The 115,343-nt window shown below is 56.0% G+C and carries 100 protein-coding genes and 2 tRNA genes (1 of these 102 only partly in view); 36 read left to right on the top strand and 66 right to left on the bottom strand.

Annotation, left to right across the window (positions count from 1 at the left end; all coding sequences use genetic code 11):
* The first annotated feature begins 110 nt into the window (after window positions 1-110).
* Together ENH71_RS11100 and ENH71_RS11095 are read left to right on the top strand one after the other, a co-directional pair.
* Window positions 111-476, top strand: coding sequence for an energy transducer TonB (locus ENH71_RS11100; protein WP_294131855.1), 366 nt, complete (start codon window positions 111-113; stop codon window positions 474-476).
* A gap of 553 nt (window positions 477-1,029) precedes the next feature.
* Window positions 1,030-3,720 carry a hypothetical protein gene (locus tag ENH71_RS11095; protein WP_294131854.1) on the top strand — a complete coding sequence of 897 codons (2,691 nt, stop codon included), beginning with the start codon at window positions 1,030-1,032 and terminating at the stop codon, window positions 3,718-3,720.
* Between the two features lie 449 nt (window positions 3,721-4,169).
* Here ENH71_RS11095 and ENH71_RS11090 read toward each other — a convergent pair.
* The 18 genes from ENH71_RS11090 to ffh all read right to left on the bottom strand — a co-directional run bounded on the left by ENH71_RS11090 (window position 4,170) and on the right by ffh (window position 24,098).
* Window positions 4,170-4,260: transfer RNA gene (locus tag ENH71_RS11090), tRNA-Ser, on the bottom strand.
* Window positions 4,261-4,375: 115 nt separating this feature from the next.
* The gene (csrA, locus tag ENH71_RS11085) at window positions 4,376-4,591 is read right to left on the bottom strand and encodes a carbon storage regulator CsrA (protein WP_294131851.1); all 216 of its coding nucleotides are present in this window, start codon (window positions 4,589-4,591) and stop codon (window positions 4,376-4,378) included.
* A 273-nt stretch (window positions 4,592-4,864) separates the two neighbouring features.
* On the bottom strand, window positions 4,865-6,094 hold the full coding sequence (locus ENH71_RS11080; RefSeq protein ID WP_294131849.1) for an aspartate kinase: 1,230 nt from the start codon (window positions 6,092-6,094) through the stop codon (window positions 4,865-4,867).
* Between the two features lie 84 nt (window positions 6,095-6,178).
* Complete coding sequence (gene alaS, locus ENH71_RS11075) at window positions 6,179-8,788, bottom strand: alanine--tRNA ligase (RefSeq protein WP_294131847.1); 2,610 nt, start codon at window positions 8,786-8,788, stop codon at window positions 6,179-6,181.
* 112 nt (window positions 8,789-8,900) lie between these two features.
* A complete protein-coding gene (locus ENH71_RS11070; protein ID WP_294131845.1) occupies window positions 8,901-9,968 on the bottom strand; it encodes an AI-2E family transporter in 1,068 nt (355 codons plus the stop codon).
* A 53-nt stretch (window positions 9,969-10,021) separates the two neighbouring features.
* The gene (locus ENH71_RS11065) at window positions 10,022-12,232 is read right to left on the bottom strand and encodes a protein-disulfide reductase DsbD family protein (RefSeq protein WP_294131841.1); all 2,211 of its coding nucleotides are present in this window, start codon (window positions 12,230-12,232) and stop codon (window positions 10,022-10,024) included.
* Window positions 12,233-12,456: 224 nt separating this feature from the next.
* The gene (locus ENH71_RS11060; protein WP_294131875.1) at window positions 12,457-12,663 is read right to left on the bottom strand and encodes a DUF2970 domain-containing protein; all 207 of its coding nucleotides are present in this window, start codon (window positions 12,661-12,663) and stop codon (window positions 12,457-12,459) included.
* A gap of 13 nt (window positions 12,664-12,676) precedes the next feature.
* A complete protein-coding gene (locus tag ENH71_RS11055; protein WP_294131839.1) occupies window positions 12,677-13,252 on the bottom strand; it encodes a redoxin domain-containing protein in 576 nt (191 codons plus the stop codon).
* A gap of 168 nt (window positions 13,253-13,420) precedes the next feature.
* The gene (locus ENH71_RS11050; RefSeq protein ID WP_294131837.1) at window positions 13,421-14,830 is read right to left on the bottom strand and encodes an aminotransferase-like domain-containing protein; all 1,410 of its coding nucleotides are present in this window, start codon (window positions 14,828-14,830) and stop codon (window positions 13,421-13,423) included.
* A gap of 30 nt (window positions 14,831-14,860) precedes the next feature.
* Entirely contained in the window at window positions 14,861-16,624 is a 1,764-nt protein-coding gene (recJ, locus tag ENH71_RS11045) for a single-stranded-DNA-specific exonuclease RecJ (RefSeq protein WP_294131835.1), read from the bottom strand.
* Window positions 16,618-18,009: a threonine synthase gene (gene thrC / locus ENH71_RS11040; protein ID WP_294131833.1), complete on the bottom strand. Its 1,392-nt coding sequence runs from the start codon at window positions 18,007-18,009 to the stop codon at window positions 16,618-16,620. Before thrC ends, recJ begins: the two co-directional genes overlap by 7 nt.
* Window positions 18,010-18,018: 9 nt before the next feature.
* On the bottom strand, window positions 18,019-19,335 hold the full coding sequence (locus ENH71_RS11035; protein ID WP_414704690.1) for a homoserine dehydrogenase: 1,317 nt from the start codon (window positions 19,333-19,335) through the stop codon (window positions 18,019-18,021).
* 109 nt (window positions 19,336-19,444) lie between these two features.
* Window positions 19,445-20,209, bottom strand: coding sequence for a DsbC family protein (locus tag ENH71_RS11030; RefSeq protein WP_294131829.1), 765 nt, complete (start codon window positions 20,207-20,209; stop codon window positions 19,445-19,447).
* A gap of 239 nt (window positions 20,210-20,448) precedes the next feature.
* Window positions 20,449-20,814: a 50S ribosomal protein L19 gene (gene rplS / locus ENH71_RS11025; RefSeq protein WP_294131824.1), complete on the bottom strand. Its 366-nt coding sequence runs from the start codon at window positions 20,812-20,814 to the stop codon at window positions 20,449-20,451.
* A 61-nt stretch (window positions 20,815-20,875) separates the two neighbouring features.
* Window positions 20,876-21,658 (bottom strand): tRNA (guanosine(37)-N1)-methyltransferase TrmD, encoded by a 783-nt coding sequence (trmD, locus tag ENH71_RS11020; RefSeq protein WP_294131823.1) that lies wholly within the window; start codon window positions 21,656-21,658, stop codon window positions 20,876-20,878.
* A 23-nt stretch (window positions 21,659-21,681) separates the two neighbouring features.
* The gene (gene rimM / locus ENH71_RS11015; protein ID WP_294131820.1) at window positions 21,682-22,209 is read right to left on the bottom strand and encodes a ribosome maturation factor RimM; all 528 of its coding nucleotides are present in this window, start codon (window positions 22,207-22,209) and stop codon (window positions 21,682-21,684) included.
* Between the two features lie 25 nt (window positions 22,210-22,234).
* Entirely contained in the window at window positions 22,235-22,495 is a 261-nt protein-coding gene (gene rpsP / locus ENH71_RS11010) for a 30S ribosomal protein S16 (protein ID WP_294131817.1), read from the bottom strand.
* A 220-nt stretch (window positions 22,496-22,715) separates the two neighbouring features.
* Window positions 22,716-24,098 (bottom strand): signal recognition particle protein, encoded by a 1,383-nt coding sequence (ffh, locus tag ENH71_RS11005; RefSeq protein WP_294131810.1) that lies wholly within the window; start codon window positions 24,096-24,098, stop codon window positions 22,716-22,718.
* A gap of 195 nt (window positions 24,099-24,293) precedes the next feature.
* Here ffh and ENH71_RS11000 point away from each other — a divergent pair, with 195 nt between their 5' ends.
* Window positions 24,294-25,094 carry a cytochrome C assembly family protein gene (locus ENH71_RS11000; protein ID WP_294131807.1) on the top strand — a complete coding sequence of 267 codons (801 nt, stop codon included), beginning with the start codon at window positions 24,294-24,296 and terminating at the stop codon, window positions 25,092-25,094.
* 68 nt (window positions 25,095-25,162) lie between these two features.
* Complete coding sequence (locus ENH71_RS10995; RefSeq protein WP_294131806.1) at window positions 25,163-26,455, top strand: HlyC/CorC family transporter; 1,293 nt, start codon at window positions 25,163-25,165, stop codon at window positions 26,453-26,455.
* Here ENH71_RS10995 and ENH71_RS10990 read toward each other — a convergent pair whose 3' ends face one another.
* The 3 genes from ENH71_RS10990 to pspF are packed head-to-tail and all read right to left on the bottom strand — an operon-like array spanning window position 26,456 to window position 29,450.
* Window positions 26,456-27,268: a 4'-phosphopantetheinyl transferase family protein gene (locus tag ENH71_RS10990; RefSeq protein WP_294131803.1), complete on the bottom strand. Its 813-nt coding sequence runs from the start codon at window positions 27,266-27,268 to the stop codon at window positions 26,456-26,458. It abuts the gene before it with no gap.
* Window positions 27,268-28,356 carry a histidine kinase N-terminal 7TM domain-containing protein gene (locus tag ENH71_RS10985; RefSeq protein ID WP_294131801.1) on the bottom strand — a complete coding sequence of 363 codons (1,089 nt, stop codon included), beginning with the start codon at window positions 28,354-28,356 and terminating at the stop codon, window positions 27,268-27,270. Before ENH71_RS10985 ends, ENH71_RS10990 begins: the two co-directional genes overlap by 1 nt.
* Before the next feature lie 35 nt (window positions 28,357-28,391).
* Complete coding sequence (gene pspF / locus ENH71_RS10980; RefSeq protein ID WP_294131799.1) at window positions 28,392-29,450, bottom strand: phage shock protein operon transcriptional activator; 1,059 nt, start codon at window positions 29,448-29,450, stop codon at window positions 28,392-28,394.
* A gap of 144 nt (window positions 29,451-29,594) precedes the next feature.
* Between pspF and pspA the strand changes: the two genes are divergently transcribed.
* From pspA to ENH71_RS10955, 5 genes are read left to right on the top strand one after another with little or no spacing between them, the layout of a single operon-like run.
* Window positions 29,595-30,317: a phage shock protein PspA gene (pspA, locus tag ENH71_RS10975; RefSeq protein ID WP_317622746.1), complete on the top strand. Its 723-nt coding sequence runs from the start codon at window positions 29,595-29,597 to the stop codon at window positions 30,315-30,317.
* Window positions 30,318-30,333: 16 nt separating this feature from the next.
* Entirely contained in the window at window positions 30,334-30,570 is a 237-nt protein-coding gene (gene pspB, locus ENH71_RS10970; RefSeq protein ID WP_294131795.1) for an envelope stress response membrane protein PspB, read from the top strand.
* Entirely contained in the window at window positions 30,554-31,321 is a 768-nt protein-coding gene (locus ENH71_RS10965) for a PspC domain-containing protein (RefSeq protein ID WP_294131793.1), read from the top strand. Before pspB ends, ENH71_RS10965 begins: the two co-directional genes overlap by 17 nt.
* Before the next feature lie 6 nt (window positions 31,322-31,327).
* Window positions 31,328-31,705, top strand: coding sequence for a DUF3135 domain-containing protein (locus ENH71_RS10960; RefSeq protein WP_294131791.1), 378 nt, complete (start codon window positions 31,328-31,330; stop codon window positions 31,703-31,705).
* Between the two features lie 10 nt (window positions 31,706-31,715).
* On the top strand, window positions 31,716-32,297 hold the full coding sequence (locus tag ENH71_RS10955; RefSeq protein ID WP_294131789.1) for an NUDIX hydrolase: 582 nt from the start codon (window positions 31,716-31,718) through the stop codon (window positions 32,295-32,297).
* Between the two features lie 367 nt (window positions 32,298-32,664).
* On the opposite strand, the gene ENH71_RS10950 is transcribed toward ENH71_RS10955, so the two are convergent.
* The 4 genes from ENH71_RS10950 to ENH71_RS10935 all read right to left on the bottom strand — a co-directional run bounded on the left by ENH71_RS10950 (window position 32,665) and on the right by ENH71_RS10935 (window position 38,402).
* The gene (locus tag ENH71_RS10950; RefSeq protein WP_294131787.1) at window positions 32,665-32,976 is read right to left on the bottom strand and encodes a YqfO family protein; all 312 of its coding nucleotides are present in this window, start codon (window positions 32,974-32,976) and stop codon (window positions 32,665-32,667) included.
* Between the two features lie 29 nt (window positions 32,977-33,005).
* Window positions 33,006-36,920, bottom strand: coding sequence for a phosphoribosylformylglycinamidine synthase (purL, locus tag ENH71_RS10945; protein ID WP_294137817.1), 3,915 nt, complete (start codon window positions 36,918-36,920; stop codon window positions 33,006-33,008).
* A 95-nt stretch (window positions 36,921-37,015) separates the two neighbouring features.
* A complete protein-coding gene (tadA, locus tag ENH71_RS10940) occupies window positions 37,016-37,573 on the bottom strand; it encodes a tRNA adenosine(34) deaminase TadA (RefSeq protein WP_414704691.1) in 558 nt (185 codons plus the stop codon).
* 265 nt (window positions 37,574-37,838) lie between these two features.
* Window positions 37,839-38,402, bottom strand: a complete 564-nt coding sequence (locus ENH71_RS10935) for a hypothetical protein (RefSeq protein ID WP_294132061.1) — start codon at window positions 38,400-38,402, stop codon at window positions 37,839-37,841.
* An 87-nt stretch (window positions 38,403-38,489) separates the two neighbouring features.
* Between ENH71_RS10935 and ENH71_RS10930 the strand changes: the two genes are divergently transcribed.
* Complete coding sequence (locus tag ENH71_RS10930) at window positions 38,490-38,693, top strand: hypothetical protein (RefSeq protein ID WP_294132064.1); 204 nt, start codon at window positions 38,490-38,492, stop codon at window positions 38,691-38,693.
* 65 nt (window positions 38,694-38,758) lie between these two features.
* Here ENH71_RS10930 and guaA read toward each other — a convergent pair whose 3' ends face one another.
* Together guaA and guaB are read right to left on the bottom strand one after the other, a co-directional pair.
* Window positions 38,759-40,339, bottom strand: a complete 1,581-nt coding sequence (gene guaA / locus ENH71_RS10925; protein ID WP_294132067.1) for a glutamine-hydrolyzing GMP synthase — start codon at window positions 40,337-40,339, stop codon at window positions 38,759-38,761.
* Window positions 40,340-40,373: 34 nt separating this feature from the next.
* A complete protein-coding gene (gene guaB, locus ENH71_RS10920) occupies window positions 40,374-41,843 on the bottom strand; it encodes an IMP dehydrogenase (protein ID WP_294132069.1) in 1,470 nt (489 codons plus the stop codon).
* A gap of 99 nt (window positions 41,844-41,942) precedes the next feature.
* On the opposite strand from guaB, the gene xseA reads away from it, so the two are divergent.
* Both xseA and ENH71_RS10910 read left to right on the top strand, forming a co-directional pair.
* Complete coding sequence (gene xseA / locus ENH71_RS10915; RefSeq protein WP_294132075.1) at window positions 41,943-43,193, top strand: exodeoxyribonuclease VII large subunit; 1,251 nt, start codon at window positions 41,943-41,945, stop codon at window positions 43,191-43,193.
* Window positions 43,190-43,894 carry a DsbA family protein gene (locus ENH71_RS10910; protein ID WP_294132078.1) on the top strand — a complete coding sequence of 235 codons (705 nt, stop codon included), beginning with the start codon at window positions 43,190-43,192 and terminating at the stop codon, window positions 43,892-43,894. The genes xseA and ENH71_RS10910 overlap by 4 nt, the downstream gene beginning before the upstream one ends.
* Before the next feature lie 22 nt (window positions 43,895-43,916).
* Here ENH71_RS10910 and rodA read toward each other — a convergent pair whose 3' ends face one another.
* On the bottom strand, window positions 43,917-45,062 hold the full coding sequence (gene rodA, locus ENH71_RS10905; protein WP_294132080.1) for a rod shape-determining protein RodA: 1,146 nt from the start codon (window positions 45,060-45,062) through the stop codon (window positions 43,917-43,919).
* A gap of 122 nt (window positions 45,063-45,184) precedes the next feature.
* Between rodA and ENH71_RS10900 the strand changes: the two genes are divergently transcribed.
* Complete coding sequence (locus ENH71_RS10900; RefSeq protein ID WP_294132083.1) at window positions 45,185-45,625, top strand: DoxX family protein; 441 nt, start codon at window positions 45,185-45,187, stop codon at window positions 45,623-45,625.
* A 61-nt stretch (window positions 45,626-45,686) separates the two neighbouring features.
* Here ENH71_RS10900 and der read toward each other — a convergent pair whose 3' ends face one another.
* From der to iscR, 10 genes are all read right to left on the bottom strand, one after another.
* Window positions 45,687-47,090 (bottom strand): ribosome biogenesis GTPase Der, encoded by a 1,404-nt coding sequence (gene der / locus ENH71_RS10895; RefSeq protein WP_294132086.1) that lies wholly within the window; start codon window positions 47,088-47,090, stop codon window positions 45,687-45,689.
* Between the two features lie 56 nt (window positions 47,091-47,146).
* On the bottom strand, window positions 47,147-48,283 hold the full coding sequence (gene bamB / locus ENH71_RS10890) for an outer membrane protein assembly factor BamB (RefSeq protein WP_294132087.1): 1,137 nt from the start codon (window positions 48,281-48,283) through the stop codon (window positions 47,147-47,149).
* A 38-nt stretch (window positions 48,284-48,321) separates the two neighbouring features.
* Window positions 48,322-48,990 (bottom strand): YfgM family protein, encoded by a 669-nt coding sequence (locus ENH71_RS10885; RefSeq protein WP_294132089.1) that lies wholly within the window; start codon window positions 48,988-48,990, stop codon window positions 48,322-48,324.
* Between the two features lie 117 nt (window positions 48,991-49,107).
* Window positions 49,108-50,406: a histidine--tRNA ligase gene (gene hisS, locus ENH71_RS10880; RefSeq protein ID WP_294132090.1), complete on the bottom strand. Its 1,299-nt coding sequence runs from the start codon at window positions 50,404-50,406 to the stop codon at window positions 49,108-49,110.
* Between the two features lie 35 nt (window positions 50,407-50,441).
* The gene (gene ispG, locus ENH71_RS10875; protein ID WP_294132092.1) at window positions 50,442-51,569 is read right to left on the bottom strand and encodes a flavodoxin-dependent (E)-4-hydroxy-3-methylbut-2-enyl-diphosphate synthase; all 1,128 of its coding nucleotides are present in this window, start codon (window positions 51,567-51,569) and stop codon (window positions 50,442-50,444) included.
* A 61-nt stretch (window positions 51,570-51,630) separates the two neighbouring features.
* Window positions 51,631-52,527 (bottom strand): RodZ domain-containing protein, encoded by an 897-nt coding sequence (locus ENH71_RS10870; protein ID WP_294132094.1) that lies wholly within the window; start codon window positions 52,525-52,527, stop codon window positions 51,631-51,633.
* Between the two features lie 8 nt (window positions 52,528-52,535).
* Window positions 52,536-53,693, bottom strand: a complete 1,158-nt coding sequence (rlmN, locus tag ENH71_RS10865) for a dual-specificity RNA methyltransferase RlmN (protein WP_294132097.1) — start codon at window positions 53,691-53,693, stop codon at window positions 52,536-52,538.
* 58 nt (window positions 53,694-53,751) lie between these two features.
* The gene (gene ndk / locus ENH71_RS10860; protein WP_294132099.1) at window positions 53,752-54,180 is read right to left on the bottom strand and encodes a nucleoside-diphosphate kinase; all 429 of its coding nucleotides are present in this window, start codon (window positions 54,178-54,180) and stop codon (window positions 53,752-53,754) included.
* 148 nt (window positions 54,181-54,328) lie between these two features.
* On the bottom strand, window positions 54,329-55,495 hold the full coding sequence (locus ENH71_RS10855) for an IscS subfamily cysteine desulfurase (protein WP_294132101.1): 1,167 nt from the start codon (window positions 55,493-55,495) through the stop codon (window positions 54,329-54,331).
* A gap of 1 nt (window position 55,496) precedes the next feature.
* Window positions 55,497-55,958 carry a Fe-S cluster assembly transcriptional regulator IscR gene (iscR, locus tag ENH71_RS10850; RefSeq protein WP_294132104.1) on the bottom strand — a complete coding sequence of 154 codons (462 nt, stop codon included), beginning with the start codon at window positions 55,956-55,958 and terminating at the stop codon, window positions 55,497-55,499.
* Between the two features lie 117 nt (window positions 55,959-56,075).
* Here iscR and ENH71_RS10845 point away from each other — a divergent pair, with 117 nt between their 5' ends.
* Entirely contained in the window at window positions 56,076-56,936 is an 861-nt protein-coding gene (locus tag ENH71_RS10845) for a PHP domain-containing protein (protein WP_294132105.1), read from the top strand.
* On the opposite strand, the gene ENH71_RS10840 is transcribed toward ENH71_RS10845, so the two are convergent.
* From ENH71_RS10840 to leuA, 5 genes are all read right to left on the bottom strand, one after another.
* Window positions 56,933-57,319, bottom strand: a complete 387-nt coding sequence (locus ENH71_RS10840) for a TFIIB-type zinc ribbon-containing protein (protein WP_294132106.1) — start codon at window positions 57,317-57,319, stop codon at window positions 56,933-56,935. The two genes, ENH71_RS10845 and ENH71_RS10840, sit on opposite strands and share 4 nt — an antisense overlap.
* A gap of 137 nt (window positions 57,320-57,456) precedes the next feature.
* Window positions 57,457-58,521 carry a hypothetical protein gene (locus ENH71_RS10835; RefSeq protein WP_294132109.1) on the bottom strand — a complete coding sequence of 355 codons (1,065 nt, stop codon included), beginning with the start codon at window positions 58,519-58,521 and terminating at the stop codon, window positions 57,457-57,459.
* 49 nt (window positions 58,522-58,570) lie between these two features.
* On the bottom strand, window positions 58,571-59,224 hold the full coding sequence (locus tag ENH71_RS10830; RefSeq protein WP_294132111.1) for an anti-sigma factor family protein: 654 nt from the start codon (window positions 59,222-59,224) through the stop codon (window positions 58,571-58,573).
* Window positions 59,202-59,807 (bottom strand): RNA polymerase sigma factor, encoded by a 606-nt coding sequence (locus tag ENH71_RS10825; RefSeq protein ID WP_294132113.1) that lies wholly within the window; start codon window positions 59,805-59,807, stop codon window positions 59,202-59,204. Before ENH71_RS10825 ends, ENH71_RS10830 begins: the two co-directional genes overlap by 23 nt.
* A 173-nt stretch (window positions 59,808-59,980) precedes the next feature.
* Window positions 59,981-61,666 carry a 2-isopropylmalate synthase gene (gene leuA / locus ENH71_RS10820; RefSeq protein WP_294132115.1) on the bottom strand — a complete coding sequence of 562 codons (1,686 nt, stop codon included), beginning with the start codon at window positions 61,664-61,666 and terminating at the stop codon, window positions 59,981-59,983.
* A 453-nt stretch (window positions 61,667-62,119) separates the two neighbouring features.
* On the opposite strand from leuA, the gene ENH71_RS10815 reads away from it, so the two are divergent.
* On the top strand, window positions 62,120-62,593 hold the full coding sequence (locus ENH71_RS10815) for an Lrp/AsnC family transcriptional regulator (protein WP_294132118.1): 474 nt from the start codon (window positions 62,120-62,122) through the stop codon (window positions 62,591-62,593).
* A 22-nt stretch (window positions 62,594-62,615) separates the two neighbouring features.
* On the opposite strand, the gene ENH71_RS10810 is transcribed toward ENH71_RS10815, so the two are convergent.
* The 5 genes from ENH71_RS10810 to ENH71_RS10790 form a co-directional block, all read right to left on the bottom strand.
* Window positions 62,616-63,437 (bottom strand): LytR/AlgR family response regulator transcription factor, encoded by an 822-nt coding sequence (locus ENH71_RS10810; RefSeq protein ID WP_294132121.1) that lies wholly within the window; start codon window positions 63,435-63,437, stop codon window positions 62,616-62,618.
* Window positions 63,424-64,494, bottom strand: a complete 1,071-nt coding sequence (locus ENH71_RS10805) for a sensor histidine kinase (RefSeq protein ID WP_294132124.1) — start codon at window positions 64,492-64,494, stop codon at window positions 63,424-63,426. The genes ENH71_RS10810 and ENH71_RS10805 overlap by 14 nt, the downstream gene beginning before the upstream one ends.
* Before the next feature lie 100 nt (window positions 64,495-64,594).
* A complete protein-coding gene (locus ENH71_RS10800; RefSeq protein WP_294132127.1) occupies window positions 64,595-65,575 on the bottom strand; it encodes a malate dehydrogenase in 981 nt (326 codons plus the stop codon).
* A 66-nt stretch (window positions 65,576-65,641) separates the two neighbouring features.
* Window positions 65,642-66,700 (bottom strand): tRNA preQ1(34) S-adenosylmethionine ribosyltransferase-isomerase QueA, encoded by a 1,059-nt coding sequence (gene queA, locus ENH71_RS10795; RefSeq protein WP_294132130.1) that lies wholly within the window; start codon window positions 66,698-66,700, stop codon window positions 65,642-65,644.
* Window positions 66,701-66,797: 97 nt separating this feature from the next.
* Window positions 66,798-68,081 carry an amidohydrolase gene (locus tag ENH71_RS10790; protein ID WP_414704692.1) on the bottom strand — a complete coding sequence of 428 codons (1,284 nt, stop codon included), beginning with the start codon at window positions 68,079-68,081 and terminating at the stop codon, window positions 66,798-66,800.
* A 182-nt stretch (window positions 68,082-68,263) separates the two neighbouring features.
* Between ENH71_RS10790 and ENH71_RS10785 the strand changes: the two genes are divergently transcribed.
* The 6 genes from ENH71_RS10785 (at window position 68,264) to ENH71_RS10760 (ending at window position 74,370) form a co-directional block, all read left to right on the top strand.
* Window positions 68,264-68,350, top strand: a tRNA-Leu gene (locus ENH71_RS10785).
* A 285-nt stretch (window positions 68,351-68,635) separates the two neighbouring features.
* On the top strand, window positions 68,636-70,048 hold the full coding sequence (locus ENH71_RS10780; protein WP_294132135.1) for a dicarboxylate/amino acid:cation symporter: 1,413 nt from the start codon (window positions 68,636-68,638) through the stop codon (window positions 70,046-70,048).
* A 23-nt stretch (window positions 70,049-70,071) separates the two neighbouring features.
* Window positions 70,072-71,691, top strand: a complete 1,620-nt coding sequence (locus tag ENH71_RS10775; RefSeq protein ID WP_294137813.1) for a BCCT family transporter — start codon at window positions 70,072-70,074, stop codon at window positions 71,689-71,691.
* A 267-nt stretch (window positions 71,692-71,958) separates the two neighbouring features.
* Window positions 71,959-72,555 carry a redoxin domain-containing protein gene (locus ENH71_RS10770; RefSeq protein ID WP_294134413.1) on the top strand — a complete coding sequence of 199 codons (597 nt, stop codon included), beginning with the start codon at window positions 71,959-71,961 and terminating at the stop codon, window positions 72,553-72,555.
* Between the two features lie 20 nt (window positions 72,556-72,575).
* Window positions 72,576-74,024, top strand: coding sequence for a cytochrome-c peroxidase (locus ENH71_RS10765; RefSeq protein WP_294134410.1), 1,449 nt, complete (start codon window positions 72,576-72,578; stop codon window positions 74,022-74,024).
* Window positions 73,972-74,370: a hypothetical protein gene (locus ENH71_RS10760; protein ID WP_294134407.1), complete on the top strand. Its 399-nt coding sequence runs from the start codon at window positions 73,972-73,974 to the stop codon at window positions 74,368-74,370. The genes ENH71_RS10765 and ENH71_RS10760 overlap by 53 nt, the downstream gene beginning before the upstream one ends.
* 28 nt (window positions 74,371-74,398) lie before the next feature.
* Here the strand turns inward: ENH71_RS10760 and ENH71_RS10755 are convergent, their stop codons facing one another.
* The 4 genes from ENH71_RS10755 to ENH71_RS10740 all read right to left on the bottom strand — a co-directional run bounded on the left by ENH71_RS10755 (window position 74,399) and on the right by ENH71_RS10740 (window position 80,155).
* Complete coding sequence (locus ENH71_RS10755; RefSeq protein WP_294134404.1) at window positions 74,399-75,292, bottom strand: CE1 family esterase; 894 nt, start codon at window positions 75,290-75,292, stop codon at window positions 74,399-74,401.
* 172 nt (window positions 75,293-75,464) lie between these two features.
* Window positions 75,465-75,896 (bottom strand): acyl-CoA thioesterase, encoded by a 432-nt coding sequence (locus ENH71_RS10750; protein WP_294134398.1) that lies wholly within the window; start codon window positions 75,894-75,896, stop codon window positions 75,465-75,467.
* Window positions 75,897-75,918: 22 nt separating this feature from the next.
* On the bottom strand, window positions 75,919-77,229 hold the full coding sequence (locus ENH71_RS10745; RefSeq protein WP_294134395.1) for an amidohydrolase family protein: 1,311 nt from the start codon (window positions 77,227-77,229) through the stop codon (window positions 75,919-75,921).
* A gap of 4 nt (window positions 77,230-77,233) precedes the next feature.
* Window positions 77,234-80,155: an amidohydrolase family protein gene (locus tag ENH71_RS10740; protein WP_294134393.1), complete on the bottom strand. Its 2,922-nt coding sequence runs from the start codon at window positions 80,153-80,155 to the stop codon at window positions 77,234-77,236.
* A 356-nt stretch (window positions 80,156-80,511) separates the two neighbouring features.
* On the opposite strand from ENH71_RS10740, the gene ENH71_RS10735 reads away from it, so the two are divergent.
* The 5 genes from ENH71_RS10735 to ENH71_RS10715 all read left to right on the top strand — a co-directional run bounded on the left by ENH71_RS10735 (window position 80,512) and on the right by ENH71_RS10715 (window position 85,719).
* The gene (locus ENH71_RS10735; protein WP_294137810.1) at window positions 80,512-82,353 is read left to right on the top strand and encodes a DUF885 domain-containing protein; all 1,842 of its coding nucleotides are present in this window, start codon (window positions 80,512-80,514) and stop codon (window positions 82,351-82,353) included.
* A gap of 138 nt (window positions 82,354-82,491) precedes the next feature.
* A complete protein-coding gene (locus ENH71_RS10730) occupies window positions 82,492-83,313 on the top strand; it encodes an HAD-IIB family hydrolase (RefSeq protein ID WP_294134389.1) in 822 nt (273 codons plus the stop codon).
* An 80-nt stretch (window positions 83,314-83,393) separates the two neighbouring features.
* A complete protein-coding gene (locus ENH71_RS10725; protein ID WP_294134387.1) occupies window positions 83,394-83,777 on the top strand; it encodes an MAPEG family protein in 384 nt (127 codons plus the stop codon).
* Window positions 83,778-83,795: 18 nt separating this feature from the next.
* Window positions 83,796-84,494, top strand: coding sequence for a DUF938 domain-containing protein (locus ENH71_RS10720; protein ID WP_294134384.1), 699 nt, complete (start codon window positions 83,796-83,798; stop codon window positions 84,492-84,494).
* A complete protein-coding gene (locus ENH71_RS10715; protein WP_294134380.1) occupies window positions 84,487-85,719 on the top strand; it encodes an Nramp family divalent metal transporter in 1,233 nt (410 codons plus the stop codon). The genes ENH71_RS10720 and ENH71_RS10715 overlap by 8 nt, the downstream gene beginning before the upstream one ends.
* Before the next feature lie 7 nt (window positions 85,720-85,726).
* Here the strand turns inward: ENH71_RS10715 and ENH71_RS10710 are convergent, their stop codons facing one another.
* On the bottom strand, window positions 85,727-88,321 hold the full coding sequence (locus tag ENH71_RS10710) for a M1 family metallopeptidase (RefSeq protein WP_294134377.1): 2,595 nt from the start codon (window positions 88,319-88,321) through the stop codon (window positions 85,727-85,729).
* A 102-nt stretch (window positions 88,322-88,423) separates the two neighbouring features.
* Window positions 88,424-90,868, bottom strand: coding sequence for a DUF305 domain-containing protein (locus ENH71_RS10705; RefSeq protein WP_294137807.1), 2,445 nt, complete (start codon window positions 90,866-90,868; stop codon window positions 88,424-88,426).
* A gap of 459 nt (window positions 90,869-91,327) precedes the next feature.
* Here ENH71_RS10705 and ENH71_RS10700 point away from each other — a divergent pair, with 459 nt between their 5' ends.
* Together ENH71_RS10700 and leuB are read left to right on the top strand one after the other, a co-directional pair.
* The gene (locus tag ENH71_RS10700) at window positions 91,328-91,462 is read left to right on the top strand and encodes a hypothetical protein (RefSeq protein ID WP_294131058.1); all 135 of its coding nucleotides are present in this window, start codon (window positions 91,328-91,330) and stop codon (window positions 91,460-91,462) included.
* Between the two features lie 213 nt (window positions 91,463-91,675).
* Window positions 91,676-92,785, top strand: a complete 1,110-nt coding sequence (gene leuB, locus ENH71_RS10695) for a 3-isopropylmalate dehydrogenase (RefSeq protein ID WP_294131056.1) — start codon at window positions 91,676-91,678, stop codon at window positions 92,783-92,785.
* Between the two features lie 35 nt (window positions 92,786-92,820).
* Here leuB and ENH71_RS10690 read toward each other — a convergent pair whose 3' ends face one another.
* Window positions 92,821-93,342 carry an RDD family protein gene (locus tag ENH71_RS10690; protein WP_294131054.1) on the bottom strand — a complete coding sequence of 174 codons (522 nt, stop codon included), beginning with the start codon at window positions 93,340-93,342 and terminating at the stop codon, window positions 92,821-92,823.
* Between the two features lie 66 nt (window positions 93,343-93,408).
* Window positions 93,409-93,888 carry a hypothetical protein gene (locus ENH71_RS10685; protein WP_294131052.1) on the bottom strand — a complete coding sequence of 160 codons (480 nt, stop codon included), beginning with the start codon at window positions 93,886-93,888 and terminating at the stop codon, window positions 93,409-93,411.
* Between the two features lie 115 nt (window positions 93,889-94,003).
* Here ENH71_RS10685 and ENH71_RS10680 point away from each other — a divergent pair, with 115 nt between their 5' ends.
* Entirely contained in the window at window positions 94,004-95,545 is a 1,542-nt protein-coding gene (locus tag ENH71_RS10680) for a hydroxymethylglutaryl-CoA lyase-like TIM-barrel protein (RefSeq protein ID WP_294131050.1), read from the top strand.
* Between the two features lie 6 nt (window positions 95,546-95,551).
* Here ENH71_RS10680 and lptG read toward each other — a convergent pair whose 3' ends face one another.
* Genes lptG through ENH71_RS10665 form a run of 3 tightly spaced genes read right to left on the bottom strand, consistent with a single transcriptional unit; the run spans window position 95,552 to window position 98,183 of the window.
* A complete protein-coding gene (gene lptG / locus ENH71_RS10675; RefSeq protein ID WP_294131047.1) occupies window positions 95,552-96,625 on the bottom strand; it encodes an LPS export ABC transporter permease LptG in 1,074 nt (357 codons plus the stop codon).
* 1 nt (window position 96,626) lies between these two features.
* Window positions 96,627-97,733, bottom strand: coding sequence for an LPS export ABC transporter permease LptF (lptF, locus tag ENH71_RS10670; protein ID WP_294131045.1), 1,107 nt, complete (start codon window positions 97,731-97,733; stop codon window positions 96,627-96,629).
* Window positions 97,734-97,748: 15 nt separating this feature from the next.
* The gene (locus ENH71_RS10665; RefSeq protein WP_070115872.1) at window positions 97,749-98,183 is read right to left on the bottom strand and encodes an acyl-CoA thioesterase; all 435 of its coding nucleotides are present in this window, start codon (window positions 98,181-98,183) and stop codon (window positions 97,749-97,751) included.
* Between the two features lie 252 nt (window positions 98,184-98,435).
* Between ENH71_RS10665 and ENH71_RS10660 the strand changes: the two genes are divergently transcribed.
* The 3 genes from ENH71_RS10660 to ENH71_RS10650 all read left to right on the top strand — a co-directional run bounded on the left by ENH71_RS10660 (window position 98,436) and on the right by ENH71_RS10650 (window position 103,185).
* Entirely contained in the window at window positions 98,436-99,926 is a 1,491-nt protein-coding gene (locus ENH71_RS10660) for a leucyl aminopeptidase (protein WP_294131038.1), read from the top strand.
* 117 nt (window positions 99,927-100,043) lie between these two features.
* Window positions 100,044-102,854, top strand: a complete 2,811-nt coding sequence (locus tag ENH71_RS10655) for a valine--tRNA ligase (protein WP_294131037.1) — start codon at window positions 100,044-100,046, stop codon at window positions 102,852-102,854.
* 154 nt (window positions 102,855-103,008) lie between these two features.
* Entirely contained in the window at window positions 103,009-103,185 is a 177-nt protein-coding gene (locus ENH71_RS10650; RefSeq protein ID WP_294131036.1) for a hypothetical protein, read from the top strand.
* A gap of 33 nt (window positions 103,186-103,218) precedes the next feature.
* Here ENH71_RS10650 and ENH71_RS10645 read toward each other — a convergent pair whose 3' ends face one another.
* A complete protein-coding gene (locus ENH71_RS10645) occupies window positions 103,219-104,364 on the bottom strand; it encodes a peptidyl-alpha-hydroxyglycine alpha-amidating lyase family protein (RefSeq protein ID WP_294131035.1) in 1,146 nt (381 codons plus the stop codon).
* 90 nt (window positions 104,365-104,454) lie between these two features.
* Here ENH71_RS10645 and ENH71_RS10640 point away from each other — a divergent pair, with 90 nt between their 5' ends.
* Window positions 104,455-105,795, top strand: coding sequence for a DASH family cryptochrome (locus ENH71_RS10640; protein WP_294131034.1), 1,341 nt, complete (start codon window positions 104,455-104,457; stop codon window positions 105,793-105,795).
* Window positions 105,796-105,839: 44 nt separating this feature from the next.
* Here the strand turns inward: ENH71_RS10640 and ENH71_RS10635 are convergent, their stop codons facing one another.
* The 3 genes from ENH71_RS10635 to ENH71_RS10625 form a co-directional block, all read right to left on the bottom strand.
* Window positions 105,840-107,498: a tetratricopeptide repeat protein gene (locus ENH71_RS10635; RefSeq protein ID WP_294137804.1), complete on the bottom strand. Its 1,659-nt coding sequence runs from the start codon at window positions 107,496-107,498 to the stop codon at window positions 105,840-105,842.
* A gap of 206 nt (window positions 107,499-107,704) precedes the next feature.
* Window positions 107,705-108,649, bottom strand: a complete 945-nt coding sequence (locus tag ENH71_RS10630; RefSeq protein WP_294135517.1) for a hypothetical protein — start codon at window positions 108,647-108,649, stop codon at window positions 107,705-107,707.
* Complete coding sequence (locus ENH71_RS10625) at window positions 108,649-108,996, bottom strand: PadR family transcriptional regulator (RefSeq protein WP_294135519.1); 348 nt, start codon at window positions 108,994-108,996, stop codon at window positions 108,649-108,651. Before ENH71_RS10625 ends, ENH71_RS10630 begins: the two co-directional genes overlap by 1 nt.
* Before the next feature lie 685 nt (window positions 108,997-109,681).
* On the opposite strand from ENH71_RS10625, the gene ENH71_RS10620 reads away from it, so the two are divergent.
* The 3 genes from ENH71_RS10620 to ENH71_RS10610 are packed head-to-tail and all read left to right on the top strand — an operon-like array spanning window position 109,682 to window position 111,958.
* On the top strand, window positions 109,682-110,863 hold the full coding sequence (locus tag ENH71_RS10620) for an Acg family FMN-binding oxidoreductase (RefSeq protein ID WP_294135521.1): 1,182 nt from the start codon (window positions 109,682-109,684) through the stop codon (window positions 110,861-110,863).
* Window positions 110,841-111,314: a MarR family winged helix-turn-helix transcriptional regulator gene (locus ENH71_RS10615; RefSeq protein WP_294135523.1), complete on the top strand. Its 474-nt coding sequence runs from the start codon at window positions 110,841-110,843 to the stop codon at window positions 111,312-111,314. Before ENH71_RS10620 ends, ENH71_RS10615 begins: the two co-directional genes overlap by 23 nt.
* Before the next feature lie 14 nt (window positions 111,315-111,328).
* Entirely contained in the window at window positions 111,329-111,958 is a 630-nt protein-coding gene (locus ENH71_RS10610) for a hypothetical protein (protein WP_294135527.1), read from the top strand.
* A gap of 106 nt (window positions 111,959-112,064) precedes the next feature.
* Here the strand turns inward: ENH71_RS10610 and ENH71_RS10605 are convergent, their stop codons facing one another.
* The 3 genes in view from ENH71_RS10605 to ENH71_RS10595 are tightly spaced (each overlapping or abutting the next) and all read right to left on the bottom strand, a layout consistent with a single transcriptional unit that may run on beyond the window.
* Window positions 112,065-113,873, bottom strand: a complete 1,809-nt coding sequence (locus tag ENH71_RS10605) for a transglutaminase TgpA family protein (RefSeq protein ID WP_294135528.1) — start codon at window positions 113,871-113,873, stop codon at window positions 112,065-112,067.
* A complete protein-coding gene (locus ENH71_RS10600; protein ID WP_294135530.1) occupies window positions 113,864-114,889 on the bottom strand; it encodes a DUF58 domain-containing protein in 1,026 nt (341 codons plus the stop codon). The genes ENH71_RS10605 and ENH71_RS10600 overlap by 10 nt, the downstream gene beginning before the upstream one ends.
* A protein-coding gene (locus ENH71_RS10595; RefSeq protein WP_294135532.1) for an AAA family ATPase crosses the window boundary here: on the bottom strand, window positions 114,853-115,343 show its 3' portion. The gene runs 460 nt beyond the window's last position; only the last 491 of its 951 coding nucleotides appear in the window; the start codon falls outside the window, past its right edge; the stop codon is at window positions 114,853-114,855. The genes ENH71_RS10600 and ENH71_RS10595 overlap by 37 nt, the downstream gene beginning before the upstream one ends.

Genomic DNA, 115,343 nt, shown 5'->3' with positions numbered 1-115,343 from the left:
ATTGTTTTATATATAAATATAAAGTTGGCATTGCTTTTGCTTTATCCTGAGTGCAAGTGAGTGAAACATGAAACTCCTAAATTGACCTAAAACTGAACCGAGGTGAAAAAATGAAATTGATTTCTAAAGCCGCTATGATCGCCGTTGTTGCTGGTAGCTCCATGATTGCCGGTGCAGCACAAGCCCAGGAACCTGCCATGTACAGCAGCAAAAACCTGCGCGCCGTTGCTCAGTCAGTGCCTGAGTATCCCCGTACCGCCCAAATGTCAGGCATCGAAGGTTACACTGTTGTTGAGTTCACTGTTATGCCTGATGGCACTGTTGCCGAGCCGGCTGTTCGTGACTCAAGCTACCGCGGATTTACTCGCGCCACCATGGCCGCTATTGAAAACTGGAAGTTTGAGCCAGTAATCGCAGACGCAGGTGAAGCAGTTCCGGTTCGTTCGGTTATGCGCTTCAGCTTTGTTGGTCAGTAATCCTACCGGATCGCGACCAATATGAAACAGACGACTGTCGCTTAAAACCCGTAACCGACAGTGCGTAATGGCCACAAGCCATAAAAAAGTTCAATAACAATAAAGACAAAACGGGATCATTATGAAAACAATAGTAAAAAGCGTAAACAAATGAGCCGGTAAACTGAAGGATCAGTTCCGGCTCATTTTTCCTTGCTGACACACCCTCTGCATCACCCGCCGTCCATTTCATTTCCAGTGCGCCGCACTAAAGATAATCCAGTCTTGGGTACTCTTGCCTAACCCATTTCTCGCGCCCCCCACTTTCCCGCTTCACCCTTTCTCGCTTCACCACTTCGGCGAAATGACAATATCTTCCTGTACATATCAGTCAAAAACATCGATTTGGAAAGCTGGCAACGTGTGCCGCGCCGCTTATCGTTACACAAACGTTACTTCAGATAGGTGATATTTTCGGATTGCTCCGGCTTAATGACTTCCCGCTCAGGTAAACACCTGATGCAACTCACACAAAAACAACAATGTGATTTGTTAACAACAGGAGTCCGAAAGAATGCTCAACTCTAAATACGTTGCCACTTGCGTGTCATTGGTCGTGACCATGCTGCCCCCGATTGTATCAGCCGTCCCCGGCACAGGTGGTTTTCTGGAAACCCCGGACAACGCTGCAGTCAGGCCTGTTCTGGACAGCAACACCATCCAAAGCTTCATGCCCGCGCGCGGCGCATTCACATTTCCTGCACCATACAATACTCAAGCCGTCCGCTTGACCAATGGCAGTGATTGCGCCGGGCAGGATTGTGTCAATTATGCTGGTTACTCCTACTGGCGCAACATGAATAATCACGTCGGCATGGAGTCCATGCTTATTTTCCTGGGCCTGGATCAGAATCGTGGCGGCCGCGGCCCCAGTTTACTTGAACTCAACAAAAATACCGGTGAAGTCAAAGACCTGGGCGCCCTGTTCCCCTCGAACAACCCGTTAAGCTGGGCGACTGGCGAAGGCTGGTATTTCAGCGCCACGATGCCAACAAAACTTTATATCAATGACGGTCCGAGCATTGTTCGTCTGGATGTCATCACCGGTCAGATGCAAACGGTCACTGATATAACCGATACGCTGGGGAGCGGGCATTACCTGTCACAGATACACTCCAGTGACAACGATCGTGTGCATTCTGCGACGGTTCGGGAGAGCAAGAGTTATAAAGCATTGGGCTGTATGGCTTATGAAGAAGACAGCAAGCGTTTCCACTATTACCCAATCGCGAGCGATTATGATGAATGTCAGGTCGACCGCAGTGGCAAGTGGCTGCTCATCAAGGCAAACCTGGACGGACAACAAGGTGAAGACAACCTGGTCGTTGAGCTGAGTACCGGAAACGAGCGAATTCTGCTTGATAGTGACGGCGCTGCCGGACACTCCGACCTCGGGCACGGATACATGATCGCGGCCGACAACTGGGCCAACGATGCCAACACCTGGAAGTTGTGGGATTTTAGCCAAAGCTCACTCAAAGGTGAGCGTGTCTATCACAACAATGACTGGAATGTATCAGCTCCAAATCACCTGTCGCATACCAATGCCCGCCCGGACCTGGCCGCCCGTGATCAATATGCTTGCGGCAGCAGTGCAAGTCAGCGTGCCGGCCCCCACGCCAATGAAATCATCTGCTTCAATCTGGATGGCCGCGAATCAAATCTGGTCGTGGCGCCGGTGATGACCGACCTCAATGCGACTGGCGGAGGCGATACCTACGCCAAGGCACCCAAAGGCAATCTTGATGTCACCGGGCGATATTTCTTCTGGACAAGCAACATGGGTGGCTCACGCCTTGATGCCTTTATCGTGCAGGTGCCTGATCATTTATTGACAGGCAATGTGGATTACAGCCCGGCGCCCACCTCGGAGGAGCCGTTAATCGAGGTTCCCGGTCCCGTCACTGTTCCGCCACTATCGCCCGTCGACCCCATCACGGCGGGCCCGGTTCTCTGGCATGACATACGTAATGTAACTATCGAAGGCGAACAACTGACCAAAACATCGGGATGTAATGGCTGCGACGACGCTGGCGTGATTTCTGTGCAGAGTGTCACCACGGGCAACGCCACCTTTGACTTTACAGCAAACGCAACGGCGCCAATATTGTTCGCCGGTTTTACGAGCACGCAGGAGATTGCGTCGGCCAACGGGTTTGAGTTCAGTGTACGATTGCAGCAGGGTATAGCCGAAGTCAGGGAACGCGGAATCTACCGTGCCGATACCCGATTCGCCGCAGGAGACCACTTCAGAATTCTTGTCGACGGCGGCAAGGTAGAATACCTGGTGAATGACACGGTTTTCTATACCAGCACAGCACCTGCAAGTTATCCGTTGTTCGCTGGCGTGACCTTCAATACCACGGGTGCAGCGGTGAATAACCTGCGGCTTGGCGTCGAACAGTCGCTCCAGGTTTCCGAGCCCGTCATTGTTCCACCACTATTGACCGTCGACACCATCCCGGCCGGCTCGATTTTCTGGAGTGACATAAGCAATGTAGCAATCGAAGGGGAAGAACTGACCAAAACATCGGGATGTAATGGCTGTGACGACGCTGGCGTGATTTCTCTGCAGAGTGTCACCACGGGCAACGCCGCCTTTGACTTTACCGCAAACGCGTCGGCGCCAATGTTGATCGCCGGTTTGACGAGCAAGCAAGAGATTGCGTCGGCCAAAGGGTTTAAGTTTGGTCTGCGGTTGCAGCAAGGTATCGCCGAAGTCAGGGAACGCGGCATCTACCGCGCCGATACCCGATTCGCCGCAGGAGACCGTTTCAGAATTCTTGTCGAAGGTGGGAAGGTTCAATATCTGGTGAATGACGTGGTTTTTTATACCAGCAAAATGTCTGCAAGTTATCCGTTGTTCGCTGGCGTGACATTCAATACCACGGGAGCGGCGGTGAAGAACCTGCGGTTTGACGTCGGGCAGTCACCTCAATTGAGTTCACTGGTTGTTTACCATAAAAACCCGGACGAACTGGAGGTCAATTGGGTCACTGACCGGCCGTCGGAAAGCATGGTGCAATATGGTCTCAGCGCACAGTATGGCACTGACAGTGATCTCAATGCCGTGCTGTCAGAGAACCACCTCACAGTATTGCGCGATCTCATACCAGGCGAAACGTATCACTTCCGGGCCCTGAACAGGGACGCGGAGGGGCGTGTGTCAAGCTCGGAAGACCTGGTAGTCACCCTACCGATGTAGTTTGTGATACCGCCGCCGGTGCGAACTGGCGGCGCTTGCATTGTCATGCTCCGATTCACGTATACGGGCAGGCGGAGAGAGAGGGATTGAGCAAAACAGCTTTGCGCTGTTTCGCCCCTGCCGGGCTTCGCGCTATCGCGCTCGTCTCTGATTGCGTTGCAATCAGTCGACCCTCTGTCGGGTTCGCTTCCCTCTCCGTGTTTGCCGCTGGCTATATTTATGTCGCTAGCGGCACGTAAACGGACGGGGATATTTAATATGGCGGAGAGAGAGGGATTGAGCAAAACAGCTTTGCGCTGTTTCGCCCCTTCCGGGCTTCGCGCTATCGCGCTCGTCTCTGATTGCGTTGCAATCAGTCGACCCTCTGTCGGGTTCGCTTCCCTCTCCGTGTTTGCCGCTGGCTATATTTATGTCGCTAGCGGCACGTACACGGACGGGGATATTTAATATGGCGGAGAGAGAGGGATTCGAACCCTCGATAGGGGATTAACCTATACGCCCTTAGCAGGGGCGCGCCTTCAGCCACTCGGCCATCTCTCCAAAATCGGGCGCAATCATAGCACAACTCAGGAGAAATGGCAGGGCTGAAACGGAATTTTCAGACCTGAATTTCCAATTGATTGTGATACCGCGGCTTTTGCGCTTAATCCGGCACTTATTCGTTGTCCGGAGTACCACCTTCATCGGCATTTTCGCTGACGGCACCCTTTTCTTTCTGGATGCGCTGGTAGATTTCCTCTCGATGCACTGCAACATCTTTGGGCGCGTTGACGCCAATTCGTACCTGGTTACCTTTTACACCGAGGACGGTCACGGTGACGTCATCACCAACCATCAGGGTTTCACCGATTCGGCGAGTCAAGATCAACATGATGTATCTCCTTTTCCATTCATGATATCCATGTAACGTCCCTTTCAGCTCAATCAGCTCTCAGCCTTCTCGCTGCCTGAAAAGTATTCACGGAAATGCTTTATTTCACTGCACTGTAAACACCGTTCTCCTATCTCATTAGCACAGACCGGAAAACGAACCATTTGCAGTCATTTGCCCCAAAACAAATCACTACCGGACCTTCATTTTTTCTTTATCTTATTTTCTCAGGCACTAACCCACAATTGTCAGCATGCCACGCTTTCGCGGCCTCTAGGCCACAGCGTCACTTCCCAGCCCGAATGCCGCGTGCAGTGAACGCACTGCCAGCTCCAGGTATTTCTCCTCGATCACCACTGAAATCTTGATCTCGGAGGTTGTTATTATTTGTATATTTATTGACTCGTCAGCCAGCGTTTTAAACATTTTGCTGGCGATGCCGGCATGAGATCGCATGCCGACCCCTACCAGAGACACTTTTGCGATCTTCTTGTCAAAGGACACGTTTTTGGCGCCAATTCGTTCAGCGATTTCAGCCACCAGACCGCGCGTCTGCTCACTATCCTGACGTTTCACGGTGAATGTAATGTCAGTGGAGCCATCTGCAGAGACGTTCTGCACGATGACATCGACCTCAATACCGGCATCACTGACCGGCCCCAGGACCTGGTAGGCCACACCCGGGACATCCGGGACGCCGGTAACGGTTACTTTAGCCTCGTCGCGGGTAAACGCGATGCCGGAGATAATCGGTGCTTCCATTTCTTTGTCATCCTCCAGACTGATCAGTGTTCCCGGATCATCCTCAAAACTCGACAGCACCCTGAGTGGCACTTTGTACTTGCCGGCAAATTCAACAGCACGAATCTGGAGAACTTTCGCCCCCAGACTGGCCAGTTCCAGCATCTCCTCGAAAGTGATGCTGCGTAAAAGGCGGGCGTCTTCCACGACCCTGGGGTCCGTGGTGTATACGCCTTTGACGTCAGTATAGATCTGACATTCATCAGCGTGCAGAGCCGCAGCCAGGGCGACAGCAGAGGTATCTGAGCCACCACGCCCCAGGGTAGTGATATTGCCGTTCTCGTCGACCCCCTGAAATCCGGCGACGACGACCACCGATCCGCTACCGAGCTCTGCGTTAATACGCTCGGAATCGATTTCCCGGATGCGTGCACGTGTGTGCGACTCATCCGTCAAAATTCGTACCTGCCCGCCCGTGAATGAGCGGGCGGCGCAGCCGCGTTTGTGCAAAGCCATACACAGCAGCGCAATTGTCACCTGCTCACCCGTGGACACCAGCACGTCCAGTTCCCTTGGCGAGGGCTGGCCCTGAATCTGCTCCGCCAGGCCGATAAGACGATTGGTTTCTCCGCTCATGGCAGATACCACCACCACAATATCGTGGCCGGAGGCGCGACTGGCGACAATCCTGTCGGCCACCGCCTCGATGCGGTCGACTGTGCCCACCGAGGTACCGCCAAACTTCTGAACAAAGAGCGCCATAGAGTCTATTTACTGGAAAAGTGCGTGATTAAACAAAATTGGCCGGTTGATTGCAATGGTTTTCACAGACGAACTTGAGCATTGTCAAGTGAGCTGCGTCACAAAATCAGACACCGACTTCAGTGCCGCCGGCAGACCATCCGGGTCAGTACCCCCCGCCATCGCCATATCGGGGCGACCACCGCCCTTGCCGCCGACCTGCTGCGCCACCATGTTCACCACGTCACCGGCTTTGATTCTGCCGGTCAGGTCCTGGGTAACACCGGCCACCAGACTGACCTTGTCGCCCTCAACGCTGGCCAGAACCACCACTGCACTACCCAGCTTGTTCTTGAGCTGATCCACGGTATCACGCAGGGTTTTGCTGTTGAAACCGTCCAGTTGTTTGACCAGCAGCTTGATACCATTGATATCGATGGCATCGGATGCCATGTCACTGCCGGCGGCGCTGGCCAGCTTGCCCTTGAGTTGTGCGAGCTCCTTCTCCAGCGCACGGGTGCCGGCGACCAACTGCTGGACACGATCAAGCGCGCCGTCAGCGCCGGTTTTCAGCAATTCACAGATCTGCCGCAACACGGCTTCCTCGCGCTCAACATAGTTAAGTGCGCCCAGGCCGGTCACCGCTTCGACCCGGCGCACACCCGCCGCGATGCCGGACTCAGCCACCAGCTTGAACAGGCCAATATCACCGGTCCGCTGCACGTGTGTGCCGCCACACAATTCTGTGGAAAACTCACCCATGGTGACCACGCGCACCTGATCACCATACTTTTCACCAAACAAGGCCATGGCGCCTTTTTCCATGGCCTCGTCGATAGACATGACTTCCTTTTGTACAGCATGATTCTGCTGGATCTGGGCATTGACCAGCGTTTCTATGCGGCGCACTTCCTCTTCGCTCATCGGCGCATTATGCGAAAAATCAAAGCGCAGGCGTTCGGCGTTTACCAGCGACCCTTTCTGGGTGACATGATCCCCCAACACAGTACGCAGCGCTGCGTGCAGCAAATGTGTGGCTGAATGGTTAAGCATGATGGCGTGACGATTTTCTGCCTCAACACTGGCAGACAGACTGTCGCCGACCTTGATACTGCCCTGCTTCAGCACACCTTTGTGTAATACGTGCTCACCCTGCTTTTGAGTGTCGGACACCTCAAACAACGCAGATACCTTGGCGCCCTGACGGATCTCCAGCACACCGCGGTCACCCGCCTGCCCACCGGATTCACCGTAGAATGGGCTTGTATTCAACAATATCACGGCCTCAGCATTGCCAATAAGGGCGTTAACTGACTTTCCGTTCTGGTATACAGCCAACACATCGGCGTCCGCATGCAGCTTTTCGTATCCGACAAACTCAGTGCCTTCCGAACTGTCTATGCTCAGTTTATCCACGGCATTGAACTGACTGGCCGCGCGCGCCTGCTGTCGCTGTCCTTCCATGGCGCGCTCAAATCCGGCCATATCCAACGTCAGATCGTGCTCACGCGCAACATCGGCGGTGAGATCAACGGGAAAGCCATAAGTATCATACAAACGGAACACCGTCTCGCCGGGCAGCTCTTTGCCGGACAGTTGACTGATGGCCTGGTTCAGAATCTGCATGCCATTTTCCAGAGTGCGGGCGAACTGCTGCTCTTCCTCCTTCAACACCTTTTCAACGCGTGCCTGTTCTTTTTTCAGCGCCGGATAGGCGTCGCCCATTTCGCTGACCAGGGCCGCAACCAGGCGGTAGAAGAACACATCCTTGACGCCGAGCTGGTAGCCGTGACGCACGGCACGACGGATAATTCGTCGCAACACATAACCTCGCCCTTCATTGGATGGCGTCACACCATCGAGCACCAGGAAAGCACAGGAGCGGATGTGATCAGCAATCACGCGCAGCGACGTGTTGCCTGTGTCCTTGATGCCTGTAACGTCACCCGCTGCCTGCAACAGGTTTTGAAACAGATCAATTTCGTAGTTGCTATGCACGTGCTGCAGAACCGCCGCCAAACGTTCCAGGCCCATACCGGTATCAACCGACGGCTTGGGTAACGGAACCAGCTCACCACTGGGCTGACGATCGAACTGCATGAAAACCAGGTTCCAGATCTCGATGTAACGATCACCGTCCTCGTCCGGGCTACCCGGAGGGCCACCGGCGACATCAGGGCCGTGATCATAGAAGATTTCACTACAGGGACCACAGGGGCCGGTATCACCCATGGCCCAGAAATTGGAATCATCTCCTAGCCGGACCACGCGCGAGGCATCCACGCCCACGTCGTTGATCCAGATGGCGGCGGCTTCGTCATCGTCTTTGTAGACGGTGACCCAGAGTTTGTCTTTCGGCAAGCCCAGTTCCCGGGTCAGAAATTCCCAGGCGAAAGCGATGGCATCATCCTTGAAATAATCGCCAAAACTGAAGTTGCCCAACATCTCGAAGAACGTATGATGGCGCGCGGTATACCCGACGTTTTCCAGATCGTTGTGCTTGCCACCGGCCCGTACGCAACGCTGAGAGCTGACCGCTCGCGTATACGCCCTTTTGTCGGCACCCAGAAAACAGTCCTTGAACTGCACCATTCCCGCATTGGTAAACAGCAGGGTTGGATCATTTCCGGGCACCAGTGAGCTGCTGGCAATCACTTCATGGCCTTTGGACTTGAAGTAGTCAAGAAACGTCTGACGTATATCATTACTTTTCATCGGGTCTTCCGTTAACAAATTCATTGAGCAACAATGCCTGCCGCCAGAGCGGCCACATAGCCAGATATGGCGGCAGATTATACTCTTATAGTAGCTTAATTACAGAACCGTGTTATTCCTCGGTAATGTCAATTTTACCGTTACTGGACAACAGGATAGCAATGGGGCGCGTTCTGGGGAAATGCGATAAAACTATGGTGGTGATAATCAGAAACGGCACACACAGGAACATGCCGGCCACGCCCCAGATATAACCCCATAATGCCAGGTTAAACAGGATAACAACCGGGCTGAGGTTAAGCGAGGTGCCCATAAGACGTGGCTCAAGGATATTGCCGATACACACCTGCAGCGTGCCGATGGACACCAGTACGATCAGGGACAACGCAATGCCTTCATTTGACTGTGCCAACGCGATGGTCGCCGGAAAAATGGTGGCGATAATGGAGCCTACGGTGGGTATGAAATTCAGCAGAAAGATCAGCACCCCCCAAACCTCGGGAAAATCCACTCCCAGGGCGCGTAGTATCAGGTAGCTCAGAATACCCGTCAGCAGGCTGGTAAACATTTTTATACTGATGTATTTCTGCACATCCTTGCGCACGCGATTGATGATACGCCGCACACTGCGTTCCCGTGCCTCATTACCCACCAACGCAGACAACTTGGCGTTGAAATTCCCCTGTTCAAACAACAGAAAACCGACATAGATGATGATCAGCACACCATCGGCAGCCAGGCCGGTGAAAGTCAGAGCCGTGGTAGTAATCAATGCCGAAATATCAAGCCACTCGGTCACCATCTGCGCCATACCGCCGGCAGGCAAGCTATCGGCGAAGGGAAACGCCAACCAGTATGCACGCAGATTTGTTTCGTATACCCGGGCTACACTGCCCAGATCGTTAAGACTGCCGCTGATGAATTGTACGACCACCGTCACGGCAATGAGAAACATCAGGATGGAGGCAATAAAGCACAGGGGCCGCGGTATATGATATCCGCCAATTTGAAGGCGACCGAAACTGGCGGCCAATACATTGATCAGAAACCAGAATACGATGGCGATGACCAAGGGCAGAAGCAGGTTCTGCCCGACCACCAGCAAATAGACAGTCAGCGCCACCAGCGCGGCGCTCAGCGTAAAGTTCATTAACGGTCGTTGTTGCGGCTTGACGTTCATCCGGCACTCCCTGGCACAAAAAGACAAGCTTCAGGCTGACGATAGCCGCTACATCATAAGCTGGCAAATGCGTCCAGCACGATAGATGGCGTCAACAACTGTGGCAGAATGACCGGTTCTGCCGATGAATTGCCCGGATACAGGATATACAGCGGCACACTGGGTCGGTCGAACTCATCTAGGACCCGGCTGATTTCCGGATCCTGGTTGGTCCAGTCACCTTTCATGTAGGTAATGCCACTGTCACGCATGGCCTGCTGTACACGCTGCGTGTTCAGGGTGGTCTGCTCGTTAGCCAGACAGGTTATACACCACGCTGCTGTCATATTGACCAGTACCGGTATGCCGCTCTCGCGCAGTTCAGTCACGCGGGCTGAGGCAAACGGCTCAAATGACGCTTCGTAGTCTGCCCCGCTCATGTCCACACCTGAATCGGGATTGCCCAATCTGGGCTCCAGTAAGGGCATCCGCAACACCGACAAGGCTACCACGATCATCACCAGACTCACCACGGTGTTGGCACGGCGCCAGCCATCACCTGCATTGCTGCTTTTCTGTAATAACCACAACGCAAGAGCCAGCAACAACGCTGCTGACGCCACCGCTACCATTCCGTTGACACCGACTTGTACACCCAACACCCACAACAACCACAGAGCTGCCGCATACATCGGGAAGGCCATGAATTCCTTGAACGTAACCATCCATGGGCCCGGCTTAGGCATGTGTTTCATCAGCGCCGGGCTGAAAGCCAGTGCCAGGAATGGGAGTGCCATACCCAGCCCAAGGAAGGCAAATACGATCATTGCCACCACCCAGGACTGAGCTAACGCGAATCCCAGAGCCGCGCCCATGAACGGCGCTGTACAGGGGCTGGCAACCACGGTCGCCAGCACACCAGTGAAGAACGACGATTTGTATCCTTTGGAGGTGGTCAGGCTGGTGCCCACGCCCATCAGACGTGTGCCGAATTCATAAACACCGGACAGACTCAGGCCCATGACAAAGAACAGGAATACCAGCAACGCCACGAACCAGGGTGACTGCAGTTGAAATGCCCAGCCCACGGCTTCGCCGCCGGCCCGCAGCACCAACAGTACCGATGCCAGCGCCATGAACGTCAGCACAATACCGGCGGTATATGCCAGACCATGCATTTTTTTCTGTCCGCTGCTGGCAGTACCCTTGGCAGTCAGGTTAAGTACCTTGATCGACAATACCGGGAATACACATGGCATCAGGTTCAGAATCAAACCCCCCAGTATGGCAAACACGATGATGGTCAGCAGGCTGCGTTCAGCACCGGCCAGATTGCCGGGTCCGGCCTGCTCGCTAGCCACCGCCGCAATCGCAGCGAGCCCGTCAGGGCTGGCCAGATCGGCAGTGATCTCGTAACCCCGAACCTGGCCATCAGCATTCTGAACGGCCAGCAGGCCATTGATTTGTTCCAGGTCGGTCAGCATGCGGCGCGGCTGTGCATGGGTTATTTGCGCCACGCCGGGCAATAAAGTCACATCGCGCAGCGGACCCGGATCCAGAATTCTGCGCTGCTCCGGGAAAAACCAGACCTCTTCGGCATCAGCAAATGCCTGTGTATTGGAGGTAAATGAAAAACTCACGCGTTCGCCGGCCATGGCAAACAGGCCTTCAATGGTGTGATCATCAGTGGGCAAGGTGGCGCGGGTAGCGGCAAACATGTCGGCCCATTGGGGATCAGGGCGCAGCGCGTCCTGCGTGACCGGCAGGGACAGACTGATTTCTGCATCTTCAATCAGACAGATCAGATCGCACACCTGCCACTCGACATGCGCCGTCATAGAGAATTCGTCGCCGCTAAAATCGGCTGGCACCTCTATCGGCACCATCAACAGCACTTCTTTTTTATACGAAAAAGTAACCAGGTCGCTGCCGGGGAATGGCAGCCAGGTCGGAACCGGCCATTGAATATCGCCAGCCTGCGCACCCTCTGGCAGGCGCCAGCTGTGAATAAAGGTGGCATCACCGCTGTCACCCGGCCATTTGGAATAGGTATGCCAGCCTTCAGTGGGATCCAGACGGATCGCTGTCCACAGGGTCTGGCCCGGTACCGCGTTCTGAGATTCGGCTATCAGTTCGACATCGATCTCGTCGCCCTTGTACACACCATTCACATACTGGGGTGCGTCACTGCTATCAAAGTCACCTTCCTGTGCCATGGCAGAGGTTGCTGTCAGCGCTGGCAAGGCCACCACAAATACCCATAGCAAAGCCAGGAACGGGGACAATATCCGCCGTGTCTCCGGGCCTGACAGACTCCTTAGCCGCTGAAACGTGTACACCATGTGAACTCTCCGAACGGGTGATTATTTTTTTAGCATTATCAATTTGTTGTTGCCCGATTGTAGCGCCTTGTGGGCGCAATTGTCAGTACTGATTGTGATAAAAGGTAACATTGCCCGCCACTGCCAGCACTTGCTTACAAATGGACTAGCCGGGGCGGCAAGCCACACTAGCCCAATGATAACCGGACAAAAAATAGCAACACACCGATGAATACGGCGGTAAACAACAAGCCGCCCACAATAAAGGGGAAGGGGCTTGATGAAGTAAAATCGCCTTCGCGCCGACGGCGAGACTGCACACCGAATGCTGCGCCGACAATGCTCTGCAGGACTTGCCAGAAACTGACGGTAGCACCTGACTCTTTGATTCGCATCACGTCGCTCTCCTCAGCTCAGGAAATATCCCACCAGACAACCCTTGGCGTCCGGGATCTCGTTCATGTTAACGGTGCCGCCTGCCATAACGGTCTCAAGCGCGTCGCGCAGATAATGATTGCTGGTACGTGTGCGCTGCGTTTCGTAACCCAGCGCATCATTGATCGGGCCGCGGAAATGGATCTTATTGGTACGCGGATCAACGATGAAAACTTCTGCGGTGCGCTCAACACCCATGGAGCGAGCAACGGACTGGTCGGCGTCTTTGAGGATGGGAAAACCAATGTTGAACTCTTCGGCTTCCTGCGCAATGCGTGGAATGTCATCCTGAACAAACGAGTTGAGCATCAGAAACTCGATATTGCGATCAGAGTAATCCTGCTCAATTTCAAGATAAGTGGGCACCGATAGCCGCGCAATAGGGCAGCCCGTGCCGTGAATATAGATTACCACGAAGTCCCGCTCGGCATAGTCTTCCAGGCTGTGGCGGATTCCGTGCTGATCTTCGAGCTCAAAGTCCTTTACGTTTTTGAGAAAGTCCTCGGCGTGTCCCAAGGTGGACCAGCCCAACAGTAGCGCAATCGTCATAACTGAGCATTTTCTTAATACGGCTCTCATGAGCAAATCCTCTGTTTGTTTTCGGATAAACCAGCTTGTGCCGGCCCCTATTAATGAAACTGATAAAGAAACTGACAGCAACATCGTAACTGGCGCGAGAAAAACAAAACAGATGCAGATACGAGAAAAAAAACCAGATCAGATGCAATGAGCAATACGGCTCAGTTCTTTAATCGCGGGTACCAACGCGGCTTCGGCAGGTGCCCCGTAGTTCAGCCGAATACAATTGCCAAAAGCACGTTTGGCGGAAAAGATGGGGCCGGGTGCAATACTGATATTCTGCGCCAACGCCCGCTTCAGGAATTCCAGTGAGTCCGTGCCCGTTGGCAGCTCAAGCCACAGAAAATAACCACCCTCCGGCCGGGAGACCCGGGTGGTATCAGGGAAATATTGGTCGATTGCGACCCGCATGACATTCTGCCGCACTTCCAGCTGGTGGCGCAGCTTTCGCAAATGGCGATCGAAGCCACCAAACTGCAAATAGTCGGCGATGGCAATCTGCGCCGGGGTTGACGCCGACAGTGTTGTCATCAACCTCAAGCGTTCTACCTGCCGGGCATAACGCCCTGCCGCAACCCAACCCACGCGGTAGCCCGGTGCCAGGTTTTTAGAGAACGAACCGCAATGCATCACATAACCGTCAGTATCAAAAGCCTTGGCAGGCCTGGGTTGCTCGCTGCCAAAATACAATTCACTGTAAACGTCATCCTCAATCAGTGGCACCTGGTTTTTTGTCAGAATCTCGACCAGTGCACTCTTCTTCTCGTCGGGCATACTTGCACCGGTGGGATTCTGAAAACTGGTCATGAACCAGCAGGCTTTGATGGGATGTCTGGCAAGCGCTTCCTGCAAGACCTGCAGATCTGCACCACCGTCCGGATCAACGGGTATCTCGACTGCTTTGAGATTAAGCCGCTCAAGTGCTTGCAGGCTGGCATAAAATGCCGGGGACTCCACCGCAACGTAATCACCGGGCCCGGTTACCGCCTGAAGGCAAAGGTTCAGCGCTTCCAGAGCGCCACTGGTGACCACCAGTTCATCAAAGTCCACGTGCGTGCGGGCAATGGAATAACGTTGTGCAATCTGCCGACGCAGATCCAGGCTGCCGGCCGGTAAGTGGGCCACCGTGGCATCAGGATCCATTTGCCGGGTGGCCTTGGTCAGGGATTTGCTGAGTCGCTGCATCGGGAACAGGGCCGGGCTGGGAAACGCCGACCCCAGGGGGACAATACCCGGATCACGAACCGAACCCAGCACGGTGAATACCAGCTCTGATACGTCCACCACAGTGGAGGCGACAGACCCTGACGGGCGCTGCACGGAAGGCAGGGACTGGCGAGGCTGGCTACAGACAAAATACCCTGATCGCGGTCGTGAACGAATCAATCCACGATTCTCCAGCAGGTAATAGGCCTGGTAAACCGTGGCAGCGCTCACGCCGTAGGTCCGGCTGGCGTGTCGCACGGAAGGTACACGCTCCCCCGGCACCAGCACGCCACTTTTAATCATTTCGGCAATGTCGTGCGCGAGCTGCTCGTAGCGTTTCATACTGACCTCGCAATCGGGTATCTCATGGGCCTAGAGCGCAGCCAGGTGTTCCACCATAAGCTGCACCTGTTGCTGACCGCGGTATTCATTGATATCCAGCCGATAGGCCAGGCGCAACCGCTGGCAGGAGGCATCAGGCCACAGCGCAGTATCGATATTGAAGGCGATGGCATCAATCACTGTACGGCCGTCGTCGGGTGAGACCACCAGCTTGAGATGGTTGGTACCGACCAGGCGTTGGCTGACCACCAGGAATTCACCGTCAAACAGGGGCTCGGGGAACGCCTGGCCCCAGGGGCCGGCATCACGCAATAGCTGGGCGGTACCCATACACAGATCATCGGCAGCCAGGTCGCCGTCGCTGAGCAGTTTCTGTTGCAATGCTGCCTTATCCAGCAACGCAGCAGCCCCGTTTTCCAGGGCCTGACGGAAGTCATCAAGCTGATCGCGCGGCAGACTGAGCCCGGCAGCCATGGCGTGCCCGCCAAAACGGGTAATCATGCCCGGATTGCGCGTCGCAATGGTGTCCAACAGGTCGCGGATATGTAGACCGGGGATGGAGCGCGCCGAGCCTTTGAGCTCTGCTTCCCCGTTTTCGGCGCTGTCGGCACTGGCGAATACGATCACCGGTCGGTGGAATGTTTCCTTGATGCGCGATGCCAGGATCCCCACTACGCCCTGATGCCAATCACCATTGTATAGGCACAGAGCAGCGGGCATGTCCGCAGAGCTTTGCGCCTGCAACTCCGCCTGCATCAGTGTCAGCGAGGCCATTGCCTGCTCACGCATGTCACCTTCAATGCGTTTGCGTTCGTTGTTGATCCGGTCCAGCTCACTGGCAATGCTGGCAGCGGTATTGGCATCGTCACACAGCAGGCAGTCGATGCCGCGCGCCATATCCTGTAGCCTGCCAGCGGCGTTGAGTCGCGGACCCACCGCAAACCCGAGGTCTGAGGCGACCAGATTGTGACGTGGGCGTTTAGCCTGCTCCAGGATGGCAAGAATGCCGGCACAGGCACGCCCTGCCCTGATACGGCGCAAACCCTCGTTTACCAGGATACGATTGTTTTTATCCAGCGGCACCAAATCGGCAACAGTGCCAAGTGCCACCAGATCCAGCAGGTCTGCCAGATTGGGCTCCGGGGTGCCGGCTTTCGAAAACCACTGCTTGTCACGCAGAAACGCGCGCAGCGCGAGCATCAGGTAGAACACCACTCCCACGCCGGCGAGCGCTTTACTGGCGAAGTTGCAGCCGTGCTGATTCGGGTTGAGGATGGCATTGGCGTCCGGCAGTTCATCGCCAGGCAGGTGATGATCGGTAACCAGTACCTTGATACCGGCCGCCCGCACCAGGGCTATGCCTTCGTGACTGGAGATGCCGTTATCGACGGTGATGATGAGATCGGGTTTGCGGGCAACCGCCAGCTCGGCAATTTCAGGACTCAGCCCGTAACCGTAAATAAAGCGGTCCGGTACGATGTAATCCAGGCTGTGAAAACCCATCTGACGCAGTGCGCGCAACACCAACGCACAGCTGGTGGCACCATCGGCGTCGAAATCCGAAATAATGAGGATGCGGCCTTGCTGCTGGCCCTGCCCCTGCAAAACATCCCACAGCAGCGCGGTAGCGGCCGGCATGTCTTTCATGGAATCGGGCGACAACAGCGCCGACAGTTCCAGCTTCAATTGCGCCGGATCAGTGATGTTGCGCGCCGCGTAGATGCGTTCCAGCAGAGGCGGCAGCGTGCCGTGCAAGGCTGTCTGAGCGCTGACCTGCCTGCGCTCTATCAGCATAAACGTTGCTGCATGAACTCCGTGATGGCATGGATGTCATTGTCCAGCACGTCGTAGCGTTCCTCACGTTCCATCAGGTCCTGCAGATGCTCGGGTAATGTCGGGTATTCCAGCCCGGCTTTTTCCACGGCATCGGCAAACTTCACCGGATGCGCCGTGGCCAGGGTTATCATCGGCACACTGCGCTCCTTGTTGCAGACCCGGGCGGCGTGCACACCAATGGCAGTATGGGGATCAATCAGGAACTCAGAGTCCTTGTACACCTGCGCAATGACCTTGCAGGTGGTGTCGTCATCCACGCTCAGGCTGCTGAACAGTTCGCGGGCGCGCTGCCACTGTTCTGGGTTCAGTTTTTGCGGTGTATTGCCCAGGCCAGTAACGAAAGCAGTAACTGCGTCGGCATCGCGATCAAACAGGTCAAAGAGATAGCGCTCGAAGTTGCTCGACACCATGATATCCATACTGGGTGACAGGGTGTGCTCCAGCGTGCCCAGAGAATATTCGTTATCGCTGAGCAACCGGTGCAGGATGTCGTTGCGGTTGGTGGCGATAATCAGCTGATTGATCGGCAGCCCCATCGAGCGTGCCAGGTAGCCTGCGTAGATATCACCAAAGTTACCCGTTGGCACTGAAAACGAAACCGGCCGCAAGGGGCCACCCAGATTCAGCGATGCGTAAAAATAGTAGACAATCTGCGCCATGATTCTGGCCCAGTTGATGGAGTTGACCGCGACCAGCTGACGGTCTGCAGGCAGGAAAGACTGATCGCCAAAAGCCGCTTTGACGATACGCTGACAATCATCAAAATTTCCGCGCACGGCAATATTGTGGACGTTGTCACCCGGAACGGTGGTCATCTGACGACGTTGCACATCCGACACCCGCTGATAGGGGTGCAGAATGAACAGGTCGATATTGTCGCAATGCCGACAGCCTTCCAGCGCGGCCGAACCGGTATCACCCGAGGTCGCACCCAACACCGCCACTTTCTTGTTGTCGCGGGTTAGCACGTAGTCCAGTAAACGCCCGAGCAGCTGTAAGGCAAAATCCTTGAACGCCAACGTTGGCCCGCAATACAGCTCCAGCACCCACTCGTTGGCATCCAGTTGACGCAACGGCGCCACCGCTTTATGGGTGAAACTCTGATAACTTTCGCTGAGGATACGCTGCAGCACATCGTCGGGAATCTCGCCGTCAATGAACGGCTTGATAACGTTGAAGGCCAACTGGTCGTATGGCAGGCCGGCCCAGGACGCGATCTCAGCCGCCGAAAACTGCGGCAGTGATTCGGGCACATATAACCCGCCATCTGGCGCCAACCCTGTTAACAGCACCTGTTCGAAATTGCAGGCCGGTGACTTGCCGCGTGTACTGATGTATTTCATCGCCCGACCTCAACCATTCTCGCCGTCAAACTGTTCCACGCGAATACGCATGATTTCTCCGGCAACTTCATCCAGACCTTCGATCACCGCAATTGCCACATCCATCGTTGCCTCATTGATCCGGCTGGTCAGCAACACAATGGGCACGATACCTTTTTCAATGTCCTCGCCATGCGGCTCTTTTTGAATGACTGCCTCAATATTGATGCCGTAGTTGGTCAATACCTGGGAGATTTTGGCAAACACACCCACACGGTCCCGCGCAGAGATCCGCAGATAATATTCTGATTCGATTTCGGTGATATCAAGAATCTTGAGGTCGTTGCGCAACGCCATAAATGCCAGCGGCGGAATACTGGCACCCTGTGCCACGTCGCGGCCAGCCCGGGCAATATCGATAATGTCGGCTACCACAGATGAAGCAGTTGCCTCGGCGCCGGCACCGGCACCATAGTACAGGGTGCTGCCCGACGAATCGCCCTTGACCACCACCGCATTCATCACGCCGTTAACGTTGGCGATCAGTACCTGTTCGGAAATCAGTGTCGGGTGCACACGCAACTCAATGCCCAGTTCAGTGATACGGGTAATGCCCAGGTGCTTGATGCGATAACCCAACTCTTCGGCGTAGGCAATATCGGCAGTCGTGATATGGCTGATGCCTTCGGTATAGACACGTTCAAATTGCAGAGCAATACCAAAGGCATTGGAAGCCAGAATGGCCAGTTTGTGCGCGGCATCGATGCCTTCAACGTCGAAGGTGGGATCAGCTTCAGCGTAACCCAGTTGCTGCGCTTCCTTGAGCACTTCAGGAAAGTCACGGCTGTTCTCGCCCATTTCAGTCAGAATGTAGTTGCTGGTGCCGTTGATGATACCCGCCAGCCATTGGATAGAGTTGGCAGCCAGACCTTCGCGCAGTGCCTTGATGATCGGGATGCCACCGGCCACCGCACTTTCGTACGACACGGCGACGCCTTTTTTGCGCGCCGCCTCGAAGATGGTGTTGCCGTGCACAGCTATCAGCGCCTTATTGGCTGTCACTACATCTTTCCCATTCTCGATGGCCAGTAGCACCAATTCCAGCGCGGGCTCATATCCGCCGATCAACTCAACCAGGATGTCGACGTCAGGGTCATTGGCAACATCAAATACATTGGTGCTGACGCGAATGCCACTTTTGGCCAGCTCGGGTGCAGGATGCCGGGTCGCCACATGGACAATAGTCAGGTCCATACCCACCCGTCGGGTGATTTCCGCTTTTTTGCTGTTCAACAGACTGTAGGTGCCGCCACCGACGGTACCCAGTCCACATATTCCTATCCGCAATACCTGCTTTTTACTGTCCTGACTCACATTTGCCTCACACTAGCTGTACTCCGCCCACAATAATGAACGGCGAATTATTATTGATTCTATTGATTCGGGTTGCCCGGCTTTATTGTCCCAATACTGTCGCTGTCAGCCGTTCTGCGTCCATATAACCGGGGATCAATGTGCCATCAGGCAATACAATCGCTGGGGTTCCGGTAATACCGATGCGATTGCCCAGGCTATGATGATTCAGCACCGGATTCTCGCAGTCTCGTTCGGGCAAATTCTGGCCATTCTTCGCCTGCGTAAGGGCACGGTTACGATCGGAAGAACACCAAACGGAGATCATCTTCGGGTAGGCCGTCGACTCCAGCCCTCCGCGTGGATAGGCCAGATAGCGCACCCGAATGCCATTGGCGTTGATTGTCTCGACATCGTGATGCAGGCGACGGCAGTAGGTGCAGTCGACATCAGTGAACACGCTGATGGTGGCTTTGGTTTCGCCTTCAGGCTCAAAGATCACCATCTGATCTTCGGGCACACCGGCAAGCAGATCACGCACCTGCCCTTTACGCGTTTCAGCAGTCAGGTTGACCAGGCCCTCAGGCCGGGTCATATACATCTCGCCGGCGATCATGAAGCGGCCGCTTTTATCGCTGAACAGAATCTCGCCGGAGCTGAGAATAACCTCAACCACATTGGCCATCGGGGTTTCGCGCATGCTCTCGACCCGCAACTGACCCTGGGATGCCGCGCCCAGACTGGTATTGATGGTCTCGCGCAGACTGGTTTCCCAATCCTCGGTTTGCGCCTGCGCCCCAATCGCAACGGCCATACCGACAATAACAGCAAATTGCGACAGCAGTCGCCGGGCTGAATTCATGTACATACCTAAATCACTCCGTAATACGGTTACTTTGGCCGTGCCAGCCTGACTTTATCATGACCGGTCATGGACAAGAAACTTCCGCTCCGGCATTTCCTGCACCGAGTCGGTCAAAATCGCAGATTGCAGCCAAATAGCGTGGCCAGCGAGGCAAAAAAAAAGGGGCGCTAAGCTCCCCTTTTTTTGACCTGCTCTGCAATCGTCGGCCCGGCCGGCCTGAAACAGACCGGGCGGGCACAAAATCAGCTGACTTTTTTGTCCAGCTTCTCGGCGATACGGGCAGAACGACCTGAACGCTCACGCAGGTAGTACAGTTTGGCCTGACGTACGTCACCACGACGCTTCAGAGTCACGCTGTCGATCAGCGGGCTGTAGGTCTGGAAGGTACGCTCAACACCCACACCGTGAGAAATCTTGCGAACAGTGAAAGCAGAGTTCAGACCACGGTTGCGAACACCGATAACCACACCTTCGTAGGCCTGCAGACGCTCACGATCGCCTTCTTTGATCTTGACCTGAACAACAACGGTATCACCCGGTGAAAACGCCGGAATCTCCTTGCTCATCTGTTCTTTTTCAATCATCTCGATAATTTTGCTGTTGCTCATTGCCGTACTCCCGGTTATTGATACCCCTCAAGCCTTCGTCTGCTCCGCCCTGGGCGGCCATTCAGTTAGCTGAGGTACCGTATTCACTAATAAATTCGTTTAACAAAGCCTGCTGTTCCCGAGTGAGCTGTTGTTGCTCAATCATGTCCGGCCGCTTTAGCCATGTCCTGCCCAGTCGCTGCTTTAACTGCCAGCGCCTGATGTGTTCGTGGTTACCACCCACCAGTACTTCCGGTACCGGCAGCCCCGCAAAATCCTGCGGCCGCGTATAGCGCGGGCAATCCAGCAAACTTGTTCCATTCAAACCCGATGCGTCATCTTCCAGCGGCGCAAATGAATCCAGTCCGGCTGAATCCTCATGCCCCAGCGCACCGGGTTGATACCGGATGATCGCATCCAGCATCACCATGGCGGGTAACTCTCCGCCACTGAGAACATAGTCACCTACCGACCATTCCTCATCAATCTCGGTCTGTAGCACGCGCTCATCGATACCCTGATAACGCCCGCACACCAGTACCAGGTTAGTGCGCGCCGCCAGCATGGTGACACCGGCCTGATCCAGTCTGCGCCCTTGCGGGGACAGATAAATCACTGTGGGCGCTGCAGATTGCCAGACTTTTGCCTGATCGATCGCGGCACACAGGGGGCCGGTTTTCATCAACATGCCGGCACCGCCACCAAAAGGCTTGTCATCCACCGTCCGATGCCGGTCTGTCGTAAAATCGCGAGGATTGTGACACGACACCTGCATCAGGCCGTTGCGACAGGCCCGGCCAGTAACGCCATACTGCGTTACTGTCGAAAACATTTCCGGAAACAGCGTGACAATGCCAACCTGCATGTGCGCGTCTCCGTGCAAAATCCTTAAATGAGGTAATCCGGCTCCCAATCGACCACGATCCGATCGGCTGCCATGTCTACCTCAATCACCACCCGATCCGGCAGCCATGGAATCAGGCGCTGATTGTCATCAACGCTGTCCGTGTCTGGCACAACGACCATAACATCATTGGCACCGGTCTCGAACAGGCTCTCTACCCGGCCCAGATTAATGCCGGCACGATTAAGTACCTGCAAACCGACCAGTTGATGCCAGTAATAGTCATCCTTGCCCAGTTCCGGGAGCGCATCGGACGACACACTCAACTCCAGACCGGTCAGTTCGCGCACCGCTTCGGGTGTATCAAACCCGACAAAATGGGCAACCAAGCCCTTACCTTGCGGCTTACCGGCATCCAGTTCCAGCTCGATTTCAGCGCCGTCCCGCATCGCGAAAAAACGCTGGTAGCTGAAAATGTTGTCTCTGGGCTGAGTAAACGATACCAGCTTCACCCAGCCCTTTACGCCGTAGGGCGATGCAACACGACCCAGCCGGATGCGTGACTTGTTCAAGGAGATAGCCTCTTGAACCTGTTGATCAGGCCTCAGTGCTGGCAGCCTGGGCTGCTTCACTGATCAGCTTGGCAACGCGCTCGCTAGGCTGTGCGCCCTGGCCAGACCAGTAACCGATACGATCCAGATCAATGCGCAGACGCTCTTCAGCCCCACGAGCCAGCGGGTTGAAGAACCCTACGCGCTCAATGAAACGGCCGTCACGTGCGTTGCGTGAATCGGTAACCGTGATGTGGTAAAAAGGCTTTTTCTTGGCGCCGCCGCGAGCCAGTCGGATTGTGACCATAGACTACTTTCCTAATGTTAGCTTCGTACGAAAACAGAGTATTCCCGACACAGTGCCGGAAAAAGTGCGGTATTCTAAGCGAAATGGTGGCTTGTGGGAAGGAATGTTTGCAGGTTTTTTACTGATTTACCGACTATTCTGCGCATTTCTTTCCCCCGATGTACGGATAGCCCGCAGGTTACCGGCGGGCCAGCGTAGCACCCGCAGCCCGCGCGGCCAGTCAGAATCGCGGCGGACCACCGGCGCCGGGGAATCCACCCTGCCCCCCCATACCGCCCAGGCCACGCATCATATTGGCCATACCGCCACCTTTCATCTTCTTCATCATCTTCTGCATCTGCTTATGCTGTTTCATCAGACGATTCAAATCCTGAATTTGCGTGCCTGAACCCTGACAGATGCGTCGTTTGCGCGAGCCGTTAAGCATATCCGGGTTACGTCGTTCGCGGGGTGTCATGGAGTTGATAATGGCTTCCATACGCCCGAACTGGCCGTCATTCACCTTGGCTGCGGCGCCGGGCGGCAGCGCCCCCATACCCGGCATCTTGTCCATGATGCTGGCCATGCCACCCATACTCTTCATCTGCTGCAGCTGCTCGCGGAAATCCTCCAGATCAAAGCCCTTGCCCTTCTGGAACTTGCCCGCGAGCTTGGCCGCCTTGTCCTTGTCGACCTTGCGCTCAGCCTCTTCGATCAGCGACAGCAGGTCGCCCATGCCGAGAATACGCGAGGCAATACGATCAGGGTAGAAAGGCTCCAGGGCATCTGTCTTTTCGCCCATACCCATGAATTTGATGGGCTTGCCGGTAATTTGCCGCACTGACAACGCAGCACCGCCACGCGCATCACCATCAGCCTTGGTCAATACTACACCGGTCAGCGGTAACGCCTCATTGAAGGCACGGGCAGTATTCGCCGCATCCTGACCAGTCATGGCATCAACCACGAACAGGGTTTCAATCGGATTCAACAGGCGATGCAGATCACCGATCTCGGTCATCATCTCCGCATCAACGGCCAGACGACCTGCGGTATCCACCAGCAACACATCAACAAACGCCTTGCGAGCCTCTTTGACTGCCGCCTGCACAATATCCTGTGGTTTCTGAGACACATCCGAGGCGAAAAACCTGACCCCGACTTCACCGGCCAGTGTTTCCAGCTGTTTTATGGCGGCCGGACGGTAGACGTCGGCACTGACAACCATGACTGATTTCTTTTTTGAGTCTTTGAGCCAGCGCGCCAGCTTGGCTACCGTGGTGGTTTTACCCGCCCCCTGCAGACCGGCCATCAATACCACCGCCGGTGGCTGCGCATTGAGATTCAGCTCTTCATTGGCCGATCCCATGACCGCTTCCAGCTCGGCCTGCACGATCTTGATGAACGCCTGCCCGGGGCTCAGGCTTTGTGAGACCTCCTGACCAACCGCACGCAATTTGACGCGCTCGATGAAGTCCTTGACCACGGGCAGCGCAACATCAGCCTCCAGCAAGGCACGACGCACCTCGCGCAGGGCTTCTTCAATATTGTTTTCGGTCAGCGTGGCTTTGCCGCTAATCTTGCGGAGTGCGCCGGAAAGCCGTTCGGTTAAGCTGTCAAACATCTGTGATATGCCTCTGCTTGGTCACGGCCTGCTGATCAACAAACCGGTTGGCAACTGTAAAGCCCTCTATTATCACCCTGATGGCGAACACCTACAATAGCCAGCGCGCCGCCGGAAAAAACACTTCAACGCATGCACCAGTTGTGCGACACTTTGCGCGTTGAAGCACACCACTTGGAACCACACAGAGATCTCATGCCAATAACGACGCTGTCAGGACTTGTTGCCGTCGCGCTGTACCTTATCAGCCTCACGCTCCAGGGACAGGCGATCAAAGCCAGATCCGCGCGCACCAAAACCCAGGGGAAAGTGCTGATAACCGGTCTGGCCGCAGTGCTCGCCCATGGTATCAGCGCCTGGTCGCTGATCGCGCGCACTGATGGTTATCATTTTGGTGTCACCGAAATCAGCACCCTGATTTTTGCTGTCATCGCGCTGTTTGCCATCATCAGCAGCGCCCGACGCCCTCTGGGCAACCTCATTATTGGTGTGTTTCCGTTTGCCGCACTGGTCATCGTCCTGTCCCTGATCATTGACAGCAATTACCCGGCACAGCCCATTGATGCTGGCATCGCCAGCCATATCCTGCTCTCTATCGTGGCCTATAGCCTGTTCACGCTGGCGGCCGTACAGGCCGCATTTCTGGCTTTTCAGAACTACCAGCTGCGTCATAAACATGCAGCCAGTGTCATCAAACGCTTTCCTCCCTTGCAGGACATGGAGCGATTGCTGTTCGAGCTGATCTGGGTCGCGCAAGGATTACTGAGCCTGGGCATCATCGCCGGCTTCGTGTTTGTTGAAGACCTGGGCGCCCAGGGCCTGCCCCACAAAATGTTCTTCTCGGTGCTGGCATGGATAGTCTTTGCTGTATTGCTTTGGGGCCGCCATCAACTGGGCTGGCGCGGCAACACCGCCATCCGCGGCACGCTGGCTGGTTTCATTTGCCTGCTACTGGGCTTTTACGGTTCCAAATTTGTGCTGGAGTTTATCCTGTAAACAGACAGGTACATGCACCAGGCTAGCCCGATATCACCCACAATCAAATCAAGGAGGTCACCGTCCTGATGGACGCTGAATCGTCACCTGTCCCGTTTCTCACCGGACTCTTAGTTTTTCTGGTCATCGCATCGGCCTATTTCTCCAGCTCGGAAACGAGCATGATGAGCCTCAACCGCTACCGCCTTAAACACCGGGTTCGCCAAAAGCATGCCGGCGCGCTGCGCGTCAGCAAATTGCTGGAGGCGCCGGACAAATTGTTGGGCGTTATCCTGATTGGCAATAACTTCGTTAATCTGTTGTCTGCGTCCATTGCAACCACAATAGCCATTCAGGTCTTCGGCAATCCCGAGACGGTGTTGACCACCGTTGTGCTGACTCTGGTCATCCTCATCTTTGCCGAGATCACGCCCAAGACCATAGCCGCGCTGCACCCGGAACGCATCGCTTATCCGTCCAGCCTGCTACTGGTGGTGTTGCTGAAGCTTCTGTACCCATTGGTGTGGATGGCCAACCGGGTTTCGCATGTGTTGATCCGGACGCTTGGCATCAAACCGGAAGCATCTGCGGACCACCAGCTGTCCCCGGAGGAGCTGCGCACTGTCGTACATGAGTCCGCACAACTGATTCCGGAACAGGGCCAGGGTATGCTGCTGAACATTCTGGATCTGGAAAAAGTGACAGTAAACGATATTCTGGTGCCCCGCAGTGAAATTATTGGCATTGATATCGACGATGAGGTTTCGGAGATTCTCGACGCCATCAGCAACAGCCAGCATACACGCATGCCGATTTATCAAAAGGAGATAGATAATATCGTCGGCGTTCTGCATATGCGCAGCCTGGGCAAATTTCTGCGCAGCAGTGACATAGAGCGTGAGGATTTTTTAAGGGAGGCTGATGCACCCTACTTTATTCCGGAGAGCACGCCGCTGCACACACAGTTGTTCAATTTCCAGTCCGGCAGAAAGCGCCTGGCTTTTGTGGTTGATGAATACGGCGTCATCAAGGGAATCGTTACCCTGGAAGATATTCTGGAAGAAATTGTTGGCGAATTCACCACCGACATGGCTGATAACAGCCGTGATATTCATCCGCAAGCCGATGGCAGCTTCCTGATTGACGGCACCGCGACCCTGCGCGATATCAATCGCACACTGGACTGGGATCTGGAAGCAGAAAATGCCAAAACGCTGAATGGCCTGCTGGTTGAAGCACTGGAGTCGATCCCCGAGTCAGCGACCGGTATTCAGGTTGGCAATTACTATGTAGAAATCATCCAGGTGAAAGACAACCTGATCAAGACGGTACGCATGTGGCGTGCGCAAGAACTCGTGGAAACTGAAGATACCGACGACTGATCAGGTGCTGCCGGTGAATTCCGGCCTGCACGCAACAACATGTAACCGATCGGGCCACAGCAATTGTCGCACACACAACCGGGGCGCGCCCGGATCGGTCTGACTACGCAATGCCAGCGCGATACGCAAGCCCGCCAGCGTGGTCGACCACAGTCGCCAGTGCTGATGCGGAGGCGCCTCGTGAGGCGCCGGGTAGAACATTAACCCGTCATCAAACGCAAACTCAAAATCCCGCAGTGCCCGGGCCAGCCCCTGACCATTGGCCTTGACGCAGGCCTCTTTCAGCGTCCAGAGTCGCAGAAAACGCTCGCGCTGCTGTAAGGCAGGCAATAATCGCAACGCCTGATACTCTGCGGGCGAAAAAAACCGTTGTGCCAGTGCCATGCAATCAAGCTCGCGATCCAGCGCTTCGATATCCACGCCGGGCTCTCCCTGCGCCGCAAATGCCAACACCAGCATATCGTCGGTATGGGAAAGATTGAATACCGGGGCCACCACCGGTCCCGACACGTCCGGACGACCTTCAGCGCTGCGTCCCAGCTGCCACTGACCCGGCTCAACATCGGGGCAATAGGCTGACAACAAACGTCTGGTGACGGCCCGGGTAAGCAGAAACATGGCTCTGCCTTTGGGCAGGCGTCGACTATTCAGGCGCACCCGTTCAGCATCACTCAACCAGGCACCGGCAAGCTGTTCAACGGCCGCCATATCCGTGACAGCCGGCACCAGCCAAAGATCAATTTGCGAAGCAGGCAAATCAAGTGCAGTCAACGGTTCGGAGTCAGCAGACACCGGTTCAGACAACGATGTCATTACACATCATCCCGGTCGCTGTCATCCGGGCCCGCCAGACGACTGATTTCGTCAAGAGCTTTCTGTATCTGGGTAACGTCATTCAGCAACACCAGATAACCCATGACCTTATGGTTGTTACCGCGTATTGGCATACTGGTGACATCATAGTGGCGCTCATTGTCGAGCGCTGTCAGCCGCCCCTGCCAGCCGCTTTCAATGACAGACACATCAACTCCCTTGAAGTACCTTAACAACACATCGGCAACGGTCAGCCCTGCCAGGTCGGCCAGCGCTTCACCCGTCATGTCTACAAACGCCGGGTTTACATCAGAGATCTGGTGTTTCTCGTTCGCCACCACAACGGCAATATTGATCTGATCAAACACCCGGTCGCGTGCAACGGGTGTCAGCGACAGGAAGTGATACTGGTGCGTGGCAACAGTGACCAGAATGGCACTGACCACAAAAAACAGGGATGTCGGATCAAAACCGCCGGCCAGATCGATGCCGGCGACATACATCATATTGGGCACCACCGGCATCAGCGCGGCAATGCCAATCAACAGTGACTGTCCCCGGTAAACCTGAGGTTGTTTTATGCTGGCATTGAGTAACAGCAACGAACCGGCCATGGTAAACAGATGCGCGCAAAGCAAGTGCAACCAGAACCCGACACCATATTCCGGGTCCAGAACGAGGTAACCATCACGTTCCAGTAACACCGCACCGGTATACAGGAGCTGATGATGATCGAGCGTCATCACCAGGGCTATCGAGCTGAACGGCACTACCAGCAATATGACCACCAGACGCTTACCAAGCCAACGCCCGTAGCCGGAAAAGCAGATGGCAAACAGCAGCCATGACGTGGTGGCGCTGATAACACCCAGGTAGACCACGCGCTGAAAGCCGACCTGCCAGGCCAGTGTGGTGCCCGCATTGGCCACCAGCTCACCGAAGGTCCACAGACCAAAGCTGGCCATCACCGCCACCCACAGCTTGCCGCTGCGCGTGTGCGCCTGCCCCAGACTGAACACGGCCAGGGCACACGCCATCAGACAGGCAACCAGGTAGAGATAATTGATGGGCGGAAATTGGTATTCCATGGCGTTAATACTCAGGCAACAAACGGTACAGCGGATCAGGACAACAAATCGTATTTACGCAGATAACCTCGCAACTGGTGATAACTGAGATTCAGGTGCGTCGCCGTCTTGCGTTGATTAAACTGGCAATGCTCAAGCGCCTTACGCAGCAAATCGGTTTCGTAATCCTGTATGTGCTGGCGAAAATCCAGTGTCTGGCCATCCCAGTTGACGCTGGCCTTGTCGATGACGGCACCACCATTAGCCGGATTCTCGTCCGGCACCAACTCTGATGATGCCGACTCCGCCACCTCGCGCACCGGCGATACTGACGGTCGATAAGGCGAATCGAAGGGATTGAATACCAGCCGGTTCACGGTTTTATTGGGATGCTGGTACACCGCCCGCTCAATGACATTTTTCAGCTCACGGATATTGCCAGGCCAGCTATAACCAAGCAGTTGTCGCTGCACCGATTCGGAAAAGCCGGCAAAAAATTCCTCGCCCATCTCTTTCACCATGCTGATGGCAAAATGTTCGGCCAGCACCAGAATATCCTCCGTACGCACCCGTAGCGGCGGCAGTGTCACCACATCAAATGCAAGCCTGTCGATCAGGTCTTCACGGAACCTGCCGGCCCGACCCAGCGCGGGCAGATCTTCATTGGTAGCAGCGACCAGGCGCACATCCACCGTCAATGTCTGATTGCCACCCAGGCGCTCAAACTCTCCATACTCGATGACCCGAAGAATTTTCTCCTGCACCGGCATGGCAGTATTGGCCAGCTCATCGAGGAACAGCGTGCCGCCGTCGGCGCGCTCGAACAGACCTTTGCGTTGCCCGGTCGCGCCGGTAAAGGCGCCCGCCTCGTGGCCGAACAGTTGCGCCTCCAGCAAGGCATCACTGAGTGCTGCACAATTAATTTTGAGGAAATTCTGTTGCCAGCGTGCTGACAGGTAATGCAGGCGTGACGCGATAAGCTCCTTACCGGTGCCGCGCTCACCCACGATCAGCACAGGTTTGTTGAGCGGTGCCACCCGGGATACATGCTCCTGCATCTCAAGAAAACAGGCAGACTCCCCGATCATGCGGGGCGGCGACACATCAGACGACATAACAGTTCTCTCGGCAAGGCCCTAAACCAACATGTCGCGAAAAATACCACTTATTAACTCAAACAACCAAGCGCCATAAGTCACGAAAATTGAAGTAAAATTTTATATCTATTATTTTCAGTGTCTTAGGGCGGAAAAGGGATCTTGGCACAGTTCCTGCTCAATCTGCTTGGACCCAATCCATCAACGCCAATTTTTGAGGTAATAAACATGGGTATCTTCTCACGATTAAGCGACATCATTAACTCCAACATCAGCGCCATTCTCGACAAGGCCGAAGATCCGGAAAAAATGATTCGTATGATGATACAGGAAATGGAGGAGACACTGGTTGAAGTTCGCAGCAGCACCGCCAAGGTGATTGCCGAGAAAAAAACCGTTAACCGCCGCATTGAACAACTGGGCCGCCAGGCTACCGACTGGGAAGAAAAAGCGGAGCTGGCGCTGAAGAAAGAGCGCGAAGACCTGGCGCGTGCCGCGTTGATTGAAAAATCCAGCGTACTGACCACAATTCAGATGCTGGAAGACGAGCTGGCCAAGCTGGATCAGACTGTGGACAAGCTCAGCCATGAGATCGAGCAGCTGCAGGCCAAGCTGACCGATGCCCGGGCTCGCCAGAAAACACTGCTGATGCGAACCACGGCAGCGCAGTCACGCGTCGACGTCAATCAGAAGTTGCATAGCTACAGTATTGACAACGCAATGAACAAATTTGAATACTACGAGCGCAAGATCGACCAGATGGAAGGTCAGGTAGACAGCCTGAACATCAAACAGCGCGGCCTCCAGGATGAATTCGAGGAACTGGCCAATCAGGAAAAGATCGACCAGGAACTGGAAAGCATCAAAGCCAAACTCAACAAATAACCAAAGGACAAGACCCATGGAATTCTTCGAATTTATCATCGCGCTGGTCGCCGTAGGCGGCACATTCGTGACGATCTGGGTTGCCTTGTTGTACCGGCGCAAGGAGAAAAAACTGCCTGCGGCGGAACAGGCTTATAACTTGAGTCAACTTAGCGCGCTGGCCAATAGCATGAATCAACGGATTGATACGCTTGAGTCGATTCTGGACGCCGAAGTGCCTGGCTGGAGGGAGCATCATGAGCAACAACACTGAAAGCGACACTGCTTACCGCAACACCCGGGCACCGTTGACGCTGGACCGGGAAAACCGGAAGGTACTGGGTGTCTGTGGCGGCTTCGCGCGCTATCTCGAAGTGCCCTCGGCACTGGTCAGGGTGATTTACTGTGTTGCCTGCCTGGCTTCACCGTTCCTGATCATCGTCTATTTTGTCATGTACTGGCTGCTCGATGACGAAGAGCGTCCGGCGCGGATCAAGGCAGCGATGGGTGGCAAAGCGAAAACGGCTGGTTTTGTTGACAAAAGCACCAGACAGGCAGCAGCCGGAGCAGATCCGGTCACCCCGGATGTCGAGGCCGAGCCAGAAACTGAGACCGAAGCGCAGACTCCACGCTTTGACCTGAAAAAGCCGTTATACCGCAGTCGCAGCAACGCCCGTATCGCCGGCGTCTGCGCCGGTGTCGCGGACTACCTGGGCATCAGCACGTTTCTGGTCAGATTGGTTACCTTTCTGTCGCTGTTTATCGTAGGCGCCGTAACATTGTGGGGTTACATCATTTTCTGGATCGTACTTGACAAGGAACCGAAAGGTCGTAAAGTATCAGGACGACGCGGACGTCGAAACAGCGGCGAACAGGCACAGACCACCGACGAAGAAACCGATAACGGTCTGGATATCGAAACATGCCACAACGCCCTGCGCGCCGCCGAAAGGAAATTGCAAGACGTAGAGGCGTTCATTACATCCAAGCAGTTCAGGTTGCATTGTGAAATTAACAGGATTTAACCGCTTATGGGCGATTTACCTGACTTCGATACCCTGCTGGCCATGCACCGGGAAAACCCGGAGTCGCTGGAAAAACTGCGACGCCGGTTAACCCGCAAGCTTCTGCACTCGGCCCCGGATAGCACGCGCCAGCGGCTGGAGGGGCTTCAGTTCCGCATTGATATGGAACTGCGCCGGGCCACCAACCCTACCGCGCGCTGTCTTCGGATTTCGGACATGATGCACGATTCTTTTTCCCGCCTGAACCACTGCCTGCAACACCCCTTTGACGAAGTTAGTACGCGACAGAACCGACCCAAGGCTGATATCCTGCCGATGAGTCGGCGTCGTCCGGGCACCGCCCGGTCATCAAAAGACAACGCCGACTCGTCAAAACCCCACTAACAGAGATCGCATGAAATTTTGCCACTATTGCGCCGGCCCGGTGACCCATCACATACCGCCCGGCGACGACAAATTGCGTTATTGCTGTCTTGGCTGCGACGTTGTTTTTTACCAGAATCCGAACAACATAGTCGGCACGCTCCCGGTGACGGGCGACAAGGTTCTGCTTTGCCGACGCGCCATTGAACCACGCAAGGGTTTGTGGACGCTGCCTGCCGGGTTCATGGAAAACGGCGAGACCACGCTGGAAGGAGCTATCCGGGAGACGCGAGAGGAAGCTGGCGCTGAGCTCAATCTGAGCGATGACAGTTTATACGCGCTGTTCAATCTGCCCAATATCAATCAGGTTTACCTGTTTTTCAAGGGCGAACTGGCCAGCAGCGAATTCAGCGCGGGTATCGAAAGCCTGGAAGTAAAACTGTTTACCGAAGCTGAGGTGCCATGGGACGACATCGCATTCGCCGTCGTCAAATCCACTCTGCAGCAGTACTTTGACGACCGCAGGAAACAGCATTTCCCGGTGCGGATGTACGATGTGCGCTATTCTCCGGAACGTAAAGCAGAGATTACACTGATCAGTGAGGGCGGTTGAGCCCGGCCTTGCTGCCCGCCCTGCCTCAATCCGCAAGTATGGGCAGAGGTCCCGGCATCCCTGCCGGGCCAAAGGCATCCCGCCCCCATCCCTGGCTCATGCACTAAATACATATGGGCGATCCCTGCCCGTTTGTCCCTTTTCCGGCTCCAGACTTCTGGCTCCGTGTCCCGCTGACGGTATCACCGTCTTTTATGTCGCTTTCCCTTGATAGCAATGCGTATGATCTGAGCCATACGATCACTTGCAGGGGATAATAATACAATTGTTTGACCAAATGAAACAATTTGTGTCTAAAACACCCCTGTATCGATAAGCTGTGACATTTAAGCGCTGAATGCTTTCATTAATTTTCCGGCACCTGGCGTCAAAAGTCTGCGAGCAGGATCACATCGTAAGCAGGTTCTTCGTAGGGATGGGCAAGTTTGAGTGCCGCAAGCGCCGGTCTGATACAAGCTTCATCACACACCAGTTCCACTTTGGTTTCCGGAACTTGTGTCAGCGTGTCATGCTTCCCGACAAAAGGGTTGGCCCCCGACAGTGGACGGAACTGCCCTTCTCCGGCCGATTGCCAACAACAATTGTCATAGTCGCCCATGCGGCCACCGCCGGCAGCAAACACCGCCGTTTTGACCGCTTCCAGGTGTTCGTCGGGCACATAAAAGCAAAGCTTGTACATGCTTACCTCCCGTCAGTCACGTCACTCGTCTATTTCAGCCAGGCCCGCGCATTGCGGAACATGCGCATGGTGGGCGCATCTTCCTGCCACTCATCCGGACGCCAGGAGTTCTGCACCGCGCGGAAAACCCGCTCGGGATGCGGCATCAGGATGGTGGCACGACCATCCTTGCTGCACACCCCGGCAATACCGGCGGGCGAACCATTGGGGTTCTCCGGATAATGCTCAGTCACCGCACCGTGGTTATCGGCATACTGCAGCGCAATACCGGCTGCGGCCTTCAGCTGCAGCTGATCGCTGCTGCCTTCAAACCGGGCGCGACCTTCGCCATGGGCCACCGCAACCGGGAACAATGAACCTTTCATGCCCTGCAGGAAAGCCGACGGCGACTCCGGCACCGTCAGCAGGCTGACCCGTGCCTCAAACTGCTCAGAGCGGTTGCGCTCAAATCGTGGCCAGTTGTCGGCACCCGGGATCAGTTCATGCAGCAGAGACATCATCTGGCAGCCATTGCAGACGCCCAGCGACAGGGTATTGGCACGTTCAAAAAACGCCGCAAACTGTTGCCGCAACGGATCATTGAACAGCACCGATTTGGCCCAGCCGCCGCCGGCGCCCAGCACATCCCCGTAGGAGAACCCGCCACAGGCAGCCAACACGTTGAACGCGGCCAGATCCACGCTGCCGTTGACAATATCGCTCATGTGCACGTCAATCGCACGGAAACCGGCGCGATCAAATGCCGCCGCCATTTCCACATGGCCGTTGACCCCCTGTTCACGCAACACCGCAACAGCAGGGCGCACGCCGGTATTGATAAACGGCGCGGCAATGTCCTTGTTGACGTCATAACTCAGGCGGGCCTGCAGACCCGGATCTTTTTTATCCAGCAGACGTTCAAACTCCTGCTCGGCGCTTTCCGGGTTGTCACGCAAAGCCTGCAGCTCGTAACTGGTGCGCGCCCACACTTGCTGACACGCCACCCGGCTGCGCTCCAGCAACAAGCGGCCGGCGTTAAAGACACGCAAGTTCGGATGGCTTGTCGGCTGTCCGATGACACTGGTGCAGTCAGACAGGCCCTGCTCCTCGATAATACTCAGCACCGTGTTGAGCTGTGCGTGAGAAACCTGCAGCACCGCGCCGGGCTCTTCACTGAACAGCACATCGATGGCGTTGGTCTCCGGGTGTAACAGCTCAGCCAGTTGAATATCCAGGCCGCAATGGCCGGCAAACGCCATTTCTGCCAGTGTCACCATGACACCGCCATCAGAGCGATCGTGATAGGCCAGCAGCAACTCCTGGGCATTCAATTGCTGCACCAGGCTAAAGAAATTTTTCAGATCCTGGGCACTGTCCAGATCCGCCGGCACATCGCCCAGCTCGCGATAGACCTGCGCCAACGCTGAACCACCCATACGATTGCGGCCCCGGCCAAGGTCAATCAGCAGCAGGTCTGTCTCGCCTTTGTCGGTACGCAGCTGTGGTGTTACTGTGCGCCGGATATCGAGCACCGGTGCGAACGCCGAAATCACCAGCGACAAGGGTGAGGTGTTGCTCTTTTGCTCTCCCTTGTCCTGCCAGACTGTGCGCATTGACATTGAGTCCTTGCCCACCGGGATACAGATGCCCAGGTCCGGACACAGTTCCATGCCCACAGCGCGAACCGTTTCGTACAGACGCGCGTCTTCGCCCGGGTGACCGGCTGCGACCATCCAGTTGGCGGATAATTTGATATCACGTATATCGTTGATACGGGCGCAGGCAATATTGGTGATCGCTTCAGCCACCGCCATACGACCGGAGGCCGGCGCATCCAGCAAGGCCACGGGGGTACGCTCACCCATCGCCATGGCTTCGCCACAATAGCTGTCAAATGCGGACGCCGTCACGGCCGCATCGGCCACCGGCACCTGCCAGGGGCCGACCATCTGGTCGCGACTGACCAGACCGGTCACCGTTCGATCGCCAATGGTGATCAGGAAGCTCTTGCTGGCCACCGCAGGCAAACTCAGGACCCGTTCCAGCGCCTCATCCAACTCGATCTGTGCTGTGTCCAGTGCCACCGGCTCAATGCCTGCACTGACCGCATCACGGTGCATGCGCGGCGGTTTGCCAAACAGCACCGACATCGGCAGATCAATCGGCAGGTTGTCAAAATGCGAATCCTGCACACGAATAACGTCTTCGTCCGTGGCTTCACCAACCACCGCATGCGGACAGCGTTCGCGTCGGCAGATGGCTTCAAACTGCGCGAGCTGGGCCGGCATTACCGCCAGCACATAACGCTCCTGCGCCTCGTTGCACCAAATCTCCAGCGGCGACATGCCAGACTCGGCATTGGGGATATTGCGCAATTGAAATATGCCGCCACTCTCACCGTCTTTCACCAGCTCCGGCAAGGCATTGGACAAACCACCGGCACCCACATCGTGGATAAAGGCAATGGGGTTGTCATCACCCATCTGCCAGCACTGATCGATGACTTCCTGACAGCGTCGCTGCATTTCCGGATTTTCCCGTTGCACCGAGGCAAAGTCCAGTTCGGCGGCGCTGGCGCCAGCGGCCATGGATGAGGCGGCGCCGCCACCCAGCCCGATCAACATCGCCGGACCACCGAGCACAATCAGTTTGGCGCCCGGCTTGAACGCATGCTTCTGTACGTGTTGCTCGCGAATATTGCCCAGACCACCGGCAATCATGATGGGCTTGTGGTAGCCGCGAACTTCATGGCCATTGGCCGAGGGCACCGATTCCTCGTAGGTGCGGAAATAACCACACAGGTTCGGGCGACCGAATTCATTGTTGAACGCGGCGGCACCGATCGGACCTTCCAGCATGATATCCAGCGCCGACACGATATGCCCCGGGCGACCAAAGTCCTCTTCCCAGGGCTGTATCAGATCCGGAATACGCAAATTGGAGACACTGAACCCGCACAGGCCCGCTTTGGGCTTGGCGCCAGTGCCGGTGGCACCCTCGTCGCGGATCTCACCACCGTTGCCGGTTGCCGCACCCGGGAATGGCGCAATTGCGGTGGGATGATTGTGGGTTTCCACCTTCATCAGGATATGAATGGGTTCCTGGGTATAGGCGTACTCATGACTCTGTGGCTGCGGGAAGAATCGGCCGCCTTCACTGCCACACATCACGGCAGCGTTGTCCTTGTAAGCCGACAACACCTTGTCCGGGGATTTTTTATGGGTGTTGCGGATCATCGCAAACAGCGACAAATCCTGATCAATTCCGTCCAGTGTCCAGCTGGCATTAAAAATTTTGTGGCGACAGTGCTCGGAGTTCGCCTGTGCAAACATCATCAGCTCTATGTCTGTCGGATTTCGTCCCAGACGCTGGAAGGATTCCAGCAGATAGTCCATTTCATCCTCAGCCAGCGCCAGCCCCATACTCTGGTTGGCACTTTGCAGCGCCGGTTTACCCGCAGCCAGGACGTCAACCGTTGCCAGCACGCCGGGTTCTGCATGCGAGAACAGACATCCCGCCTCATCCACATCGGCCAGCACCGCCTGCGTCATTTTATCGTGCAGGTAACCATCCAGCGCCAACAGCTCGGTGTCGGATAAGGCTTTGTTGATCACGATATCCCAGACAATGCCGCGCTCAATACGCGAAATGGCTTCCAGGCCGCAATTGCGCACAATATCGGTGGCCTTGCTGGACCAGGGGGAAATGGTGCCCGGTCGCGGTACCACCAGCCGTGTAATGCCATGGGCTACGTCACGGACATCGTCCTGCTCAATGCCCTGGCCGTAGGCCAGCAATTGCCCCAGCATCTTCAGCTCATCGGATGAGGGCTCCCGGTCACACTCGGCAATATGCACAAAGTGTGATGCCAGCGCTTGCACGGCAGGCAATTCGCGCTGCACATTACGCAGCAGTTTACGAAGTCGGAAGTCGGAATGCGCGGTGCTGCCAGTGAGAACAAGCATTGTGTCTGATAGCCTTAAAGTCAGTCGAGCCGGAAGAAGAAACCTGCAGAATTCGGGGCGATATGATACGCCATTTACCAGCAAAAATCAGACAATTATTGCGACCCGGAACCCGCCTCGGGTGCCGGCTCCTTGCCTACCCGACGATCGCGGCGCTGCCGGAAAAACTGTTTCATCAGCGCCGAAGCCTCATCTGCCAGAATACCGCTGCTGACCTCCAGTTCATGGTTGTACACACCATTCTCCAGCAATCGCTGCCCGCTACTGACAGCGCCATAACGCGGCTCGGCAGCCCCGAATACCAGTCGCTCAATGCGGGCATGGATAATCGCCCCAAGGCACATGGTGCAGGGTTCAATCGTGACATACAGAGTGCAACCCGGCAGGCGGTAATTCTCCAGCGTCTGCCCGGCATCACGCAGGGCACAGATTTCCGCGTGAGCCGAGGGGTCATGGCTGCCAACAGGCTGATTAAAACCCTGGCCCACGACCTGCCCGTTCTTGACGATGACAGCCCCAACCGGCACCTCATCGTGACTGCCGGCCCGGCGAGCGAGGCTCAGCGCTGCACGCATAAAAGCGATATCGTCGGACAGTGCGCCATCTCCCTGAGCCCCATTTTTACTGTCACCGCTACTGGTAAGATCGGTCACTGTTTTCCTCCTGCCGCTGCGCTGATGCAGCGCTTATTCTAACGGCAGCTCTGGCAAGGGCGCCAGTGTCATCTAGCGTGGCCCGTCAGCTAGCGGACAATCAATGACTACACATCATAGGTGTGAAAGGCCGACAAGCGGAAATTAACAATGCAGGCTGGCTAACAATCGGGCGGGATCACCGTAATACCGGCGACAATCAGGTTCTGGGGGGGATAACCATTCTTGCTGCAGGATGGCCATCCCCCGTCAACCTGGTGACAGATTAGAAGTAGAATCTCATACCAATCTGCAAGGTTGTAATATTGTCTTCAATCGAATCATCAGTCGCGAAGACATCATCCGTGGCCAGCTGGAAATTGATCGCCGTGGAAATCGCCATGTAGGGGCGGACAAACCATTTAACGCCAGTCTCTATATCGAATACGGCACCATCGCCGTCGTCCAGATCGCTCTCTGTATCAAAATCTCCGTCGTCGAAACTGACGGAGCCAAGACCGACTGCAGCCCCGAGATAGGGCACCCAGCGGCTGTCGCGGTTGAAGTTGTACTCGGTGAACACGCCGACATCAACGCGATCGACCCCACCAAAATCTGATGCACCGACCTGGGCACCAACTTCCCAACCATCCTGCAGGAAGTAGCCATACGATCCATCGAGGTCATAATCCAGTCTGTCAAAATCAGGAAATTCAAGTCGACCCGACAGGCTGACTTCCTTTGTTCCACGATCCAGCATGGGAGACCAGTTGTTATCCTGGGCCAGGGTGTAGCCGCTGCCTGTCATCAGCACGGCGGACATGAGTATTGCGCTTTTTTTAAGTTTCATACGTCTCTCCAATGAGTTAATGCTTCCTTAAAAAACCCCAAATTTTCAGGGTCACGGCAGTGGACCTGCTGACTGCCAGAAAATTACATGTTTTTGGAGTTTTTATTGGTTAAGGGGCTGGAACGGGAATCATATGCAGAAATGACATTTACTGGCATGGGCGAAAAAGACGTCGCCCTTGGCCGGGATGATGTGAGCAAATGTCGCGATAGCGATGACGCGGAAGAACTGAAGGTCAGGCTGACTCGCGCGAGCCTGATGTCGGCACCAGGGTTCGATCTGGATAATTGATTTGCTGATCTCCGGTTATCGGCGAAATAAAAAAACGGCAGCAACGAAAGTCGCTGCCGTTGTCATTATTCCCACTCAATCGTCGCCGGTGGTTTTGACGAAATATCGTAGGTCACACGCGAGACATCGGTGATTTCGTTGATGATGCGATTGCTGACAGTTTCCAGCATCTCGTAAGGCAGGTGCGCCCAGCGCGCTGTCATGAAGTCGATGGTCTCCACCGCCCGCAAGGCAATGACGTAGGAATAGCGACGCGCGTCGCCCACCACACCGACCGATTTCACCGGCAGAAAGACGGCAAAGGCCTGACTGGTTTTGTGATAGAAGTCGGCTTTGTGCAGCTCTTCAATGAAAATGGCATCAGCGCGACGCAGCACGTCGCAGTATTGCTTTTTCACTTCACCCAGAATACGCACGCCCAGACCCGGGCCGGGGAACGGGTGACGATAAACCATGTCATACGGCAGGCCCAGCTCCAGGCCGATGCGACGCACCTCATCCTTGAACAGTTCGCGCAGTGGTTCCACCAGCTTTAGTGCCATGTGCTCAGGCAGACCACCGACATTGTGGTGCGACTTGATAACATGAGCCTTGCCGGTCCGGGATCCGGCCGATTCAATCACATCCGGGTAGATGGTGCCTTGCGCCAACCAGCGCACGTTGTCGATTTTTGAAGCCTCCTGATCGAACACTTCAATAAAGGTATTGCCGATGGCCTTGCGTTTCAGCTCCGGGTCACTGACCCCGGCAAGGCGGTCAAGAAACATGTCTTCAGCATCCACTCTGATGACCTTCACACCCATGTTCTGGGCGAAGGTCGCCATCACCTGGTCGCCTTCGTTCAGACGCAGCAACCCGTTATCAACAAACACACAGGTGAGCTGATCACCAATGGCTTTGTGCAGCAATGCGGCAACCACTGACGAATCAACGCCGCCGGACAAACCCAGCAACACGTGATCATTGCCAACCTGCTCACGCACGGTGTTGATGGCATCCTCAATGATATTGGCGGCTGTCCACAGTGCATCGCAGCCACATATTTTACTTACAAATCGTTCCAGTATGCGCTGGCCCTGCAGCGTGTGGGTCACTTCCGGATGAAACTGTACGCCGTAGAACTGACGCGACTCGTCAGCCATGGCAGCGATCGGAGCGCTATCGGTTTCAGCACTGACAACAAAACCTGGCGGCAGCCGAACCACTTTGTCACCGTGGCTCATCCATACATCCAGTTGCGGAACGCCGCCTTCAGCCATGCGATCCTCGATGCCCTCAAACAAGGCACCTGGCGCTGGCAGATCCACTTCAGCATAACCAAATTCGGATTTATCAGACGCCTCGACCTTGCCGCCCAGCCTGGCCGCCATGGTCTGCATGCCATAACAGATACCCAGCAATGGCAAACCCAGCGTAAACAGATAGTCAGCAGCCTGGGGCGAGTCAGCCAGCGTGGCGGTCTCCGGTCCGCCCGAGAAAATGATACCCTGGGCGGCAAACGCCCGGACTTCGTCCTCGGTACACTGGTAGTCCCAGATTTCACAATACACACCGAGTTCACGGACCCGGCGGGCAATCAATTGCGTGTACTGTGACCCAAAGTCCAGAATCAGAATTTTCTGGCTATGAATATTTTGCTGACTCATGCGTGGAATGCCTTGCTCATGTCCGAGTTGATACTCAACTCATGCGATAGTTGGGTGCTTCCTTGGTAATGCTCACATCATGAACATGACTTTCCTGCATACCGGACGCGGTGATTTTGACAAATTCGGGTTTGGTCCGCATCTCGTCCATGGTGGCGCAGCCGGTGTAACCCATGCTGGAGCGCAAACCGCCCATCAGCTGATGAACAATGCTGGACATGGTTCCTTTGTAAGGCACCCGACCCTCAATACCTTCGGGCACCAGCTTTTCCACGCCGGAGGACGCATCCTGGAAGTAGCGGTCGCTGGAGCCCTGGCTTTGTGACATGGCGCCCATTGAACCCATGCCACGGTAGGCCTTGTAGCTGCGCCCCTGAAACAGTTCAACTTCGCCGGGTGCTTCTTCGGTACCGGCAAGCAGGCTGCCAATCATGACCACATGTGCTCCGGCAGCGACCACTTTGGCGATGTCGCCGGAAAAACGGATACCACCGTCAGAGATAACACAGACATCCGTATCTTTAAGAGCATCGACCACGTTGGACACGGCGGTGATCTGCGGCACACCCACACCGGTGACGATGCGCGTGGTACAGATGGAACCCGGACCAATACCCACCTTGACGGCATCAGCACCGGCATCAGCCAGGTCGCGCGCAGCCTGGGCGGTAGCGATATTACCGCCAATCACTGCCAGTTCCGGGTACAGGCCCTTGATCCGACGGACCATGTCCAGAACGCCAGCTGAATGCCCGTGCGCGGTATCCACAACGATAACATCCACGCCCGCTTCAGCCAGTGCATTGACACGGTCTTCAGTGTCGGCGCTGGTACCCACCGCTGCGGCGACACGCAGGCGACCCTGCTGATCCTTGGAGGCGTTGGGGAAATCTTCCGACTTGCGGATATCTTTCAGCGTTATCAGACCACGTAGCTCGAATTCATCATTGACCACCAGGATTTTTTCAATCCGGTGCTGATGCAACAACTCTTTGATCTCTTCATGACTGGCATCTTCTTTTGCCGTCACCAGACTCTGCTTGGGAGTCATGATGGTCTCGACTTTGGCGTTGAGATTGCTCTCGAAACGCACGTCACGACTGGTCACGATACCAACCAATTGACGACCGACCACCACCGGCATACCGGAAATGTCGTTTTCACGCATCAAGGCGATCAAATCACTGATTCGCGCCTCGGGAGAAATGGTTATCGGATCCTTGACCACGCCACTTTCGTACTTTTTCACCTGACGCACTTCGCGAGCCTGCTGCTCAATGCTCATGTTTTTATGTATGACACCGATGCCCCCTTCCTGCGCCATGGCAATAGCAAGACGCGCTTCCGTCACAGTATCCATGGCCGAAGACATCAGGGGAATATTCAGGGCTATACTCGCAGTCAAACGCGTTTTCAGGCTGACAGCTTTGGGGAGTACAGAGGAGTGGGCGGGCAGAAGCAGAACATCGTCGAATGTCAGCGCTTCTTCAGCAATGCGTAACATAAGTTTTCACCTATCCACAAAAAGCGGATTATACAGATGTGGCGGGCCAAGGTAAACCGGCATCTATGATACCTGCATCGGCTGGGTTAACATGCACGGATGAACCCGGACATCCCTTCATTTCAACAATTCGATGCACGTGACGCCGGCGGTGATAACCGCGTCCTGAGCGTCAGCAGCCTGAACCGATTGGCCCGTGGCCTGCTGGAAGACTGTTTTCCGTCCGTCACCGTAGAGGGTGAAATTTCCAACCTCGCGCAGCCCGGCTCCGGGCACTGGTATCTCACCTTAAAAGACGATGGCGCCCAGATCCGCTGCGCCATGTTCCGCAACCGCAATACCTCCGTGCGCTTTCGGCCCACCAATGGCATGCAGGTAGTGGTGCGCGGCAAACTCAGTATTTATGAAGGCCGCGGTGACTATCAGCTGATACTGGACAGCATGCAGGACGCCGGTGCCGGCGCTCTGCAGCGCGCTTTTGATGAACTGAAACAGAAACTGACCCGCGAAGGCCTGTTTGATGCCGGGCTGAAACAGCCCCTGCCAGCACATGTCCGGCACGTTGCGGTGATCACCTCCCCAACCGGCGCGGTAATCAGGGACATCATCAGCGTATTCCGGCGCCGGTTTCCGGCAATGCAGGTTACCGTGTTGCCGGTACCAGTGCAGGGCCAGGAATCCGCACCCGCAATCATTCAGGCGCTGCACAATGCTGAACGACGCCGACATGAGCTGGGCATCGACGTGGTGCTGCTGGCGCGCGGCGGTGGTTCGCTGGAGGATCTGCAGGCCTTTAATGAAGAGTCGGTGGCGCGCGCCATCCATGCCTGCGCCCTGCCCGTGGTCAGCGCGGTCGGTCACGAAACCGATATCACCATTGCCGACTTTGTAGCCGATTTGCGTGCGCCAACCCCTTCGGCCGCTGCCGAGCTGCTCAGTCCGGACCAGGCACAACTGCGCATGGCATTGCAGAATCAACAGAACAAGCTGGTGCGCCAGATGCAAACACTGCTCAATCAACGCAGCCAACAGCTCGACTGGTTACGCAAACGCCTCCAGCATCCGGGCCGTCGTTTGCAGGAACAGTCGCAGGCACTGATACAACTGGACGCCCGACTGCAACGAGCCATGTTGCGCTTTTTGGAGCAGCGACGCAGCAATCTGCAAATGCTGGCACGCAATCTGGAAAACATCAGTCCGTTGCAAACCCTGCAGCGCGGCTACAGCATCACCCGCACCCCCGAAGGCAAACTTATCAGCTCATCATCCCGGGTCAGACCCGGCGATGATATTATCAGCACGCTGGCCACAGGCCAGATTATCAGTACAGTCAAGGAGATCAAGGCATGAACAAACGCGAGCAACAGCGTCTGATTCGCGAACAGAAACAACAGCAGGCCGAACAGCAGGCCAAATTGCGCAAAAACATATCGCGCCTGACCATGATCGTTGTCATACCACTGGTACTCATCAGCATTGTTTACGGTCTGATGGGCCGGGGCGAAGTCTATCCACCCGACCAGGTCAGTGAACTGGATCATGTCAAAGGCAGCCCCGACGGGGTCACACTGGTGGTCTACGCTGACTTCCAGTGCCCTGCCTGTGCCACCGAACACCGGGTGATGAGCCAGGCCTGGCCTCGCATCGCACCGAATGCACAATTGGTGTTCCGGCATTACCCATTGACCTCAACCCACCGCTTTGCCTGGACCGCCGCGTTATATGCCGAAGCCGCCGGGCGACAGGGAAAATTCTGGGAAATGCATGATCAGCTATTTCTCAATCAGGCTTACTGGTCTGCATTGAGCGAGGTTGAAGACGAATTTGATGGTTATCTTGAGCAGCTCGACCTGGATGTCGCGCAGGCACACCTGGACATGGACGATGAAACCTTGCTGCAGAAGGTGCGCAATGATCAGCGGGGCGGGACCAGTGCCGGGGTGCGATCAACACCCGCGCTGTTCGTCAACGGCCGCTTGACACCCGTGCCGCAGAACCCGATCGACATGATCTCCGTGGTCAACCGCGCACGCGAAGCCAGTGCCGAGTAGGTCAGGGACAGCGTAGCTCGCGTCAGTGCGGCAACAGCCGGCGATGTGTGTGTATCGACATCAGAATGCCAAACCCGGTCAGCAATGTGATGGCAGAGGTGCCACCGTAGCTGACCAGCGGCAGCGGTACACCGACTACCGGCAAAATACCTGACACCATGCCCATGTTGACCACAACATAAATGCAGAAGGTCAGCGACAGACTGACGCCGAGCAAACGACTGAAGGTTTCTTTGGCCTGCCAACTGATGAACAGCCCCCGGCCAACGATAAAGAGGTATAGCGAAAGCAGCACCACAATGCCTAACAGGCCAAACTCTTCACCGATGACAGCCAGGATAAAGTCGGTGGACGACTCCGGCAGAAAGTCCAGCCGCGACTGGGTACCGTTTAGCCAGCCCTTGCCCATCAGCCCGCCCGAGCCCATGGCGATGGTAGACTGAATAATATTCCAGCCCGCGCCCAGCGGATCAGCTTCGGGATTGAACAGTGTGTCCACCCTTCGGCGCTGGTAATCCTCCAGCACAAACATATACATCAATGGAATTGCAATGACGGTGAGCAGGCCTGCTGCGGACAGGATGCGCCAGGACAGCCCGGCAAAGAACACCACTATCAGGCCCGACATCCCTACCAGGATAGATGTGCCCAGGTCGGGCTGAGTAGCAATCAGAAAGCTGGGGATACCGACGATTATCAGGCTGACAACGATATCGTGCCACCGCGGCGGCAATGCGACTTTGCTGAAATACCACGCCACCATGACCGGTAACGAAAGCTTCATCAACTCCGAAGGCTGGAATACCCCGAGGCCGGGAATCGCCAGCCAGCGCTGCGCACCATTGACGACGGTACCAAAAAACAGCACCAGTACCAGCAATACGGTGACAACAGCAAATGCCGGCATTGCCCAGTAGCGATAAGTGCGCGGCGGTATCTGCGCGATGATCAGCAAGGCGGAGAAACCGATGCCCAGACGAATCGCCTGCCGGATAACGGAATCCATGTCTTCGCCACTGGCACTGTACAGTACGAACAGCCCCAGACAGCACACCGTCAACGCAGCCACCAGTAATGGCACATCAATATGTAAACGCCAGGCGAGTGTGCGTTCCTGCGTACCCAGCTCGAATCGGGGATGGATCGCTCGTCTCGTCAGCTCAGACATATTGGAATCGTTCGGGCGCTCAGCGCGGGAATTAAAGCCGCAGGGTAGCGCAAGCGGCGTTTTAAGTCTATGCTCAGGAATCTTTGCCGTAAAACCCGATCACCACATAACAAGGAGCAATCATGTCGATATCAGGCGCAATAAATCGAGGCGTGGACAGCATTGGCAATAACACCCAGACTTTGGCCTGGACGCTGCTTCGCGTTCTTGCCAGTGCGATGTTCATGACCCATGGCTGGCCCAAGATGTTTGGCGAGCAGGCTCAGCCCTTTCTGGGCGGCATGGGATTCTTCGGCATTGACCTCTACGTGAACATGTTATGGATTGCCGGCGCGATTGAGTTATTCGGTGGCGCCTTGCTGGTACTGGGCCTGTTTACCCGTTACGTTGCTTTGCTGGCCGCCATCTTGATGGTAATGGCCTACCTCACTGCGCATCCGGCCTGGTTTCCGACTCTCAACAATGGCGAATTGGCGACCATGTATTTCCTGGTCTACTTTGCCATCTTCGCCTTTGGTCCCGGCAAAATCAGTTTGGACTCTATGATTCGCGGCCGACGCTAACCCGCACCCGTGCTGGCTGGCGGACGACGCAGCTGACTGCTGCGTTGCCCGCCCGCACTGTTCAGTGGTCACGCGACCTGGCGATTTTGCGGTTTTTGGTGATACGACGTTTCTGTGCTACCTGTCGCCCGGATAAGCCTTTCTCATGCTGAACGTAAGGATTTTCATCGCTGCGCAGCTCAATCCGTACCGGTGTGCCTTCCAGCTTCAGCACCTTTCTGAAGGTTTTCTCCAGATAGCGTTTGTAAGAATCGGGTAGCTTATCCGTCTGCTTGCCATGAATCACAATAATGGGTGGATTCTGTCCGCCCGCGTGCGCATAACGCAGCTTGATGCGTCGACCATTGATCATCGGTGGCGAATGATCCAGCACAGCATCCTGCAGGGTTTTAGTCAGCACGTTGGTACCCAGGTCACGTTTTGCCGAATCATAGGCGACATGGATAGACTTATACAGATCACCTACACCCGTGCCATGCAGCGCCGAGATAAAGTGGATAGCGGCAAAATCAACAAAGGCAAAACGACGCCGGATATCGCTCTTGACCCGCTCTTTCTGCTCGGTATCCATGCCGTCCCATTTGTTCAGGGCGATCACAAGCGCACGGCCGGCATCCACTACGTAACCCAGCAGATGCAGGTCCTGCTCAACTATACCGGTACGCGCATCCACCACCAGTATGACCACATTGGCATCCTGAATCGCAGTCAGTGATTTCACCACTGAAAATTTCTCCACCGTTTCGGTGGTTTTACCACGTCGCCGAATACCGGCGGTATCAATCAGCGTGTAGCGATGACCGTGACGTTCGAAAGGGATGTAAACGCTGTCGCGTGTGGTACCGCCCTCATCAAAGACAACAACGCGCTCCTCTCCCAGCATCCGGTTGACCAGTGTGGACTTGCCCACATTGGGGCGTCCCGCGATGGCGATACGAATGCCTTCATCGGCACGATCATCTTCGGGAACCGGTTCGGGGAAACCGTTTAGCACGGACTCCAGCAACTTGGCGATGCCCCGGCCCTGGGATGCGGTAATGGGAAAAACCTGTTCGATACCCAGGCCATAGAAGTCACCCATGGCGACATTCTCGTCAATGCCGTCAACTTTGTTGACCACCAGGTGCGCGGGTTTACCGAGCTTGCGCAAATGCTCAACAATCTGGGTATCACCCGGGTTGAGGCCGGCGCGACCATCAACCAGAAGCAGAACCACATCAGCTTCCTCAATCGCCAGTAACGACTGCGAGGCCATCTGGAAATCAATCCCCTGCTCACCACCCTCCAGACCGCCGGTATCAATGACGATAAAGGGTTTATCGCCTCCTTTGCCCTCGCCATACTGCCGGTCACGGGTCAGACCGGAAAAATCCGCCACAATGGCATCGCGACTACGGGTAAGCCGGTTAAACAGGGTGGATTTACCCACGTTCGGTCGCCCAACAAGGGCCAGTACGGGTTTCATAGAATATCCAGATAATGCACGCGGCGACCACGCCGCGCAGTGTCAATCAGATGTACTCAGGGCAGGCTGTACTTTGACAACCGGCCGCTGTTACCGAAAACGTAGATGCTGCTGCCTTCAGCCACAATCGGTGCGCGCACACCATCACGGTCAACACGGGTGCGGGCAACAAAACTACCGTCAATCTGCGACAGAATGTGCAGATAGCCTTCGACGTCAGCGACCGCAACAAAATTATTGAATGTTGTGGGTGCAGTTATGCGGCGCAGTCGCAGAGAATCGTTTTCCCAGACTGTGCGTTCAGTATTATTTTGCACGGCGTAAACATGGCTGAAACCGTCAACCCAATAAATATTACCCAGGCCCAGCGCCAGTCCATGATAGGTTGATCCCGGCAAACCCCAGACAATACGTCCGGTTTGCACATCCAGGCCCATCAGGTTGCCCTGGTAACTGCCCATATAGACCACGTTGCCAACAATCACCGGATCACCGTCGATGTCGATGATGCGTTCGATATCATAACGTCCCTGTGGCACTGCGATACGTTCTTCCCACATCAGGAAACCGTTATTGGCATCAACACCGGCCGCGATACCGCTGCTGAATCCGGCAATCACGACGTTGCCGGAAATCACCGGCTTGCTGTTGCCACGCAATGACAATGCCGGCACAGTTGTTTCATACACCCAGCGTTGCCGCCCATCAGCCGGCTCCAGTGCAATCAGCCGACCATCAATGGTCTGCACTGCCACCACGCGGCCATCGCTTGCCGGCGCTGCCAGCACTTCGCTGCTAACCGACGTTTCCCACATCAGCTCGCCGGAACTCTGCTCCAGCGCAAATACCCTGGCATCACGGGTCCCCAGCAACACCATGTCACCGCCGGCACCGACACCGCCGGTGATGGTTTCACCGGTGCGCTCACGCCACAACACGTCGCCGGAGACCTTGTCGATGGCATAAACATCGCCGTCTTCAGAGGCGGCGAAGACTGTGTCACCTACGATAACCGGTTGCAGCCGATTGTAGCGACGGCCCTGGCCATCACCCACATTGACACTCCAGTCACGTTGCAGTGAAAACTCTTCATCAAAATCGACCAGCTCGGCCGGTTGCTCTGTTTCGTCGCTGGAGAAAATACTGCAGGCGCCCAAGGTGCCGGCAACTACAATCGAAACAAGCGTTTTCACAACATAATTCATATTCAAATGCTCGGCGACTTGCGCTGTCAGAGGCTGCCTTGCAGCTCAGTGAGTTTCATTTGCAGAACCGGGTTACCTGCGGCAGCAGCCATGGCAGATTCATAAGCGGCCAGCGCCTGCTCGCGACTTCCCTGCGCCAGATAGATATCTCCGCGCAGCTCGTCGAACTCTGCCGCCAGGGCCGAGGCTTCAACTCCGCTGACCACACTCAATGCGCGGTCCGGCTCGTCATTTGCCAGCAGGACCCGGCCCAGACGCAAACGCGCCAGTCTGACCAGCGTCTCATCGGTGCTAGCAAAAAAACCGTTGCGGGTGTTATCCAGCAGCCACTGCAATTCCTGCTCAGCCATCGCCAGGTCATCTGCCTCAACTGCGAGACGGGCACCAAACAGGGCGCCATAGAGCGCGTAAACACTGCCTGCATGCTCAGACTTGAGCGTTGCCACCAACGCCTGCGCCGGTTCACGGTCAGTTTCAGGTACCGTTTCCCCGGGCTGGGTTACCATCAACTGCGACAGCTGATCATAAACTGCCGATGCTGCTGCCGCCGAGCGTGTCTGGCTACCCTGCCAGGCCTGCCAGCCGAAATAGACCAGCGCGACGGCCGCGATACCAATGGCAATCGAGCGGCCACTTTCGCGCCACCAACGTTTGAGCGACTCTAAACTTTCTTCTTCTTCCGTACTTAAAGCCACAAACAGCTCCTGTCTGAATTTACTGATCGTTGTGGGTTCTGCGCCAGCGCAGAACTTGCCATTATGTCTGATTCACAGCAGGCAGGCATCGTGTCGCACTGCCCGATCCGTGTCAAGTCAGGCCGTTGCCGGCACCGTCTCCAACACCCGGGTAAGTGCGCCGACAATGCCTGACACGGCAATCGACTCGGTGCGGCCCTCGTCATCCAGATGACGCAGCCGGACGGTCTGTTCGTCCGTCCCCGGCGCAGGATCAACAATCACCGCAACCCGGGCGCCACTATTATATGCTTTCTTGAGCTGACTGTTGAATTTACCGCCACCGCACAGAGTCATGATGCGTACACCGGGCAGACTGGCGCGTAACTGCTCCGCCAGCGTCAGCATCTGTTCTGTATCCACGCCATCGGATGCCAATACCGTTACGTCCAGCACCTGATTGACCGACTCAGGCAATCGACCGGCAGCCTCCATCAACAACACCAGTCGCTCCATGCCAAATGCCAGGCCGACGGCAGGCGTACCACGCCCACCCAATTGTGCAACCAGCGAATCATACCGACCACCGGCACAGACCGTGCCCTGCGCGCCCAGCTCATCGGTAATCCACTCAAACACCATGTTGTTGTAGTAGTCCAGGCCACGCACCAGGCGCGGGTTCTCGACAAACTCTACCTGGTTGGCACGCAGCAGCTGCTTCAGCGTGTCATAGTGTGCCGTTGTGTCCGGGCTGACAAACTCGCTCAACGATGGCGCATCGACCAACAGCGCCTGGGTTGCCGGCACTTTACTGTCCAGCACTCGCAGCGGATTGCTGAGCAGGCGACGACGGCTGTCGTCATCCAGGTCTGCTTCATGCTGCTGCAGGAATGTCATCAGCGCTGCACCGAAGGCCTTGCGATCGGCGGCGGTGCCGATGTTGTTGATTTCCAGCCGCACACTCTGGCTCAGTCCCAGTGCACGCCACAATGCAGCAGAAATCAGAATGATTTCAGCGTCAATATCCGGACCCGCCATGCCAAAGCTTTCAATACCAACCTGATGAAACTGTCGGTAGCGACCTTTCTGCGGACGTTCGTGACGGAACATGGGGCCGCGATACCACAGGCGTTGCTGCTGGTTATAGAGCAGGCCATGCTGCTCGGCAGCGCGCACGCAGCCGGCGGTGCCTTCCGGGCGCAGGCTGAGCTCATCGCCATTGCGGTCGGCAAAGCTGTACATTTCTTTTTCTACAATATCGGTGACTTCACCAATAGAGCGCTTGAAAAGCTGGGATTGCTCCAGCACCGGAAAACGAATTTCGCGATAACCGTAAGACTGCACCAATCCTTGTGTGACCTGCTCTATATATTGCCAGGTGGGGGTTTCCGCCGGAAGAATATCGTTCATTCCGCGGATTGCCTGTATTTTGCTCATATCCGTGTTGTACTCATAACTAACTTTTTAAAGCGTTAACCGCGCGCGATAATCCCGCCCGGAGCCTGTTCGGCTTCTGCCTTCAGTTTCTCTGCGACCCGCGCCCGTACCATGGCTTCCAGCTCGTCGACCAGCCGGGCGTTGTCGATCTTATGATGCGGCTTGCCATGGACGTAGGCCAGATTGTGCGGAGAGGCGCCGGTCAGGCCTATTTCGGCCACTTTGGCTTCGCCCGGACCATTAACGATGCAACCGATCACTGCCACATCGACCGGGGTAATAACATCTTCCAGGCGCGCCTCAAGTTCGTTGACGACTGAAATCACATCAAAGTTCTGCCGCGAGCAGCTGGGACAGGCGACCAGGTTAACGCCCTTGCTGCGTAGCCCCAGACTTTTCAGAATATCAAAGCCAACGCGAATCTCTTCCACCGGATCGGCTGCCAGCGAAATCCGGATAGTGTCGCCAATGCCATCCATCAGCAAAGCACCCAGACCGACGGCTGACTTGACCGTGCCCGAACGCAAGCCACCGGCTTCGGTAATGCCCAGGTGCAAAGGCTGGTCAATCTGCCCAGCCAACTGCCGGTAGGCCTTCAGGGTCATGAAGATTTCGGAGGCTTTCAGACTGATCTTGAAGTCCTGAAAATCGAGTTTGTCCAGAATATCAATCTGCGTCAGCGCTGATTCCACCATGGCCTCGGCACAAGGCTCCGGGTATTTACGCAACAGCACCTTGCCCAGGGACCCGGCGTTGACGCCAATGCGCAAAGGGATGCCCTTGTCACGTGCAGCATCGATGACGGCCCGGATGCGTTTTTCGCTGCCGATGTTACCGGGATTGATGCGCAAACAGTCAACGCCGTATTCAGCAACCTTGAGCGCAATCTTGTAGTCAAAATGGATATCGGCCACCAGTGGCACGCTGACACGCTGACGAATGGCCCGGAACGCTTCCGCGGCCTCCATGGACGGCACCGAAACCCGCACAATATCTGCGCCCACATCAGTGAGCCGCTGTATCTGCGCAACCGTGGCTTCAACATCACAGGTTTCGGTGTTGGTCATGCTCTGCACTGAAATCGGCGCACCCCCACCAACGGGGACGTTGCCGACCATGATGCGGCGCGACTGGCGGCGATTAATCGGTGATGATTTCAACATAGTGAGCTCACAACACTGGTTTCAATTTCTGGTTTCAAAACAGGTTTCAATGGCATTTCATTTACAGACCGATATTCAGTCGCACCGAATTATCTGCTTTGATATTACTGCTGAAATCGGCCTCGCGACCATTAAAACTTAAAGTCACACCCGGCGCGTTGTCCAGCACGATGGAAAATGGTGCAGTTCCCTGAATCAGCAGTTGCTCGCCGGCCAGGTACGCTTCCCGATGGCTTTGAGGGCCACCGCGGTGCTCGACGTCAACCGAACTGCCCTGCACAAAGCTAAGCTGCAAGCGGTCGTTACCCGGCCAGGTCAGCGTTGTCTGACCGGCCAGGTCCTCTGCTGCTGTTGCCGTGTCCGGGGCAACCACAGGCGCATCGGCACTGCTGTCGGCCTGGGACGCCGCGTCAAACACGGGGATGGCATCTATGTTGCCGCCGTCGATGTTGCCGGTCGCTTCAACGCTGTCTCGATCCGCGGCTGCGCTAGCGGTGTCGGTGTCATCGCCGGTGCTTAGCAACCAGAGCAGAATGGCCACCACAACGAACGCAATACCGGAAAAAATAATCCACGGACGGTTCTTGTCCATACGGCGGCGGGCATAACGCTTGATGGCCTCTTCCTTGCGCGCCAGTTTATGCGTGGTGAATTCACCATATATTTCCAGCATCTGCCCGGGATCAAGTCCCAGCAGCCTGGCATAGGAGCGGATATAACCTTTGACAAAAACATCACCCGGCAGCTTGTCATAACTATCTGACTCCAGCGCCCGCACGTAATGCATGGTGAGGTTCAGCTCATCGGCAACATGCTGCAGGGACAGCTCCAGCGCTTCCCGCTGCGCCAACAACAGACTACCGGGCGTGGTGCGCACATTGTCGGCCACCGCCTCAGCATCGTCTGCCGGTTGTCCGGCTACAGTCTCATCGTTGGCAGTGTTGTGCTCCTCGCTCATATCGTTCTCTAGGACCCGGTCTGGCGGACAATAATGTCACTGCTTTCGACCGCAGCCCGGCGATAACGTTCACTGCGCCGGGTCTGATCGGCCACCTCGCCTACCAGCTGTCCGCAGGCCGCACCAATATCATCACCGCGGGTCGTGCGTACGGTTACCGTATAGCCGGCTTCGTGCAGAATCTGCCGGAAGTTGGACACCGATGAATTGCTTGGGCGTCGATAATCAGACTGCGCAAAGGGGTTGAACGGAATCAGGTTTATCTTGCAGGGAAACGTCTGCAACAATGCAGCCAGTTCACGGGCATGCTGACGATGGTCGTTGACGCCCGCTATCAGCGTGTACTCGATGATCGGTACGCGCTTGTCCGGCAGACTGGCCATGTAATCAGACACGCTGTTGAGCAGCATTTGAATAGGGTATTTGCGATTGACCGGCACAATCTGGTTACGTAACTCATCGTTGGGCGCGTGCAGGGAAATTGCCAGCGACGCATCGGTGAAGTCTTTAAGCCGGTTGATGGCTGGCACCACACCTGCGGTGCTGATCGTAACCCGACGCTTGGACAGACCATAAGCGTTGTCTTCCATCATCAGGCTCAGCCCGTCCATGACATTGTCAAAATTCAGCAGGGGCTCACCCATGCCCATCATGACAATATTACTGACCATTCGATTCATCTTGCCTTCGCCACGTTTGGCGGTCGCGAATCCACCCAGCCGGTGGTTGGCCCACCACAACTGGCCAATAATTTCGGCGGTGGTCAGATTGCTGTTGAAGCCCTGCTTGCCGGTGGCGCAGAAGCTGCAGTCCAACGTACAACCGGCTTGCGAGGAAATACACAAGGTGCCGCGGGTCGCTTCGGGAATGAACACAGTTTCCACCCGACTGCCACTGGCCACTTCAACAATCCATTTGTAACAGCCGTCACTGGCCAGGTGTTCGTCGACAATATTCGGCAACCTGATTTCGGCGCCTGCCTGTAGCTTGTCGCGCAGACTTTTACTGACATCGGTCATGGCAGCGAAATCGGTGACGCCGCGCTGGTGAATCCACTTCATCACCTGCACGGCGCGAAACGGTTTTTCATCCATAGACTGAAAGTAAGCCTGCAACTTGGGCAGGCTCATTCCCAGTAAATTGATTTTATCAACCGTTTCACTCATAACGTCACTCCTGGTCGACCCGGATCAGATTGATCCCGGTCATGTCCCGGCGCTGCGTTCAGCCGCGCGGACAGATTTCTTCGTTTTTGAAGAAGTAGGCGATTTCTCGTGCAGCAGACTCCCCGGAATCGGAACCATGCACCGCGTTGGCGTCAATGGACACGGCAAAATCGGCACGAATGGTACCGGCAGCAGCGTCAGCCGGATTGGTGGCACCCATCAGCTCACGGTTTTTCGCTACCGCACCTTCACCTTCCAGTACCTGCACCATCACCGGGCCCGAAGTCATAAACGCAATCAGGTCTTTGAAAAAACCACGCTCTTTGTGCTCTGCGTAAAAGCCGCCTGCCGATTCGTCAGTCAACTGCACCATTTTGGCAGCTACGATGCTCAGGCCGGCTTTTTCGAAGCGGGAGTAGATCTCACCGATCACATTTTTGCCGACAGCATCGGGTTTGATTATAGATAATGTTCGTTCTTTAGCCATTGTTTCGCTCCACAGCCTGTTACTGGTGTAAAAGGCGCGCATTATACTGGCTTATGGGCAGGTAATTCTACAGCAGTGCACTGTAACGATGCGCGATTAAGCCACAGTTGCTGCAATTAACCTTCGATATCGGGCACGTTAGGGGCTTTTAGGCTTGTGCACGCGCCGGCTGACGCAAGTGCTGCAATGTCCGGATCAGGTTTTCCAGCGCCGTATCAATGTCCTGACGGGTGCTGAAGCGACCAAAAGAGATGCGCAGAGCGCTTTGCGCCATATCTTCATCAACCCCCATGGCTTTGAGTACATAGGACGGCTCCAGCGTTGCCGACATACAGGCAGAACCCGAAGATACCGCAATCTGACGCAGCGCCAGCAGCAGGGATTCGCCATCAACACCAGCAAACCCCAGATTAACGATGCCCGGCACGCCACCGCCGGACTGCCCATGCAGTTGCCAGCCCGATACGCCGGCCAGCCCGGCGAGAAGCTGCTCGCGCAAAACCAGCAAACGCTGGTACTCCTCAGACATTTGCGCCCTGGCCAGGCGGAATGCCTGCCCCATACCCACCAACTGATGAGTCGGCAGCGTGCCCGAACGCATGCCGCGTTCATGCCCGCCGCCATGAATCTGCGCCGTCAGCTCGACACGCGGGTCACGCCGGACAAACAGAGCGCCCACCCCTTTTGGACCGTATACCTTGTGTGCTGATAACGACATCAAGTCCACCGGCAGTTCGGCCAGATCAATAGGCAACTTGCCGGCGCTCTGGGCAGCATCAACATGCAATAACACATTGTGCTCACGCGTTATCGCGCCTATGGCAGCCAGATCATTGACACTGCCGGTCTCATTATTGACGTGCATCAGAGTCACCAGAATGGTGTCATCCCGGATAGCCTCAGCAACCCTGGCGGGCGCAATGGAACCGTCAGCCTCGGGAGTAAGGTAGGTAATCTCGAACCCCTTCTGCTCCAGAAAGTGACAGCTGTCCAGCACGGCTTTGTGTTCAACGCGGGAGCTGATGATGTGACGCCCCTTTGTGGCGTGGAACCCGGCTACACCCTTGATGGCGAGGTTGTCTGCTTCGGTGGCACCCGATGTCCAGACAATCTCGCGTGGATCGCAGTTGATCAGATCAGCCACGTCGCGCCGGGCATTTTCCACCAGCTCCTCAGCCTGCCAGCCATACAGATGCGAACGCGACGCCGGATTGCCGAACTGGCCATCCAGCGTCAGACACTTCGCCATGGCGTCGGCGACCAACGGGTCGACCGGCGTGGTGGCGGCATAATCAAGATAAACCGGTAACTGCATACTACCCCCCGCGGACTACCAGCTCTCGTCGCTCGTCCTGGCTATGAGCCACAGACTTCACCTCATGTCGCTGCATCAGGTCGGCGAGCGAGATGCCGCGCAAAAAACTGTTGATTTGGGCGCTCAGGTCTTCCCACAGATGGTGGGTCAGGCAGATTTCGCCTTGCTGGCAATTCCCCTGCCCTTGGCACTTGGTGGCATCCACTGATTCGTCCACCGCGTCTATGATGTCGACGATGGCGATCGCCGAGGTATCGCGGCCCAGCCGGTAGCCACCGCCGGGTCCGCGCACGCTGTGCACCAGGCCGTGGCGACGCAGGCGCGCGAAAAGCTGCTCCAGATAGGACAGGGAAATGTCCTGGCGCAGCGAAATATCGGACAGTGTCACCGGCTCCGGATCACCATGGATAGCCAGATCCAGCATGGCGGTGACAGCGTAGCGACCTTTGGTTGTCAAACGCATGAATTATCTGCCGGAATTAGGTAAGTTTGTGGGATTATGGAATACCACAGTATTTTAATCAACTATTAGCCATGACTGACACCGCCTATCATCGCCCGGCGTGTTAGACTACGCGCCATGATAGATCTTCATTCCCACACCTGGTTCTCAGACGGCCTGCTGAGCCCGCATGAGTTGATGAGCCGTGCCGCTGAGCTTGGCATCAGACAGCTTGCCATCACTGATCATGACAGCGTGGCGGCGCACCGTGCCATCACTGCGCAGGACGTTCCGACCGGCATGCAACTCATTCCCGGCGTCGAGCTTTCAACCCTGTGGGACAACCGGGAAATACATATTGTCGGGCTGTTCATCGACATTGCGGATGAGCCTTTGAACCAGCTATTGCTGCGCCAGCAGGACAAGCGCCGCAAGCGGGCCATGGATATCGGACTCAAGCTGGAGAAGGCCGGCGTCACAGGCTTGAGTGACTACCTGGCGGACCTGCCGTGCGAAGCGATCAGTCGCAACCACGTCGCTGACTTCCTGATCGACCGTGGCCATGCCAGAAATAAGCAGCAGGCTTTCAGCAAGCATCTGGGCAAACGTGGCCGTTACCACAGTCAGGCCGAGTGGTGCAGCATCAGCGAAGCGGTCACGGCCATCAAGGCGGCAAGCGGCATTGCGGTGGTAGCGCACCCGGATCGATACAAGCTCAACAGGATCAAGCTGCGGCGGCTGTTAACAGAGTTTACTGAGGCGGGCGGTGACGCGCTGGAAGTCAGTTATTCCAATCTGCATCCGGACAAAATGAACAACCTGGCTGACCTGTGCTGTGAGCTGGACATGTGGGCGTCGGTCGGTTCCGACTTCCACACACCGCACACGACCTGGATGGATCTGGGCAGGGTCAGAAAATTACCTGCCCATTGTGAAGACCGGGCACTGTGGCTGCACCCACGCTGGCCAGTAACCGACCAGCAGCAGTCGTCTGCTTAACGGCGCTTCATCGTCGCGACCAGCCCCTTGAATATATCCATCAGGGTTTCATGTTTGTAATCGGTAAACTCACCGGCATCCATGAACATGCCATGATCAGGACAGGCCTCATATTCCAGATGCGGCTGACGTGAATCATTCACCTTCAGCATCGCCTTGCTGCAGCGCGGGCACTGTATATCGCGAACCCGGTTGTAGGTTTTACCAATACGCGGGTCTCCGCTGTCGAGAAAGTCTGACATCCAGGATGACTTGAGCTGCTCGGCTTCGCCATTGTCGAACCATAGCCCCTGGCAACTGCTGCATTGATCAATCGCAACTGAGCCGTGGAGCGTTTCGACTGACCGCTCTATCATCTTGGCATTACATTTTGGGCATTCCATCTTATTCTCCTTACGGCGCCGCTGCATGCGTGCGAGAGTCACGCGCTGAATGCTTTAGCTTTTTTGTTTTAACATGCCTGACCTACTCAGGGCATTCTATAAGATAAATTCCCGCTGTAACAGGCCCAGATCAAAAATCAGAAATCATAACTGACCGCCCGGCTGCGCATGTCCTCAGGGTCCAGGTCACCCCGTTGGCAAGCGAGCAGATCTGACTTATTGAATACATGTATCCGGTCGGGCTGGCGCCCCTCTGCCGCCTGACTACCGAGCCCGGTCATCATCAATGTCAGATGTTCATCAGCAGGCAGAGCACGCAACCCGGACGCGTAGTCACACAAGACAACAAAGACCTGATCTTCCAGCCCGGCTACGTCCTGTTGCCATTGCGCCAGGCGCTCCGCTTCCAGTGCCTCATTGCGCGCTCGCAAGGCCTGCGCCTGCCCGGCAACCTGCTCCCGTAGCGCAGCAACCTGCACTTCAAGCTGCTCGCGCGTCCGCTGCCAGTTTGCCTGAATCTCTGCGCTGGGCAAGGCATCGACCTGCATGGCACGGTCCCGGATTTCCTGACGCAGGGCTTCGGTTTCACTCAGACGCTGCGCAAGCTGCACTCGCAAATCCTGCAACTGCTGATTCATTTGCTCCAGGCTGGCAGAGTCCATTGCTCCCATATTACGCAGGTTATGGGCGGAGGCAGCAGCCGCTGACAACGCCTGTTCAATGGCAGGCATATCAAACAGTGCCGACAGCTGCTGCATCTGTTCGCGATAGAAAGCTGCGATTTCGTCGCTACGCAGAGACATTGCCATGTTGTCACGCATGGCCTCAAAATCGGGTCGGGAGACCACACCGCTGGCCATCAAATTGCCCAGCTGCGACGACAACTCCTCCAGAGCGCTGTTAAGTGAGTGCATACTGGTCGTGCTGCGAAAACCCTGCAACGGGGTTGTCAACTCCAGCACTATGCCTTGCCCGGCAAGGTAATGCCCCTGAACATCGCCGGCCCGGGGGCTGAACACACCGCGGCGCTCGTTAAAACCCAGGCTCTCGCGCATGACACCACTGAAGACGTCAATACTGCGACGCATTTCGCCCAACTGCTCAGCAGTCAGGTTTTGTGCAGTTGCTGTCACCGCCGGCAGACTCAGGGCCGCTGCCAGCGCGACCGCACCGGACCACTTGTGCATGGCTTGCTTATTCATATGTCGCCCTCAAAAAATGGCTGCGTTTGTATGGCCAGCGCTCTCGTCGTCACGGCAAATCGCCCTGATATTGCACATAACTGGCTAGCTGCTGCACGGAATTGACGGTCTGGTAATCTCTGTCCAGCATTTGCTGAAATCCGGCCTCCATGCGCTGAATATCCAGCGCGCGCTGCTGCTCAAACCAGTCCGCCATCTGCACCAGCGTGTCGGCGGTGTTGTCGCCAAACTGCTGCAATGCCGCTTCCAGCATTTGCTGGTTTTCCTGCTGCTGCACTCTGGCTTGCTCCGCGAGGTAACCATCCAGTTGCTGCAACTGGCGCTCTGCTGCCGAAGTGCCGAAGCTGAGTTGCCAGCCCTGCGCCGATACATCCAGCCGGGTCTGGGTCAGCACGGCCACCGACAACACCAGTGATGCGGCCAGTGGCAGCCAACGACCCACATGGCCCCAGGTCGGCCGGGGCCGGCGCCTGACCAACGGTTGTCGTGGCTGATGCGCTGCCGGACCGTGACTGCGATCCCACTCCGGAACCGGTTGCTGTTGCCAGGACAACAACAGTTCGTGCGCTGGCGCCAGCGCCGCAACCTCCGCGCGGCAGTCGGTACACGTCGATACATGTTGCTGCACGGCCAGTCGCGCCGGCGGCGATAACCGGGCATCAAAATAATCGGCAACTATATCAGCGGTTCGGTGACAACTCATGATGTCCCTCCATCAAGGCCCTGAGTTTTTTCAGAGCTGCATAAAAACGTGTTTTTGCGGTATTGGCAGAAATCTCCTGCATCATCGCGATTTCGTCAAAGGTCATGCCCTGGAATACCTTCAACTCCAGTATCAAACGCTGCTCCGGGCTCAACGCTTGCAGAAGACGATGTATGGCCACATTGGACTCAATGGCCATTGCCAACTCCTGCGGCCCCGAATCCGATGTTTGCGAACCTGGCCATTGCGAGCCTGAAGATTGCGACTCCGGCCACGCATCCGGGTCCTCCGGCAGCGCCTGCCCTTTGACCGGATTGGCGTGACGACGCCGGGCAAGATCGACCGCTTTGTTATGCGCAATACGAAACAGCCAGCTAATAAACTGCGATTCTCCGCGAAACCGTGACAGGTTACGGTAGACACCCAGAAAAACATCCTGCATCAGGTCCAGAGCATCATCGCGATTGCCGGTCAGACGCAAACTGTAATTGTAGACGCGACCCTCATAGCGGCGCACAAGCGTCTCCCAGGCATGCAGAGATCCGTTCAGGGCATTTGCTATCAATTCGTTGTCAGGTTCCATGATCTTGTTATCTATGTCGCAGCCGCGGGCAAAAAAGTTTCAGCACCAGAGTTTGCCTGCGATCACACAGAAAAGGAATCGGGGGAGTATTGCCACCTGGGCGGCGAGGATAAACAGCATTGCGCAGGATAACCCCGGCCGGGATCATCCTGCGCAGACAGAGGAGAACATCATCAGGCCGCGTTGCGCCGCCTGGACTCCTCTATCAACTGACTGGCCGCGCGCAGCAATGCGTTCAGCGACGAACTTACGATATCGCGGCTGATCGCAACACCGGTATAACGTTGCAGACCATTCTTCAGCTGAATGTAGGTGACCGCTTCTGCATCGGCCCCCTGGCCCAGAGCGTGCTCACCATACTCCATGATCTCGAAATCAATATCAGTTGCCTCTTTGATGGCCTCGACAAACGCGTCCATAACGCCGTCACCCTCACCGCTGATATCCAGTGTCTGTTCAAAACACTGCATGCTCGCCTTGAACGTTTCGCGCTCACCGGATTTGGAGAAATTGAAGCTGTCCAGTGTTACTGATTGCTGGTCATTCAGGTAAGTCGCCTTGAACAGGGTCCAGATCTTGTCTGCTGCAATTTCCTGACCGGTCGTCTCAGCTTCCCTTTGAATCACGCGACTGAAATCAATCTGTAACCAGCGTGGCAAATTAAAGCCGAACTTGCTCTGCAGCACATACGCAACACCACCTTTGCCGGACTGGCTGTTAACCCGAATCACATCCTGATAGGTACGTCCAAGGTCGCGTGGATCAATGGGCAAATAGGCGATTTCCCAGGTGCTGCCCTCTTGATATATGTCCAGGCACTTCTTGATGGCATCCTGGTGACTGCCGGAAAATGCGGTAAATACCAGATCACCGGAGTACGGCTGTCGCGGATGCACATCAATCTGAGTACAGGCCTTGACCACAGTCACAATCTTGTCCATGTCGCTGAAATCCAGCATCGGGTCGATGCCCTGGCTATACATGTTCATCGCCATGACCACGATATCCATGTTACCGGTACGTTCGCCATTACCCAGCAATGTGCCCTCAACCCGGTCGGCACCGGCCATCACCGCCAACTCCGCCGCCGCGACAGCACAACCGCGGTCGTTGTGAGTATGCAGACTGACCACAACAGCGTCACGCCGGTTTACCTTGCGGCAGAAGTATTCAACCTGATCAGCAAACACATTGGGTGTGGACATCTCGACGGTAGCCGGCAGATTGATGATAACTTTCTTGTCGGCGGTCGGTTGCCAGACGTCAATAACGGCATTACACACGTCAACCGCAAAATCGACTTCGGTGCCCGTGAAACTTTCCGGGGAGTACTGGAAGTGCCAATCGGTTTCCGGTGCTTTTTCTGCAAGCTCTTTCACAACGCGCGCCCCGGCAACCGCGATATCGATGATGCCCTGCTTGTCGGTTTTAAATACTTTCTCGCGCTGCACCACAGATGTGGAATTATAGACGTGCACAATGGCGCGCTTGGCGCCCTTGAGTGACTCGTAGGTGCGGGCGATCAATTCGGGACGCGCCTGGGTAAGAACCTGGATCGTGACATCATCAGGAATCCGGTCCTCCTCGATCAGATAGCGCACAAAGTCAAAATCGGGCTGCGATGCAGCCGGGAATCCCACTTCGATTTCCTTGAAGCCGACCTCAAGCAACAGATCAAACATCTGTTTTTTCTGGCTGACAGACATGGGCTCAATCAACGCCTGATTGCCATCACGCAGATCGACACTGCACCACCGGGGCGCGACCCGGATTATCTGGTCCGGCCAGGTGCGATCGGTCAGCGCCACCGGCGCAAACGGAACGTATTTTTGATGGTTGAAACGGTTGTGCTCGGACATGCTGTCACCCTCTGTCTTGAACCGGGTATTGTTACCCGGACTGTCTATTTCTCGCTAAAACTGGCTTTATCTTTATCAAATTGACTACGCTGCCATGTGAGCTTTCCGGATTCCCCGTCGTTTGTGGCGTCAGGGTGGCAGCTCCGGTCAAATCCGCTGGGTAAGCGGCTGCCTGAAGACTGGCCAAATGGTGGTAACCGTGTCCAGATTGCTCATGTTTGCCAGGTGGTGCAATGACGCTCGGTCATGGCCCGGGACCGCTTTCTGGCTGACCTGACCCGCAATTCGGGGCGGTCTGCCGGGGCCATCAGGTTGATGCATAGAATAGGGAAATCGCCGTAGTGATTCTACTCATTATTTGCGAATAATACGGTATATTTTGGCGCATTACTTCAATTATGCTATCTTAATTAGTGTTTAAAACCAATATAGGCCATTTAGCCGAGATATGACATGGAACTGGACAAGCTCGACCGACGTATTCTGCGCGAACTACAACGCGATGGCAGTATCACCAACGCCGAACTGGCCGAGTGCGTAGGGCTGTCTGCCACACCCTGTGCCAGACGCGTAAAGCGTATGCAGGACGAGGGGCTGATCGAGGGCCAGGTGATAGTGCTTAATCCTGCACAGTTGGGCCTGAAGCTCAGCGCGCTGGTACAGGTAAGCATGGATCGGCACACACCGGATCGCTTCGAGCGTTTTGAAGCTGAAATCCGCAAACACCCGGAAGTCACCGAATGCCTGCTGATCACCGGTCAGTCCGCTGACTATCAACTCAAGGTCATTGTGCCCGACATGGACGATTATCAGGAGTTTCTGCTGAACACGCTGACCCGAATCGAAGGCGTTGCCGACGTTCACTCCAGTTTTATCCTGCGCAAAGTGCTTGATACCACAGCACTGCCTTTACATCATTTGCCGTAAAGGGGACGGAGGGGTTTACCCGCTAAAAAAAGTGCTTCACCTTGTCTTTATAGGAGCGGCTCATTTTCAGCGATGCGCCGCAGCTCAGTGTCAGGTGAAATTCACCGTTGATATGTGACGACACCTTCTCTACCCGGTCCAGATTGACGATAGTGGATCTGTGCACCCGCTGAAACAGTGTGGAATCAAGTTGCGACTCCAGCTCTTTCATGGTGGTGCGCATGATATGAGTATCACCTTTGGCATGCACGCACATGTAATCACCGGCAGCGTCAATCCAGTCGATGTCCCGAATGGGCACAAACGTGGTCGATGCGCCGTCCTTGATAGCCAGTTTCTCGCAGGTTTTGACCGGATTCTCACCACTGCGCAACAGTTCTGCTACCGCCTGCGCGGACTTTCCGGTCAGACTGATGACTATATCGAGCAGCAACTTTTTCTCATCTTCGCCCCGATCACTTTGCAGGCGCTGACGTGCTTTGATAACAGCTGCTTCCAGTCGATCAAGCTCTATCGGTTTCAACAGATAATCTACCGCATGAATCTCGAATGCATTGACCGCGTATTCATCGTAGGCGGTGACAAAAATGACCAGAGGCATATTGTCCTGCTGCAGCCTTTCAACCACTTCAAAACCCGTCATTCCCGGCATCTGGATATCCAGGAACACAAGATCAGGTGTCAACTCGGCGATGGCCTCCAGAGCTTCGCGCCCGTTCTGACACTCCTGCAGCACCTCGACATTGCCCAACTCCTTCAAGCGCAACGACAGTCCCTGACGGGCCAGCGCTTCGTCATCAACGACAATGGCACGAATTGTTTTCACTGAATCATCTAGTTTCATAAGGAATCATCACCATGACCTGAAAACCCTTGGGCTCCCGCTCTGACAGCACCAATTGATGGGCATCTCCGTAAATTTCCTGCAGCCGGTCCCGAATATTTTTCAAACCTACGCCTATCGACGTCGGGTGACTGACAGAACCCGGGCCGTCATCGGCCACTGTAATACAAAGTTGATTGTCTTCGCACCTGCGGGCATTGATCCAGATAGTACCGCCCTCTTCGCTGCGTGCGATAGCGTGTTTTATCGAGTTCTCCACTAACGGTTGCAGAATCATGCTCGGCACCAATGCCTTTTCTGAGTCAGGGGCCAGGTCAACCGTGATACACAAACGCTCTTCGAACCTGACCTTTTCAATATCGAGATACAGATTCAGCGAACCCAGCTCATGCCCCAGATCCACCTTGTCCAATGGATCATGTTCCAGCGAATAACGCAGAAATTTACTCAGGCGGGTGACCATATTATTGGCCTGATCCGTGGACTTGACCAGTATCAGTGTCGATATCGCATTAAGCGTATTGAACAGAAAGTGGGGATTGAGCTGGTAACGCAGCATGCGAAGCTGCGCCTCATGCGCCAGTGCCTCTGAACGCAAGCTCTTTTCTTTCTCGTGCTGGAATAACTGGTAATACTTGATACAGAAGTACAATACACTCCAGATCAACAATATCGACATGGAGATCGGCACCATGCTGGTGAAGCTCACCCAGCCGTAGCCGGTCAGATCCACACTGGCACCGAATTCAGAGTCGGTGATCAGTACTTTCAATGGCCGCCAGGTCTGGGAGGCAACCCAGCACCCCATGACCACGGCAACAATACGTAAAAACACCATCTGTTCCCACACGGCGCGGTAGAGATAGCGCAGTCCGGTGGTCAGAACCATACCGATGACGGCGTCGAGCAGGAATACACCGATACGCTCGATCATATACTCGGCGGGCACAAACGTCAGATCACGCAGCACCAACATCACAACCCATGTACCCCAACCCAGAAGCTGGAACAACCAGAATTGTATCTCTCTGCGCAAGGTCTGCGTGCGAATGCTCATAGCATCGTTGTCTGCCGGTAGAGATTGAAGATATTAAAAAGCTAAAAGGGACGGAGGCATTAAAAAATAACCCCTCCGTCCCCTTTTAACAGGCACCCGGTTACGGCAGCAAGTGCGCCACGCCGTCCCGCTCTTCGTCCAGCTCTTTTTCGGTCTTGGTCATCAGGTTACGACTGAAGTCGTTGATTTCCAGCCCCTGAACGATGGTGTACTGACCATTCTCGCAGGTGACCGGGAACGAATAAATCAGGCCTTTGGCAATGCCGTAGCTGCCGTCGCTGTGGATACCCATGCTGACGGTTTTGCCGTTGGTGCCCAGAGCCCAGTCGCGCATGTGCTCAATCGCAGCGTTGGCCGCTGATGCCGCGCTGGACAGGCCACGGGCCTTGATAATGGCAGCGCCACGCTGCTGAACATTGGGGATAAAGGTGTCTGTCAGCCATGCCTGATCGACCAGGTCCGTGGCTTTTTTGCCAGCGACCGAGGTGTGGTGAACGTCAGGGTACTGAGTGGCAGAGTGGTTGCCCCAGATGATCATGCCATCCACATCAGTGCTGTGTTTGCCGGTTTTCTCCGCCAATTGCGCAATCGCGCGATTATGATCCAGACGGGTCATCGCTGTGAACTGACCTGGCTTCAGATCCGGGGCATTGCGGTAGGCAATCAGGGCATTGGTGTTGGCCGGATTACCAACCACCAGCACTTTAACGTCACGGCTGGCGTGGTCATTGATGGCTTTGCCCTGCACTGAGAAGATTGCCGCGTTAGCGGCCAGCAGATCCTTGCGCTCCATGCCGGGACCGCGGGGACGCGCACCCACCAGCAGACAGTAGTCGGCATCCTTGAATGCTACATTGGGGTCATCGCTCTGCACAATGCCCTGTACCAGTGGGAAGGCACAGTCTTCCAGCTCCATGACGACGCCTTTCAGCGCTTCCAGGGCCGGTGTGATTTCCAGCAATTGCAGGATAACCGGCTGGTCTTTACCCAGCATTTCACCTGATGCGATTCTGAACAACAAAGAATAACTGATTTGCCCTGCTGCCCCGGTGACAGCGACGCGTACGGGTGCTTTTGCCATGATAAAACCCTTATAAAGTCTAAGTTAGTGTTAATGGGTGGAGAATTGAGGGCCCAGAGTATACCACTACCGGATAAACATGGCATCGCCGTAGCTGAAGAAGCGATACTCCTGTTCAATGGCTTGCTGGTAAGCGGCCATGACCTGTTCACGCCCGGCAAAGGCACTGATCAGCATCATCAATGTCGAACGCGGCAAATGAAAATTGGTGACCATGGCATCGACCACCCGGAATTGATATCCCGGGTAAATGAAGATGTCGGTTTCGCCTTCATAGGGCTGAAGTTCAGTCCCGGCATTGCCTTCAAAGCCTTTCATGGCAGCAGACTCGAGACTTCGTACCGATGTTGTTCCCACCGCTATGACGCGTCCACCACGCTCATGGCAGGCGTTCACCCGCGCACAAACCTCGGCCGGCACACTGATCCATTCGCTGTGCATCTTGTGATCCTGCACATCATCTACCCGCACCGGTTGAAATGTGCCGGACCCGACATGCAGGGTAACAAACGCCATCTCAACCGATTTTGCCCTCAGCGCGTCCAGCAACGCATCATCAAAATGCAATCCGGCTGTCGGCGCTGCTACGGCTCCGGGATGCCTGGCGTACACGGTTTGATAACGGCTTTGATCCAGACTCTCGTCATCGCGTTTGATATAGGTGGGTAGTGGCATGTGGCCGACTTTATCGAGTGCATCGACCAAAGGCTCCTCGCAAAAGAAACGCAATCGGAAGAACCTGCCTTTTCGGCCCAGTATCTCAGCTTCCAGGGTATGGTCACCCTGAGCAGAGCTGAGCACCAGTCGCAACCCTGACTGGCGGGCATTGCTGGCCCTGACATGCGCGATAGCTTCATTGCCGGGCAACAGGCGCTCAATCAGAACCTCAACAGCACCGCCGGTGTCCTTGCGCTGGCCAAGCAGCCTTGCCGGTAATACCTGCGTATCATTGAATACCAGCAGATCACGGGACGTAATCATCTTCACGATATCGTGGAATCTGTGGTGTTCAACCGAACCACTGCTGCGATCCAGGCACAGCAATCGGCTGCTGCTGCGCTCGGCCAGTGGATAATGCGCAATCAGCTGTTCGGGCAGCTCATAATCAAAATCGGATAGTTTCATAAGGCGGGCAAGTTTGCCCGAAAGCCCGCCTGTTGCCAAGCACAACCATTCACTGGCAAGACGCGTTCGCCGGCGTTGCTACCCGCACGCCGACCCTCTACTGCGACGATAAAAAATCCAGCGCCAGTGCCGTCATCGCCTGCACACCCACCGGCAATGCGCGCTCGTCGGCATAGAAGTACGGTGAGTGATTGGGGTACACCATGTCCGGATCATCAGCCGCGATACCAAGAAAGAAAAACATGCCCGGCACTTCATTGGCATAGTAGGAGAAGTCCTCAGCGCCGGTAATCAACGGCGACTCGATCAGCCTGTCTCCGACCACACGCTGCAAGGTCGGTTGCATGGCGCGGGTCAACCCGGGGTCATTGGCCGTCACCGGATAACCCAGACTGATATCCACCTCGGCAGTGGCGCCGGCACTGGCCGCAATCTGCTCTGCGGTGCGTGTCACCCGTTCGTGGATCTGGGTTCGCGTTTCGGCATCAAAGGTACGCAAAGTGCCAATCATTTCCACTGAGTCGGGGATGATATTACTGCGCAGACCACCGTTGATGGCACCCACGGTGACAATGGAGGGGGTGGTCGTGGCATTGAGCTGCCGACTGGGGATGGTCTGCAGGCCCATGACAATCTGCGACGCGACCACGATCGGGTCGATACCGGCCCAGGGCGCCGCACCGTGCGTCTGCTGCCCCTGCACCCTGATAGTGAAGGAGTCGCTTGATGCCATGGTGCCGCCTTCGCGCACCGCAATCACACCTGCCGGAATGGGCCAGACATGCAGACCAAATACGGCATCGGGTCGCAGGTCAGCAAAAATGCCTTCCGCCAGCATCAGCTCGGCGCCACCTTCCTCTCCGGCAGGTGCACCCTCCTCGGCTGGCTGGAAGATAAACATGACGGTACCCGTCAGCTCGTCCTTCATGCCTGCCAGCACGCTGGCAGCCCCCATCAGAATAGCCATGTGATTGTCGTGACCACAGGCATGCATGACCCCGACGTCCTGGCCGTTGTACTGCGTGCGCACCTGCGAAGCAAACGGCAGATCCACCTGCTCCTCCACTGGCAGGGCATCCATATCGGCCCGTAATGCAACCACCGGTCCCGGCTGGCCACCACGCAGAATTCCGACGACACCGGTATGAGCGATACCTGTCTTTACTTCCATACCCAACGCTTCGAGATGCTCCGCGATAATGCCGGAGGTACGGAACTCCCGGTTGCCCAGTTCCGGGTGCTGATGAAAATCACGCCGCCACTCCACTACCTGTGGCATGACACTGTCAACCCGGTTTTGCACGGCGTCGGGCAACGCTGGCTGAGCCTGGACTGCAACAACCTGAGTCAACAGCAAAGTGGCGGCACCGAGCAGTAGCATCTTTTTCATGGCATAGATCCTTGTTCCGTTAGCGGAAAATTGCGGTGTTATCTGACGATTAAAATCAGGATAGCCCAACGGCGACAGCTAAATCCAGCAATCAAAGGGATTATCACACCAGCCCCGTTGCCAGCCGTCGCAATGTTGTTATAATGGCGCCCTTCTGCAATAGCGCACTTCCTGCCGGAGTGGTGAAATTGGTAGACACGCCGGATTCAAAATCCGGTGCTAGTGATAGCGTGCCGGTTCAAGTCCGGCCTCCGGTACCATAAAGCTCGACCCTTCGACCCCATTACGAAAATAACACGCCGGATTCACCTGTTTCATAAAATCAGCGGTGCTAGAGATAGCGTGCCGGTTCAAGTCCGGCCTCCGGTACCATAAAGCTCGACCCTTCGACCCCATCTTGCAAAGCCTATCGCTGACAGTGATAGCGAGCCGATTCCCGATTTGATCATAATCAAACCCGTGGCCCGTATTAAATGCAATACTTGAACATCTCTGATTAAAACCCTGGCTTCTGTCACAAGGGCCGTTCTGATAGAGTGAAAAGTATGCCCTCCACCCCAGACAGTGCCCTCCGCTCACTGCATTTACGCTCCCTTCGCTACCTGGGGGATTACCTCACCGGCCTGGTAAAGGACCGCCTGTGGTTGAAGGTATTAATTGGCATGTTTCTCGGCCTGTGCATCGGCGCACTGCTGGGACCTTCGATGGGCCTGGTAGAACCTGCCACCGGCTCGATGATCGGCAGCTGGCTGGCCTTTCCGGGTCAATTGTTTCTGGCCACCATACAGATGATTGTGATCCCGCTGGTCATCGCCTCGGTGATCCGCGGTCTGGCGGCCAGCGAAAATCTGGAACAGCTGCGCAAGCTGGGCGTCCGGGTAAGTCTGTTCTTTGCCGTTACCACGGCCATGGCGGCAATTATCGGCCTGTGGCTCGGCGACTTGCTCAAACCCGGCCGCCTGCTGCAGGGACAGCAACCGGGCGCTAACCTGGAGCAACCCGAGGTAACATCCGCCACGATTCCCAGTTTGACCGAATTCCCCAGTGCAGTGATCGGGTTGTTGCCGGGCAATCCCCTGGATGCCATGGTCGAAGGGCAAATGTTGCAGGTGGTGATTTTCTCAATCATTGTCGGCATTGCGCTGGTGACCATGGTGCCCGCTGCGGCCCGTCCGATGCTGGACCTGCTCGACTCTCTGCAGCAGATTTGCATGACGGTCGTGCGATGGGCGATGCGTCTGGCACCCTATGCCGTGTTTGGGCTGATGGCCCAGCTCACCACAACCCTCGGCGTTGCTGCGCTGGGGGGCATGGCCTTCTATGTCGCCACCGTGATTATCGGGCTGATGCTGTTGCTGCTGGTCTACCTGCTGTTGCTGCGGGTTTTCTCCGGTGTTCGGCCATTGGGATTCCTGCGCGACGCCCGCGATGTGCTATTGCTGGCGTTCTCCACGTCCAGTTCAGCGGCCGTCATGCCCTTGTCCATCCGCACGGCCGAGGATAGATTGCATGTACGGCCATCCATTTCCCAGTTCGTTATCCCGCTGGGCGCCACCATCAATATGAACGGCACCGCGTTGTACCAGGCAGTGGCCACGATGTTCCTGGCGCAGGTTTACGGCATTGACCTGAGCATGGCCAGCATGGCCCTGGTAGTGGCCATAGCGGTTGGCGCATCAATCGGGTCGCCGGCTACCCCCGGGGTCGGTATTGTCATCCTGGCAATGGTGCTCGAGTCAGTTGGCATTCCTGCCGCCGGCATCGCGCTGATCATGGGTGTAGACCGCATCCTGGACATGTGCCGCACGGCAATCAACGTCACCGGCGACCTGGTCACCTGTCGTCTGATGGAGGAGTGGGTCGGCGGCAAGGGTGATGCCGAAGACAGACTGGCGCAGCAGGCTGTCCGTGAACAGCAACATCTTCAGGAGAAAACCGGGCCCCCTTCAACATCATAGGCAATCGCGGAAAAGGAGAACACATGCAAAAGCGCCCTGGATGGGTATTCTATCTTTCCGTCGTTTTACTCGCCGTATTTGTAGTCATGGGGATCGGCAGGCCCGAGCAACTGGCGGAAGGCGCCGAGCTTGCGCTGGACTTCACCACGGAACATTTCGGGTGGCTGTACCTGTTCGCCACGACAGGGTTTCTGTTGTTCTGCTTTGGGGTAGCGTTCTCGCCCGCCGGCCGTATTCGTCTGGGTGCCGATGGCGAAAGTCCCGAGTTTCCCTATCCTACCTGGCTTGGCATGATCTTCTCGGCCGGCATGGGTGTCGGTCTGGTGTTCTGGGGCGTGGCCGAACCCATGAGCCACTACAATAACCCGCCATTGGGCCAGACGACCGGAGGAACCCCGGAGGCGGCCCGGATCAGTATGCAGTACTCACTTTTTCACTGGGGATTTCACCAGTGGGCCAACTTCGCGGTGGTCGGACTATCCATCGCCTATGTGCGCTTCCGACGGCAACGGGCCGGGCTGATCAGTGAAACCTTCCGGGCCAGCCTGGGTGACCGGGTCGACGGCCCTCTGGGTCACGGCATCAATACCCTGGCCGTGGTATCGACCGTATTCGGCGTCGCAACCACGCTTGGTCTGGGTATCATCCAGATCAACAGCGGCCTTGGCGCCGTGGCCGACGTTGGTTTCGGTACCAGCCAGCAGATGATGATACTGGCCGGCGTCTCCGTGATCTTCCTGCTCTGCTCTTTGATGCCTTTGGAAAGCGGCGTGCGATATGTCAGTGATGCCAACATGTTGCTGGCCGCCGCGCTGCTGGTGTTTGTATTCTTTGCTGGCCCTACCGACTTCATCACTGCGGCGATGACCAATGCCATCGGCGACTATTTTAGCAATGTCATCGGGATGAGCCTGGTCATGACGCCCTATACCGGCGAGGACTGGGTGGAGCGCTGGACTATCTTTTATTGGGCCTGGGGACTCTCCTGGGCACCATTCGTGGGTAGCTTCATCGCCCGTATCTCACGCGGGCGCACCATCCGCGAGTTTGTGCTGGGCGTGATTGGTATGCCGGTGCTGTTGAGCGTGGCGTGGTTCGCGGTTTTTGGCGGATCAGCACTGTACTACGAACTGTTCGAGTCGGCAGGCATCGCAGCGGCGGTCGATACCGAAATCAGCTCCGGATTGTTCCTGATGCTGGAATCACTTCCCTTTCCGGAAATTCTTGGCTGGCTGGTATTGATCCTGATCATACTGTTCGTGATCACTTCCGCCAACTCGGCCACGTTCGTGCTCGGCATGTTTACCGGCAAGGGTGTGTTGACGCCCAGTCGCTGGCTGCGTGTCGGCTGGGGCTTCATTCAGGTGCTGGTGGCCGGGGTGCTGCTGCTCAGCGGCGGGCTGGGCGCATTGCAGACGATGTCCATTGTCGCAGCATTTCCCTTCATGATCCTGATGATCTTCATGGCGGCCGCGCTGCTTCGCTCCCTGCGCGAGGAACAGCGGCAGATGGAACTGCACGCAGCCATGCTGGAAGTACGCATGCAACGCATGCTCAAGGATTACGAGGCCGACAGAGAGCAGAGCGAGGCCGACCATGAACGGTCAGCGGAGATAGCCGGGCACAACGAAAGCACAGACTGACACACGATCACCGGCTGACAGGCGATTGCGCCTCACAACCACAACTACAATCAGAGCCAAACCTTGATATAGCGCATGGTCACCCTGCCCACCCGGGAGTAATATTAAAATTGAAGCAATTATCTGCGCTTTTTATGCTTCGACGCCGACCAGCGCTGCGGCAATGTGTCACATGGCGATTGACTCTGTTTTGCCAGATACTTGATTCATCATCTGTTCGCCCGGGCGGTAGACTTGTCCGACAACCACAACTGGAAGGAAGCAACCATGAACAAGACACTGAGTTTGGTATTTTTCAGCCTCCTGACGCTGCTCACCACAAATGCCATGGCTGACGAATGGCTGAAAACGATGAAGGACTTTGAGCTGACCGATCACATGGGGGTCACCCACGCGCTCGACGAATATGCCGACAACGAATTTATTGTCATGTATGTGCATGGTTCAGGCTGCCCGATCGCGCGCCTGTCAGTCCCGACCTTCCTGGGCATTCGCGATGATTATGCAGACAGCAACATCACTTTCCTGATGTTGAATTCGTTTATCCAGGATGACATCCCCCGCATCCGTAAAGAGGCAGCGGATTTCAATATTGATTTTCCCATTCTAAAAGACGCCGACCAGTCCGTGGCACGTTCATTGGGGGTTGAGAGAACCGCCGAGGTGTTTATCGTTGACCCGCGTACGCGCAAGGTTGTGTTCCGCGGCCCCATTGACGACTCACTGGGCTACGAAACCCAGCGCATCAACACCGAACATAATTACCTGCGCGATGCGCTGGACGCGGTCATGGCGGGAGAAACCATAAACATGAACGACATCCCGGATTCCAAGGGCTGCCTGGTCGGGTTTTTCCTGAGCTGATAAGCCCGGGAGCATTTATCATGAAAACTGAATCGCAAACGTTTGCCTTACTCGCCTTGTGTTTTTGCGGCCCGTTACTCGATGCCGCCGAACCAATTGACGAGGCATGGCTGGCATTCAACAACGCGCTGGGCAAGCCGGCACTGATAGCGGCCAACGCCGATCATGAGCTGGCACTGACCGGCTACCGGCCAATTGCCGGATTTAGCGCCAGCGATGTCGATGCCAACAAGTTGCGATTGGGATTCGATCTGTTTCATGAGCGCCGGCTGTCTGCGGACAACAATATTGGTTGCAATAGCTGTCACTCCGGCATGTTCGGCGGTACTGATGGTCGCCGGGTATCAACCGGAGCATTCGGTGTCAGCGGACATCTGAACGCACCAACAACGTTCAATGCGGCGATGAATTTCCGTCAGTTCTGGGATGGCCGCGCAGTGACCCTGACTGAACAGGCACTGGGGCCAATTGAAAGCCAGATAGAAATGGCGCACGATTTGGCCACCGTGGTGGAACTGCTGCAAAATGACGACAACTACGCGGCCGAATTTGCCGTCCTTTACCCGGACGGCATTACCGCTCACAACATCGGCGATGCGCTCGCCTACTTCCAGACCATGAACTTTACCCGGGCTAACACCCCGTTCCTTCGTCACCTGGCGGGCGAAGAAGATCAGCTCAGTGAGCAGGCCATGCGGGGCTGGCAGCGCTTCGACGAGATTGGTTGCGTCAGTTGCCACAATGGCATCAATCTGGGAGGCAATTCCTACCAACAACTCGGGTCTGCGACATCCTATTTTGTCGAACATCGCGTAGCGAATGTAAATGACAACGGTTTGATCAACCGCAGTTTGCGGGAACACGACGCGCACGTCTTCAAAGTGCCGACTCTGCACGGCGTTGCCGAGACCGCTCCCTATTTTCATGACGGCAGCATCGATACCCTGGAAGCCGCCATCGAGGAGATGGGCGAGCATCAACTGGGCCGACAATTGAGCCAACAGGATATCGACGACATCTCCGCATTCCTGCAGTCTCTGGGCGGGCGTGGCATGGGCATGATGATGGGCAATATGGGCATGGGCCGTGGTCAAGGCATGCGACAAGGTCAGGACATGGGACGCGGCCAGGGCATGCATGAAGGTCAGGGCATGCGACAAGGCCAGGGCATGCATGAAGGTAAGGGCATGCGACAAGGCCAGGGTATGCATCAGGGTGGAATGCGACCGGGCCAGGGTATGAGGCAGCAAGAGATGCCACAGAGCCAGAGTAGAACCGGCACAATGCCTGCTGGCGACACCAATACCGCGTCAGCCAACCCCGCCAGCCCCGGGCCCCGGGCCCGGGGCGCACAGCGACGCCTATGGTATTGCAATTGCTGCAGCGCAGTCTGCCCAGGAAAAATTGCTGACCGAAATGGCACGTGTTCACTCAGGCGAAGTAGCGCACTACGACTTTCTGCAATTTGAACACCTGGAGCTGATTCGCCATGCCCGCGCGTTGCATCACCCGCCGGCCACATTGAGTGAATCTGCCCGCACACAGTTGACCAACGTTGCCGAACAGCTGTTGACGCAAACCAACGAGCTTGAATGGGTGATTGCCGATTATCTGCGGGCACATGCGATGGCGGACATCATGCAAACACACATTGACGACCCGGCCATGAACAACACCGTTGAAGGTTTGGGTGACCCGGTGGCGCGTTTGTCTGGCTATAAAAATACTGTGGAGCAGATGATGACGGCCATGCAATCAGCAGCAATAACCAGCACGGCCCATCAAATGCAAACCATCTTCGCTGCGGCACGCTAGCACCAACATGCCCGCAGCGACAGACGAATCAGTTTTGTGTCACTGCGACATTATCCGTGCCCAGTATCTTCGGTCGCGCCAGCAACCATTGAACCACTTCCTCTGAAAACGCCGGGGTAATCTGCGGTATATGGGCACCTTCGGCGATCGTCCATAGTTCGGCTGAACCACCGGGGTGACAACCATCACTGTAGCGGGTCACTGTCGTCTCCAGTCCTGCCAGGCTGACATCCAGATCAAGCGTAGCAACAACCTCGCCATCAGACGAACAGCCATTGTACTCCACCCAGCGGTTGACCGTTTCGTTGGCACTGGGGTAAACATTGCCCTGAATGTCGCCACCGTCGTAAGCGATGGTGCCATCGGCAGTGCCATGAATCTGCAGAATATGAACCGGGTTTTCAGGTGCCGCTTGTGCGACGGTTGCCTCCGCCCCGGCCAGGCTGGCGATACCGGCAATCACACCCGAGTGTTCATGAGCGGCATTGTATGACATGAAGCCACCGTTGGAATGACCAATCAGATACACCCGGCGCTCATCGACCTGGTATTGCGCCTTGACCGTATTGATGATGTTGAGTACATAAGCAGAGTCATCAAGGTCATTGGCGTAAAAATTACAACACGCATCCGACGCATTCCAGAACCGGGCATTGCGCCCCTGCGTCTCCTGAGTGCCATCGGGTGTGGCCAGAATAAATCCATAGTTGTTGACCAGCTCACCAAAACGCATGTACTCGTTCTGCTGGACACCGCTTGAGCCATAACCATGCAACAATACAAAAAGCGGTACCGGCGCATTGGCCTGATAGCTATCGGGCACGATTAACGGGATGTCACCGCGGCCCGCGTCTATCTGAGTGGTTTGCTGCGCGAGCACAGCCGGCGAGCATATCAACAGTAATAAAAACATAAAACGCATAACACTTCCTCGTAAGTTTTAGAGCATTATTTAACCAGGTTTTCAGTCGTACACAGAATCGTAATGTATTGCAAAGCCGGCACGTTGCCGGGCAGTCATGCATTTCAGCGGGCTGGCGTTATATATCTCGGTCAATTGCGCCACCGTCAGTTGCACGGCTGGCAGCCCTGACTCAAACCATTGCACCAACGTAGCGCTCCAGAAATACTGTTGGCATGCGCTTGGGTTTGCCGGTTGTCAGCGCAATACAGACAAATGTACTTTTAGCCCGCAACAGGGTTTGCTGGTCTGAACCCCTGCAAATCTGAAACTCACGGGTTAACCGGAGCTTGTTATCTGACTGCACAATCCAGGTCGCAACCTGCAGCTCATCACCCAGGTAGGCAGCGGCCAGGTAATCAATCTCATGGCGCAGCACAACCATGGCACGGTCCAGTAGCCGGTATGAAGCCAGATCCAGACCCAGAGCCTCCGAATGTTGCCAGGCGCAACGCTCCAGCCAGCGTACATAAACAGCGTTATTGGTGTGGCCCAGCTCATCAATCTCATCGGCGGCCACCACAATACTCAACGTGTGCGGGTCAGGTCTATCCCAAGTCGGCAAAACGTGCTCCCGGTAAAATCGTTTATTGTTCGAGCGGCTGGTTTGAATAGCGCTCGTAGTAACGCTGATACAACTCCTGCTGAGTGCCGAACAGATCGATCAGACGCCCTTGCACAAAGGCTTCCTGTACCTGGCTGGTCCGCATGTCCAGCGCATCACCGACGGAAACAAAAAATGTCGCGTTCTTGCCGACCTCCAGGGTCCCCACCTGATCATCCACACCCAGAATTTCTGCATTGTGCTGGGTCACCATGGCCAGCGCGGTCTCCCTGTCCAGCCCGTACGCCGCAGCCGTGCCGGCAAAAAACGGCAGATTGCGCTGGGAATCCAGCGCGGTTTCACCACCACCAATACCGACCAGGATGCCCGCCTCGTGCAACTGAAACGGTACTTTGTAGGGTTCGTCCACGTCGTACCACTCCCTGCCGGGTAGTGAATGTACGGACTCATAAACCACTGCCACCGATTCGCTAAGCAGCAGATCCTTGACCTTCATGGCGTCACGGCCACCTACCAGGACAATCTCCTGGACGCCATAGCTGCTGGCGAACTGAACGCTACTGACAATCGTGCGCGCATCATTGGCGTGGATGAAGAGTTTGGCGTCACCGGTGAACAATGGCGCCATCGCCTGCAAATTCAGATTCAGCGGTGTGCCCGTGTAACTGACGGCATTCTGAAACAGCGAATGCAGCAATTGGGTCTGGTGGGCATAGTCTTCATTGTCGACGGTTTCAAACTGACCGGTGATGTCATTGCGTTCACGGCGAGTGCGTGACGGCCAATGCATGTGCATGCCCCCGTTTTCCGCCAGCAAGGCGTCTTCCCAGTTCCAGCCATCCAGGTTCATGACACTGGAGCGACCGGAAATCAGGCCGCCCTGCGGCGCTATCTGCGCCGTCAGTATGCCGTTAAAGCGAAAGGTCGGAATCAGCTCGGAATCAGTATTGTAGGCAATCGCCGAGCGAATACTGGCATTGATATCGCCCTCCTCCACCACATCATTGGTGGCCCGCAGGTTGGCTATTTCCGACAGACCCAGCGTTGAGTTGGGTAGCACAAAGCCGGGATAAACATGGGCACCCTGCACGTCAATAAGCTGATGACTGAAAAAGTCAGGCCGATTGGCGTCAGTGCCAACATAGGTGATCACGCCTTCATCAAAAGCCATTACCCCATCCGTGATCACACTGCCGTCACCGACATGAATCACGGCACCAATGATCGCGATCGGCTCACTTTGTTCTTCTGCCGGTTTGGGTACAATCGCCTGCGACAGAGGAATCGATAAACACAGTGCGGCAAACAACATAACTCGGATTCGTGTTCTCATGTCCTTACTCCTCTTCGCTGATGATAGCGGCGATGAGGCGCGCGCGCTCATCAGCAATATACTGCCGCAGTTGTTGATCTCGTGCCCGGTCAAAATACGGCACACCATCTACCCAGGTCGTCTGTGCCTGGGCATACACCGATAAAGGATGCTCATCCCACAACACCAGATCAGCATCTTTGCCTTCACGAATACTGCCCATGCGATCATCCAGGTGTAACAGTTTGGCCGGGTTCAGGGTGATCATCTTCAGGGCGTCCGATTCACTGACATTGCCATACTTGACCATCTTGCCGGCTTCCTGGTTCAGGCGCCGCGACATCTCGGCATCGTCTGAATTCAGCGCTACCACCACACCGGCCAGCTGCATCAATGCAGCATTGTAGGGAATGGCGTAACGCACCTCCCATTTGAATGCCCACCAGTCCGAGAATGTAGAACCACCCGCGCCATGGGCCGCCATCTTGTCGGCGACCTTGTAACCTTCCAGAATATGCGTAAAGGTGTTGATGTTGAAACCGAAACTCTCGGCCATGGTCATCATCATATTGATTTCGGACTGCACATAGGAATGGTTGGTCACATACCGTTCGCCCTTGAGTACTTCCAGCATGGTTTCATGCACCAGATCACGTCGGGGCATGACCGTATCGCGGCGTTGCGCATTGGACAACGCGTTGTAGGCATTCCAGCGCTGCTCGTACTGCTGTGCCTGGCTGAAAGCATTGACGTAAACCTGCTCGACACCCATACGGGTCTGCGGGTAACGGATCGAGGCCGGGTTGGTGCTGCGCTTGACGTTTTCGCCCAACGCAAACTTGATAAACTTGGGAGCATCGTCAAGCTGCAGTTCCTCCGGCGCCATACCCCAACGCAGCTTGATGATGGACGACTGGCCACCTATCGGGTTGGATGAACCGTGCAGCTGTTGTGCCGCGACCACGCCACCTGCCAGGTTGCGGTAGATGTTCACATCCTCGGAGTTCACCACATCCTGCATTCTCACCATGCTTGAGTTGGTAGCAATCTCGTTGATGCTGAACAAGGCAATATGGGTATGCTCATCAATGATGCCGGGGGTCAGGTGCTTGCCAGTGCCATCGACTTCAACGGCGCCGCCGGCCGACAGGTTGTCCCCGACAGCGGCAATGCGGCCATCACGCACCAGCACATCAGTGACCAGTATACCCATGTCTTCATTGGTCCATACCGTGGCATTGCGAATGACCACATCCTGCTGAGCCGGCAACGACTCGCTACCGTATGCGGAGAACGGATACAGAACAGGCGAAGGCAAAGCATCTGTGGCGGAAGTGACCGGCGCTGAGTCCGGCTCCGGCTCGGGCGCGACCAGCGGGCCTGTGTAAGTCAAACGCCAGTCTATCGGCTCACCCGCTGCCGTTTGCCCGGTGCCCTGCCAGCCATTGTCTACCGACCAGCCACTCAGGCGGGTCGGGCCGGTGTCGCTGGCGGCAGTGAACGTCAGGCTGATCAGGTCATTGCCGATGCTGGCATCGACCGATGCATCTGCATCCGGCTCGGCATTGCCGTCCAACAGGCTGAGTTTGGCACCGCCATCGGCAAAATCCAGCGCCACAGCCAGCTGCCGGTTGCCAGCCATCAGCGAATATTGCCCACGTCGCTCATCGAGACCGGTATTCAGCACAAAACGCTCGCCGCGCACCCAGTTCTCCAGCAACACGGTGTCGTCATCAAACAGGGGCCCGGAAGTGACCACCATATTGGCCAGCGCACCGGCGTCAAGCTGCCCCAGACGATCAGACACTCCGAGTATCCGGGCCGGCACAGTGGTCAGCCCGGCAATGGCGTCATCGTGCGGCAAGCCATTAGCAACGGCCTGTCGCAGGTTATCCCAGAAGTCCGCGCCGGCGCCGGCACTGGTCAGCGCAAACTCAATACCGGCTTCCGACAGCAGGCGCAGGTTATACGGTGCCAGCTCCCAGTGTTTCAGGTCAGAGAAGGACACTTCGTCGGCGATGAACGGATCGGCCACGTCGGGTGCATCCGGGTAATTCACCGGCACTATCAGGCGCGCGCCGGTGGCAGCCAGTTTCTCTGCCTGCTGATAGGCGTCTGTACCGACGCGAATGACATAATCGGTGTCGAACTCTTGCGCGACGCCATCCACTGTTAATGCCTGATGCCAATTATCCACTTCCATTATCTGCGGCAGGCTCTGGGCACGTATCCACCCTTCCAGCGATTCGTCGACAAACGGACGTTGCTCGTGTGCAGCAAACCACTGTGCATCCAGGTAAGTCTGTCGCAACAAGGCAACCGACCCCATCAAAGACACCGGAACCGTCTGGCTGGAGCTGCCTTTGTCAAGGGAGTAGTGTGCGGCGGCGTCAGCTATCACAACTGCCTCATTGGCATTGTGATTACCCAGGGTCACCAGCGTCGAGGTGCCACGGGCAATGCCATCCGCATGATGACTAAGCACTGAGCTGAAGCCCAGGTCACGCAATGTCTCACTGCTGTCAGCATCGGGCGTGAAATTTTCCACGGCACGATAATGCGAGCGAATGGCATCGTTGGCGTTGTAGGCCTGGTTGCCCGACCTCACCACTTCGGCGCCGCCACGCTGCACCGGACGCCCCGGTGTTGGCAGGCCGTAACCGGAATACAGGTCGATAAAGCCCGGGTAGACGTACTTGCCCGCCATATCAATGGCAAAATAACCATCCCGCGCGTCAGTGCCCGCGACCACATTAACGACAACCCCATCACGGACCAAGACCGTTGCGTCTTCCTGATAACCCTGTCCCGGCAGATAGACAGTGGCGCCGGTCAGGGCGATTGCATTGCGCCTGTTATCGGCTATCCCATTGGGCGTTGCGGTTTCCTGGGCAAACACGGGCGACACCATGAGCATGGTTGCCAGCCAACATATAAAAAAGCGCATATCTGTGTTCCTTAGTATCAGGTTTATTCGAATTCAGGATTTATTGCGATGCAGCGGAGCCGGTTTTGATCGGCGCTCGTCATGTGGCGTACCCGCGCAACTTTCGCCCGTGTACATACCCGCCAGGAACTGCGAAAGATGCCGCAGAAACCGTTTAAACCTGCCACGACCGCTGGTATTCCCCAGGTTCAGCTCATTAAGGCCAAGACGCCGGCCGTCCAGCGTTGGCGCTGAAGCCTGGTTTGGGGACTTGCTGTGATCCGGTTCCATAAATGCCTCGTCAAAACAATGACAGCCGCCCGATAATATCGGAAAGTGTGACCAGGTAGTACAATTACTGCCAACAGGAGAATCAAATGATGCGATCACCCGACTATCGAACATGCGCGCTGGTACTCGTCCTGGCAGCGTCCATGCTGGCAGCATGCTCGCCCGATGGCAATATGCCGTTGGCACCAAGCCCGGCTGGCAACCCCACAAACATGTCCGGGGCGGTCCAGAACGCAGCACCTGACCCGGCGGTAGCCGCCTTTGCCAGTGCCAGCGAAGCGCTGATGCAGCGCATGCTGACACGAGCCCCGGAATGGTCCATTTACGCGGGTCGATACGACGTTGCCGACCGGGTCACTATCCCGGATGCTGCCCGTCGCGCCGAAGACCTGGCGTTTGCCGAAGCCGAGCTGGCAGCTCTATCGCGGATCGACCCACAAACCCTGCCGCCGGAACTGCGTATTGATCACGCTCTATTGACCAACCGGCTGGCCTCCATGCGCTGGTACCTCACTGAATTCAGGGATTGGCAGTGGGATCCCTCCAATTACAATGTCGCCGGCCCTATCGGTCTGATATTGAATACGCCCTATGCATCGGAAGCGGATCGTTTGCGAACGGTACTGGCACGACTGGAACAGGTACCCGCCTACTACCAGGCGGCGCGCAGCAATATCAGCAATCCGACACGCGAACATACCGAGCTGGCGATCACACAGAATCGCGGTACGCTGAACCTGCTGGGCGACAGTTTGCGCGAGCGCGTAGCCGCTTCCAGTCTGGAAACAGCAGAAAAAGAGCGCTACGAACGAACCCGGCAGGCGGCGGTTGAAACCATCGACGGCTTTATCACGGAACTTCAGTCCATCTCCGGGGCCCTGACGGAAAATGACGACGCCCGTCCTTTCCGCATTGGTGCCGGGCTCTACGACGCTAAATTCCGCTACGACATTCAATCAGGCTTCACCGCGCGGGAGCTCTACGATCGAGCGCTGGCGGAAAAAAATCGCCTGCATAACGACATGGATGCCATCGCGATTGAGCTCTGGAGCGACTATTTTCCTGATCAGGCCATGCCTGAAGACCGGCTCGACCGCATCGGCCTGCTTATTGACCACCTGTCAGATCAACATATTGCCCGCGAGAATTTTATCAGTGAGATTGAACGTCAGATCCCGCTGCTGACGGCTTTTGTCACTGAAAATGACCTGATCGATCAGGACCCGACCAGGCCGCTGGTGGTCCGCGAAACGCCCGAATACATGCGCGGCGGCGGCGCCGGGGCATCGGTCAGTGCCCCGGGCCCGTTTAACCCGACCGCTGACACCTACTATAACGTGACCCCGCTGGACGACTACAGTGATGAACAGGCGGCCAGTTACCTGCGTGAATACAACCAGTGGGTGCTGCAGATTCTGAACATCCATGAGGCAATACCGGGCCACTACACGCAACTGGTACACGGCAACAAATCATCCGGATTGATCAAAAGCCTGCTGCGAAATGGCGCCATGATCGAGGGCTGGGCGGTCTATTCCGAACGCATGATGCTGGAGCAAGGCTGGGGTGACCAGGCGCCTGAGATGTGGCTGATGTACGGCAAATGGAATTTACGTGTGGTCACCAACGCCATCATGGACTACGCCGTTCATGTATTGAACATGACTGAGCAGGAAGCCATGGACATGATGCTGCGCGAGGCATTCCAGGAACGGACTGAAGCGGAGAATAAATGGCGCCGGATCACGCTGTCGCAGGTGCAACTAACATCGTACTTCACCGGTTATGCCGAAATTTATGACTTTCGCGAGCGCCTGAAAGCCGGCATGGGAGATGAGTTTGATCTGAAGACGTTCCACAATCGTTTCCTCAGCTATGGCAACGCGCCTGTGCCTGCCATCGTGGACATGATGCAGGGCGACAACTGAGCCGCCCGGGTTCACATTCGCGGCCGTGAGGCCGCGCTCGCGCAACACGGCCGCCCCCATCCGGCGCCATTTGTGGTTAAATAGCAAACACACGATCCATCCCTATCAGGCCGACACTCAGGAGATCCGCTCCCCGCTATGGAACTTGTTGTTTTTGATCTCGACGGCACCTTGCTCAATGATGCCTCAAAAATTTCCGTGTTCACCCGCGAAACTCTCACTCGACTGACGCAAAGCGGGGTCGCATATACGGTGGCAACCGGACGCAACCTGCACTCCGGTCAGCAGATCATTGCTGATCACGGTTTTGTGCTGCCCCATGTGTACACCAACGGCACCGTCATCTGGGACCCCCGCGTGGAGACCCTGTCACTGAACAATTACCTGACGGTTTCTGAAGCCACGCATGTCCTGCGCGCAGCACTGAACGAAGAGATCAGCCCCTGGGTCAATACCGTGACCGAGGACAAGCAACACTACGTGTTTCATCCCTCGTCACTGAACACCGTAGAAAAAAAGCTGCTGGACGTGGTTCGCAGTCGCGGCGGCGCGCAAATCCGGCCATTAACCGACCTGCCCGCCGATGCCCGTATTACCAATATCAGCATGCTGGGCAGTGCTGCCGGCATCGACGCCATCAGGGAAAACCTGGCAAACGAAGATCATCTGGTCTCATACTCGGGCGTTGCCATGGAAAGCAAGGACCTGAAATGGGTGGATTTTCATCACAGCAGCGCCAGCAAGGGCGATGCCCTCACTCTGCTGCGCCAGCAATTGAACATCAGCAGCCTGATCTGTTTTGGTGACAGCGACAACGACCTGAGTATGTTCCGGGTCGCCGACGAAAGTTATGCCCCTGACAACGCCAAGGATTATGTCAAGGCGGAAGCAACCGCCGTCATCGGTCACAACAATGACGATGGTATTGCACATTACCTGCGAGGGCGCTTTAATCTGTGACGGTTGTGATATCGGCATCGATAATGACCACCAACAATAAGTAGAAACATCCTGCACATCACCTACAAAGGAGACACACTATGGAACTGGTTACAATCGTTGTTGTACTGGCGTTATTGCAATATATGGTATTTGGCATTCTGGTTGGCAAGGCACGCGGCACCTATAAGATAGAAGCACCAGCGGTCACCGGCGATCCTGTTTTTGAACGTTATTATCGCGTCCATATGAACACACAGGAAAGTCTGGTGCTGTTTCTGCCCTCGATCTTTTTGTTTGCTACCTATGTCAATGCCGAGATTGCCGCCGCGCTGGGCGTGGTCTTCATTATCGGCCGTTATCTGTACCTGCGCGCATATGTCAAAGACCCCAAATCACGCGGCCTGGGTTTTGCCCTGACCATGTTGCCGTCCCTGGCATTGGCGCTCGGCGCGCTGATCGGCGCCGCATTGAGTTTGCGCTAAGCCACAGGGAACCTTGCATTGAGCACACACGCCAGCGATGACGCCCGCCGCAGCAGCCCCAGCTCGCTGCGCAACCGCGAAGCCATCGGCCAGGTATTGCAAACATACCTGGCCGCCAACAGCCGGGTGCTGGAAATCGCTGCCGGAACCGGAGAACACGCGGTGTATCTGAGCACACTGCTGGCAGCATCACGATGGTGGCCAAGCGATATTAACGCCGATGCTATCGACAGTATCAATGCCTGGCGTGACGAGGCAGATGCATCGGTCCTGCAGCCGGCACTGATGTTTGATGTCAGTCGCCCGGTGACGGAAAATATCACCGTGCTGACCGATGCCGGTTCCGGGCCAGCACTGTTGGACGCTATTGTGTGTATCAACATGATTCATATCAGTCCCTGGCAAGCCACCCGGGGCCTGATGCAAACGGCTGAAACCCTGCTGAGCGAAGGCGGCCTGTTGTACCTGTATGGCCCCTACCAGCGCAAGGGTCAACACACAGCACAAAGCAACGCCCTGTTTGATGCAGACTTGCGATCACGTAACCCGCAATGGGGGATACGCGACCTGGATGATGTCTGCACACTGGCGGCAGCGCACCACCTCAAGCTGCTGGATGTAGTGACCATGCCCGCCAACAATTTGAGTGTGCTTCTGCAAAAACGCACAGTCTCCAGCGGCGCGACTGTAACGCCGGACCACACAAGCCATGAGTGACGCCGCCAACGCCCGCGCCTGGTACAACAACAGTGGCCCGGGCGCGTTGGTGGCAGCCGCATTTATTGGACCGGGCACCGTTACCGTGTGCACGCTGGCCGGTGTCGAATTCGGCTATGACCTGTTATGGGTCATGCTGCTGTCGGTACTTGCGACCATGGTCTTGCAGGAAATGTCTGCTCGTATCGGCATTGTCACCGGCCGTGGTCTCACCGATGTCATTCGCAGCCAGCTCCATCATCAGCCTCTTGTCCGATTTATTGTATTACTGATGATCGTCAGTGCCATTGTTATCGGCAATGCTGCCTATGAAGCGGGCAATATCAGCGGCGGGCGACTGGGGCTGGAAACCCTGCTCGGCATCGAGCCGGCATCGGGCGCACGCTGGCTCAGTCTGCTCATCGGCGCTATCGCCTTCGGTCTGTTATTTGTGGGTAGCTACAAGGTGCTGGAACGCGCCCTGATTGCCATGGTGATCCTGATGAGTCTGGCCTTTGTGCTCGCCGCGGTGTTGACCCGGCCGGACATGGGCGCGCTACTGCAGGGCCTGCTGGCGCCCTCGCTCAACGATGCCAATCTGCTGACCATACTGGGGCTGATCGGCACCACGGTTGTCCCCTATAATCTGTTCCTGCATGCCTCACTGGTCAGCGAAAAATGGCGTAGCGTGGACGCTTTGCCACATGCACGGCGCGACACCTTCATTGCGATCAGCGTCGGCGGACTGGTTTCCATGGCCATCATAGTATGCGCGGCGGCGGTCAATACATCGGGCATTCGCAATGCAGCCGACCTGGCACTTGGCCTGGAGCCGCTGTTTGGCAATTTTGCCAAATACTTTCTCAGTCTGGGCCTGTTTGCTGCCGGCATCACCTCCGCCATTACCGCCCCGCTGGCGGCCGCCTATGTTGTGCGTGGCTGCATGGGATGGCCGGCAGATCTGAAACACGCTGGTTTTCGTCTGGTGTGGATGCTGATTCTGGCCACCGGCATTACCTTCTCGTCGCTTGGCATCAATCCCATCGAGATCATCCGTTTCGCCCAGGTTGCCAATGGCCTGACCCTGCCCGTGGTGGTGGCCATCGTACTGTGGATCATGAACCGCAGCTCCGTGCTGGGTGCCCACAAAAATACCCCTCTGAACAATCTGCTGGGCATCATCATTCTGACGGTAACGGTGGCACTGGGTTCACGAACTATTATTCAGGTACTTGGCAACCTCTGACCGGGTATCACCGGGCGGCCCGAAACAGACCGTCGGACGCCTGCAGGAGTTTAGCTCGCAACTTGGGCTGCATATCAGTACGTTCATCCAGATACTGCTGAACAATCGCCGCTGCTTCTGGCGAGCTGTGGCCGTCCAGAGTGGCATTCAGCCAGCGCAGTGGAAAGAATATATCACCGGTCTGCTGAATCTCTTCCAGCAACATCAGTGCCGGTCTGATCAGCGGCCGGGCGCTACCCGCGCGCAGCGGATGATGGATCAGGCGTGTCGCATCCAGCACCCAGGATTCCTGACGTCGGTTTTCCAGATTTGCAAATGACAGGAACAGTTCGGCGCGGCGATCAGCATCCTGACTCAGGGCCGGACGCACAAATTGGAAACGGTCCAGCCGGTCCGGGTTACTGATCCGGGCCTGCTGCGCGTCAAGAATACTGTCGGCCCCGGGTACTGCCCTGAGCGCAAGGGTTTCAGCCAGATCGATATATTGCTGCTCCTGCAGTGGCAATCCCTCAATGTCACGGCTCATGCCCCAGATCGCGGCAAGCTCTGCCAGACCGGTTTCTGTTGCGGTAACATCCACCAGGGTATTGAAGTATGCCCCTTTTCGGCCAGCGCCATCAGCACGCGCCAGCGCCTGCCACAGTGTCGCCTCCAGATTGTCTGCGCGCGCGCTCCGGTCTGCAGCGGACAGATAACGCCACCAGACTCCGCGCAACAGACCCAGCACCTGTTGCGCAATCAACGGGTCCTGCTCACGCTGCACCGCAATCAGCAAAGCGTCGTACAGGGCCGCTGGCGCCAGCGAGTCCTCCAGCACATCTTCCCAAAGGTGTTGCCACACAACCGCCCGGTGCAGACCCGACTCAAGCCCATGGACAGAGCCGAGTAAAAACTGCCGACTGTTTTCATCGAGCTCGAAACGGGCATAGCCGACACCATCGGCACCGGCCAGAATAAAGTCCGGCGGCACAATACCCGGCACCTCCACCCGCGCACTGCGTTGGCGAAGCTGTGCCACATGCTCCGTAACATGTCCGTCCCTTGCCACTGCCACCACTACCGGCTGCTGCCACTGCAGGCTGCGCGCCGTATCGTCATCGCTCTGTGACACGGTAATACCACCTTGCTGCCAGCGTGCCTGAATGCGCGGACGTCCCGGTTGATCCACCCACGCCCGACTCCAGGCCGTCAGGTCCTCAGCACTCATGGCATCCAGCAGGCTGATCAGATCCGGCCAACCGGCGTTGCCGAAGGCGAACTGCTGCAGATATTGACGCAGGCCGGCGCGCAACACGTCCTCCCCCAACAGCGTCTCCAGTTGCTGCATTACGATTGGCGCCTTCTGGTAAATGATGGCACCGTACAGCGAGCCGGCATCACGCAGATTATCCAGCTGCTGGCGAATCGGATTGGCCCCTGCAGTTCTGTCAACTGCGTAGGCTGAGGGATGATGTGCCTGAAAAAAACGCAGGTCCAGATCCAGCTCCGGGAATGCCGGACCGGCAATCTTGGCTGCCATGAAATTGGCAAAGACTTCCTTCATCCAGACATCATTGAACCAGCGCATGGTCACAAGATCGCCAAACCACATATGTGCCGTTTCATGCGCAATCAGACTGGCCCGGCTCAACTCCTGTGCGCGTGACGCGCTGGGATCAAGAAACAACGTGTCGGCACGATACCAGATGGCGCCCGGGTGCTCCATGCCACCAAACTGAAACGCCGGTATGGCAAAAAAGTCGAACTTGCCAAATGGATAATCAATGGCCGTGTAGTCTTCCAGCCAGTCAATGGCCGTCGCATGCAAATCAAAGATGGCATCGCGGTTGCGCGCCAGTCGCTCGGGGTCAGTTTCGCGGTGATACATGTTAAAGGTTCGACCACCACGTTGGGCGGTTTCGACCTGCAGATCACCGGCGGCAAAAGCAAACAGATAAGAGCTGATGGCCAGGGTTTCGGCAAATTCGATCAGATCCATGCCGGGCAGTGCCGGATCTGGCTGGCGCGTGGTCTCAGCACCATTGGCCAGTGCCCGCCAATTCGCCGGGATGCTCAACTGCAGACGATAGCGGGCCTTGATATCGGGTTGTTCAAACACCGGAAAAGCCGTCGAGGCGCGATCGGGCACAAACAGGGCGTACATGAAATCACTGCGACGATTCAGCGCTGTATCCGCACTTGTGAATTCAACACCCAGCTGCTGAGATCCCTGTGCCAGCGCTGCGGCCGGAATCACAATATGGTCGTTAGTCACCTGGTAGGTCACTGGCTGACCGTTCAGGGTGACATCCACAACATGATCTGCGGGTACCCGGAAGTCGATGACCAACGGCTGCGACGCGTCGCTCAAATCGAATACGGCCAGCAGCGTACCTGTCACCGGCTCATTGACATCGGCGGGCACACGAAAATGCAGATCATAAACCACGTTGCTGATGCTGGCCGCACGCCGTTGTGCCAGTGTCAGTGCCACACCGGGGGCAGGACTGGCAGCACTGCTGTTGCCGGAACTATTGTTGCCAGCGCTATTGTTACCGGAAGCAAGACAGGACATAAGAGAAAGCGCCATTACGAGCACACCAATAAATTTGCCAGACGTCATGCTTCAGTCTCCAGTCTAATTGGCAGGCTATGATAAAAAAGGGGTTGCGTCATGACGGATCAACGCAACCCCTGGCTCTGCAGTCTCAGAACAGCCTGTTATTTAACGTAAGCGGTCGGCAACACCTTCTACCGTCTCCAACAGCGCCTGGTATCGCGCCTGTGTCGCGCCGGTCCGGCTCATTGCTTCGCTCTCCAGCCCTGTTGCCAGTGACGCCAGTTGTGTCGCCACCGCTGCACTGCCAGAACCATTGGCCAGTGCGGCAGCAGCTTGATCCAGCGCTGCCGTCAGCGTCTGATCCTGCACAACATCCAGCGCTCCCAGGCGTCGCAACTGATCCATGTAGGCTTTAGCTACCACCGGATCGGCAGGCCAGTCGAGTTGTCGCTGCTGCTGTGGATTGTGCAGGTTCTCCGAGGCGGTGAGCGCAGCGGCTGCCAGTTCATTTTCACTCAGATAGTCACTGGGCGTCAGCTCAAACACATCGAGGCCGCGCGCAATTTCGGTGCCGTAAATCACACCGTTGTACCAGTACGCAGACCAGTAACCACCCATGACCAGCTCTTCCGGGTCAATCGGTCCGCGATCAAAAAACGCGATCTCTACCGGATTCTCCGAATCAGTGAAGTCCATCACTGAAATACCACCCTGGTACCAGGACTGCACAAAAATGTCGCGGCCCGGGACCGGCACCAGTGAACCATTGTGTGCGACACAGTTTTCCTGGTCAGACTGGGGTGCCGGCATCTTGTAATGGCTGCGGAATTCGAGATTGCCATCGACAACGTCGTACACGGCGTTGGCACCCCAATTCTGCGGATCAAAGGCACGGCAGCGTGCACGCGAGCCACCGCCCCACTCATCGGTAAACAACACTTTGGTGCCTTCATTATTGAAGGTGGCCGAGTGCCAATAAGCAAAACCGGTATCAACCACCTGATCCAGGCGCGTAGGGTTCATCGGGTCGCTGATATCAAACAGGATACCGTTGCCGGAACAGGCGCCGGCTGCAATACCCAGTGACGGGAATGCGGTGATGTCATGACAGTGGTTGGTTTCGTTGGTGTCCTGGGTACCTTCGCCATGGTCACCGCCCTCCCACAGTCCGGCAATCACACCAGTGCCCGGATCAGAGAATACCTGCGGTCGGCTGACGATGCGTGCGTCCTGCGGGTTATCGAGCGGAATCTGAACTATTTCGATACGGAAGCGCGCCGATTCTGCATCTTCAAAGGGCGATTCATTCACACAGCCCTCCAGTTCTTCGCCGGGACGCACGTAGCTGGTACCCGAGATATACACCAGAATATTGTTATCGGCATCGGCATCGCTGACCACCGTGTGTGTGTGCGACCCACGACAGGTCTGCACAGCGGCCACCTGAACCGGCATGGTAAAGTCGCTGACATCAAAAATCCGGATGCCACGGAAACGCTCGTCGCTGACGCGCTCGGCAACACCGGTCAGGCCACAGTCGAGTCGACCCCGATTCTGTTCAACGGACATGATCAGCAAGTCACCGATCACCGACACATCGCCCTGGCCGCCCGGACATACCACCGAGCTCATCAGTTGCGGGCTGGTCGGGTTGCTGATGTCGTACGCATTGAAACCATGGTAGTTGCCGGCGATAAGGACATCGTCAGTAAAAGCGATATCGGTATTGGCAAAATCCAGCAGACTGGGACGCGGCTCGGCATCTTCATCGTCTGATTCTTCGCCAGTGTCGTTGATCCGGCTCATGGGCAGGCCCTGCGGATTGGCCGGGTCATAGAAGCCTTCCGGCTTCGGCATGGCCGCCATCAGCCGCATATTGAGGGAAGCCTGTCCCGCCGTATCATAACCGGCACTGAGATTGACGCGTGGATCCGGTGACAGCGTGGCCAGCATCAGTGTCATACGCTCAATTTCACTGGTCTGCTCGGTGGTGACTTCAGAGGTGAACTCGAACAGCACCGGATCCTGGGCGGAACCACCCTGCTCCAGCAAGGTTTCCACCATGGTGATGGCGCCCTGATGGTGTTTGATCATCAATTCAAGATAGCGGGCATCAAAGTCCACGCCTTCGGCGCCGGCGAGTTCGGCCATTTCCTCGTCAGTGATCATGCCCGGCATCATGTCGTTGTGAGAGCCATGAGAACCGCCGCGCATGACATGATCTGCCATGGAACTGGTGGTGGGCTGGCCGCGCTCACGCAACCAGTCCTGCATGAAACTCATTTCATCCTCCTGCGACAGCGATATGCGCTGCCCCAGCTGTTCCATGTCTGCATTTTGTGAGCGGTCTTCCAGCAGCGCACTCATCTCGACCGCCTGCGCGTGATGCGCAATCATGTCCTGCATAAATTTGACATCGGCATCACTGAAGCGCATGCCAGCCAGATCTGAAGCCTCTTCGGCAGTGATCTGACGGCTGCTCTGCCCGGGTGCACCCGGTTGCACGATCGGCACCTGTGCGTAACTTTCGGCGGCCATGAACAGTGAGACGGCGGTTGCGAGCGACACGCTGGACGCGATACGGAAGATCTGAGAGGCTGGTTTGGTCATTGATATGTCTCCGGGCTTTGCCTTACATTTCGTCTTCGTGTCTCCGGAAACCGGCCTGAAAAGAGCGTCATGAGCAAAGCATCTGATAGCGGAATTGTATACAACCACAACCTGACTTGGATGTTTTCAGGTCGCGAATGTATCAAAGATTACAACGGTTTGTTGACGGATGCCACTGAATACTCACGGATATAAGTCAAATGACCAAGGTTGGCAAGCTCGCCGTGCAAGCAACCGGGAGTATGCCAGCGCCAATCACGGACCCGGAGCAGAGCAGAACCTCAAAGAGTGACCGTGTTGTGTCACAAAGGTGCCCGACAGCCCTGTTAGTTGCCAGCATCAGGAAAAAATAGGGCACAAAACGGGTAAACCCCCTGTTCGAGGCTGGCAAGCCTATGCTCACTATGCCAGAATGCACGGCCTAAGTGACTGATTTTAATCATTGGAGTGCCTTGCCAGATGGCTCAGAAGAAGGAAAACAAGGAAGATAAACCCAAAAAATTCTTTGGCTTCGAAGTCAGTGAGACCCTCAGCTACGTTGTTGTAGTGGTGCTCGCTATCATTTTTATCCGTCAGGTCATGGTCCTGTTTTAGCTGTCATCGCGGCAGCGCGCTGTTCAGGTAACTGAATCAGCGCCAGGTTTGCCGACCCTCCCCCTCGATACACCAAGTTGTTCCGGCATCCCCTGCCATGCTAAATTACGTCCCCTTTTCATCGACCACGGCCAATCGATCGGGTGGGCGCGAGCTCGCGTGCGCCTGGACGTGTTCGAAGGTTAATTATCAGCTGCAATGACAGGAACCCTTATGAGCCACTACAAAATCGCTTTGCTGGACGGTGACGGCATCGGCCCGGAAATCATGAAAGAGGCGGTCAAAGTGTTGGACCTGGTTGCCGAGCGCAACAACGTCACGTTTGACCTGATTCATACGCCATTTGGCGCCAGTGCGTATTTTGACTGTGGTCATCCGTTCCCGGACGAGACCAAGAAAGTCTGCGATGAAGCCGATGCCATCCTGAAAGGCCCTATCGGCCTGAATCACGAAGATTCACAAAAAATCCCGGTGGATATGCAACCCGAACGTGGCGCCCTGTTGCCGCTGCGCCGTCGTTACAACACCTATGCCAACTTTCGTCCGGTGTTTCTGCCCAGGGGCCTGGCACACTTCTCACCGCTGAAAAAGGAGATCATCGGCGACGGCATCGACATCATGATCATCCGCGAGCTGGTGGGCGGCCTGTATTTTGGCGAAAAAGAGACCGGCACTACCGCTGACGGCGTGCGTTACGTAAAGGAAACACTGGAATACGACGAAAACCAGATCCGCCGCATTGCCATCGTCGCTTTTGACACCGCCATGAAGCGCAAAAAAGTGCTGCACAACATCCACAAAAGCAACGTCCTGAAGTCCAGTGTGCTGTGGAACGACGTGATGGCCGAGGTCGGCAAGGACTACCCGGACGTGACTGTCGAAAACATTCTGGTCGACGCAGCCGCGACCTACCTGTGCCTGAACCCGGGCCGGTTTGACGTCATGGTCATGGAAAACATGTTTGGCGACATTCTCAGTGATCAGGGCGGCGGTATTCTCGGGTCACTGGGCCTGATGCCGTCTGCCTGCCTGGGTGATGACAAAGCCTACTACGAACCGTCGCACGGTTCGGCACCGGATATTGCTGGCAAGAACATTGCCAATCCGTACTCAATGATTGGTTCGGTGGCCATGATGCTGGAGATGAGCTTTGGCATGGATCAGGAGTCGAAGAATGTCTGGCATGCCATGCAAAGCGTTTTTGCTGATGGTTACTCGACGGCTGATCTGTCCAAGCCCGGCAGCGGGGTCAAGATGATTGACACCCAGGCCTTCGGCGATCGCGTCGTGGAAGCACTGCGTAGCATGCCTGTACCTGCCTGAGCAGTTGTCCCGCCTGGCTGCTCGTCAGCCAGGCGTTAAAAAGGTCGCGCGTCCTTGGGCAGCAGGACGGTCTTGGTACCGGAGAGCTTTTCATGGACGGCGTCGTGATCCTTATCCACATACAGCCACAGATAGCCCAGACCGCCCAGCCAGAATGCAGGCCACGCGGCCACAAAACGGATCAACCCATGCTGTAGCGAAATGGGTTTGTTGTCAGTACGCAATGCCTTGATTCGCCACGCGATCATACCCAGGGTCTGCCCGGTGCGACGCCAGAACCAAAGGTAGAAACAGGCAGCGGTGGTGACCATCATGACAAAATTCAGCATGAGCAGTACCGGATGGGTCTGCACCTGACCATCGACCAGCTCGCTGGTATTGTCAGCAAACAGCCCGAATACAAACAGTATAATGAATCCGAGAATCATCCACATCGCAAATACGAGAAACATATCGTAGAGCAGTGCGGCCAGCCGGCGCAAAAGACCCGCGCGCGGCAATAAGGCAGTTTCAGCCTCGGAAAGGAGTCGGCGCTGGATTTTCTTTTTTGAACTCATTGGGGACAAACACGGCTGCTAATCAGACAAGGCGCCAGTATAACGTATTTACCAGCACCTTGTTGCTCAGAACAGCACCGGCGGGGTCGTATCCTCAGGCTCCTCGGGTGTCTGTTCCGCATCACCATCGGTGTTTCCTGAACGCACCGATGCCGGGATATCACCCAGCAACGCGCGCAATCGCTGCAGATCCTCAGCATTTGACACCACTTCCTGCTCTGTGTCGACAGGCTCCAGATCACTGGCATTAAACACCAGGTTAAAGGTATAACGCGCATCGCGCATACACAGAATGGTAAATGCAGTTTCGTCGTTTTCAGTGCGGTACTCATTCAGACGCCCATACAGCACCTCGGCGCAATCGGGGTCCAACAGCGCCTGATGAGCCGCAGCGACCAGCAGTTCGCGCAGATTTTCCTGGCTCGGGGGCAGCCACAGGCGTTGCGGTTTTACGGCTCCGGCTCCGGGTTCAGCTGCAGCCAGGCCACCGCACATGACGGTAGCCAGTAAAAGTCCTGCACCAATTTTTGTAGTTACATGATTCATAGGGTTCCTATCGACAATTCGCCATAAAACTTGAATCTGGCGCCACACTTATGATGCCTGAAAGGATCTGATAGAATCCAGCCCTTGATTCAACGGCTTCAGGATACTTCCCGGCATGAGTGCACAAGCAAGTGGCAGACAGGTCCAGATACTGGACACCACCCTGCGTGATGGCGAGCAGACCCAGGGCGTTTCATTCGCCGCCAAAGAAAAACTGCAAATCGCCCGCGCTTTGCTGCAGTCGCTTAAAGTCGATCGCATTGAAGTCGCGTCAGCACGCGTCTCGGAAGGTGAGAAAAAGGCCGTCGCAGACATCAATAGCTGGGCGGCCCAGGAAGGCTTGCTCGATAAAGTTGAAGTATTGGGATTTGTCGATCACACCCTCAGCGTCAACTGGGTGCGTGATGCCGGTGGCAAGGTCATCAACCTGCTCGCCAAAGGCAGCGAGAAACATTGTCGCGAACAACTCGGGCGAACGCTGGACGAACATATCAATGACATCAAACGCACTGTCGCCTACGCCCAGGACAACGGTCTGCGCGTCAACATGTATCTGGAAGACTGGTCTAATGGCTACAAAGACAGTCCCCAATATGTGTTTGACCTGGTGGCCGGCGTCAGCGACTGCGGCATCGGCAACTTTATGCTGCCTGACACACTGGGCGTGATGACGCCGGATGAAGTTTACGCCGCGCTGACCGACATGACCGGCCGTTTTCCGACGCAGCGCTTTGATTTCCATCCCCATAACGACTATGGATTAGCCACGGCTAATGTCATGTCCGCCGTCAAAGCCGGTATCGACACCATTCACTGTACGATCAACTGCCTGGGCGAACGTGCCGGTAACGCATCGTTGGCAGAGGTGGCGGTGGTACTGAAAGACAAGCTGGGCATTCGTTTATCTATCGATGAAACCCGTATTGCCATGCTCAGCCGGATGGTGGAAAATTTTTCAGGCAAATGGATTGCTGCCAATACGCCGATCGTTGGCGCTGATGTCTTTACCCAGACTGCCGGTATCCACGCCGATGGCGACCAGAAAGGTGGCCTGTATATCACGGCCCTGCGCCCCGAACGGTTTGCCCGCAAGCGCACCTATGCCCTGGGCAAGATGAGCGGCAAAGCATCACTGGCCAACAATCTGGAAGAGATGGGTCTGGAGCTGAACAGCGAGGACCAGCGCAAGGTGCTGCAGGAAATCGTCAAGCTGGGCGATTCCAAAGCACTGATCACTGCCGATGACCTGCCGTTTATCATTGCCGATGTGCTGGAGCGGCGCGAGTTTCGTTATGTAGAACTGATGAATTGCTACATCAGCAGCGGGCTGGACGTGGACAGCACAGCCAGCATTCGCGTCAGCATTCAGGATAAAACCTTCAACGCGTCCGGTTCGGGCAATGGCGGTTTTGCAGCATTTATCGACGCCATCAGCAAAATTCTCAAAAAGCGTGACTTTGTCATGCCGGCACTGGTGGACTATGAAGTGCATATCCCGCGCGGTGGCAATACCAATGCCCTGACCGAATGTATCATCACCTGGAAAATCGAGGATCGGGAATTAAAAACCCGGGGCGTGGACGCCAACCAGGTCTTGGCCGCCGTCAAAGCCACATTGCGCATGATCAATATACGCATGCACAGCCTGATACCGTAAGGCAGCCTAAACGCGGCGCAGCAGGAATAACCCCAGCAGTGCGCACAGCATTATAGGTGCCAGGACAGCCACAAAGGGGCTGATGCCATACAGAATGGTCGCTGGCCCCAGCGTGCGCTGAACAATCGTGAACCCCAGGCCGATGGCAATCGCCACAAACACCCGAAATCCCATGGTGGCCTCGCGCAGAGGACCAAATACAAAAGAAACCGCCAGCAATACCAGGCTCAAGGTCGCCAGCGGCTGCAACAACTTCTTCCAGAACGCCAGGTAATAATTGCTGCTGTCCAGCCCCTCAGTATCAAAGTAGCGGGCAAACTGATACAGACCACTGATCGATTGCCGGTCAGGTCGCACCAACAGCACGCTGAGCAGAGAGGGCGACATGTCCACTGACCATTGCCATTCATCATGGTACTCAGCCTGCAGCCGGTCGCCGGCAAAGCGCGTTTCGCGCACGCCGGTCAGACGCCAGTATGGTTCACCGTCGTCATCCATATAATAACCCTGTTCAGCGAAACTGCTGCGCAACAATTCGCGCCTGTCGCTTAACTCGTAAACGGTCACACCAAACAGCTCACGGCCGCCCGGGGCGATGGCATTGATATGAATGTACTCATTGCCAATCTTGCGCCAGTCACCCTGTGAACTACTGATGGCCTGCCCCCCACTCTGGATCAGCGCGCGCTGACTTTGCGCGGTCTGTTGTAACGTCGGAGCGATCCATTCGCCCAGAATCAGGCTGAATACCATGACCCCCAACACGGGTATCATGACCCAGCCCACCAACACTGATGTTTTTACACCTGACGACTGCATGACCAGCAGTTCCTGACTGGATGCCAGAATACCCAGACCTATCAGCGCCCCACCAAGAGCCACGAACGGCAACAATTCATAGACACTGGTAGGCAAGGTCCGCAGCACATAAACGATGGCATCCCAGGCCGTGTAGTAACGATTGGTGTCTGCCAGCTCTTCTGCCACCGTGAACACCAGGTCAATCATCGTGATCAGCCCCAGCACCACCAGCATCGACAGCAGTACGGTTTTGGCCATGTAGCGGGCAAGCATGGGCATATTATGCGACCCTCGCCAGTGTTGGCTTTCTGGGCCGGCCACGCCACATCAGTGCCAGACCACCGGCAATAAAAACAAGATGCACCCACCACATTCCGACAACAGGCGACAAACTGCCATCTTCAACGGCATCGCGGGTTACCTGTAGCAACATGAAATACAGACCATACAACAGTGCCGCAGGCACCAGCCTGGCGAAACGGCCCTGACGCGGATCGACTTTGCTCAGCGGCACCGCCAGCAACGTCAGCACGGGAATCAGCAATATGACGGAAATACGCCATTGCAATTCAGCGATCAGGGCGGGATCCGAAGACCCCAACAATGCCATTGTTGGCAATTCGGTGCCTCGCAATACCGGCGCGATTGTGCTCTGCTCCGGCAGCAGGACTCCCTGCTCCTGAAATTCGGTCACACTATAGTCGGCGGCACCCGGCGTGCCATCGTAAAAATAGCCATTCTCCAGCAACATGAAACGGCGGCCACTCGCCTCATCCACGATCGGACGCGCCGATTCGGCCACCATAATGCGCAAACCTGACTCGCCTTGTGGCGGGTTCGGATCCCGCAGTACCACAAAGGGGTTATTCAACTGACGGCCCACCGCAGTCTCTGACAGGGACTCGGCATAAGTGACGCGCTGCCCGCGATTGAACGATTGAAACTGTCCGGAGACAATCAGATCGATTTCGGTTAATTCATCCTGAGACTGCCGCAGGGTCTCGGTCTGCTGCAAACCTGCCGGCGCCGCATAAAGACTCAGAACGGCCATGGCACAGGCCAGCAGCAAGCCCGCACCCATGGTCATAGTGAGCAGTTTTGCGCGACTGAAGCCGCAGGCATGCAACACGACCATCTCGTTCTCGGCATACATCCGCCCGTAAGCCAGCAACACGGCCAGGAAAAAGGCAAACGGCACAATAATGAGCAGAAATTCGGGCAGGCGATACAACATCAACATCAGCAGGATATCGGTGGTCATTTTGCCGGCGACAGCATCAGCGAGGTATTGCAGAAATCGTGACGTAAACGATACAACCAGCAGTATCAGCGACACCGCCATGGTGACCTGAAGAAGTTGCTGGGTGAAGTATCGAAACAGAATCAATGGATAGAGGCCCGCTTACTCGTCGGACTCGCCAACCAGGCTTTTGAAGGCCAGTGGCACAGCCGCAATCTTGTGTTTGTCGAAATCAAAAAAGACAACGCCCTGCTTGGCATTGCACACAACCCGGTCAAGCGCCGAATTAGTAATCTGAAAGCAGATATCGCAACCATATTTGTTAAACCGGCTGACCCCGACCTCAATGACCAGCACATCCTTGGCAAACGACTGCGAACGATAGTCAACTGCCATGTCTGTAACCACCATACCAAGGCCAAAAATATTGGCTTCGGTCAGCCCCAGGCTGGCCAGGAACTGCAATCTGGCTTCGTGCAGGATATGCACCATGGCGACGCTGTTCAAGTGCTTGGCGTAATCCAAATCACTGAACCGCACCGGGTGCTCCATGGTAAACAGGAACTCTTCCGGCATGTTTATTTTGACGCGGGGCATATCAACTCCGTAAACAGTGTTTCTTGGCAGCGGGCTCTCCTGCTGAAGGCCCTGGCAAATCGGTGGCCAATTTTAATCGCCCGGGCCGCTAAAGTACACTTAAGCCGGAGCAATTGACACTGACCGGGGAAAAGCCGCTGCTGCGCGTGTTATAGTCAGTATTGGCGCAGGTTGCCTTGTTTTGACATATTCTCTAGGATGATATGCCTTCGCCACAGCATCGATATCACGGAACCGCGATAAGGAAAACCTATGAAATACCAACTGCTCACGAGTAAAACGCTGGATAAAAAGACTGACTGCCTGGTTCTTGGCGTCTGGGACAGGACCGGGCTTGATGCACCGTCTGACATGCTTGCGCCAATCGTTCGTGACCAGTGCGATGCCGTGATCAAATCCGGCGACATGAAAGGCAAAATCGGCGAAACCCTGCTTGTTCATGTACCGGCAAAAGCCGCCAGTGACCGCATACTGTTAGTAGGCCTGGGCGACAAAAACAAGTTTGATGCCAAAGCCTACCGTAAAGTCGCACGCGCTGCAGCGCATGCGCTGACCCAGACACCTGCCAGAACGGCGATGGTCAGTTTGGCGCAATTGCCGGTCACCAACCGCGACGCGGCCTGGGCCACGACGCAGCTGGTCACTGAACTGGGCAATGCGCTGTACCGTTATGACCAGACCAAAAGCAAAAAGGCCGACAAGCCCGCACTCACCAGTGCCGTTATAGCGGCCGCCCCGGATGCCAACCGCAAGCAACTGAATGACGCCATCGACGCCGGCGAAGCCATCAGCCTGGGTATGAGTGTCGCCCGCGACCTGGGCAATCTGCCCGGCAATATCTGTACACCCTCGTACCTGGCCGAGCGCGCGGTTGAACTGGGCGTGCGCAATAAAAGCATCAAGACCAGGGTGCTGACCGAAAAGCAGATGGAGAACCTCAAAATGGGCTCCCTGCTGTCCGTCGGCCGTGGCTCCAAAGAAGAGTCGCGCCTGATCGTCATAGAATACAAAGGCAGCCGCAAATCCAGCTCAGCCCCCTACTGCCTGGTGGGTAAAGGCATCACTTTTGACACCGGCGGCATCAGCCTGAAGTCCGGTGCCGGTATGGACGAGATGAAATTCGACATGTGCGGCGCAGCCAGTGTCATGGGTACGATGACAGCCATTGCCAAACTCGGGCTGCCCATCAACGTAACTGCCGTTATTGCCGCAGCCGAGAACATGCCCAGCAGCACCGCCACCAAGCCCGGTGACATTGTCACCAGCATGTCCGGCAAAACCATCGAAATTCTTAACACTGACGCAGAAGGCCGATTGGTGCTGTGCGACGCTCTGACCTATGCCGAGCGTTTCAAGCCGCGCACGGTTATTGATATCGCAACCCTGACCGGGGCGGCGGTCGCCACCTTTGGCGAAGTCAATACCGCCATGCTCAGTAACAACGAAGCCTTGGCGCAGGAGCTGTTTGCGCTGGGTCAGGACACCCTGGATACGGTTTGGCAACTGCCGCTGGACGACGAATATCAATCGCTGCTGGACAGTAACTTTGCCGACATCGCCAACATCGGTGGCCCCAAAGCTGGCACCATCACGGCAGCCTGTTTCCTGTCCCGCTTTACAGAAAAATACCATTGGGCGCACCTGGATATAGCCGGCACGGCGTGGCTGGGCGGCGGCAAAAAAGGTGCCACCGGCCGACCCGTGCCGCTGCTGGTAGAGTATCTGCGTAAACAAAAAGCCTGACCTGAACTGTTGCTCGGGATGCATCAGCTGTCTGACAGCCAAGTATGTATCAGGTATACTTGCCGGCTTATCAAATTTCGAACGCGCTAGCAAAGCCAGAGCAAACCGAGCACAGACATGGACAAGACTTACCAGCCCAAAGACATCGAACAACAGTGGTACAGCACCTGGGAAGAACGCAATTATTTTGCCCCCAGCGGCGAAGGCGAATCCTACAGCATCGTGATCCCGCCCCCCAATGTCACCGGCCGTCTGCACATGGGCCATGGTTTCCAGAATGCCATCATGGACGCACTGATTCGCTATCAACGCATGATGGGCAAAAATACGCTGTGGCAGGTCGGTACCGACCATGCCGGTATTGCCACCCAGATGGTTGTCGAGCGCAGGCTTGAGCGCGACGGCATCAAGCGAACCGACCTGGGTCGCGAGAAATTCACCGACGAAGTCTGGAAGTGGAAAGAAGAGTCCGGTGGCATCATCACCCAGCAGATCCGCCGCCTGGGTGGCTCCATCGACTGGTCGCGTGAGCGCTTCACCATGGACGAAGGCCTGTCAGCAGCGGTCGAGGAAGTGTTTGTCCGCCTGTATGACGAGGGCCTGATCTACCGCGGCAACCGCCTGGTCAACTGGGATCCCAAACTGCATACCGCGGTATCGGATCTGGAAGTATTGTCCGAAGAAGAGGACGGCTTTTTCTGGTATTTCAAATATCCACTGGCTGACGGCGCCACCACTGACAGTGGCGACAGCTTTATCACCATCGCCACGACCCGGCCGGAAACCCTGCTGGGTGACACCGCAGTGGCCGTCAGCCCGGAAGACCCCCGCTTCAAATCACTGGTTGGTAAATACATCGACCTGCCCCTGTGTGATCGCCGCATCCCGATTATCGCGGACGACTATGTTGATCCCGAGTTTGGTACCGGCTGCGTAAAGATAACGCCGGCACATGACTTCAATGACTATGAAGTCGGCAAGCGCCACGACCTGGAGATGATCAACATCTTCAGCATTGATGCCGCCATCAACGACAACGCGCCAGAGCCTTATCGGGGACTGGACCGGTTCGATGCACGCAAAAAACTCGTCGCTGACATGGAAGCGCTGGGTCTGTTGCTGAAAGTAGAACCGCATAAATTGAAAGTGCCTCGCGGCGATCGCACCGGCTTCGTGATTGAACCCTACCTGACCAACCAGTGGTATGTGGCGGTCAAGTCGTTGGCCGAACCCGCCATCAAGGCAGTCGAGGACGGCGACATCGAGTTTGTGCCCAAAAACTGGGAGAACACCTATTTTTCCTGGATGCGGGACCTGCAGGACTGGTGTATTTCACGGCAGCTCTGGTGGGGCCACCGCATTCCGGCCTGGTATGACGCCGACGGCAATATTTATGTTGGCCGCAGCGAAGAGCAGGTGCGTGAAAAATACCAACTCGACGCCTCGCTGAGCCTGCGTCAGGATGAGGATGTTCTGGATACCTGGTTCTCCTCGGCACTGTGGACGTTTTCCACGCTGGGTTGGCCGGATGACCTGGAGACATTAAAAACCTTTCACCCCACCAATGTGCTGGTGACGGGTTTTGACATCATCTTCTTCTGGGTTGCCCGGATGATCATGATGACCATGAAGTTCACCGGCGAGATTCCGTTTCAGAAGGTGTATATCCACGGCCTGATCCGCGACGGTCAGGGGCAGAAGATGTCCAAGTCCAAGGGCAACGTACTCGACCCCATCGATCTGATCGACGGTATCTCGCTGGAAGACCTGGTCACCAAACGCACCGAAGGCCTGATGCAGCCACAACTGCAGCAAAAAATTGAAAAAAATACCCGCGCCGAATTCCCCGAGGGTATCACCGGTTACGGTACCGATGCGCTGCGCTACACCTATTATTCGCTGGCCTCCACCGGGCGCGACATCAAGTTCGATCTGGGCCGCATGGAAGGTTTCCGCAATTTCTGCAACAAAATCTGGAATGCGTCTCGTTATGTGATCATGAACACGGAAGAGAAAGGCATTCAGTTCAGTGCCGACGATGTTGCCGCCTTGCGCAACGACCCGCACCTGAGCCTGGCTGACCGCTGGATTCTGTCCCGATTGCAGCAGACCGTGACCCAGGTGCACGAGCACATGGCTGGCTACCGTTTCGATCTGATGTCACAGGTGATCTATGACTTTTTCTGGAACGAGTATTGCGACTGGTATGTTGAGCTGTCGAAACCCGTGCTGTGGGATGCTGACAACCAACCGGAAAAAGCACGTACAGCGCGACTGACCCTGCTGACAGTACTGGAAACCAGCCTGCGCATGCTGCATCCGCTGATGCCTTTCATCACCGAGGAAATCTGGCAGAAAATTGCCACGCTCACCGGTGTCAACACGGCTGATACCAGCATCATGCTGCAGGCCTATCCGCGCGCGGACGAAGCACTGATCAACACCAGCGCCGAACGTGACATTGAGTGGGTCAAGGGTGTCATCATCGGCGTACGCAATATCCGTGGCGAAATGAATATTCCGCCGGGCAAGACCTTCCCTGCCCTGCTGCGAAAAACCGATGCCGACGATAACCGCCGACTGGATGAAAACCTGCAGAACCTGCTGAAGCTCGCCAAGCTGTCAGAGATCCGTTGCCTGGCTGACAATGAAGAAGCACCGGTCAGCGCGACGCAACTTTATCAGGACATGGAAATTCTGGTGCCGCTGTCTGACCTGATTGACAAGGATGCAGAGATTGCCCGTTTGCAAAAAGAGATCGGCAAGCTGGAAAAAAACCTGCAAGGCATCAGTGGCAAACTCAACAATGAGAAGTTTGTGCAGAATGCCCCGGCGGAACTGGTGGAGGTTGAACGTGAGCGTCAACGCGCAGCGCAGGCAGCCATCGTGGCCTTGAACGAAAAACTGACGGCCATCAAAGCACTGTAGCTTCATATGACACCAGCCACATGCAACGGCACCACGGGTAGATAACCATATATTTGTGGTTGTCTGCCCGATCGCCAACACGGCTATTGCAAATGAGAATCTTTCGCATTAGGATGAGTGTACCAATCATCATCCACCGAGAGAAATCCAGCTCATGCGCAACGAAAACAGCATTGTATTGGAAATGGATCTGACCACAATCCGGCGACTGCTGCAGGCCCGGGTGGTCAGTCTGGAGGATATGCACAGTGTCGACAACCACGGCAAACAGCGCCTGCGTCGATTGTTGCTGGAAGTTGTGAAGCGGGAACTGGTGCATTTCCCACCATGATGGATCATGCACCTGCCTGCATTCCGGCCCCGCTCAATCGACCGAGTATCTGGTAAACGCCCCTCCCGCCTGATTCAAAGAATTGGGGCCTTCGGCAGCGAACACATTGCCGTCGGCATCCACGGCCACACCCTCACCGGCGGTGCCCTGATAAACGCGATCCTCGCGCTCAAAAGGCGGAATGAACCCCGTCACATGATCATGATCGATATGCCCGATACGAACGCCATTGCGCCATCCCACATGGTTGGTCGGACTGGATTCCGAATCAATGGCATACAGCATGTCATCATCGGTGATAAAGATTCCGCTGACGCGGCTGAACATATAGCGCGACTCCAGATAGTTGCCATCCTGATCGAAAATCTCAAGGCGATGATTGCCCCGGTCAGCAACCCAAAGACGCCCCTGTGAATCAAAATCCAGCGCATGCGGTGTGCGGAACTCACCATGTCGCACGCCAATCTGGCCCCACTGCTTGATAAACGTGCCGTCTGGCGCGAATTTCATGACGCGCGCGGTCAGGCCGTTGGCACGTCCTTCGGCCATGGCCTGGTTGGTCGTCATGCCCTGACCGCTGTGGCCATCCGAGACGTAGATACTGCCATCAGGGCCCACAACGACATCATTAGGCTGGTTAAAGTGGCGGCTGTCATTGCCCGTTCGACCCGGTGTGCCCAGGCTCAGCAACAACTCACCCGTGGGGCTGAATTTGTGTACCTGTTGGCCCTTGGTGCCTTCGTCGTTGGTGGCAAAGTCAGTCACCCATACATAGCCTTCATCGTCGACATGGATACCGTGCGGCGTCACCATGATGCCGGCACCAAAATTTGCCAGTACCTCACCGGTATTGCGATCGAATTTGAAGATGGGTGCCACCAGATTGGTATGGCAGTTAATTGGCACTCCCGAGCCAAAACTGCCGGCGCCACAGCGCTCGTATGCCCACACATGACCGTCAAACGGATCGATATCAACACCGGCGGTCGACCCCCATTCCCGGCCTTCGGGCAGCTCACCCCAATTTCGGGTAACCACCGGGTTGGGGTTGGACATGCCTTCCCCGCTGATACTGTTACCACTGTTCGCCGCATTATTGGCGCAACCGGTAAACAGGACCGCAACGGCAACAGCGGCTGCCATAAAAATCGGTTTCGGGAATCTGGTCGTATCAGTCATGGGTCATTTGCTCCTTATTGTTGTAATGCCATGCCCCGTTAAGCATACTCCCCAGAACCAACAGGTCAACCGAGACCGCAGGATAACGCAATGCTGACAACGCTTTACTGGTTCACACAGGACCTGAGACTGGATGACAACCCGGCCCTGACCCGCGCCGCACAGAGTGATGCCCTGCTCTGTGTGTTTTGCGTCGATCAACGCTGGTTCAATCCGCACCGCTATCACATCAGCTCCATGGGCCACCACCGCTGGCACTTCCTGCAGCAGTCGCTGGATGATCTGTCCGCCGCCCTGACCACCCTGAACCAGCATCTCTATGTCGAGTTCGGTTACCCGGAACAGCAGCTCATCGGGTTGATAGCCAAACACAAGATCAATCGCCTGGTATGCAGCCGGCAGTTCGGCAGCGATGAACGCAAAGTGCTCAGGTTCCTGGCGGAACGCTTCCCCAAACTTCAAATCGAAGAGATCGACAGCACCACGCTGTTTGACCAGCAGCAGCTCCCTGTGACGCCGGCCCAGCTCCTGACCGGCTTTACTTCCTATCGTAAACAGGCCGAGCAGCTGCCAGTGCCGGCGCCTGCGCAAGCCCCCATGTCGCTGCCACGCCCCGTACTCAGAGCGGTGCCGGCTCACCAGCAGCCGGACTGGATTCCCGCCAGTTACCGCCGACCTGCCGTATCGCAGACCAAAAACAGCATCGCGGCCATGGGTGGTGGCGAAGCTGCTGGCAAGCAACATCTGCACGATTATTTTAGCGGCACACTGCCATCCAGCTACAAGGAAACCCGCAATGAGCTGGATGGCTGGACAAATTCCTCAAAGTTGTCGCCGTGGCTGAACCAGGGTTGTCTGTCAGTCCGGCGGGGCGCGCAGACCTTACGCACCTATGAACAGAAACATGGCAGCAATGAATCAACGCAATGGCTGTTTTTTGAGTTGCTATGGCGCGAGTACTATCAATGGTTGGCGCTGGCACAAGGCGACACGCTTTATACGTTGAAAGGACTGTCAGACAAACCCCAGCACGGCTGCCTGCACCCGGAGCGCTATCAGAAGTGGTGCCACGGCAATACACCCTGGCCGCTGGTGAACGCCTGCATGCGTCAATTGAAAGAAACCGGCTACCTGTCCAACCGCGGCCGCCAGATTGCCGCCAGTTGCTTTATCCATGAGCTGGCCATGGACTGGCGTTATGGAGCGGCGTGGTTTGAGCACCAGCTGATCGATTATGATGTTGCCGTCAACTGGGGCAACTGGCAGTACATCGCCGGCGTGGGTGTCGATCCACGCGGCGGCAGACATTTTGACATCGATAAACAGACCGCCCTCTACGATCCACAGGGCGCCTATATTGCGCGTTGGGCGCCCGATGCGCCGGAGCTGGCGCTGGACTCGGTGGATGCGGCAGACTGGCCGATAAGCTGATCTGCCGCCGTTATGACCTGTTCACTCTCGACCCTGCACAGCCACTATAATCGCGACCGCGTCAGTGTCACATCGGCATTGCGCCACTGGTCCAGATACTGACGATAGACGATGGCCGCCTCAGCCGTTCTGCCCTGTGCAGCGAGTGCCTGATACAGCCCAAAGTTGGCCCAGCCATTTTGCTGATTCCATTCCAGGTCCTTGCGGTACACTGCCTCGGCAGCTTCAGGGCGATTGGCATCCAGCAAGACTGCTCCCAGATACAGACGAACAGACTGCGACCAGTCTGGTGGCTCAGTGTAGTTCAGGTTGTCATGGTATTGCACCGCCTGCTCATAGTGCGCGATGGCGGCATCAAGATTGCCCCGGGCTTCTTCCATCTCGCCCATCAGGGCATGCATGGCCAACGTCAACACATGCGAGGCAGGCGTCGGCCCAACCCCCACATCCACATCATCCGCCGCAATCTGCGCGTTGATATTGTTCAGCTCTTGTTGCGCCGCGGCTGTATGACCTTTGGCAACATGCGCGCTTCCCATCACATAACTGAGCATGCCACGCAGATAAGGGGTGGAAGCGTTTTCCAGATTGGCGGCATGATCCGCATGTATCTTGTCCCACTGCGCAAACACTTTGTCTATAACCCACTCATGAGCAATGTTCTTCTGGCCCCGGCCGCTGGCGGCAGACGCATTGGCGGCATTGCGAGCCGCCGCTTCCGCAGCCTGCTCATAGTTGCCCTGCAGCATATTGGCATAACGGACAAAGTCCAGTGCGTGCGCCGAATGCGATCGATGCGACAATGAATAGGTACCAATAGTCGGAAAATTGGTATCACCCCAGAGTTCGGCAAATTGCTGATCCACAATCTGCGAGCGTTCGTTGGTGCTGACGGCTTTTTCGTATTCGCCGACCCGCAGGTAGATGTGGCCTGGCATGTGCACCATGTGCCCGGAAATCGGCACAATCGACTCCAGTTTTTGTGCAGCGGGCATCGCCAGCTCAGGCTGCGAAGATGCTTCCATCAGGTGAATATACAGATGATTGGCGCCCGGATGATCATGTTCCACAGCCATCGCCGTTTCCAGTGCCATTTGTGCCGTTGCCGTACCGGCTTTGGCCACGCCGTCCGGGCCCCAATAGTCCCAGCGCGTCGTGTTCATGTAGGCTTCGGCATAAACCGTGGCAATATCGGGATCATCGGGATACGCCTGATGCAGCTCGCCCATGGCATTCAAATAGGCGGCATCACGTTCCCGGTCATCCGGAATGGCATCTTTGTTGTACAGGACAAACAAGGCATTGATCATGGCCTGCTCTTTGGCGGTGCCATTGTTTGACAGTTCCAACGCCCGACGAATGGCGGCCAGACCGGCGCCTTGCGGATCATCCGGCAGATTGGCATAACGGCTGTTGGGGTTGGGACCGGCGGCATGTGCCAGCCCCCAGTGCGGCATCGGATTGTCCGGCGCCAAACGCGCGGCTTCCTGATACGAGGCAATGGATTCCGGGAAATAGAAACTCCAGGCCATACGCAGCCCCTGGTCAAAGAAGGCCTGTGCTTCCGGGTTGTCTATGGAGGTTGGTCGACTGTAGGTGCCACCGCCTGGCACCAGTATTGCCAATGACTGATCCTGCGCCAGTGCTGGCGTGACAGAGACAAAACCTGACAGGAAGACAAGAATAAACAGCATTCGTTTCATAGCGCGCTCCGTTGTTGTTTTCATTCAATCGCGGGCACGAAGTATAACGCGAATGGCGCGACTGAGTCGCCATACCGGTAGTGTGCTGATGACAGGCCCGGTCTGATGGCCGGTCTGATGGCCGGTCTGATAGATTGGACTGCTGGCTGAATCCGGGCCACATTTCCGGACTGAACAATTTCTATCGTATTCATATCGCACGCCTATCATAGCTTGCGCAGCCGCAGCAGATCCCGGCCCACCTCCCACAATGGGAACATGGCAATAATAATCAGTGATGTGACGGCCGCGCGTTCGAGTTGATACAACTCAAACACACCGTGCCATCGTTCGACATCAAGCTGAAGCAGCCGCCCACTGGCCGCCAGCCCGAGGATAACAGCAGTCAGGGCACAGTTGAGCACAAGGTTACTGATCAGCATGGCACGACTCCACAGGCGTTGCTGCAATTGCCAGATACCCAATGCGAGTCCCAGCACAGCTAGCGGACTGGCCCATTTAAGCCACAAATACGCGTGGTCAGTCAGCAGCAGACGGCTGCTGTCCAACTGCTCCGCCGACATCCACATCGGGTACCAGATCACCACCAGCAGGAACAGGTAAGTCGCCAGATCGGTAAAAGTATCCTGCAGGGAGATATGCTGCCAGCTCGGACCTGCCTTGGGCAGTTGCTCAGGGTGCCAGTCGGTGGTGCAATCTTCTGGTTTGGCAGAAGGCTGGCGTGACATGAACCAGAATGCTGCCGTGATACTGGCAAAAGCAAAAATGACATCATCCAGAAACCCGGCAGCCAGCCTGAACAGATACTGCACCAGCCCCATGTCACTGCTGGACACCCAATTGATAGTGGTTTCTACAACCTGCAACAGAAACAGAATGCCCAGCACCAAAAACAAGGTGTACTGATACAACGGCATATAGCTGAGACGGATCAGTGGCTGCGGCGGCGCAAATTGCTGCGCCACTGCACGCGGTCGGCCCATCTGTTTCAGAACCCCTGCGATGTCCGCCTCTGTCAGCGAGCCATGCTGCTCAGCCATGCCATCCAGCTTATCCATAATATTGGCTTTTAATTCCCGACCAATCTCATCACGCTTGGCCTCGGGTAATTCGCGCTGCACAGCAGCCACATAACGCGCAACCAGATCCATCAGTCTGTCTCCTCTGCCGCGCCGCCCAGTATATTGCTCAGCGCCCCGTTTAATTGTTGCCACTCATCACTTAACTGCCCCAGTAGTTCAGTCCCCAGGTCTGACAGTTGATAGTAGCGCCGCTCACGGCCCTCTCCCTGACGCCACTCACTGTTCAGCAATTCCTGATCTGCCAGGCGGCGAATCAGGGGATACAAGGTGCCTTCATCAATATCAATGCCCCTGTCCTGCAGTTGTCTGCGCAGCGAGTAGCCGTAGTGCGGCTGCTTCAGTGACGCCAGTACCGCGAGCACCAGCACTCCGCGGCGTAGTTCGAGTCGCATTTTGTCCAGCTGCGCTGCGGTCATCAATTACCTCATACTGTATGCCACATACTGTGCAGCACATAGCATTATACTAAACCGGACACGAAGGCTTTGCAAGAAACACATAAATAGTGATCTATCTCTAGATTTATTAACAGGATAGAGAGAAATAAATGTCAGCAATCGGGAACAGGGTCTCAGGTCTGAATGCCCTGAGATCTGCCAGCACGGCAATGATTGGCGGGAGAAAACACTGATGGCATGAGTCGGAAAGTGCCAGAATTCAGCTGGCACCCGACCGTAATCCGAACTAACGCTGTGCTCACCAGGCGGGTAACACCGCCCGGGCATTTAAGCGGTTTATTGCTTGTCGACCTTGACCATTTGCGCGCCACAGCAAATTTCTGAATGTGCCATCTTGTCGGGACAAGGGCACCCCACTTCATACACCAGCTCTGCTTTACACGACTCACAACGGTAACGTTCACCTGCTTCTCTGGACATGTTCAGTTCTCCTCAATGATTTGGTTTTTGTCGCGCATTTGAGCCTCACGATGGCGTGATCGATAATGCCCTTGTGTCCCGTTACTTTAATGCTACCGACGAGGTCGCTGGTTGATCTGGATCATCAAATAGGAAAGGCATTTTAGTACCATGTCGGACTTGTTTGATTCGATATCGTACTATATGATGGATTTTCCTGTTGACCTGCCCGGAGGCAAGCATCATGTCCAGTTCAGACAAACATTCAGCTACATCGCGACCATTGCTATCCCGAAGACAGTTTATCGCAACGGTCGGCGGCGGCGTCATCCTTGCCGCAGGCGCCGGTCTCGCTGGTTTTTCGCTCACCCGAACACCCAAGGCAGCGCTGGCTCCGTGGGCAGAGGCGGGACAATTTGCTGAACCGCGTCGCTTTGCCCTGTCATACGCAATACTGGCGCCCAACCCCCACAACCTGCAGCCATGGATGGTCGATCTGAGTGAGCCCGACATGGTAACGCTGCTGGCAGACCCGGATCGACGTTTGCCCGAAACCGACCCGTTTGATCGCCAACTGACTATCGGTTTAGGTGGTTTTCTGGAGTTGATGCGCATCGCAGCGTCAGCGCAAGGCTATGACATCGACGTCACTCTGTTCCCTGACGGAGCCGATTCGCAACTGATCAGCGCACGACCGGTTGCCAAAGTACGCTTCCGACCTGGCCAGGTCCAGCCTGACCCCCTGTTCAATTTTGTCTCATCACGGCGATCAACCAAAGAACCGTTTGACATGGGAAAAGCGGTTAATGACAGTAATATCGTGGCCCTGTCGCAGGCAGTCGCTGGGGTCAGATTTGCCGGCACACGCAGTCCTGAACAAGTTGCCAGGTTACGCGAGCTGATCTGGAACGCATTTCAGGTCGAGTACGAAACACCCGCCACGTTGCAGGAAAGCATAGACCTGATGCGCTTTGGCAAAACCGCCATCAATGCGACACCCGATGGTATTGATATTGGTGGCATGCCGCTGGAAGGACTTCAGCGCCTGGGCCTGATCAGCCCGGGTGATCTTGCAACACCAGGCACACTGGCCTATCAGACCGGTTTGAATATGTATCAGGACATGTTTGCCGCCACCCCGGCTTTTGTCTGGCTGACCACCGCCGACAATAGTCGGGAAAGCCAGATCGCAGCTGGCCAGGCGTGGCTGCGACTCAATTTGACCACGACACAACAAGGCATGGCGCTACACCCTGTCAGTCAGTGCCTGCAGGAGTATCCGCAGATGCAAACGCACTATCAACGCGGACATCAGCTGCTGGCCAACGACGGCGAAACCGTTCAGATGTTGGGCCGTTTGGGGTATGCTGCAGCTGTTCCCCCCACACCCCGCTGGAGCCTTGATGAAAAAATCAGAGTTACCTGACATACAACAGAACGGTGGCGCGCAGCTCATGTTCGACATGTTGAACGAGATCGGCATTATTGCCCAGCTCAGTCGCACGTTATTGGAATCCAGATTGGGCGATGGACTCACGCAGCATCACTTCGGCGCGCTGAATCATCTGGTGAGGTTGGGCGATGGCCGCACGCCGCTTGAGATGGCACGGGCCTTTCAGGTGCCCAAAACCAGCATGTCGCACACATTGGCAGGACTGGAGAAACGCGAACTGATTCGCATGGTGCCAAACCCTGAAGACGGACGCGGCAAACTGATCTATCTGACAACGGCTGGTCGCCAGCTACGCGACAATGCGATCAATACCATCACGCCCGACATAGTTGCCATGCTGCCCCAATTCGGTGAGGAGGATGCCAGCGCAGTCCTGCCATTGCTGCGTAAACTGCGCGTACAACTAGACAGTGCCCGTGATTAAACGAGGAGCCCAACATGCGAGAACGTGCTAAGAGTCAAATGCCAATGGTCTTGCTGACGTTACTCAGTATCATACAGGCACTGGCGCTGGAATTGTTGTGGGTACATGTCACCGAAACCTCGCTGTTGATGCAATTTTCCTGGTCATCCGCTTTAAGCTGGATACAGATAGCCGTCACATTGTTTGGCATCATGCTGATCTGGCTGCTCTACAGCAGCATGACAATGCGCTTCAGTTGGGTACCAAGTCCCGCGGATTCTTTGGTACCGTTCGGAATTGGTATTCTTGAATTCACCCTCATCGCTGCTCTCGGGTTAGAGCATCTGATGCCCTGGTTTCTGATTCTGGCTGTTATTTTTGCCGCCATGACAATCGCTATGCATTCCATTTTACGCAGGGCACGACAGGACGATGACAACAGGCTTTTTTTCGCGACAACGACTCCTGCCACCTGGCGCGACTTCTATCCGTCAATTGCTGTCGTTACTGTCTTATCAGCGCTTGGCATTCTGCTGGGCGTGACCGGTGACCAGCGTTATCTGGCGCTGACGGGTCTTATCGTTGCCGGCAGTATTCACCTGCACCAGATCTATCTCAACCATGGCAGATGGCGTGAGGCGATGGCCGCCCACACCAATAATTGATCCGGCAAAAAATAATGCATCTGACGACCAGGCAAACTCAGGTCAGGCCGTCATCCGGAACCCAGGATCAGTCAGTGTGGTTGGCATACTGATCAGTACCAAAGACTCAACCGGTGTGATCGGCTCGTCGACGCCGGCTCGCGCTGAGAAGCTGTGCAGCCGTTCTGCGGATATCCGCCCTGTCCATTGTCGCTGTCCGGTATTCGGCTTCTGTTAACATCCGGCCCAGCCTTTGCCACTGCCCCGCGTTCTCCGGCCATGTCTCACTCACTCGTTCAAGATGCCTCTTGATGGTCTCCGACGGTTCTCGTCCCAGGCCTGCATGGCGCAATCTCGCATTCAGGCGCAGATACTCTCGCAGCGCGGGTGACAGACGGTGTTGCCGCTTTCTGCCACTCAACGTCGCGCGCAACCCCACGAACACCAGCAGCGCTGCCAGCAGCCAAACCGGCAGGTTTCCCAGACCCTGACCTGTCAGCCAGTCGCTCAGGTCCTCGGTGCGCAGACTGCCCTCGTTGTCGTACATGCTCAGGTTCCAGCTATATTGCAACGCATCCAGCGAGTTGCGCATACTGTGGTAGCCGGGTATGGCGGCCAGCTGCAGACGTTGCCGGATGCCGGCATCCAGGTTGCGTTCTGCGTCGCTACTCAGGGACGCAAGCCAGGCATCTATGCCCGAACTTATCCGTTCCGGCGCTATCTGTGTGGTCGGATCCAGGCGTTCCCAGCCACTGCCGGGAAACCATGCTTCTACCCAGGCATGGGCATTGTACTGATACACAGTCCAGTGATCGGTAATGGGGTTAAAGTCACCGCCCTGATAGCCTGTCACCACACGAGCGGGGATGCCCGCAGCGCGTAACACAAAGGTCAGTGCGCCAGCGTAGTGTTCACAGAAACCTTCACGGGTGTTAAACAAAAAATCATCTATCTGAGCCTCAGTGGTGCGGGTCGGCGTCAGCGTGTAGAAAAATGCCTCGTCGCTGAAATAACGCATGACGGCCGCACTCAACTCGCGATCGTTTTCATGCCGCGCCCGCAGATTGCCGATCCACTGTCGAGTCTGCGGATTGCTGTCGGCGGGCAGTGCCAGGTTGCGTTGCCGGCTTTCAACGTCGAGCCGCAACTCTGGCGGAGGCAGAATGGATGTAACCGGATAGCGTATGCGCTGACGCACCATGTCGGCCGTGACCAACATGCCGCGGGCGTCGCGGTAGGTCTGCGCGCGGGATGTGTATGCCTGATGTAATCCGTACAACCAGAATTGCCTGTTGGGCTCCAGCGTGACCAGGTACTTCAGCTGTCTGCTGGCCTGCGTCGGCACCGGATCCAGGTCGAACTGCAACCTGTTACTGCGCGACCAGGTACGTCCGTCAAAGTCTTCCAGCACAAGACCACGCCAGTACAGATCCTGCGATTGCAGGGCAGTGGTATCGTCTGTGAACCTGACACGCATCGCAAGGTTGCTGTCGTTGACCAGTTCACTGACCGAACCCGGCGTCATGGTATCACTGACACCTGTCATGGTTTGTGTTGGCGTGCGTTGTTCCGTCCAGCGTGCACCGGCTGCCAACGCGACAATGACCGCAAAAATTGGCAATGACAGCAGTACCTGCCGCAGCGCACCGAGTAGTTGAGTGGCGCTGTTGGCACCCGGATTGCTATGCATGGGCATCAACAACAACAGGCTCAGTCCCAGATAATAAACCCCGGAAGCCCAGGTGTCAGCATAACTGATGGCAGCAAACAGCAGCGCAAAAGCCAACAGTCGCCAGCGCAGGATCAGACAGATCAGACACGGCAGAATCAACCACCAGGGCTGCGTTTGCAGTGCCGGCAATATCAGGGCGACCGACGCGATCAGTGCCGCCGGTATCACCAGGTCCTGGCCTCTGTTGTCCACCATCAAATCCATAATGCCAGTGCCTGTAAAAGCCTGTGTTTATGCGCGTCACCCTGCCCGGGCTTGATGAGACTATTGCCCGGAAGTTGCAGCGCCAGCGTCTGCCGACGACGGCTGAGTTGCAGCACCTGAAAACACAGACAGGACAACACATGTTCAGCGTCATGTCCGGCAAAATCTTTGAAAGACAACAATATCTGTGGGTCTGCCTCACGCACAAACTGCTTGGTTTTCAGCCCCTGCCCGCGCGCCAGTGAGCGCCATGCAACTCGCCGAATAGCATCCCCGGTTTGATAGTCACGCAAGCCGACAAAATCATCGACGCCCGCTTGTCTGGCCGCGTGCTGCTGACCAGCCCCACTCGCCGCTGATTGCAATGCGGCTGGCGGCAAAACACAAATCCGTGGCTGCGGATACACCAGACAACGCATGGCAAGATCCGGCCGGCTCCAGGCCTGCCACAATCCTGCCGGATAGCGCGTACGCAATATCAGACGCGGAGCATCCAGCAGACCACGCCGCGTTGTCTGCGCACCCAGACTGACGGTGATGCTGGCACCGGGCGTCAGCGAGATCAACTGCGACGCATCAGCGCTGAAACCCAGCCAAAGGTCCTTATGTGACCGGCGCCGCCCGGCCGAGGTCAGCGTGACAATAAACTGTGCCGTGTCTCCCACAAAACAGCGTTGCCGGGGCAGCGCTGAATCAACATCCTGCGCCGTCAGCCGCAGGCCGCTCAGGTTGCGATAACACAAGACCAGACTGAGCAGAAACACACTCAGCATCAGCGCCGACACCAGGAAGGAAACCACGTTGCGCTCGGCAATGGCAATCACCAGCACAATGATGGCACCAACGCCAAACAGCGAGCCATGCAAAGTTGGCAGAATAAAAATCGTCTTCTGACTGAGTTGCAGGTGGGATACCGGCGGCACACGTCGTGCCAGCCAGCGTGCCTGACGTTCAGCCCGTAATGCGTGCCAGCGTTGTTTCAGGCCGACAGCACGTTGACGGAGTCCAATATCCATTCAGCCAGTGTCCTGTGTCCCGCTTTATTGTCAACACCCTGTTCCGCCATCAGATCCAGCCGGTCGCTGGCACTTAACCGGTGATCGGTCACGGCCGCAAACACCGCCTGCACGTCATCCGGGGTCACGTAATCCCGCGCGGCCATCAGTGCATGACAGCGCGCAGCTCGCACAATGGCCAGCCCGCCACGCGGTGACAGACCAAGCTGGATGCGCGGCGACGTGCGGCTGAAGTCGATCAGGCGCTGCACATAATCCAGCACCGCATCACCAAGGTGCACTTGCGCGAGTTGCAGCTGCCAGGCTTGCAGATCTGCCAACGACAGACAGGCTTCCGGTAAATGTGGCTTCAGGCGGAGATCGGGTTGCGCCAGCAGTTGTCGTTCTGCCGCAGGATCGGGATACCCCAGCGACAGGCACATCAGAAACCGATCAGTTTGGGATTCGGGCAAAG

This window comes from Pseudohongiella sp., from assembly GCF_011050365.1.
In the GTDB taxonomy this organism is placed as follows: Bacteria; Pseudomonadota; Gammaproteobacteria; order Pseudomonadales; family Pseudohongiellaceae; genus Pseudohongiella.
This window is presented reverse-complemented; position numbering and strand designations above follow the sequence as displayed.

What these genes read in the sequence shown, in the direction of transcription:
- ENH71_RS11100 (WP_294131855.1), top strand. Translation starts at nt 111, where the DNA reads ATGAAATTGATTTCTAAAGCCGCTATGATCGCCGTTGTTGCTGGTAGC.
- ENH71_RS11095 (WP_294131854.1), top strand. Translation starts at nt 1,030, where the DNA reads ATGCTCAACTCTAAATACGTTGCCACTTGCGTGTCATTGGTCGTGACC.
- csrA (WP_294131851.1), bottom strand. Translation starts at nt 4,591, where the DNA reads ATGTTGATCTTGACTCGCCGAATCGGTGAAACCCTGATGGTTGGTGAT.
- ENH71_RS11080 (WP_294131849.1), bottom strand. Translation starts at nt 6,094, where the DNA reads ATGGCGCTCTTTGTTCAGAAGTTTGGCGGTACCTCGGTGGGCACAGTC.
- alaS (WP_294131847.1), bottom strand. Translation starts at nt 8,788, where the DNA reads ATGAAAAGTAATGATATACGTCAGACGTTTCTTGACTACTTCAAGTCC.
- ENH71_RS11070 (WP_294131845.1), bottom strand. Translation starts at nt 9,968, where the DNA reads ATGAACGTCAAGCCGCAACAACGACCGTTAATGAACTTTACGCTGAGC.
- ENH71_RS11060 (WP_294131875.1), bottom strand. Translation starts at nt 12,663, where the DNA reads ATGCGAATCAAAGAGTCAGGTGCTACCGTCAGTTTCTGGCAAGTCCTG.
- ENH71_RS11055 (WP_294131839.1), bottom strand. Translation starts at nt 13,252, where the DNA reads ATGACGATTGCGCTACTGTTGGGCTGGTCCACCTTGGGACACGCCGAG.
- ENH71_RS11050 (WP_294131837.1), bottom strand. Translation starts at nt 14,830, where the DNA reads ATGAAACGCTACGAGCAGCTCGCGCACGACATTGCCGAAATGATTAAA.
- recJ (WP_294131835.1), bottom strand. Translation starts at nt 16,624, where the DNA reads ATGCTGATAGAGCGCAGGCAGGTCAGCGCTCAGACAGCCTTGCACGGC.
- thrC (WP_294131833.1), bottom strand. Translation starts at nt 18,009, where the DNA reads ATGAAATACATCAGTACACGCGGCAAGTCACCGGCCTGCAATTTCGAA.
- ENH71_RS11030 (WP_294131829.1), bottom strand. Translation starts at nt 20,209, where the DNA reads ATGTACATGAATTCAGCCCGGCGACTGCTGTCGCAATTTGCTGTTATT.
- rplS (WP_294131824.1), bottom strand. Translation starts at nt 20,814, where the DNA reads ATGAGCAACAGCAAAATTATCGAGATGATTGAAAAAGAACAGATGAGC.
- trmD (WP_294131823.1), bottom strand. Translation starts at nt 21,658, where the DNA reads ATGCAGGTTGGCATTGTCACGCTGTTTCCGGAAATGTTTTCGACAGTA.
- rpsP (WP_294131817.1), bottom strand. Translation starts at nt 22,495, where the DNA reads ATGGTCACAATCCGACTGGCTCGCGGCGGCGCCAAGAAAAAGCCTTTT.
- ffh (WP_294131810.1), bottom strand. Translation starts at nt 24,098, where the DNA reads ATGTTTGACAGCTTAACCGAACGGCTTTCCGGCGCACTCCGCAAGATT.
- ENH71_RS11000 (WP_294131807.1), top strand. Translation starts at nt 24,294, where the DNA reads ATGCCAATAACGACGCTGTCAGGACTTGTTGCCGTCGCGCTGTACCTT.
- ENH71_RS10995 (WP_294131806.1), top strand. Translation starts at nt 25,163, where the DNA reads ATGGACGCTGAATCGTCACCTGTCCCGTTTCTCACCGGACTCTTAGTT.
- ENH71_RS10990 (WP_294131803.1), bottom strand. Translation starts at nt 27,268, where the DNA reads ATGACATCGTTGTCTGAACCGGTGTCTGCTGACTCCGAACCGTTGACT.
- ENH71_RS10985 (WP_294131801.1), bottom strand. Translation starts at nt 28,356, where the DNA reads ATGGAATACCAATTTCCGCCCATCAATTATCTCTACCTGGTTGCCTGT.
- pspF (WP_294131799.1), bottom strand. Translation starts at nt 29,450, where the DNA reads ATGTCGTCTGATGTGTCGCCGCCCCGCATGATCGGGGAGTCTGCCTGT.
- pspB (WP_294131795.1), top strand. Translation starts at nt 30,334, where the DNA reads ATGGAATTCTTCGAATTTATCATCGCGCTGGTCGCCGTAGGCGGCACA.
- ENH71_RS10965 (WP_294131793.1), top strand. Translation starts at nt 30,554, where the DNA reads ATGAGCAACAACACTGAAAGCGACACTGCTTACCGCAACACCCGGGCA.
- ENH71_RS10960 (WP_294131791.1), top strand. Translation starts at nt 31,328, where the DNA reads ATGGGCGATTTACCTGACTTCGATACCCTGCTGGCCATGCACCGGGAA.
- ENH71_RS10955 (WP_294131789.1), top strand. Translation starts at nt 31,716, where the DNA reads ATGAAATTTTGCCACTATTGCGCCGGCCCGGTGACCCATCACATACCG.
- ENH71_RS10950 (WP_294131787.1), bottom strand. Translation starts at nt 32,976, where the DNA reads ATGTACAAGCTTTGCTTTTATGTGCCCGACGAACACCTGGAAGCGGTC.
- purL (WP_294137817.1), bottom strand. Translation starts at nt 36,920, where the DNA reads ATGCTTGTTCTCACTGGCAGCACCGCGCATTCCGACTTCCGACTTCGT.
- ENH71_RS10935 (WP_294132061.1), bottom strand. Translation starts at nt 38,402, where the DNA reads ATGAAACTTAAAAAAAGCGCAATACTCATGTCCGCCGTGCTGATGACA.
- ENH71_RS10930 (WP_294132064.1), top strand. Translation starts at nt 38,490, where the DNA reads ATGTTTTTGGAGTTTTTATTGGTTAAGGGGCTGGAACGGGAATCATAT.
- guaA (WP_294132067.1), bottom strand. Translation starts at nt 40,339, where the DNA reads ATGAGTCAGCAAAATATTCATAGCCAGAAAATTCTGATTCTGGACTTT.
- guaB (WP_294132069.1), bottom strand. Translation starts at nt 41,843, where the DNA reads ATGTTACGCATTGCTGAAGAAGCGCTGACATTCGACGATGTTCTGCTT.
- xseA (WP_294132075.1), top strand. Translation starts at nt 41,943, where the DNA reads ATGAACCCGGACATCCCTTCATTTCAACAATTCGATGCACGTGACGCC.
- ENH71_RS10910 (WP_294132078.1), top strand. Translation starts at nt 43,190, where the DNA reads ATGAACAAACGCGAGCAACAGCGTCTGATTCGCGAACAGAAACAACAG.
- rodA (WP_294132080.1), bottom strand. Translation starts at nt 45,062, where the DNA reads ATGTCTGAGCTGACGAGACGAGCGATCCATCCCCGATTCGAGCTGGGT.
- ENH71_RS10900 (WP_294132083.1), top strand. Translation starts at nt 45,185, where the DNA reads ATGTCGATATCAGGCGCAATAAATCGAGGCGTGGACAGCATTGGCAAT.
- der (WP_294132086.1), bottom strand. Translation starts at nt 47,090, where the DNA reads ATGAAACCCGTACTGGCCCTTGTTGGGCGACCGAACGTGGGTAAATCC.
- hisS (WP_294132090.1), bottom strand. Translation starts at nt 50,406, where the DNA reads ATGAGCAAAATACAGGCAATCCGCGGAATGAACGATATTCTTCCGGCG.
- ispG (WP_294132092.1), bottom strand. Translation starts at nt 51,569, where the DNA reads ATGTTGAAATCATCACCGATTAATCGCCGCCAGTCGCGCCGCATCATG.
- ENH71_RS10870 (WP_294132094.1), bottom strand. Translation starts at nt 52,527, where the DNA reads ATGAGCGAGGAGCACAACACTGCCAACGATGAGACTGTAGCCGGACAA.
- rlmN (WP_294132097.1), bottom strand. Translation starts at nt 53,693, where the DNA reads ATGAGTGAAACGGTTGATAAAATCAATTTACTGGGAATGAGCCTGCCC.
- ndk (WP_294132099.1), bottom strand. Translation starts at nt 54,180, where the DNA reads ATGGCTAAAGAACGAACATTATCTATAATCAAACCCGATGCTGTCGGC.
- ENH71_RS10855 (WP_294132101.1), bottom strand. Translation starts at nt 55,495, where the DNA reads ATGCAGTTACCGGTTTATCTTGATTATGCCGCCACCACGCCGGTCGAC.
- iscR (WP_294132104.1), bottom strand. Translation starts at nt 55,958, where the DNA reads ATGCGTTTGACAACCAAAGGTCGCTACGCTGTCACCGCCATGCTGGAT.
- ENH71_RS10845 (WP_294132105.1), top strand. Translation starts at nt 56,076, where the DNA reads ATGATAGATCTTCATTCCCACACCTGGTTCTCAGACGGCCTGCTGAGC.
- ENH71_RS10840 (WP_294132106.1), bottom strand. Translation starts at nt 57,319, where the DNA reads ATGGAATGCCCAAAATGTAATGCCAAGATGATAGAGCGGTCAGTCGAA.
- ENH71_RS10835 (WP_294132109.1), bottom strand. Translation starts at nt 58,521, where the DNA reads ATGAATAAGCAAGCCATGCACAAGTGGTCCGGTGCGGTCGCGCTGGCA.
- ENH71_RS10830 (WP_294132111.1), bottom strand. Translation starts at nt 59,224, where the DNA reads ATGAGTTGTCACCGAACCGCTGATATAGTTGCCGATTATTTTGATGCC.
- ENH71_RS10825 (WP_294132113.1), bottom strand. Translation starts at nt 59,807, where the DNA reads ATGGAACCTGACAACGAATTGATAGCAAATGCCCTGAACGGATCTCTG.
- leuA (WP_294132115.1), bottom strand. Translation starts at nt 61,666, where the DNA reads ATGTCCGAGCACAACCGTTTCAACCATCAAAAATACGTTCCGTTTGCG.
- ENH71_RS10815 (WP_294132118.1), top strand. Translation starts at nt 62,120, where the DNA reads ATGGAACTGGACAAGCTCGACCGACGTATTCTGCGCGAACTACAACGC.
- ENH71_RS10810 (WP_294132121.1), bottom strand. Translation starts at nt 63,437, where the DNA reads ATGAAACTAGATGATTCAGTGAAAACAATTCGTGCCATTGTCGTTGAT.
- ENH71_RS10805 (WP_294132124.1), bottom strand. Translation starts at nt 64,494, where the DNA reads ATGAGCATTCGCACGCAGACCTTGCGCAGAGAGATACAATTCTGGTTG.
- ENH71_RS10800 (WP_294132127.1), bottom strand. Translation starts at nt 65,575, where the DNA reads ATGGCAAAAGCACCCGTACGCGTCGCTGTCACCGGGGCAGCAGGGCAA.
- queA (WP_294132130.1), bottom strand. Translation starts at nt 66,700, where the DNA reads ATGAAACTATCCGATTTTGATTATGAGCTGCCCGAACAGCTGATTGCG.
- ENH71_RS10790 (WP_414704692.1), bottom strand. Translation starts at nt 68,081, where the DNA reads ATGCTACTGCTCGGTGCCGCCACTTTGCTGTTGACTCAGGTTGTTGCA.
- ENH71_RS10780 (WP_294132135.1), top strand. Translation starts at nt 68,636, where the DNA reads ATGCCCTCCACCCCAGACAGTGCCCTCCGCTCACTGCATTTACGCTCC.
- ENH71_RS10775 (WP_294137813.1), top strand. Translation starts at nt 70,072, where the DNA reads ATGCAAAAGCGCCCTGGATGGGTATTCTATCTTTCCGTCGTTTTACTC.
- ENH71_RS10770 (WP_294134413.1), top strand. Translation starts at nt 71,959, where the DNA reads ATGAACAAGACACTGAGTTTGGTATTTTTCAGCCTCCTGACGCTGCTC.
- ENH71_RS10765 (WP_294134410.1), top strand. Translation starts at nt 72,576, where the DNA reads ATGAAAACTGAATCGCAAACGTTTGCCTTACTCGCCTTGTGTTTTTGC.
- ENH71_RS10760 (WP_294134407.1), top strand. Translation starts at nt 73,972, where the DNA reads ATGGCACGTGTTCACTCAGGCGAAGTAGCGCACTACGACTTTCTGCAA.
- ENH71_RS10755 (WP_294134404.1), bottom strand. Translation starts at nt 75,292, where the DNA reads ATGCGTTTTATGTTTTTATTACTGTTGATATGCTCGCCGGCTGTGCTC.
- ENH71_RS10745 (WP_294134395.1), bottom strand. Translation starts at nt 77,229, where the DNA reads ATGAGAACACGAATCCGAGTTATGTTGTTTGCCGCACTGTGTTTATCG.
- ENH71_RS10740 (WP_294134393.1), bottom strand. Translation starts at nt 80,155, where the DNA reads ATGCGCTTTTTTATATGTTGGCTGGCAACCATGCTCATGGTGTCGCCC.
- ENH71_RS10735 (WP_294137810.1), top strand. Translation starts at nt 80,512, where the DNA reads ATGATGCGATCACCCGACTATCGAACATGCGCGCTGGTACTCGTCCTG.
- ENH71_RS10730 (WP_294134389.1), top strand. Translation starts at nt 82,492, where the DNA reads ATGGAACTTGTTGTTTTTGATCTCGACGGCACCTTGCTCAATGATGCC.
- ENH71_RS10725 (WP_294134387.1), top strand. Translation starts at nt 83,394, where the DNA reads ATGGAACTGGTTACAATCGTTGTTGTACTGGCGTTATTGCAATATATG.
- ENH71_RS10715 (WP_294134380.1), top strand. Translation starts at nt 84,487, where the DNA reads ATGAGTGACGCCGCCAACGCCCGCGCCTGGTACAACAACAGTGGCCCG.
- ENH71_RS10710 (WP_294134377.1), bottom strand. Translation starts at nt 88,321, where the DNA reads ATGACGTCTGGCAAATTTATTGGTGTGCTCGTAATGGCGCTTTCTCTT.
- ENH71_RS10705 (WP_294137807.1), bottom strand. Translation starts at nt 90,868, where the DNA reads ATGACCAAACCAGCCTCTCAGATCTTCCGTATCGCGTCCAGCGTGTCG.
- ENH71_RS10700 (WP_294131058.1), top strand. Translation starts at nt 91,328, where the DNA reads ATGGCTCAGAAGAAGGAAAACAAGGAAGATAAACCCAAAAAATTCTTT.
- leuB (WP_294131056.1), top strand. Translation starts at nt 91,676, where the DNA reads ATGAGCCACTACAAAATCGCTTTGCTGGACGGTGACGGCATCGGCCCG.
- ENH71_RS10690 (WP_294131054.1), bottom strand. Translation starts at nt 93,342, where the DNA reads ATGAGTTCAAAAAAGAAAATCCAGCGCCGACTCCTTTCCGAGGCTGAA.
- ENH71_RS10685 (WP_294131052.1), bottom strand. Translation starts at nt 93,888, where the DNA reads ATGAATCATGTAACTACAAAAATTGGTGCAGGACTTTTACTGGCTACC.
- ENH71_RS10680 (WP_294131050.1), top strand. Translation starts at nt 94,004, where the DNA reads ATGAGTGCACAAGCAAGTGGCAGACAGGTCCAGATACTGGACACCACC.
- lptG (WP_294131047.1), bottom strand. Translation starts at nt 96,625, where the DNA reads ATGCCCATGCTTGCCCGCTACATGGCCAAAACCGTACTGCTGTCGATG.
- ENH71_RS10665 (WP_070115872.1), bottom strand. Translation starts at nt 98,183, where the DNA reads ATGCCCCGCGTCAAAATAAACATGCCGGAAGAGTTCCTGTTTACCATG.
- ENH71_RS10660 (WP_294131038.1), top strand. Translation starts at nt 98,436, where the DNA reads ATGAAATACCAACTGCTCACGAGTAAAACGCTGGATAAAAAGACTGAC.
- ENH71_RS10655 (WP_294131037.1), top strand. Translation starts at nt 100,044, where the DNA reads ATGGACAAGACTTACCAGCCCAAAGACATCGAACAACAGTGGTACAGC.
- ENH71_RS10650 (WP_294131036.1), top strand. Translation starts at nt 103,009, where the DNA reads ATGCGCAACGAAAACAGCATTGTATTGGAAATGGATCTGACCACAATC.
- ENH71_RS10645 (WP_294131035.1), bottom strand. Translation starts at nt 104,364, where the DNA reads ATGACTGATACGACCAGATTCCCGAAACCGATTTTTATGGCAGCCGCT.
- ENH71_RS10640 (WP_294131034.1), top strand. Translation starts at nt 104,455, where the DNA reads ATGCTGACAACGCTTTACTGGTTCACACAGGACCTGAGACTGGATGAC.
- ENH71_RS10635 (WP_294137804.1), bottom strand. Translation starts at nt 107,498, where the DNA reads ATGAAACGAATGCTGTTTATTCTTGTCTTCCTGTCAGGTTTTGTCTCT.
- ENH71_RS10630 (WP_294135517.1), bottom strand. Translation starts at nt 108,649, where the DNA reads ATGGATCTGGTTGCGCGTTATGTGGCTGCTGTGCAGCGCGAATTACCC.
- ENH71_RS10625 (WP_294135519.1), bottom strand. Translation starts at nt 108,996, where the DNA reads ATGACCGCAGCGCAGCTGGACAAAATGCGACTCGAACTACGCCGCGGA.
- ENH71_RS10620 (WP_294135521.1), top strand. Translation starts at nt 109,682, where the DNA reads ATGTCCAGTTCAGACAAACATTCAGCTACATCGCGACCATTGCTATCC.
- ENH71_RS10615 (WP_294135523.1), top strand. Translation starts at nt 110,841, where the DNA reads ATGAAAAAATCAGAGTTACCTGACATACAACAGAACGGTGGCGCGCAG.
- ENH71_RS10610 (WP_294135527.1), top strand. Translation starts at nt 111,329, where the DNA reads ATGCGAGAACGTGCTAAGAGTCAAATGCCAATGGTCTTGCTGACGTTA.
- ENH71_RS10605 (WP_294135528.1), bottom strand. Translation starts at nt 113,873, where the DNA reads ATGGATTTGATGGTGGACAACAGAGGCCAGGACCTGGTGATACCGGCG.
- ENH71_RS10600 (WP_294135530.1), bottom strand. Translation starts at nt 114,889, where the DNA reads ATGGATATTGGACTCCGTCAACGTGCTGTCGGCCTGAAACAACGCTGG.